Here is a 115,343-nt window from a genome sequence, read left to right on the forward strand (position 1 = left end):
ACCCCGGTGATCTCCGAGTTCAAGGACTTCATCGCCGCCCCCAAGTACAACCTGTACCAGTCGCTGCACACGGCGGTCGCGGGCCCCGACGGGGAGGTAGTCGAAGTCCTCATCCGTACGCACCAGATGCACAAGGTCGCCGAGGCGGGGGTCGTCGCGCTGGGCAATCCGTACGCGCCCGTCGACGGGGCCGAACCGGCTGACGGCGAACGCGCCGACCCGACCAGGCCCGGCTGGCTCTCCCGCCTCCTGGAGTGGCAGGAGTCGGCCACGGACCCGGACACGTTCTGGACGACGCTGCGCGCCGATCTCGCCCAGGACCGGGAGATCAGCGTCTTCCTCGCCGACGGGGGGATGCTGGGGCTGCCCGCCGGCGCGACGTGTGTGGACGCGGCGTACGCGCAGCACGGCGACGGCGCGCACGGTTGCATCGGGGCGCGTGTCAACGGCCGTCTGGCGACGCTGAGTACGGTCCTGGTGGACGGCGACACGGTGCAACTGCTGCTGGCCGACGCCCCCGTACAGGCGAAGGGCGACGACCGTACCGGACCGGTGGCGGGCCAGACGCAGGAAGCCGCTCCGGGGCCCTCACCGGAGTGGCTGGACCACGCCCGTACGCCCGCCGCGCGGATCGCGATCGCCGGCTGGCTCGCCGCGAACCCCGAGAGCCTGAAGGTGCCGGAGTCCGAGCCCCGCGCGCCCGGCGCCGTCACGGCGGGACGACGTGGAGTCGCCAATGTGGTGGTGGACGCACCCGAGGCGACCGTACGGCTCGCGGGCTGCTGCACGCCCGTACCGCCCGACGCCGTCACCGGCTTCACGGTGCGCGGCGGCGCCGTCACGGTGCACCGTGCGGAGTGTTCCGCCGTCGGCCGGATGGCCGCGCTCGGCCGCGCGCCGGTGGCCGTGAGCTGGGGCGACGAGGCGGAGTGCCGGGTCACCCTGTACGCGGAGTCCTTCGGCCGGCCCCGGCTGCTCGCCGACCTGACCGAGGCCATCGCCACGGCGGGCGCGGCGATCGTGTCGGCCAACGTGGAGCCGCCGAGCGAGCAGCGGGTGCGTCACACGTACACGCTCCAGCTGCCCGACGCGGCGGGGCTGCCCGGTCTGATGCGCGCGATGCGGGACGTGCCGGGTGTCTTCGACGTACGCCGCGCGCAGCACGAGGCAGCCTCCTGAACGGACGCGTCGCGACGGCGCCCCGCGCCCCCTCCCCACCCGCCTCTTTCGGGTGGGCATGAAGCGCGCCGCCGCCGTACGCCCTCGCCGCGCTGGTAGCGGTGGTTCATGCTGCTCACCTCCCGCCGGCTGCGCGCCGCCCTGCTGGCCACCGCGTCGGCCACCCTCGTCGCCGCGACGCTGCCCGCCTCCGCCCCAGAACCGCTCGGTATCGGCGATCCGCTCTTCCCGCACCTGGGCAACCCCGGATACGACGTCCTCGCCTACGACATCGGCTTCACCTACCGGGGTGATAACACCAAGCCGCTCGACGCCGTCACCAAGATCGACGCGCGCACGACCCGGCGGCTGGACCGGATCAACCTCGACTTCACCCAGGGCGTGGTCCGCTCCGTCGAGGTCGACGGCGTACGCGCCGCCTTCGCGACCGCCGGTGAAGACCTTGTGGTCACGCCGCGTGAGTCCGTCGAGGCGGGCTCACCCGTCCGCGTCACCGTCACCCACACCAGCGTCCCGACAGGCGGCAAGGGCGGCTGGGTACGGACCAAGGACGGCCTCGCGATGGCCAACCAGGCCGACGCCGCGCACCGTGTCTTCCCGGGCAACGACCACCCCGCCGACAAGGCGGCCTTCACCTTCCGGGTCACCGCGCCGAGCAGGCTGACCGTCGTTGCCAACGGACTGCCGGTGGCGAAGTCCCGCGCCGGTGCCACCACGACGTGGACGTACCGCACCCACCACCCCATGGCGACCGAACTGGCGCAGGTGTCCATCGGCGACTCGGCCGTGGTGCGCCGGAAGGGGCCGCACGGCTTGCCGGTACGCGACGTGGTCCCGAAGGCCGACCGTACGAAGCTGGAGCCGTGGCTGGCGAAGACGCCGGGGCAGGTGGAGTGGATGGAGCGGCAGGTCGGGCGGTATCCGTTCGAGACGTACGGCGTCCTGATCGCCGGAGCGGAGACCGGCTTCGAGCTGGAGACGCAGACGCTGTCGCTCTTCGAGCGTTCGCTGTTCACCCGGCCGGAGTACCCCGAGTGGTACGTCGACTCGGTCATGGTCCACGAGCTGGCGCACCAGTGGTTCGGCGACAGCGTCTCGCCGCGCCTCTGGTCCGACCTGTGGCTCAGCGAGGGCCACGCGAGCTGGTACGAGGCCCTGTACGCCCACGAGCACGCCGACAAGCCGCTGGAGAAGCGGATGCGCGAGGCCTACCGGCTGTCCGACGGCTGGCGCGCGGCGGGCGGCCCGCCGGCCGCGCCGGAGCCTCCTTCGTCCGGCAAGCAGCTCAGCCTCTTCCGGCCGGTGGTGTACGACGGCAGTGCGCTGGTGCTCTACGCGCTGCGCCAGGAGATCGGCGCGGGGGAGTTCCGGCGGCTGGAGCGTGACTGGGTGCGGGACCACCGGGACGGGACGGCGGGCACGGTGGACTTCATCCGGCTGGCGTCGGCCGTGGCGGGGCGTGACCTGTCGGACTTCTTCCAGGCGTGGCTGTACGGGCGTAAGACGCCGCCCATGCCCGGTCACCCGGACTGGAAGGGCGAGGCCGCGAAGTAGCGGGGGAATACAGGCGGGGAGAACACGCGGGGAAAACGCGTCGGGACCACTGGCCGGGGAAACAGTCCGGGAAAACCGGCGGGGAAACCATATGACGGTCCCGGCGGTGACGTGCCACCATCAAGGTGTCGGCGGCGCTGTCGGGACCGGAACTCCGGACCCGGGCGCCGGGCCCGTGACGTCGGGAATCAATCCGGGCCGTCACGCGTTGTGACCGGTGTGGATGGGCGGTCTGTCCATCAGCCGAACATTCTCTTCGACGTAAGGATCCAATGACCTCCTCTTCTTCCCCTTCCCAGGACGAGCAGATCTTCGCGGACCCCCGCACGGAAAGCCTTCGGGCCGATGCCCTGATGGAAGAGGACGTCGCCTGGAGCCAAGAGATCGACGGAGCGCGGGACGGCGACCAGTTCGACCGCTCCGACCGCGCGGCGCTACGGCGCGTGGCGGGCCTCTCCACCGAGCTCGAAGACGTCACCGAGGTCGAGTACCGGCAGTTGCGCCTGGAGCGCGTGGTCCTGGTCGGCGTCTGGGTCTCGGGGACCGTGCGGGATGCCGAGAATTCGCTCGCGGAGCTCGCGGCGCTGGCCGAGACGGCCGGCGCGCTCGTGCTGGACGGCGTGATCCAGCGCCGTGACAAGCCCGACCCGGCCACATACATCGGCTCGGGCAAGGCACGCGAGTTGTACGACCTGGTGCTGGAGACCGGTGCGGACACGGTTGTCTGCGACGGTGAGCTCAGCCCCGGCCAGTTGATCCATCTTGAGGACGTCGTCAAGGTCAAGGTCGTGGACCGTACGGCCCTGATCCTCGACATCTTCGCCCAGCACGCCAAGTCCCGTGAGGGCAAGGCGCAGGTCGCGCTGGCCCAGATGCAGTACATGCTGCCGAGGCTGCGCGGCTGGGGCCAGTCGCTGTCCCGGCAGATGGGTGGCGGCGGAGGCGGCGGCATGGCCACGCGTGGTCCCGGCGAGACCAAGATCGAGACGGACCGGCGCCGCATTCGCGAGAAGATGGCGAAGATGCGCCGGGAGATCGCGGAGATGAAGACCGGCCGCGAGATCAAGCGGCAGGAACGCAGGCGCCACAGGGTGCCGTCGGTCGCGATCGCCGGGTATACGAACGCGGGGAAGTCCTCGCTGCTCAACCGCCTCACCGGCGCGGGCGTCCTGGTGGAGAACGCGCTGTTCGCCACCCTGGACCCGACCGTGCGCCGGGCCGAGACACCGAGCGGCAGGATCTACACGCTGGCGGACACCGTCGGATTCGTCCGGCATCTGCCGCACCACCTCGTGGAGGCGTTCCGCTCGACCATGGAGGAGGTCGGAGACTCCGATCTGATCCTGCATGTGGTCGACGGGTCGCACCCCGCTCCGGAGGAGCAGCTGGCCGCCGTGCGCGAGGTGATCCGAGACGTGGGCGCGGTGGACGTCCGCGAGATCGTGGTGATCAACAAGGCTGACGCGGCGGACCCGGAGGTCCTCCAGCGGCTGCTGCGGATGGACCGGCACGCGATCGCCGTGTCGGCGCGTACCGGCGCCGGTATGGCCGAGCTGCTGGCGCTCATCGACACCGAGCTGCCCAGGCCCGAGATCACGGTCGAGGCCCTGGTGCCGTACACCGACGGCGGTCTGGTCTCGCGGGTGCACGCCGAGGGCGAGGTGCTGTCCGAGGAGCACACCCCGGAGGGCACGCTGCTGAAGGCACAGGTCCACGAGGAACTGGCCGCGGCGCTCGCCGTGTACGTGCCTGTTCCCGCGGTCGGCTGACCGAGGCGCCACCGCACGCGCACCGCACCCGCACCGGCACCGCTCGCTCACCGCGGCGTGGTCGACGTCAGGTGCGGGACGTGGTTACGGCGAAGGGCCCGCCTCCTCTTCCCGAGGGGGCGGGCCTTCCTCTGTGCCGACGTAACGTGTGCCGACGTAACGCGAACGCCTACTGGCCCGCGAACTTGTCACTCATCATCGTGTAGAGCTGCTCCGCGCCCTCACCGAACCGGGGACCGGCCAGCCAGCCCGCGGTGACCGGGCCGATCGAGGTGTTGGAGACCAGTACCGACTCGCCGTCCGGACCGGCCGAGATCCAGCCGCCGCCGGAGGAACCGCCCGTCATGGTGCAGCCGATGCGCCACATCGTGGGCGTACCGGGAGCGATGGAGAGCCTGCCGGCCGCGTCCACGCACTTGTGCATGATCAGCCCGTCGTACGGCGGGGCCGCCGGGTAACCCCACGCGCCCAGATCGCCGATGCCGCTCGCCTCGGGGGCGTCGAAGTCCACGTCCAGGGCCGCGCCGACGGTCTCCTCCAGCGACTTGCCACCGTTCTCCGGGGTGACGTGCATGACCGAGTAGTCGTACGCCGCTCCGTCGCCGCCCGTCGGGCCGCCCTCGTTGATCCACTCGTTGGAGGTCGCGACCCAGTCGGCCCAGTACTGCCCGTACGGGGCGACCTCCTGCGGCTGCGCGTTCTGCAGCGCGTCGGCGGACTTGCCCGTGTTGTTGTAGGCGGGGACGAACATGATGTTCCGGTACCAGCCGCCGCCCGCGCCCGCGTGCACACAGTGGCCCGCGGTCCACACCAGGTTGGACTTGCCGGGATTCTTCGGGTCCTTGACGACGGTGGCCGAGCAGACCATGGAGCCCTCGGGGGAGTCGAAGAAGACCTTGCCGACCGGCGCCGCGTGGTCGGTGTACGGGGTCTTCTCCGGCTCGGCCCGGACCGGCTGCGGCTCGGGATCGGTGACGTCCTGGTCACCGGAGATGTCACCGGCGGCGAGGGTCTTCGTCGGCGACTTCGCCGTCTTCATCCGCTCGGGCTTCCACAGGTCCTTGATGACCGGGTTGACGAAGTCCTTCGCGTTGCGCAGCCACTTGTCCTTGTCCCAGTTCTTCCACTCACCGTCCTTCCACTTCTCCGGGTCGACACCGTGCTCCTTGAGCCGGTCGGCCAGATCCGCGGGAATCCCGCCGCCCGCCCCGTCGGCGGCTGATGTCGAAGTGGCGGCCTTGTCGGACGCGTTGTCCTCGCTGTCACCGCCGCAGGCCGTCGCCGTCAGCGCGAGGGCCGCGACGAGGCTGGTGGCGGCCAGCAGCGGACGTATCGATCGCATGAAAAACGTTCCCCCTGAAAGTACTTGAGTCACTTGCCATGAACGTGTCACGCAAAAAGGTGGCCCTCAGGCGGACCACCTTGCGGTGACCTCACTCTATGCGGCCCGTTCCCGGGCTCGCCAAGCAGGGATTACCGGCAGGCGGTCCGCGTGCACGAAAAGACACGGCGGACCGCCGCCGGATCCCGCTTACCGGCCGGCGTACTTCTTGCTGACCGCTTCGTAAATGCCCTTGGCCTCGTCACCGAGACGCGGGCCCGCGAGCCAGCCCGCGGTCACCGGACCGATCGACGTGTTCGACACCAGTGCGGGCCGACCGTCCTGGCCTTCCGCGATCCAGCCGCCCCCGGACGAACCGCCGGTCATCGTGCACCCGATGCGGTGCATCGTCGGATCCTGGGCGTTGATGGACAGCCGGCCCGGCTTGTCCTCGCACCGGAAGAGCCTCTGGCCGTCGAACGGCGGCGCCGCCGGATAACCGGTCGCCGTCATCGAATCGATCTCCGGCGTGGCCGGTGCGTTGAACTCGACCGGCAGCGCGGCACCGACGGTCTCCTCCAGCGACTTGCCGTCACTGCCCTTCTCGGGCGTCACATGGATCACCGCGAAGTCGAAGGGGGCACCCAGACCGCCCGTCGGCGCTCCCTCCGAGATCCACTCCTCGGAGGTCTGTGCCCACTCGCCCCACCAGATGCCGTGCGGTGCGATCTCCTCCTTGGGGGCGGTCTCCAACTCCGAGATCGGCATGGCGCCGTTGTTGTACGACGGGACGAAGGCGATGTTCCGGTACCAGCCGCCGCTCTTGCCGGCGTGCACACAATGGCCCGCCGTCCACACCATGTTGGACTTGCCGGGGTTGGCGGAGTCCTGCACCACCGTGGCCGAGCAGACCATCGAACCTTCCGGTCCGTCGAAGAACAGCTTGCCCGCCTCGGGCGCGTCCCCGTCGTACGGCGCGTTCACCGCCGCCGCCTCGACCGGCCCCGGAGTAGGGTCGGTGACACCCGCGTCGCCGGAGATGTCCTCCTCCTCGACCGGCTTGTCGGGCTGTTCGGCGTCCCGCATGCGGTCCGGGTCCCAGAGGTCCTCGATGATCGGGTTGACGTAGTCCCGTGCCTCACGGAGCCACTTGTCCTTGTCCCAGTTCTTCCACTCGCCGTTCTTCCACTTGTCCAGGTCGATCCCGCGCTCCTTGAGGCGGTCCTGGAGATCGGCCGGAATGGTGATCTTTTCGTCGGAGGACTCACTGGCCGAACCGCTCGGCTTGTCCGCCGAATTCGTCTCCTCGGTGGGCCCGCAGGCGGTGGCCGTGAGTGCCAGAACCGCCGCGAACGAGGCGACCGCGACCGCGGAAGAGCTTCTACGCCGCGCGCCCCTCCCACGGCGAGTGGTGAACGGTGGGCGAATGGCTCGCATGTCGGGATCCCCCTGGAACTTCGGAACTGTTCTGCACTGACGAATCAACTGGACCGAACCGGATGAATCGACCCGGTCCTGGGGACCTGAGCCGGAATTCGGCCCCCACTATGCCGGTGCCGTTGGGGACGGCGCACGGCAGGGCTGTGGTTCCGCCGCCGAAGGATCTTCCGATCGGCCGTGCTCCCGGACGCCTCCCGTCGTTGGTACCTTCGGGGGACTCGACGCCGGCGTTCACCACTCGCACCGCGGCGCTCGACCCGCCGCGTCGACGCGTGACGTAACCGTTCCGGCGGGAGGACCGACAACTGTGGCCGTGACCGAACTCCTTGCACCGATGCCGCTCGTCGCACACGCCGACGACGCCTCCATCCGGTCCGGGGACCACCGCTGTGACGACCAGCGGAAAGACCACCGACACCACCGGCCGGCAACCGCACCGGTCCGCTGACCCGGCCCCCTCACAAGGAAGTCCTCCCGTGAACTCCACCCCCACGCCCGACGCCCCCGAGATCGTCGGCCGCCCCGCCACCCAGGACCCCCGACCGGGCGATCCGAATCACGCGGTGACCGCCGCGCCCGTGAAGATCGTCTCCGCCACGGTGCCCCGCCAAGTGCCCGCCGCCGAAGGGTCGGACACCGATTTCCGTACACCGGCCGCACCCGCCGCGGACCCGGCCACCCGGACAGCGGCGGCCGACCACCCGGACCACCTCGACGACCCCGACGCGGGGAAGGCCGCCGACGCAGCGTCCGTGGAGAACCTGTTGCGGTGCTGGGTCCGGGAGAGCGACGTCCCCCGGCCGGACGGAGACACCCTCAGGATTCCGCTCGACGCGAGCGGCACCGCCCTGCTCGTCCCCGTGCGTTACTGGTCGGTCACCGGCTGGCACCGCTTCGGCATGCCCCTGCTGGAGAGCGCCGGACCTCACTCCACTCCCGTCGATGCCGTGACCGTCGCCGCGCTCCTCAGCCGCGAGTCGGGTCGGAGCGAGGGCGCCGAACTGGTCGCCAGGGTCGCCGACTCAGCCCGCCGCACGGCCGACTTCCTCACCGACCGACGAGGAACCCCCGGCCCCACAGGCACCGACCTCTTCCTCACCGCCGAACAGTCCCTCGTCCTCGGTCACCCCCTCCACCCCACACCCAAGAGCCGCGAAGGGCTCTCCGACACCGAACACCGCCGCTTCTCACCCGAGTTGCGTGGCTCTTTCCCCCTCCACTGGATGGCCGTCGACCGGTCCGTGCTCGCCACCGACTCTGCCTGGACCGAGCAGGGCCGCGCCGTCCACGCGGAGCAGCTCACCACCCGTCTCGCGGGGGACCTGGCACTGCCTGACCACACCGTCCCGCTGCCTCTCCACCCCTGGCAGGCAAGGGAGTTGACGCACCGCCCCGCCGTACGCGCGCTACTCGACGCCGGCCTGCTCCACGATCTCGGGCCGCACGGCGACCCCTGGCACCCCACCTCCTCGGTCCGGACGGTGCACCGGACCGGCGCACCCGCCATGCTCAAGCTGTCCCTCGGCGTACGCATCACCAACTCCCGCCGGGAGAACCTCCGCAAGGAACTCCACCGCGGAGTCGAGGTCCACCGACTGCTGCGCGGCGGCCTCGCCCAGCAGTGGCGCGCCGCGCACCCCGGCTTCGACATCGTCCGCGACCCCGCCTGGCTCGCCGTCGACACTCCCGACGGCGAACCGGTCGCCGGGCTCGACGTGATGCTGCGCCACAACCCGTTCCGCCCCGAGAACGACGCCGTGTGCGTCGCCGGACTCGTCACCCCCCGTCCCTGGCCCGGCCGCCCGGACATGCACTCCCGTCTCGCGGACACCGTGAACCGTCTGGTCACCCGCACCGGCCGGCCCACCGGCGCCGTCTCGGCGGAGTGGTTCCTGCGCTATCTCGACCAGGTCGTACGCCCGGTGCTCTGGCTCGACGGCACGGCGGGCGTCGCACTGGAAGCCCACCAGCAGAACACTCTGGTGGTCCTCGACCCCGACGGCTGGCCCGTCGGCGGTCGCTACCGCGACAACCAGGGCTACTACTTCCGCGAGTCCCACCGCGAAGCGCTCGACCGCCGCCTCCCCGACATCGGCAAGGTCAGCGACACCTTCGTCCCCGACCACATCACCGACGAGCGTTTCGCCTATTACCTGGGCATCAACAACGTCCTCGGTCTCATCGGGGCGTTCGGCTCCCAGCGACTCGCCGACGAACGCGTACTCATCGCCGCCTTCCGTCAGTTCCTCACCCGCGCCGCGACACTCGGCTCACCTCTGCCCGGCCAACTCCTGGAGGCGACGGCCCTGCGTTGCAAGGCCAACCTGCTGACCCGACTGCACGGTCTGGACGAACTCGTCGGCCCGGTCGACACCCAGTCCGTCTACGTCACCATCGCCAACCCCCTTCGCTCCTGACCGCACACACCCGTCCGAACTGCCGAGAGGAGACCGCCACCGTGCCTCCCACCGACGCGAGCACCGGCACCGGGACCAGCACCGGCACGAAGAGCAGCGCCGGAGCCGGAGCCGGTCCCGGACCGCATCTCGCCGGGGACGCCCAGGACACCCTCGACCTGCGGCTGACCGAGGACCTCGTCGCGCTTTTCGGAGAGGATGAATTGGTGCCCGCCGAGACACCGCCGTCGGCCGGTGCCGGCGAGTCCGCGCTCCTCGATTTTCCCGGCAAGTGGGGCGCGGCGGGGACCGCCGCCGGTGTTTTCCAGCTCGTCCCGGTACGGGTTGAACGCGATCTGACCATCATCAGTCGCTGGATGAACGACCCCGCCGTCGCCGCCTTCTGGGAACTGGCCGGCCCCGAAGCCGTCACCGCCGACCATCTGCGCACCCAATTGCGCGGCGACGGACGCAGCGTCCCCTGCCTGGGCGTGCTCGACGGTGTCCCCATGAGCTATTGGGAGCTCTATCGCGCCGATCTCGATCCTCTCGCCCGTCATTACCCCGCCCGTCCCCATGACACAGGAATCCACCTTCTTATCGGTGGTGTGTCCAACCGCGGCCGCGGTGTCGGCACCACCCTCCTCAGGGCCGTCTCCGACCTCGTCCTCGACCACCGCCGGCACTGCGGCCGCGTCATCGCCGAACCGGACATGCGCAACACCCCCTCCGTCTCTGCCTTTCTCACCGCCGGCTTCCGCTTCTCGGCAGAGCTCGACCTCCCCGACAAACGAGCCGCGCTCATGATTCGCGAACGAGCCCTGCGAGACCTGCTGTGAACGACCCGCTGCTTTCCATACACCGCACGACCCACATCGGTTCCGTCCCGAGGAGTCCCCTTGCCGACATCCCCGACCGCACGCGCCTCCGCGACCACCAGCAGCGGTTCCGCCACCAGCCCGATATCCGGTGACCCCGGTACGGAGATCACCAGCACCACCGGCAACTCCATCCCCTCCGCCCCCGGCGACCCCCTCACCACCACCCCGCTCTTCACCCCGCCCGAGCTGACCCCGCAGCTCTGGGCCGGGGCCGCCGCCCGCCTCCTCGCCAAGCTCCTCGGCGAATTCGCGTACGAGGAGATCATCGAGCCCGTCGCACGGGCCGGCGGCAACGGCGCAGCTCCCGACCGCTACACGCTCGCGCTCGACGACGGCACCCCCCTCACCTTCACCGCCCGGCGCGGCGCCTACGGCAGCTGGCGCGTCGACCCCCACTCCGTCGAACACGCGGGACAGCCGTTCCGGGACCCCCTCCGCTTCCTCGTCCTCGCGCGCCGCACCCTCGCGATCGACGGCGCCACCCTCGGCCATCTCGTCCGCGAACTGAACGCCACCCTCGTCGCCGACGCCAGGATCGACGGCACCGCGCTCACCACGGCCCAGCTCGCCGACCTCGACTACGCAGAACTCGAAGGCCACCAGACGGGCCACCCCTGGCTCATACTCAACAAGGGCCGCACAGGCTTCTCGGCCACCGACGCCACCCGTTGGGCACCCGAGTCCCGCACCCCCTCAAGGCTCCCCTGGATAGCGGTCAGCACCGACCTCGCCGCCTACCGGGGCGTCCCCTCGCTCGCCTCTCCCGAGCAGCTCTACGGCTCCGAACTCGACCCCGCGACACGTGACGGCTTCGCCTCCGTGCTCCGCTCACGCGGCCTCGACCCGGACACGTACCTCTATCTCCCCGTACACCCCTGGCAGTGGGACGAAGTGCTCCTGCCGCTCTACGCCGCCGAGATCGCCGACGGCGCGATCGTCCCGCTCCCCACCGACGGCGACGTCAGACTGCCGCAGCAGTCCATCCGTACGTTCCTGAACACCAGCCGGCCCGACCGGCACACGGTGAAACTGCCGCTGTCCATCCTCAACACCCTCGTCTGGCGCGGTCTGCCCACCGAACGCACACTCGCCGCTCCGGCCGTCACCGCCTGGATGCGAGGGCTGTACGAGTCGGACCCGTTCCTCCGCGACGAATGCGGAGTGATCCTGCTCGGCGAAGTGGCGTCGGTGACGGTGACCCACCCGCTCTACGACCACCTTCCCGAAGTCCCGTACCAGTACAAGGAACTCCTCGGCGCGATCTGGCGTGAACCCCTCCCCGCCCGGCTCGACACCGGCGAGCGCGCCCGGACTCTCGCGTCCCTCCTGCACACCGACCCGCAGGGCCGCGCCTTCACCGCCGAGCTCGTCGAACGGTCCGGGCTCCCCGCCGAGGTCTGGCTCCGCCGCCTCTTCGCGGCGCTCCTGCCGCCCCTGCTGCGCTTCCTCTACCGCTTCGGCACCGTCTTCTCACCGCACGGGGAGAACGCCGTCGTCGTCTTCGACGAGAGGGATGTGCCGGTGCGCCTCGCGATCAAGGACTTCGTGGACGACGTGAACGTCAGCGCCCAGCCGCTGCCGGAGCACGACGCGATGCCGCAGGAGGTGAAAGACACCCTCCTTACCGAAGAGCCGTCGTTCCTGACCCAGTTCATCCACTCCGGGCTCTTCATCGGCGTCTTCCGCTTTCTCGCACCGCTGTGCCAGGACCAACTGGACGTGCCGGAGCGGACGTTCTGGTCACTCGTACGGGCCGAGATCCTGCGCCACCAGGCCCGGTTCCCCGAACTGAAGGATCGTTTCGACACGTTCGATCTGCTGACGCCCCGTATCGCGCGGCTCTGCCTCAACCGCAACCGGTTGCACGTCGACGGATACCGGGACCGCGCGGAGCGCCCGCACGCCGCCGTGCACGGGACGGTGCCCAACCCGCTCGCCCGCCCGGCGGGCGATGCGGGCGGGACGTGATCGTCGTTGTCAGTGGCGGGCCGTAGGGTGGTCGAGCTATGACGAAGCCATCTCTCTCCGAGCTCCTCCATGCCGCCGTCACCGCTGTCGGCGGTGTGGAACGCCCAGGCCAGGTCACCATGGCCGAGGCCGTCGCGGAGGTCATCGACGACAACTCCCATCTGCTCGTGCAGGCCGGCACCGGCACCGGAAAGTCACTCGGCTATCTGGTGCCCGCGCTGGCGCACGGCGAGCGTGTCGTGGTGGCCACCGCGACCCTGGCCCTGCAGCGGCAGCTCGTGGAGCGTGACCTTCCGCGCACGGTCGACGCGCTGAGCCCCCTGCTGGGACGGCGGCCCGAGTACGCCATGCTCAAGGGCCGCTCCAACTATCTCTGTCTGCACCGCCTCAACGAGGGCGTGCCGCAGGAAGAGGAGGACGGGCTCTTCGACCAGTTCGAGGCGGCGGCGCCCACGAGCAAGCTCGGCCAGGACCTGCTGAGGATGCGGGACTGGGCGGACAAGACGGAGACGGGCGACCGGGACAATCTCACGCCGGGAGTCTCCGACCGGGCATGGGCGCAGATCTCCGTGTCCTCCCGTGAGTGCCTGGGCGCGACGAAGTGTACGTACGGCGCGGAGTGCTTCGCCGAGATGGCACGCGAGCGGGCCAAGCTCGCCGATGTCGTGATCACCAACCACGCACTCCTGGCCATCGACGCCATCGAGGGCGCCCCCGTCGTACCGCAGCACGAGGTGCTGATCGTCGACGAGGCCCACGAGCTGGTGTCGCGGGTGACCGGGGTCGCCACCGGCGAGCTCACCCCCGGCCAGGTCAACCGCGCGGTGCGCCGTGCGGCCAAGCTGGTCAACGAGAAGGCGGCCGACTCGCTCCAGACGGCCGCCGAGACCTTCGAGCGGCTGATGGAGCTGGCGCTCCCCGGCCGGCTCGAAGAGATCCCCGAAGACCTCGGTTACGCACTGATGGCGTTGCGTGACGCCGCGCGTACGGTGATCTCGGCGATGGGCGCCACCCGCGACAAGTCCGTGCAGGACGAGGACGCCGTACGCAAGCAGGCTCTCGCCTCCGTCGAGTCCGTCCACAGCGTCGCGGAGCGGATCGCCAACGGCAGCGAATGGGACGTGGTCTGGTACGAACGCCACGACCGGTTCGGGGCGTCTCTGCGGGTTGCCCCGCTCTCGGTCTCGGGCCTGCTGCGGGAGAAGCTTTTCAACGAGCGTTCGGTGGTCCTGACCTCGGCCACGCTGAAGCTCGGCGGCGACTTCAACGGCGTCGGCGCGTCGCTGGGGCTGGCCCCGGAGGGGACGGAAGGGGAAGACGTCGCGCAGTGGAAGGGCATCGATGTCGGCTCGCCCTTCGACTATCCCAAGCAGGGCATCCTCTATGTCGCGCGCCATCTCTCCCCTCCCAGCCGGGAGCCATCGCGCGGCGACATGATGGACGAGCTCGCCGAGCTGGTCGAGGCGGCCGGCGGCCGTACGCTCGGACTGTTCTCGTCCATGCGAGCCGCCCAGGCGGCCGCCGAGGAGCTGCGCGGCCGGCTCGACACGCCGATCCTTCTCCAAGGGGAGGAAACCCTGGGCGAGTTGATCAAGGCTTTCGCGGCCGACCCCGCGACGTGTCTGTTCGGCACGCTCTCGCTCTGGCAGGGCGTGGACGTCCCCGGGCCGAGTTCACAGCTGGTGGTGATGGACCGGATTCCGTTCCCGCGCCCGGACGATCCGCTGATGAGCGCGCGCCAGAAGGCGGTGGAGGAGGCCGGTGGCAACGGCTTCATGTCCGTGGCGGCCACTCATGCCGCCCTGCTGATGGCTCAGGGCGCGGGCCGCCTCGTGCGGGCCTCGGGAGACCGCGGTGTCGTGGCAGTCCTGGACTCGCGGCTGGCGAACGCGCGGTACGGCAGCTATCTACGGGCCTCGATGCCCGATTTCTGGTACACGACGGACCGCAACCAGGCCCGTCGCTCGCTGGCCGCGATCGACGCGCGGGCCAAGGCGGACGGTCAGTAGCCGGAAGGCCTGAAGGATCCAGCAGAGCCGGAGCGGGCCCGAACCAGGGAGCGGGCCCGACCCGGAACGGGCCCGGGGCGGGCACAGCGAGGCCCCGGGACCGGCGCAGTAGGTCCCGGGGCCGGCCTGAGCCGGCGAGCCCTCACACCCGCCGCAGGACCGCCACGACCTTGCCGAGGATCGTCGCCTCGTCGCCGGGAATCGGCTGGTACGCCGCGTTGTGCGGGAGCAGCCAGACGTGGCCGTCCTCGCGCCGGAAGCGCTTGACGGTGGCCTCGCCGTCCAACATCGCGGCCACGATGTCCCCGTTCTCCGCGACCGGCTGGCGGCGGACCGTCACCCAGTCGCCGTCGCAGATCGCCGCTTCGATCATCGAGTCTCCGACGACCTTGAGGACGAACAGCTCGCCGTCACCCACCAGTTGGCGGGGGAGCGGGAACACGTCCTCGACGGACTCCTCCGCCAGGATCGGCCCACCCGCCGCGATCCGGCCGATCAACGGCACGTACGACGCGGCGGGTTTGCCGGTCGTGTCCGTCTGCTGGGTGCTCGGCTGGTCCGATCCCCGGACTTCGTACGCCCTCGGCCGGTGCGGATCCCTGCGGAGGAATCCCTTGCGCTCCAGAGCCATCAACTGATGGGCGACGGATGATGTGCTGGACAGGCCGACGGCCTGGCCGATCTCCCGCATCGACGGGGGATATCCCCGCCGCTGAACGGAGTCACGGATGACTTCGATGACCCGCCGCTGCCGGTCCGTGAGACCGGAGCTGTCCGCCCGGATTCCAGGAGGTCGGCCGGGCAGCGAACGGGTGGGCTTTACGCCCTCCGGATTTGCGGCTGCGTCTTTCATGGCATGCACCGGCTCGAGTCGGCTCTGGGAGCGGTCCTGGGCGGTAATGGTGGCGCTGTCTGCTGCGGTGGTCACGTCGGCCCCTCTCGAAATGTTCTCCCTAGCTGGACAACGGTAGTTGCTTTCGAAAGGTTGCGCCAAACACACGTTCGAGTGAAAATCCCCGGAAGTGCTGACGCGGCAATTTCGGCGGTGTATGTGGCGCGTATTCGGCGCCCCTCCGCACAGGTCGTCAACGGCTCGTCTCGGAGCCGTCCACGGGTCGCCGAGGGCTCGGAGCGGTAAAGCCCGCCGTTCTCACGGCGCGGCCCGAGGGTGCCCCCAGTGTCTCATCGGGCGGCCCGGGAGCACGGCACCTTCCGGGCTCCCGTACTCTCGTGCCGGGCCTCCTCACGCCGAGCGTCAGCGGGTCGCCGATCCCTCGCCCGCCGCGACACGCGCGATCGCTCCGAAGCGTGCGCGATCCCCACATGTAGTGGTTGGATTGGCTCAGTCGCCCAGAAGTAGTGGTCCCGGGTCTTTCCTCGCGGAGGCCATCGCCTATGCTGGAGACCGCTTCGTACGGCCCGTCCAGGGCCCGTCGGGGCTTCTCAGTCGTGCTGTGAAGGAGGGTCGGAAGCCATGCACTGCCCCTTCTGCAGGCATCCCGACAGCCGTGTCGTCGACAGTCGCACCACCGACGACGGGACGTCCATCCGACGCCGCCGTCAGTGCCCCGACTGCTCGCGCCGTTTCACGACGGTGGAGACCGCCTCGCTGATGGTGATCAAGCGCAGCGGAGTCACGGAGCCTTTCAGCCGTACCAAGGTCATCTCCGGTGTGCGCAAGGCATGTCAGGGGCGACCGGTCACCGAGGACGCTCTCGCCCAACTCGGCCAGCGGGTCGAGGAGGGGCTGCGCGCCACCGGCAGCGCCGAACTGACCACCCACGATGTAGGGCTGGCCATACTCGGCCCCTTGCAGGAGCTCGACCTCGTCGCGTACCTGCGCTTCGCATCCGTATACAGGGCGTTCGACTCGCCCGAAGACTTCGAGGCCGCCGTGGCGGAGCTCCGCACGCGGCCTCCTCAAGAGAAAGGCGGGTCCGGCGCGACCCCCGGGGTCCCCGAGCCTGTCACCGCTGACGACTGACCGGACACCGGCAGCGGCACCGGTCACACCGACCTGTCGGTATGACCGATCGGTCATCGATGGATCATCGATCGGTTACCGACCTATCGCGACAGCTCAGCGACCGATCATTGTCGATCGGCGCCCGGCGGCGATGAGACCCGCCACGAGCGCCCCACGAGGCGCCCGTGGCATCGGACACATCACTGTGCCAAGGGAAGAACGTGGCACTTCAGGGCGTTTTCGCCTGTATATGGGAGGCGGCATGACAGAGACGGCGAGCGGTCCGACGGCGCGAGGTTCCCGGAGCAAGGGAGCCAAGACCGGCAAGGGCCTGCGTATCGAGCGAATCCACACGACCCCCGGCGTGCATCCGTACGACGAGGTGGTCTGGGAGCGCCGGGACGTCGTCATGACCAATTGGCGCGACGGGTCGGTCAACTTCGACCAGCGCGGCGTCGAGTTCCCCGGCTTCTGGTCGGTGAACGCGGTCAACATCGTCACCAGCAAGTACTTCCGCGGGGCTGTCGGCACGCCCCAGCGTGAGACGAGCCTCAAGCAGCTCATCGACCGGATCGTGAAGACGTACCGCAGGGCGGGCGAGGAAAACGCCTACTTCGCCTCGCCCGCGGACGGCGAGATCTTCGAGCACGAGCTGGCGTACGCCCTCCTGCACCAGATCTTCAGCTTCAACTCGCCGGTGTGGTTCAACGTCGGCACGCCCCAGCCCCAGCAGGTCTCGGCCTGCTTCATCCTGGCCGTCGACGACTCCATGGAGTCGATCCTCGACTGGTACAAGGAAGAGGGCATGATCTTCAAGGGCGGCTCCGGCGCCGGCCTGAATCTCTCGCGGATCCGTTCTTCCAAGGAGCTTCTCTCCTCCGGCGGCAACGCCTCGGGTCCCGTCTCCTTCATGCGCGGTGCCGACGCCTCCGCCGGGACGATCAAGTCCGGCGGCGCCACGCGCCGTGCGGCCAAGATGGTCATCCTCGACGTCGACCACCCCGACATCGAGAACTTCATCGAGACCAAGGTGAAGGAAGAGGAGAAGATCCGCGCCCTGCGTGACGCGGGCTTCGACATGGACCTGGGCGGCGACGACATCACGTCCGTCCAGTACCAGAACGCCAACAACTCGGTCCGGGTGAACGACGAGTTCATGAAGGCGGTCGAGGCGGGGGAGAAGTTCGGGCTGCGCGCCCGGATGACCGGCGAAGTCATCGAAGAGGTCGAGGCGAAGTCCCTCTTCCGCAAGATGGCCGAGGCCGCGTGGGCCTGCGCCGACCCCGGCATTCAGTACGACGACACGATCAACCAGTGGCACACCTGCCCGGAGTCCGGCCGGATCAACGGCTCGAATCCGTGCAGCGAGTACATGCACCTGGACAACACGTCGTGCAATCTCGCGTCGCTGAACCTCATGAAGTTCCTCAAGGACGACGACAAGGGAAACCAGTCCTTCGAGATCGACCGTTTCTCCAAGGTCGTCGAACTGGTCATCACGGCGATGGACATCTCCATCTGCTTCGCGGACTTCCCGACCCAGAAGATCGGCGAGAACACCCGCGCCTTCCGTCAGTTGGGTATCGGCTACGCCAACCTCGGCGCCCTGCTGATGGCGACCGGTCACGCGTACGACAGTGACGGCGGGCGCGCGCTCGCCGGCGCGATCACCTCCCTGATGACGAGCACGTCGTACAAGCGCTCCGCCGAACTGGCCGCGGTCGTCGGTCCGTACGACGGCTACGCGCGCAACGCCGTGCCGCACCAGCGCGTCATGAAGCAGCACGCGGACGCCAACAGCGAGGCCGTGCACGTCGACGACCTGGACGGTCCGATCTGGGCCGCGGCCACGGAGGCCTGGCAGGACGTCATCCGTCTCGGCGCCAAGAACGGCTTCCGCAACGCGCAGGCCTCGGTCATCGCGCCCACCGGCACCATCGGTCTCGCGATGTCCTGCGACACGACCGGCCTCGAGCCCGACCTCGCGCTGGTCAAGTTCAAGAAGCTCGTCGGCGGCGGCTCGATGCAGATCGTCAACGGCACGGTGCCGCAGGCCCTGCGCCGCCTGGGCTACCAGGAGGAGCAGATCGAGGCGGTCGTCGCCCACATCGCCGAGAACGGCAACGTGATCGACGCGCCCGGCCTCAAGCCCGAGCACTACTCGGTGTTCGACTGCGCGATGGGCGAGCGTTCCATCTCCGCGATGGGCCACGTCCGGATGATGGCGGCGATCCAGCCGTGGATCTCCGGCGCGCTCTCCAAGACGGTGAACCTGCCGGAGACGGCCACCGTCGAGGACGTCGAAGAGGTCTACTTCCAGGCGTGGAAGCTGGGCGTCAAGGCGCTGGCGATCTACCGTGACAACTGCAAGGTCGGCCAGCCGCTCTCCGCGAAGAAGAAGGAACAGGTCGCGGAGAAGGCCGAGGACACCATCCGCCAGGCGGTGGAGAAGGTCGTCGAGTACCGCCCTGTCCGGATGCGCCTGCCCAAGGGCCGCCCCGGCATCACCACGTCCTTCACGGTGGGCGGCGCCGAGGGCTACATGACGGCGAACTCCTACCCGGACGACGGGCTCGGCGAGGTCTTCCTGAAGATGTCCAAGCAGGGGTCGACCCTGGCGGGCATGATGGACGCCTTCTCGATCGCGGTGTCGGTGGGACTTCAGTACGGCGTCCCGCTGGAGACGTACGTCTCGAAGTTCACGAACATGCGCTTCGAGCCGGCCGGTATGACGGACGACCCGGACGTGCGGCTCGCCCAGTCGATCGTGGACTACATCTTCCGGCGGCTGGCGCTGGACTTCCTCCCGTTCGAGACGCGTTCGGCCCTCGGGATCCACTCGGCGGACGAGCGCCAGCGTCACCTGGAGACCGGCTCGTACGAGCCGTCCCTGGAGGACGAGGGACTGGACGCGGACAGCCTGGTGCAGTCCACCCCGCGTCCGGTGGAGCCGCTGAAGTCGGTGGGCCCGACGGTGAAGCCGAACGCGGCGGAGGCGCCGGCCCCCAAGCAGGCGCACACCTCGGCCGAACTGGTCGAGATGCAACTCGGCATCAGCGCCGACGCGCCGCTCTGCTTCTCCTGCGGCACGAAGATGCAGCGGGCGGGTTCCTGCTACATCTGCGAGGGCTGCGGGTCGACGAGCGGCTGCAGCTGATCTCTGGAGGTGAGGGGCGCCGGCCATGGGCCGGTGCCCCTTCCTTGTGGCGCTGGACACCGCTGCCTCCTCCGGGTGGCTGGTGCCCGAAGGCGGTGGGAGAGCCCTGCCGAGGCGGAGCCGTCAGATGCCGCCCATCTCCTCGGTGAACTCCTGTGGGTCGGCGTCGAAGGCACGGAACGCCGGATGGAAGTCCCACTTTCCCAGCTCGTCCCTGGTGAACTCGGCGATCGTCGCCGCCGTCGAGCCGGGGGCGTCGGTGAAGTCGCTCGCCGTCAGTTCCGCGAGGCCTTCGAGGACGCGGACCGTCGGGCGCGATATGTCGGCGAATGTGCGGCGGCCCTCGCGCTGTTGGATGACGACTCCCACGATCACGCGTACGTAGTCCGCGTTCAGCCGGTCCAGCTCCAGTTTCATCACCTCGTCGGCGCCGAAGCCCTGGCCCGTGCGGCTCTCCCTCTCCAGGATGATCGTCCCGTCGGGGGAGCGGCTGTCGAAGTGCACCAGATACGCCGGTCGGTTGCTCGGGGTGTCCGCCTTGTATGTCGCGGCCACGATGTCGAGGTCGTGCGGTGGCCGGCCCAGTTCGCTGGGATCCCATTTGAGGATGACCTCGATTTTCTTGACCCCCCTGTTGAGACTTCTGCTCACCGGTCATCCCTCCGTACGTCCAACATCACTGACCGCAAGGCTAGTCGGCGGGACCGACAACGCGCCGCCTGTAATGGCGAGTTGACGCCACTTGGTCATGACTCGCCATCCGGCCCCCCGCCCGGCGGTCTCAGTGCGGGATCCGGCGCGGCGCTCGCGTGCGGACCTCCTCGCGGAAGAGTTCGATGGCGCTGCTCACCTGACGGATCAGATGCGTGTTCTCGATACGGTCGAGATAGAGGCAGCGACGCGCGACGCCCTCCAGTTCGAAGGTGAAACAGAGCGACATCAGAGGATTGACGAACAGCTCGCTGCCCCGGGTGCGGTAGGTGAACTGGACGTTCCCGAAAGAGCCCTGGATCGCCGCGGCTATGGACCCGTTCACGATGCTCGGGTGGTCCGGCGTGCACTCCCGCGCGTGCGCCACCGCGTCCACGAACAGCGCGCCCTCCCGGGTCGAACGGGACACGGAGAAGGCGCCGAGATACGCGCCGTCCCGTTCGAGCGCGGCGATGTTCTCCAGTACGAGCCCGTGGCTCACCCCGTGATACGCGTCGATCCCGAAGCCCACCGAGACGATCAGCCGCTCGGGCCCGTCGATCCCGGCCAGCGCGGCGACGCTGGTCAGATCCTCCTCCGGCGTCCCCAGCCCCGATTCGTCTCCGCGCATGAGGATGTCCGTGCCGCCGTCGACCAGCACGACGGCTTCGATGTCGTACCGCTCGATCAGCGCCCGGTAGGCGGCCCGCAGTGGCTGCACGCCGACGCGGCTGAATGCGTGCACCGTGCTCGGGTACCGGTGCAGCGCCAGCCACTGAGCGAGCGTGCGCTCGGGGAAGTACAGCTGGTGCGGCGCCGTGTCCGGCGTGACGACCGCGACGTCGGGGGCGAGCCAGGAGTCCAGCGGCAGCCCTTCGACGGCGCTGAACGACAGGTTGGCCAGCTGTACCCGCTTGCCCTGGTGGAGGAGGGACAGGGCCACCGGCAGCCCCGCGTAGATGTCGAATCCGCCGCCCGCCCCCGCCACGAGCACGCTCTCGGCGGACTCCAGACGGGTGAAGAGCGGGTTGGCGTGCAGGGCTGTCATGTCGATCATTGTGCGGCTCGGGCCAGGCTCCCCGGAGCGTGACCTGGGCCACGTTCGGCCCCGTACGATGGCGCGGTGCTGGTCAAGTGGATTCGCTGCACGGTGACAGACCGACGTGGTTTCGAACGGGGGCAGCGCAAATGGGCGGGGCTGCTCGGTGAGCCCGGATTCCGGGGACAGGGCGGGGGGTGGAGCAGGGGGCGGCCGGGGGTGGCGCACGTCTTCGCCTTCTGGGAGAGCCGGGCCTTCTACGACTCCTTCATGGCGCGCTCCCACGACCGGCTGGCAGCCGCACAGTCGGGCACGTTCAGGGACGCCCAGGCCAAGCTCTTCGACTACCGCTTCGATGTGAAGACGGGTTTCGAGCCAAAGTTCACCGACGCGGACGTTGTCCGGATCGCGCACTGCAAGGTGCACGAGGACCGTGTCGAGCATTTCGCGCTGATGCAGGAAAAGGTCTGGAATCCGGCGATGGCCGGCTCGCCGGGGATGGTGCGCGGGGTGTTCGGGGACGCGCCGGGCAACGAGTTCCTGGTGCTCTCGATGTGGCACTCGGCCGCCGAACACGGCAAGTACCGGATCGAGCGCGTCGAGCGGCTGTCGCTCCGTGCGCAGACCGCCGCGGACGTCGCGGCCCTGGCGGGCGACGTCGTCCAGCTCGAACCTGGCTGGACGGTCTGACGGCCCGGCCGGTCGTGGGTCCCGCGAGCGACAGCCGGTGCCGGTACGGCGCGTACGGCGCGACGCAGGGGGCCATCGCCCCCTCCGAAACCGCGCGATCTAGGGTCGAGCCATGGTGAGACCGCGACGCATCGTCCTAGTCCGGCACGGCGAGTCGGAGGGCAACTGTGACGACACGGTGTACGAACGCGAGCCCGACCATTCCCTGAGGCTCACCGACACCGGACGGCGCCAGGCCGAAGAGGCGGGCGCACGGCTGCGCGAGGAGTTCGGCCGTGAGCGGGTGAGCGTGTACGTGTCGCCCTACCGCCGCACCCACGAGACCTTCCGCGCCTTCGGCCTTGACCCGGAGTTGGTGCGGGTACGCGAGGAGCCCCGGCTGCGCGAACAGGACTGGGGCAACTGGCAGGACCCCGAGGACGTACGGCTCCAGAAGGCCTACCGCGACGCGTACGGGCACTTCTTCTACCGATTCGCCCAGGGCGAGTCCGGCGCCGACGTGTACGACCGGGTCGACGCCTTCCTGGAGAGCCTGCACCGCAGCTTCGAGGCCGCCGACCATCCCCCCAACGTGCTGCTGATCACCCACGGCCTGACCATGCGGCTCTTCTGCATGCGCTGGTTCCACTGGTCCGTCGCCGAGTTCGAGTCGCTGTCCAATCCCGGCAACGGGGAGTCCCGGACTCTGCTGCTCGGTGAGGACGGGCGGTACACGCTGGACCGCCCTTTCGAGCGCTGGCGGACCCCGAAGCCGTACGGCGTCACCGGTTAGAGTGAGGGGGCGATGACCGCTGACACCACACTCCCTCCCCTCGACCCGCGCTTCCGGCGCGCCATGGCAAGCCTGCGCGGCCTCTCTGTAGGAGACGCGCTCGGCTCACAGTTCTTCGTCCCCGTGAACTATCCGCTGCTCAAGCGGCGCGAACTGCCGCCCGGCCCGTGGCAGTGGACGGACGACGCCGAGATGGCCACATCGGTCCTCGCCGTCCTCGCCGTCCACGGACGCGTCGACCAGGACGCGCTCGCGCACTCCTTCGCCACACACCACGACTTCGACCGCGGTTACGGCCCCGCGGTGAACCGCATGCTCCGGCTGGTCAGGGAAGGCGGCGACTGGCGGGAACTGGCCGCCGGACTCTTCAACGGCCAGGGCTCCTGGGGCAACGGCGCCGCCATGCGGATCGCGCCGCTCGGTGCCTGGTACGCCGACGACCCCGAGCAGGCCACGCACCAGGCCGAGATCTCCGCGTACACGACGCATCAGCACCGCGAGGCCGTGGCCGGTGCGATGGCGGTGGCCGCGGCGACCGCCATCGCCGCCGGGCCGGCCGGACCACCCGCGCCGGCGGACCTGCTCGACGGCGTCATCGCGCTCGTGCCCCGCAGCGCCGTGGGAGCCGGGCTGCGACGGGCGCGGGACATGCTCGACTACGACGACGCCGGTACGGTCGCCGCGGTGCTCGGCAGCGGACGGCGTACGACGGCGCACGACACCGTCCCGTTCGCGCTCTGGTCGGCGGCACGTTCGCTCGGCGACTTCGAGCAGGCCTTCTGGAACACCGCCCAGGTGGGCGGCGACGTCGACACGAACTGCGCCATCGTCGGGGGAGTGGTGGCGGCGCTGGACGCCGGCGCCCCACCGGACCTGTGGGTCGAGCAGACGGAAGCGCTGCCCGACTGGCTGCCGGCAGGGCCTCACTGACGACGTCGCCTCCCTGGGAGGGTCTCCCTCAAGAGGCCGTTCCGCACGTCTTCTCAAGAAGGCGCACTCGGCCACGTCTTCTCAAGAAGGCGCACTCTGCGCGACTGTCACGGTCCCGCCACAGACTCGCTCCGGAACGGGCGCTACCGCCGCGTGGCGCTAGCCTCGGCCCATCGCCGCCTCGTTGATCATCCACGGGCGTGCGCCTACGTGAGCCCGGGATCCACGCACCGACCTGTCGGCGTGCGCATGGCACCGGGCGGGGAGGGGGGCCAGTGTCAGACACGCCATCGAATTCGAACGAGGCACCGGAACCGGCGGCCGGTCGGGAGCCGGGGGAGCCGGGGGAGCGGCGAGAAGCGCCGCAGCCGCGGGAGGCTGCCGCGGAGCAGGACATCCAGGACGCCGTGCCGCGCGCTCGTGCCGTACCGGCGCAGACGGGTGCCCCGGCGCGGGCCGGAGCCCCGGCGCAGGCCCGCCCCGCGCCCCACCGGCCCGCCCCGACGCACACCGGACGCCGGCCGCAGGCGCCGCACCCCACCAACTGGCAGCAGTGGCAGCCCACCAGAAACGATCCTCCCGCCTGGATCGGCGAGATCCGCTCCGACGAACCGGCCCGCATCGGCGTCGCCACCCTCTGGTGCGTCGCCGTCACCGGCCTGCTCAGCGCGCTGCTGCTCGGTGAAGGTCTCGGGCTCAACCTGCTGATCGTGAGCGTGCCCGCCGCGCTCGCCGCGTACTTCGCCGCCCGGGAGGCCGGACGGCGGCTGCGCCCCTGGACCCTGGTCTGGGCCGTCGGCGGCGTCGCGCTGCTCTCCGTCCCCGCCCTGCGCGACGCCGGCTGGCCGACCTTCCTCGCCGTGACGTCCGCGCTCGCGCTCGGTTCGCTCGCCCTGCACGGCTGTCGCACCTGGCCGGGCGTCGTCCTCGGCCCCTTCGGTCTGTTCGGCTCGCTCGGCACCGGCCTGTTCTGGGGCGTCAAGGGCGTGCGCGAGCGCGCCGAGGGCTCGCGGGGCCGGTGGGCACCCGTCGTCCGTACGGCCGCGGCCGCGGTCGTACTGCTCATCGTCTTCGGCGCGCTCTTCGCGAGCGCCGACGCCGCCTTCGCCGATCTGCTCGGCGGGCTGACGCCCGATGTCTCCGTCTCCGACGGACCGTGGCGCACGCTGCTCTTCGTCCTCGGCGTCGTGGGGGCGCTGGCAGCCGCGCACACGGCGGCGGCGCCGCTGCACTGGGACCGGATCACCGTACCGCCGGGGACCGCGCGGAACCGGGTCGAGTGGGCGTTGCCGCTGATCGTCCTCAACCTGCTCTTCGCCGTCTTCATCGGCGTACAGCTCACCGTGCTCTTCGGCGGCTACGACAAGGTCCTGAGCGAGACCGGTCTGACGTACTCCGAGTACGCCACGCAGGGCTTCTGGCAACTGCTCGGCGCCACCCTGCTCACCCTGCTCGTGATAGGTCTCGCGCGGCGCTGGGCACCGCGCGACGGAGCCAGGGACCGCACGCTCGTGAGCGCCGTCCTCGGGGTTCTGTGCGTTCTCACGCTGGTCGTCGTCGCGTCCGCGCTGCGCCGCATGGACCTGTACGTGGACGCCTACGGGCTGACGCGCCTGCGTGTGTCGGTGGCCGCGATGGAGCTGTGGCTCGGGGTAGTGATCGTCCTGATCATGGCCGCCGGCGTGTTCGGCGGGCGCTGGCTGCCGCGCGCAGTGGCCGTCAGCGGTGCGGCGGGCGTTCTGATCTTCGGACTGATGTCGCCGGACGCACTTGTCGCCGAGCGGAACGTCGACCGCTACCGGACCGCCGACAAGATCGACATCGCATACTTCCAGCAGCTCTCGGCCGACGCCGTACCGGCACTCGACACGCTCCCCGAGCCGCTGCGCTCCTGCGCGCTGGAGGGCATCGCGCGAGGACTGGGTGACTCGGACGAGCCGTGGTACGCGACGAGCTGGGGCGAGTCGAAGGCGAGGGACATCCTTGACGACCGGCCGATCAAGCCTCGTTGGGAGGAGTGCTCGGCGCTGAGCGCGACGAACGATTCGGTCGGCGGGCGCGACTCGTACGTGGACGGGCACACCGGCGACGGTTACTGAGGGCGCTTCGCCCGGCGGGCCGCGCGGGCCGGCCGGGCGCCGTCACCTCCTACGTACGGGACGTCCTCCCCACGGGACGTCCCGTACGGGTCTACGCGACCGGCCCCGCGACACCCGCCTTGCCGCTGAGCGCCTCCAGGTCGCTCTTGCGTACGCGCACCACCAGCGTCGCCGTCAGCAGCGCCAGGAGCACCATGCCCACGGCGGCCATGAAGGCGGTCGAGATGCCCTGTGTCAGCACCTCGTGACCCCAGCGCCCCGGCATCTCGTGGGTCTGGGCGAACTGCGCCTTCTCGACCGGTGACGCCTCCGCCATGAAGGACGGCAGTTGCTTCTCGGCCTCGTTGCGGCTCGCCGTACCGAAGACCGTGACCAGGATGGACAGCCCCAGCGAACCGCCCACCTGCTGGCTCGCGTTGAGCAGGCCCGACGCGGCGCCGGCCTCGTGCTGCGCGACCCCGGAAACGGCGGTCAGCGTGAGGGTCACGAAGTTGAGGCCCATGCCGAAGCCGAAGAGCACCATCGGACCGAGCACACCGCTCGCGTACGAGCTCTCCGGAGTGATCAGCGTCTGCCAGAAAAGTCCGACACCCGTGATCGTCGAGCCGACGACCATGAACGGCTTCGGGCCGAGCACCGGCAGCAGCCGCTGCGAGAGTCCCGCTCCCAGGCCGATCGCGAGGGTCACCGGCAGGAACGCGAGGCCGGACTCGATCGGGCTGTAGTCGAGCACGTTCTGAACGAACAGCACGATGAAGAAGAACATCCCGAACATGGCCGCGGCCAGGCTCAGCATGATGATGTAGGTGCCCGATCTGTTCCGGTCGGCGAACATCCTCAGCGGAGTGATCGGTTCCTTCGCCCGCGACTCGACGAGGGCGAAGGCGGCGAGCAGGATGACGGCCGCCGCGAACGATCCGATGGTGAGCGAGTCGCGCCAGCCCTCTTCCGAGGCCCGGATGAATCCGTAGACGAGCGAGGCCATGCCCAGGGTGGACGTCGCGGCGCCGGAGAGATCGAAACGGCCCGGATGACGCTTGGACTCGCTGATGTACATAGGCGCCAGAACGGCGATCAGCACGCCGATCGGCACGTTGACGAAGAACACCCAGCGCCAGTCGAGCCACTCGGTGAGCATCCCGCCGGCCAGCAGGCCGAGCGCCCCACCGCCCGCCGAGACCGCGGCGAAGACACCGAAGGCCCTGTTCCGTGCGGGTCCTTCGGGGAACGTGGTGGTGATCAGAGCGAGCGAGGTGGGTGAGGCGATGGCGCCGCCGACCCCCTGGAGCGCGCGGGCGGCGAGGAGCTGCCACGGCTCCTGGGCGAAACCGCCGAGGAGCGAGGCGAAGGTGAAGACCAGGATGCCGGTCATGAAGACGCGGCGGCGGCCGAGGATGTCGCCCGCGCGGCCACCGAGAAGCAGCAGACCACCGAAGGTGAGCGTGTACGCGCTCAGGACCCAGGAGAGGTCCGTGGTGGAGAAACTGAGGGCATCCTGGATGTGCGGGAGCGCGATATTCACAATCGTCGCGTCCGGAAGCGTTCCGCCGCACGTCATCAGGTTCCGGCTTATGACGAAGTCCTGACCAGCGGAGACGGGAGAGCGCCCGCTTCGGTGGGCGCTCTCTCAGCGGAGGTAATCGCGGGCTGATCGGAGCGGAGTGGCCCCTCATGAGATACGGCGTTATGCGCACGTGAGAGACGACGTCGATGTTCCGGGCGGGGGGTCGGCCTGCGGCAGTCTCATTGTTGGGGCGCGGGGTGGCAGGGAATTGGCATGTGGATTTTTCCGTATCTGCGGGGGGAAGGGATGGTGCATGCTGGCGAAGAAGGCCCTCGACGTGCTTTGTGAAGGCACTGATGTGCGCCAGGGCCTCGTGGTTGAGAAGCAGAGGCTCCTGCTTTCGATTGATGCCGTCTTGCAGAGGGGCAGTCCGGGGCAGTTGCGGGCGGCGGCCTATCTGCGTGTCTCGACGGAGGAGCAGAAGAAGGGGTACGGGATCACGTACTCGGGCAAGCGTGTGGTGAAGCACATTGCGGAGAAGGGCTGGGCGCTGGTTGACGTCTTCGCTGACGAGGGCTTCAGCGGCAGCTTGGACCACACTCGGCGCCCGGACCTGAAGCGCCTGATGGAAATAGCGGAGCAGGAGCCGAGTACCTTCGATCTTGTTTGCGTGTATGAGGAACGGGTGATCGGTCGGCGGGACAAGGCGTTCTGGCCATGGGTGTGGAAGCTCGAAGATGACCATCGCATCTTCACTGCGGTGGTCAAGGGCGACTACGACAACACCACCGATGAGGGCCGCTCCAAGATGCGCAAGGCGCAGGACAGGGCCGAAGACGAACTCGTCACGATCCGCGACCGCACACAGGGCGGCATCCAGGAGAAGGCTGAAGACGGCGGGTATACGGGTGGCAACGTTCCTTTTGGCTGGCGGATTGAACATCAGGGCATGAGGGGGAAATCGTGCCTTGTCCTGGATGATGGAGAGGGCGGGGAGTGGCACGCTCTTGCGGAAGGCAGGCGTCTCGCGGTGAAGCACCGCGGTGATTGGCTTGAGGTTGCCCTCGGGCTCAACGCCTTGGATCTCTATACCCGTTCGGGTGTCGCCTGGTCCCGCCAGAACGCACGGTCGCGCATCATGTCCCCTGCTGTCCTGAATGCGGAAGTCGTTTTCCGTGGTACTGCCGCTGAGCGCGCTGTATCGCGCAGGGGTGCCAAGACGGGTCGTGACGGCAAGCCCCTGTACGGGGAGACGGTTGTCATTGCCATTCCGCCGGCTTTCGAGCCGGCGGAGATTCAGGAGCTGAAGGAGGTAGTGAGGCCCGGTAAAGCCGGGCGGTCGAAGGTGGCGGCCCCGCAGGTTTACCCGCTTTCCGGGAACTTCTTCGGTTTGTGTGGTGGCCACTATGTCGGACAGAAGCAGAGCCGGAGCGGGGAGCGTTGGTACAACTGCTCGGGCAAGGACGGGCGCGCCCCCGGCGCACCGGTCTGCCAGTGCAGAGGCATCCCGTCCGATCGTGTTGAGACGGAACTGTGGAGTGCGCTGGTAGAAGTGCTGTCCCATCCCAAGAAGCTTAAGAATTCCGCTACTGGGCACTTGGAGACGACGGTCGACCAGAGGGCGAGTTTCGCTTACCGTATTGGGGCCTTGGACGAGCAGATTGAGGCCCAAGGCAGGGCCGTCAGGGCGACGATGGCCGTGGCGGCGAAGCTGGCTGCTCTTGAGGGCAAGGACGACCGTGAGATTGAGAGGGAAGTAGAGGCAGTCGCAGTGCCTTTGATGCGGGAGAAGGCCGGGCTGGAAAGACTCCGTGCCGAGGTCGTCCACTGGCAGCAGGATGTAGATGCGGCACTGGGGCGCGTCAGAGACTTGGAGGCGCTGTCGGATGCGGTCCGTCAACGGCTGTATCAACTCTCTCTTGCCGAGCAGGTCGAGGTGGTGAACCTGCTGAACTTGACAGTGCGGGTCACCAAGGCGCCTCCGCAGGTGCCGAAGGGGGCCGGGTGTCCCGTTCGGAACTGGTTCGAAGAGAGGAGTCTCAAAGTCCCCGCCCGGGTTAGTGAAGAGGCGTGGCAGCGCATTGAACCTGTTGTGTCGGCTGGCGACCGCCCGTGGCGGACTGGACGGCGTTTCGACCATCGGGAAGCGTTGGAGGGCATCCTCCACAAGGCCCGCGCCGGGATCACCTGGAGGGAGGTGCCTTTGAGCCAGGGCACCGGCAAGGGGCTCAGCTCGCGCTTCCGCCGCTGGCGGGAGTCGGGGACCTTCGACAAGGTGATGGAGTTCCTGGCAGCGGAGGAGAGCGTGGAACTGCCGCCGGCTCGAGAGACCGAACTGCCGAAGATGGAGGTCGTGGGGGCTTTCGTCCTTCAGGAACTGCTCGCAAACCTGACGGCGTACGGGCTTTCGACTAGAATTCTCGCACCGCATGTCATTAGGTTCCGGTGCATGCTAGGCGCCTGACCTGGTCGGATCGAGGACGTCCCTGTTTCTGGCGACCATCAATTTTTGATGCGCTTCAAATGGGTCCTGTGTGCGGCGTAGCGATCTGAAGTCCTACGCCTTTGTTGGGACGTGTAAAGCCTGTCCCGTAAATGATCTTGCCGGCGTGTGTTGGTGGTGTGGCTGGTACACACTGCTCGACCTGCTGGAGTCCGGTGCAACCGTGGCGCGACATGGTGTTGTTGGCGGTGAGATGTCGGCGCCTCCCAAGGAGTCCTGAGGCAAGCCCCCTCGGCGTTGGCGCTGGTCGTCGGTGACCGGCTGGTTGCACAGGTAGCAGGCATCGTTGTCGTGCGTCCCCAACTCGGCGGGCCACCTGCCGCACGGTCGAACACGAAGGTCGCCCTCGTCCACCGCCCAGGAACGCCGTACTCACCTGGAACGGCAGCAAGCCGAACCGGCGCGCCGTCGTGAACCAGCTCCTCGGATTCGCCCGCGTCAAGTACGTTCCGGACGGTCGCGACATCGCCTGGTGCGCGGACCGCCTTGACGAAGGCCAGGAACTGTCGGTAGCGGTGATCCCAGGGGCGTAGCAGTAGCGGACCATGGGCGCTTCGACCTCGGTGATGGTGTCGTTGCGGTCGCGACGTCCCGGAGTGGAACTTCGTCTTCCCTTGGAGTGGCACGGAGCCTCGGACCGTGTGTAATTCCCCTTGATCTGAAGGGGAATTCGCCCACCCATGGCCATCGCTGATGCTGTGTGTTCGCGCTGCATTACATTGCGTCACCTCCCGTTCGTGGTTGCAACTTCCATGGATGCGTGATTTCGATCACTGTTGACGGGTTCTGATCATCGCTACATAGTGAGGCGACTTGTGTGCGATCTGTGAACGGGTGAGGCGGGGTTGTGACCGGTGGGGTGGGTCGGCGTGTGCGCCGAAGAGTGGGTGTGACGACCCTCGTCGCGTTGATCGCCGGTCTGCTGCCTCAGGTTGCTGCGGCCGGGGAGAGTTCGACGAGCGGCGAGCTGTCGGCGTCGGCGAGGGCCGCTCGTTCGGGGGAGGCGGTCGAGGTTGTCTCGGAGCGGACGGAGTATTCCTCGACGGCGGCCAACCCTGACGGGACGTTCACGCTGACCCGGTCGACGACTCCGCAACGGGTCAAGAAGGCTGACGGTTCATGGGGGAGTGTCGACGCGACGCTTGAGCGTCGGTCGGACGGCTCTGTCGGCCCCAAGGGCGCGGTCGTTGATCTGGCATTCTCCGGAGGCGGAAGCGGTAAGGACCTGATCCGCCTCGGGGGCGAGCGGGGATCGCTTTCGCTGAGATGGGCGGACTCGCTCCCCGCGCCGGCACTTCAGGGTGCGACGGCTACGTATGCGGAGGTGTTCCCGGGCGTCGATCTTCAGTTGACGGCTACTGCCGAGGGCTTCCGTGAGGTGCTCGTTGTTAAATCGGCCGAGGCTGCGGCGAGTGCCGAGCTGGAGCAGATCGAACTCGCCACCTCCGGGGAGGGATTGACCGTCCGTCCAGGTGCGGGTGGTGGTCTTCAGGCCCAAGATGAGGACGGCAACGTTGTCTTCAGCGGTCCCGCCGGCCAGATGTGGGACTCCGCCGGGGAAGACACCGAGGATCTGCCGGCGCAGCGCCTCTCCGCAGCTCGGGAAGCGCTGGGACCGGTCGCGGCTGAGAACGACACCGTCCATCCGGGCAAGGGCGACGCCAGTGCCATCCTGCCCGTGCGTGTGGACGAGGGCGCCGTCGCGGTCGAGCCGGATCTGGAACTGCTGCGTGGTGACGACACCGTCTATCCCGTCTACATTGATCCGCCGATCGGCTTGGGGGATTCCGAGAGGTCGGTGATCTCTTCCGACGGGGACCGGTTCTGGCAGTTCGACGGCGAGTACGGGGTCGGTCGCTGTGCGACCGCGGCACCCTATTACTGCACGCTCGGCGCGTCCTACACGAACCGGATGCTGTTCGAGTTCTCGCCGGCGAACCTGGCGGGCAAGAGGGTGCTGGACGCCACGTTCCGGGCACGCGAGACGTGGTCGTTCGACTGCAACCCCCACTGGGTCGACCTGGAGCGCACCAACAATATGTCGTCGGCGACGCGTTGGCCGGGACCCAAGCAACTGGATCAGATGGGTGACCGGAATGTGTCCGCCGGGCGTGGTACGGCGTGCGATCCCGACCAGCCTGATGCCTGGATCGAGTTCAACGACAACACCTCGGAGTCGGACGAGAACCTGACCTCGACGGTGCGTGCGTTTGCCGACGGAAAGTTCGCCCGGCTGACGCTGATGCTGCGCGCGAAGGACGAGGGTGACGCGTCCGCGTGGAAGCGGTTCGACGACAACGCCGAACTCCAGGTCATTTACGCGCCCAAGCCTGGTGTGCCGACGAGCACGGGACTGATTCCTGGTAACGGGACTCTGCAGTACTGCGCGACCTCCTCCGCGAGTCCCACGATCGCCACCCGCCTGGACCCGATGGTCCAGGCCAGGCCCCAGACGCTGGTGCAGCCCAAGGGTTCCGAATCCACCGGTTCCCTGCGGACCACGTTCGTTGTCGAGCGACAGCAGACCGACAGCACATGGGTGGGCACGTGGAGCACCGTGTCCCCGGCGACGGGGTCCCGTCCGGACGGCACCCTGGAGAAAGTGCGGATGCCTGCCCGAGCGGACGGCTTGCTGTACCGGATGAAAGCACGCACCGAGTCCTTCTGGACCATCGGCGGTGTCACGTCGAGTGCTTCCTCGCCCTACGCGCGCTACTGCTATTTCCGGATCGACTCGAAAGCTCCGAGCGCACCGCAGATCACGGCCCAGGGACCGTATATGGGATGTGTCGAGTGCGTGGGAGAAGGGACGCCGGGAAGACCGGGCATGTTCACGTTCAAGCCGGACCCGTCCGACACGGACATCAAGAACTACCAGTGGCGTCTGCTGACCATGCCCGCGGACGAGACACGCCAGGTCACCGGGGCTACGGCGGTGGTCAAGGACGTCACGCCCACGCTGGCCGGCGAACAGGTTCTCAGCGTGCGGGCCGGTGACCTGGACGCAGATGGGCGGGTGCGGTTCGGTCCGTGGGCGGAGTTCGCGTTCAAGGTCGCCGCTCCCGAGGGGCCGGTCGGTCTCTGGCACTTCGACGATGCCCAACCGGGTTCGACGGTCGTCACGGCGAAGGACAGCGCCACGGCCGGAGTCCGTCACCACGCGACGCTCCGCCCCCCGAATACGGCGGGAAAGGGTGCGTTCTGGTCGGTCAAGGGCCGGCGGGGGACAGGTGACTACTCTCTGGGCCTCAACGACGACTCCGGTGAGGCTCAGGAGACCGCCTACGCCTCGACAGCGGGCCCGGCGGTGAACACGAAGGACTCGTTCACGCTGTCCGCGTGGGCGCTGCTGACGGACACGCAGAAGAGCGGCACGGTGGCCTCGGCTCCGGGCGCCTTCGGGTCCGCCTTCCAGTTGTACTACTCGGGCACCACGAAGAAGTGGGTGTTCGCACGCGTGGCGGCCGATGTGGCCAGCCCGGTCATGGTGCAGTCGTCGGCCGTGGCCGCCAACCCGCCCGGGGAGGTCTGGACACATCTGACCGGTGTGTTCGACACGCACGACGACACGGACAAGACGAACGACACCATCCAGCTGTTCGTCAACGGGCGCCCGCAGGGCTCCCCGGTGGAACTCTCCGCAGCCAATCCTGCGTACACACCGGTCACTTCCACCAAGGACATGCTGATCGGACGCTCCCCGGCCGGGGAGTACTTCACCGGCCGGCTGGATGAACTCACCCTCTGGCAGAGCGCGCTCACCCCGGACATGGTCCGTCAGGACAGCGCCGCGCTCTCCACGGAGGGGGTGCCGGCCACCGAACTGGTCGGTTACTGGGACACGGCATCCGCAGCCGACGGACGGGTGGAGGAGTGGACGGACTACACGTCCCCGGCCATGACCATCTCGGCGACCGGCGCGGTGCCACGCCCCGAGGAGAACGAGCTCGATCTCGACGGCGTGGTCGGCTACCTGACCACCACCGGCCCTGCGGTCGATGAGACCGGCTCCTTCACCGTCACGGCGGACGTGCAGGTCGACAAGGCCCTGATGGAGACCAAACCCATCGGCTACCGAGGCCACGTCTTCAGCCAGACCACCTCCAAGGGCAGCGAATCGTCGTGGGCGCTGTGGGTCGAGAAGACCGACCCGGACGGTGACGGCATCGCGTCCTACTTCTGGAAGTTCGGACGCACCGGCACCGACGCGAACGGTGCCGTGACCGAGCAGGCACAGGTGCCGTCCGAATTCGAGGCGGAACTCGACACCTGGGTACAGGTAACCGGCGTCTACGACGCCAACGAGGCCGTGGACACCGGATTCGGCACCACCCGTCTCTACGTGAACCAGTCCGAGCAGTTGTCGGCCGATGACGCCTCCTTCGTCACTCCGGTACAGGGGGCCGGCGCACTCTCCTGGGGGCGCGGCTCGTCCGGCGGGAAGACCGGGAACTATCTGCCGGGTGTTCTGGACGAAGTCCGGGTCTGGACCGGGGCGATGACGGAAGAGCAAGTCATCTCCAAAGTCATGGGCGACCCGGGCGCCGAATAACCCTCGGACCGGGTCGGCACTTACTGCCGCTCGGCCCGGTCGTTCAACGGTCCACCGAAGTCTTCTGCAGCACCACCAAACGCCCCGGGCACGGACGGTGGCGGTCCGGAACATGTGCCGTCCTGATGAAGGCGGCTGGAATGGGGAGCGGATCCGATGAGGGGCAACCACGGCACACCTGGCGGCGGCGGACCGCGCGTCAGGATATGGCTGCGACGCGTCGCCGTGGTGACCGGATTCGCCCTGATGCCGGGCCTCCTCAGCCCAGTGGTGTTCGCGGACGACCCCGCACCTCTGGGCGCGCCGAAACTGGCCGCGCCGAAGGCAGCGGAGGTGACCCCGTTCACCGCGAAGGTGAACAAGAAGCAGGCCGCCGTGATGAAGAAGGCCGGCGACACCCACCGAAGGGACGCGGCCCGCGCGAAGAGCGACCGGGCCACGACCGTGACCTGGCCCCGAGCCGGAAGTACAACGCTGAACCCGTCGGCCGCCGCTACCGTGAAGGCGACAGCGGGTGGTCTCCCCCTTCTCCTGACCGTCAGCTCCTCCGCGGCGAAGAAGCAGAAGCCGGTCAACGGAGCGGTGAAAGTCACCATCCTGGACAAAAAGCAGACCGCGAAACTGGGAATCAAAGGCGTCGCCCTGACGCTCACCGGACCCGCCACCGGCGGAAACGCCCAACTCGGCCTCAACTACAAGAAGTTCGCCTCCGCCTATGGCGGTGACTGGGCCGGACGCCTCCAGCTCCAGCAGCTGCCCAACTGCGCGCTGACCGACCCGGCCGCATCGAAGTGCCGCACCCGCACACCGCTGGACTTCACCAACGACCGCGCCAACAGCACTGTTACAGCACCAGTCGCCTTCGCGCCCACCCCCTCACCGGGCGCGCGGACCGTGGTCCTGGCCCTCGCGGCCGGCACTGAATCCGGTGCGGGGGACTTCAAGGCCACGCCGCTCTCCGCCTCGTCGACCTGGGAAGCCGGGGGCTCGTCCGGCACCTTCACCTGGTCCTACCCGCTGCGGACCCCACCTGCCGCAGCTGGCCCCGCGCCGGACCTGTCCATCTCCTACGACTCCGGCAGCGTCGACGGCCGCACCGCCTCGACGAACAACCAGGGCACCGCGATCGGCGAGGGATTCGACATCACCTCGTCCTACATCGAACGCAAATACGGCTCGTGCGACGACGACGGGCAGGACGACAAGTTCGACCAGTGCTGGAAGTACGACAACGCCTCCGTCGTCCTGAACGGCCAGGCCAGTGAACTCGTCAAGCAGGACGGCAAGGGTGGCGCTCCGGGTGAGGCGGATGAGCCGGGTGTCTGGCGGCTAAAGAACGATCAAGCCGCGACCGTAACCCATTCCACCGGTGCCGAAAACGGCGACGACAACGGCGAGTACTGGACCATCATCACCGGCGAGGGCACCAAGTACGTCTTCGGCCTCAACAAGCTCGACGGCGCACCGGCCAACGAGCGTACCGAGTCGGTGTGGACCGTGCCGGTCTTCGGAGACGACTCTGGCGAGCCCGGATACGAGGACGGGACCAGTTTGTCCGGCCGGGACAAGAAGCAGGCGTGGCGGTGGAACCTCGACTACGTCGAGGACACCCACGCCAACGCCATGTCCTACTGGTATGACTCCGAGACCAACCATTACGACAAGCTCGGCGACGACGACACCGGGACCGCTTACACGCGCGGTGGATGGCTGGAGGAGATCCGCTACGGCCAGCGCGCCAAAGCCCTCTTCAGCGGCAGTCCCGCAGCGTCGAACAAGGTCGTCTTCTCCTACAAAGAGCGCTGCGTCGCCACCGGCACCGGCTGTGACTCGCTGACCGAGGACGCCCGCGACAACTGGCCCGACGTGCCCTTCGACGCGGTCTGCAAGGAGGGCGACAAGTGTACCGGAAACGTCGCCCCAAGCTTCTTCACCCGCAAGCGGATGACCGCCATCACCACCTACGCGTGGAACGCGGCAGCGGCCACCCCCGACTTCGTCCCGGTGGACACGTGGGATCTGAAGCAGCAGTACCTCGACCCGGGCGATACCGGTGACTCCTCCGACCAGTCACTGTGGCTGGACGAGATCCGGCATACCGGTCGGCACGGTACCGAAATAGCCCTGCCCCCGGTCACCTTCACCCACGAGTTCCTCGCCAACCGCGTCGACGGCAACAGCGACGACATCCTGCCCCTGCACAAGCCGCGTCTCTACACGATCACGTCGGAGACCGGCGCGCAGTCGGTGGTCAACTATCTGCCGGCCGAATGTAGCGCCGGACAGGCCAAACCGGCGGTCGACACCAATACCAAGCGGTGCTACCCGGTGTACTGGTCGCCGAACGGTGAGAAGACACCGGTCCTTGACTGGTTCCAGAAGTATCCGGTCGAGGCCGTGTCCACCACGGATCCGCACGGCGGATCCGAAGCCGTCGAGCACACCTACACGTACGGTGGTGGCGGGGCCTGGCATTACAACGACGACCCGATGATCAAGGAGAAGGAACGCACCTGGTCATCCTGGCGCGGCTTCGGCCAGGTCACCCACGTCACCGGCCGCCCGGGCAAGACGCAGTCCAAGTCCGTGACGGTGTATCTGCGCGGGATGAACGGCGACCGCGTCCTCGGATCCGACGGGAAGACCCCGCACGCGACCGACCGCAAGAGCGTCACGGTCACCGGTATCAAGGCGCCCGGAATCACCGACGCCGACCAGTACGCCGGGTTCACCCGCGAGTCGGTCACCTACAACGGCGCCCAGGAGGTGAGCGGCAAGATCAGTGACCCCTGGTCGGAGAAGACCGCCACCCAGCACAAGTCCTACGCCGACACCGAGGCGTACTTCGTCCGCGTCGCCGCGACACACGACCGGACCAACATCACCACCAGCGGCACCCCGCGCGACCGGGTCCGTACGACCGCGACGACCTACGACGACTACGGCATGGCCGAAACCGTCGATGACAAGGGCGACAACGCCGTCACCGGCGACGAGAAGTGCACACGCACCTGGTACGCCCGCAACGAGGCTGTCGGGATCAACAACCTCGTCGCCCGCACCCGCACGGTTACCAAACCCTGTGCCACCGCCGACACGGCACTTGACCTGCCCGCAGACTCCACACGCCCCGGCGACGTCGTCGCCGACACCGCCACCGCCTACGACACCACCACCTGGACACTGGAGCAGAAGCCCACCAAGGGTGAGCCCCGCTGGACAGGCCGGGCCAAAGCGTACGGCACCGACAACCAGCCGGCCTGGCAGAAGACAACGACGGTCACCTACGACACACTCGGCCGTCAGCTCACCGTCAAGGACGCCAACGACACCACGACCGCCACCACCGCCTACACCCCCGCGGAGACCGGCCCGCTCACCGCCACCACCGTCAGCAACGCCAAATCTCACCGCACCATCAGCCTGCTCGACTACGCGACCGCCGCCCCACTGAAGGTCACAGACCCCAACGACAAGGTCAGCGAGTCCAGGTACGACGCACTCGGGCGTATCAAACAGGTCTGGCTGCCCAACAGCCCCAGATCCGGCGGCAAGAACCCCAACTACGTCTACGACTACGGGATCACAGCCACCGATCCGCCCTGGGTGTCCACCGGAACCCTGCAAGGCGACGCAGCCGGCTACAACACCACCTACGAAATCTACGACTCCCAGCTACGCCCGCGGCAGACACAGTCACCCTCGCCGCTCGGCGGCCGGGTGATCGGCCTGACGATGTACGACGACCGCGGTCTCGCCGTCTCGTCCCAGTCAGACATCTGGGACGACAAGGCCGCGCCGACCTCGGTCATCGCGCAGACCGAAGGCGGCCAGGCACCGGTACAAAACGACACCACCTACGACGGGGCGGGCCGCGCGGTCAAGGCGGTCACGATGAACTTCGGCCGCGTGCGGTGGAGCACCGAGGCCGCGTACACCGGTGACACCGTCACCACGACCGCGCCCACCGGCGGCCAGGCCACCGCAGTAGTCACCGACGCCCTAGGCCAGACCACGCAGCGCCGCGAATACGCGGGCACCCAGCCGACCGGCACTGATTTCACCACCACGGACTTCACCTACGCGCCCGACGGACAGCAGGCATCCGTCAAGGGCCCGGACCAGGCCAAATGGACCTACGCGTATGACCTGTTCGGCCGCAAGGCCAGCTCCACCGACCCGGACACGGGCACCTCATCAACGGGTTACGACGAACTTGATCAGCCCATCTCCACCACCGATGCCCGCAGCAGGACCCTGCTCACCGAGTACGACGTTCTCGGGCGTCGGACCGGGCTGTGGGACGGCGCCAAGTCGGACACGGCGAAGCTTGCCGACTGGACCTTCGACACACTCGCCAAGGGCCAGGGCGACACCTCCGTACGCTACGAGGGCGGCCTGACCGGAAAGGCGTACACCACCAAGGTCACCTCCTACGACCCCATGTACAACGCCACCGGCACCCAGTTGACGCTGCCCGCCACAGACCCTCTGGTCGCGGCGGGAGTGCCCGCCACCCTCAACTTCTCCACCGCTTACAACCTCGATGGCACCGTCCGCAGTAACACCCATCCGGCCGTGGGCGGACTGCCCACCGAGGCGGTGTCCAACAAGTACAACGACCTGGGCCTCCAGACCACCGCAAGCGGCACCGGCGCCTACCTCAAGGACGCCACGTACTCCGAACTAGGCGATCTGCGCCAACTCACCCCCTTTACCAGCCAGAATCTCACCTTCACCTACGGGTACGAACCCGGCACGCGCCGCCTGAAGAGCTCCGTCGTCAGCGACACCTCACACCCAGGCCGCCTGCAGGACCTCAACTTCAACCAAGACGACGCCGGGAACATCACCTCCATCTTCGACGCCGCCACCCAGGGCACCGGCGGCACAACGAAGACCGACAACCAGTGCTTCACCTACGACGGCCACCGCCGCCTCATCGAAGCCTGGACCCCCAGAACCCCCGACTGCGCCACCACCGGCCGCACCACCGCCAACCTCGACGGTGAAGCCCCCTACTGGTACAGCTACACCTACACCACGGGCGGCCAGCGCAAGACCGAGACCAAACACACCACCACCGGCAACAGCAGCTCCACGTACAACTACGGCACCCCGGCCGGCCAGCCGCACCCCCTCACCAGCACTACCGGGGCAAAGACCGGCACCTACACGTACGACAAGACCGGCAGCACCACCAGCCGACCCGGTGTCCAGGCCCAGCAGGCCCTCACCTGGAGCACCGAAGGCAAACTCGCCACCACCACCGAACCCGCCGCCGGAACCAAACCGGCCACCGGCACCAGCTACCTCTACGACGCCGACGGCGAACTCCTCATCAGCCGCAACACCACCGGCGACGGCGACACCGTCCTCTACCTCGACGGCGGCAGCGAAGTCCGGCTCACCACCAAAGGCACAGCAAAAACCCTCACTGGCACCCGCTACTACACAGCCGCCGGCCAGACCATTGCCCTCCGCACCGCAATCCTCGGGACAACCGGCAGCAAACTCACCTTCCTCGCCGGCGACCACCACGGCACCTCCAGCCTCGCCATCGACGCCGCCACCCTCGCAGTCACCAAGCGCTACACCACCCCCTTCGGAGCCCCCCGCGGCAGCGCCGCCACTACCTGGCCGGACGACAAAGCCTTCCTCGGCAAGCCAGCCGACACCACGACCGGCCTCACGCACATCGAGGCCCGGGAGTACGACCCGGGTATCGGCCAGTTCATCAGCGTCGACCCCCTTCTCTCCCTCGACCAGCACCAATCCCTCAACGGCTACTCCTACGCCAACAACAGACCCCCCACCGGCAGCGACCCAACCGGCCTGAGGGACCCCGGCGGCGCCCAGTGCGGCATCATCTCGCCCTGCACGGGCGGAGGCCCGAAGTGGCAGGACGACCCCAAGCCCAGCGGTAGCGGAGGAGGCGGCGGTGGTGGCAAGGGAGGTGGCGGCGGCACCGCCTCCGCACCCAGCGGCACAAGACCGACACCATCGCCCAGCCCTGGCCCGGCGCCAGCGCCCGGACCTTATTTGAAGGGTCCTGCGGATGACCCAATGCTCAACTTCTTGGGATTGATCGCCGCGATCGTTCTGCCCGACCCCGAGGCATGGCAAAACTGTGCCAGTTCCCCCGGACTCACACTTGACTGCGGTTCAACCGTCAGTGACATTCCCACGCCGTTCACCAAGCTTCTCAAGCTTCTGAAGCTCAGAAAGGCCGACGATGTCGTAGATGCCGCCAAAAAGGCACCGCCCGGCTGTAAATGTTTCCTGGCCGGCACCGACGTACTCATGGCAGACGGAACAACCAAAGACATCGAGAGAGTCAAGCTCGGTGACAAAGTGCAAGCCACAGACCCGGAAACAGGCGAGTCAGGCACCCGAGAGGTGACCCGCCTCATCGTCACCGAGGACGACAAGCACTTCAACACCCTGTCCGTCGCCACGGACAGAGGCATTGAAAAGCTCACGGCGACGCACGAACACCCCTTCTGGTCCCCCTCGGAGAACCGCTGGGCCGAAGCGGGCGAACTACAGCCCGGTATGACCCTGCTCACCGACGACGGCACCACCGTCATCGTGACCGCCAACCACGCCTTCACCAAGCATGCGCGCACGTACAACCTGACCGTCGACGACCTCCACACGTACTATGTGCTGGCGGGGGCCACGCCGGTACTCGTTCACAACAGCAACGGCGACTTGACACCGGAGCAACTAAAGTCCATCGAGTCGTATCAGAAGCTCATCGAGGAGCATGAGGTGAAACTCCGGGATTATCTAGCGGACCCGGATGCTTATGACAACAAGGGTTTCCTCAAAAACGCGCCGAGTGAAGAGGTTCGTCAGCGAATTATCGACGGGCGCACTAGGCACTTGAACAAGGAAATACAAACCTTCCACGAGAATATCGCAAAAATCAACGGGAGTGTTTGCTGATGGTTGATATTCCAGTAGACAAGCTCAAAAGTGTGTTGGACCTGCTTGTGGAGCGGATTCGCGCTGGGGAACAGGTGTTGGAAATCAACAAAGAGGCGTTCTGGTCCGTGCCCCCAGATCAGGCTTATGAGATCTACAGTGAGCCGCGAGATCTCACGATCGGCATGCTTTCTGAGTCGTGGGGCCACCTGGAAGACATGTTGTCCGACCCCGACCGTGTCGTGGGGCAGGGCTTCGTTTGGCTTGCTGAAGTGCTTCGTGCCATCGGAGACGAAGCGACGTCCTGAGGTATTGGCAGCTCTTCACAAGGCTGACTGAGTTGCGGCCTTTGAGTTCCACCAGCAAATCCGAGGCCCCCGCCAGGCGCGTCCTGGTGGGGCCTTTGCTTGGGGTGACGGCAGTAGATGACGGCAACGTCAGCGGCCGATGGCGGTGCAGGGTGACGGGTCGCCGTTGGCCAAGCGCCTCAGCGGCCACACGCCCGAAGAGTGCACCGCCAAGGCCCAGCACCCCTGGACCGCCCGGCCGATGACAAACGTCGACGCCGACCCAGGGCCGAACGCACCGGCAGGACACGAGGTAACCCGAGATGAGCTGTTAAGAGTTTCTTTACTGGATCAAGGGCGGCCCGCTGACGTGGGCCGCCGCGCGCCGGCGGTCGGCAACCGCCGCCCGCTCCTGTCTACCGCCCCGCTGGCAACGGCCACCGGCCACTCGGCGCGCACATCCGAAAGTAGGAACCGGGCTGCCAGACGGCGAACGCTGTCGCCCAGCAGTCGCAGTGCCGGACCTCAGAGCGTCCGGAGAGCGCTCAGCCGTTGTGTGCCGTGCACCAGCTCCTGTCCGGTGAGGCGCCGAGCCCGTCTTCCCCGGCTGGGGCCGTGCCTGGCTGATGCCGTGACGGCTGAAGATAACTGGGCTGAGGCGGGTGCGGGGTTGAGCGAGACACGCATGGCGGACGGTCGGCTGACCAGCCGTCGTGGCTGGCTTTCCGTGGCTCATGCCAGAACAGTCGGCGCCGACGTGCGACGACGATGCCCCCTCCCGTTCGGGCACGGTCCTGCCGGATGTATCAGCTCTGGCCGGGGTGCACGGAGGCTGGTCAGCTCGCCAGGAGTTCGGCGACTTCGGGTACGTCTCGAAAAGCGCGCAGGCGGTCGAGGACGATCCGCGTGCGCTGTGCCGTCCGCTCGCTGCCGCTCTGCCCAAGTGCGAGCATGCGGCCCGCCGTCCCAGCCGCGGCCTCGGGCTCGTTGGCGTCGGCGTAGGCCACAGCCAGCCACGAGAGGTACAGCGCCAACTCCCGGGCGTGGCTGGCGTTGTAGCGGCCGAGTACATCGGTCAGCAGGGGAACGGCGCGCAGGGGGCGGTGCAGCTCGGTATAGATACGGGCTTCCATGACCTGCAGTTCCCCGGCGTTCATCCAGTACAGGTACGACGGCGACTCGGTGCCGGCCGAGTCCTCGGCCAGGGCCTCGGCCGCTTCTCCGAGGGCGGCCATCGCCGGGCGGTCCTGCCCGGCACGGGTGTGCGCCCAGGCCACCCGGTCCAGATACAGTGCGCGGGCTTTGGGCGGGGCGTCCAGGCCGGCATTAGCAGTGCGGCGTGAGCCAAGTGCACGGCATCGGCCGTGCGTCCGATGTTGCTCCACTGGTAGGCCAGCGAGCCCGCCACGTTCCCGGACAGCACTCCGTCCCCCGCCGCACGGGCCGCGCTCATGCCGAGCCGGTAGATCCATTCAGCTTCGGCGTGCTCACCCGCGTCGGAGGCCACCCACCCGGCGATCTGCGCCAGCTCGCCGATGATGCGTAGGAGTTCACGCCCGACCTCCTCGGTGTGGGTGGCCTCCCGATACAGCGTCATCGCCGCCCGCAGCTCACGTAGGGCGGGGCCGATCAGATCCTTGCCGTACACGACATCGTCGGCCAGCCGCAGGCCGTGGACCCGCTGGGCCAGGTCGGCCACCTGCCCCGATCCGACCCGGCGCCCCGTACGGGCCGCCAGCGGGGACAGAGGATCACCTTCGGGCAGGAAGTCGGCCACAGTCAGCACACGCGGCGCGGACTGCGGAGGCTGGACTGCCTTCGCCGCTTCCAGCATCTCGCGGGGAACCTCCAAAACCCGCGCGAGGAAAGGCAGCCACTCGCGGGGAGAACGAGCCCCGATCTCCCAGCGGGACACGTCGTTTCGCGTCGGAGGGACGCGTCCGGGAGCGACCGCGGCGAGCGCCTCGGCGAGGCGCCGCTGACTCCAACCACGCGCCAGGCGCAGCCGCCTGACCAGTTCCCCGACCGTCTCCCGCACCAGTCCAGCTTGGCAGACAGCAAGGCAGACACGCTGGCTACTCCGAAAGGTTCACGCCAGAGAGACCCTGATCGACAGACCTGAAGCGAGGAAAGGAAAAGCAGCATGGCCGAGGAGGCGACACAGCGGCGAGAGCGTCCCGCTGCCCCGCATGCACAGTACGACAGGGCCCGCAAACAGGCAGGCGCCGAGGTGTGCAGCGGACCGGCGCCGACTCACCGACGTGCGGATGATGGAGGGCCACCGGCGCCTCGATCACGGGCAGGCACGATGAACCAGAACGACAGTCGAACGGAGCACCTGCCTGACAGCAGAGCGAAGTCCGTAGCAGAGGGGCCTCGCTTACTGCCCTGGACCACCCAGGACGGGCACCCCTGCTACCTGAGCACCGACGGCCGGGGCTTCCTCTCCACCCTCGCCGATAGCATGGAGACGGTCCAGCTCGGCATGGGCCACGAACTGCTGGAGTACGCCCGCGAGATCATCGCGCCCGGCGTGAAAGGTCAGTTGGCTACCGAATACCGCTGGCTCGCCTGCCGGTTGACCGAAGCACTGGCCGACGCACTCAGGGTCGCCGACTCGCGCGGACAGCGCATCCCGGACTTGGAAGAGACGGCCGAGGATGCCTGACTCACCGAACGCCGGCCCGCCGGTCGGCAACCGCGGGCGCTACCGTTTTCGTGAGTACCACGTGACCATCGTCGCCGACTCCCTCGCGTTGCCGACCTATCAGGCGGTCTGCGTCACCGGCGAAGACAGCAACTGCGGCGCCACCTCAGGCGCACTGCTCGCTCCGGACGAACTGACGCACTGGATCGCCGAGCACTGCGCCCAGAGCGGTCACGAACTGTATGAGCAGACCCACCGCGCCGTGGTCCGTGCTGAGCCCGGTGCATGGCAGTAAAGCTCCCTGCTCCACCACCACGCGGGCCACGTTCCTGACGGCAGTAGTGACGGCAACAACCACGGATTCCCGCGCGCAACCACGGACAACAGCGGACCGCGTAACCGGCGTTGACCTGCGAATACGCAGGTAGAGAGGGGGGCGCGAGCACACGTACTATGTGCTGGCGGGGGCCACGCCGGTCCTGGTTCACAATTCGAATGGGTTGTGCGGAACTGCGGCGCTGGACAATGGAGACTGGCAGCACATCGTCGATCGCCACCGGCCTGGAGGTGCGTTGGTTGATGACGCGGCTGGCATTTTCACCGGTCAGGCTAAGCATGTTCGTCAACGAATAGCTGACACCATTAATCGAGGAACACCTCGGGCGAATACGCCGGATCCTGTTACGGGCGAAGCGCGACCTGGTCAAATCTACGAGTGGGATTTCGGATCACCTGTCGGCAGGGCCGGTTCGGCGAATGGGTGGCGGAGAACTGACGGGCGTTCGAGTGATCGTGAATGACGGCAAAGTCGTGACAGCGTTTCCGTACTAGGCGAGCAGTAATAAATGAGGAAAAGCGTGATTCATCTCTCCTTCTCTATCCCCGAGTCGAGTTCGCCCTGGCGTAAGACCTGGGATAGCGCCAGGCAGGGCGATCCGGCCGCCATCGCTGAGATTGACCTCCGCTACAAGCACTTCGGAGTGAATTTTGAACTGGCGATTGGTGACGTCGAAATCGTCTCGAAGAAAAGGTTCGTGACTCTCGTCGATCTAGCCTTGTCCCTCTCCGGTGCAGTGAAGCGCATCTCGTCAGGAGAAGACGCTGCATTCGGTTTTACTGAAAGTGAAGAAGTTATTCATCTACGCCGAGACGGCGATCTCATTTCGGTGAGTTCATCGAAGCGCCTTGCGCAGGCGTCCGTGGGGTGCGAAGAGCTCGTAGATGAGTTTGTTCGCTTTCTGCGGGAGGCGCATTCTCGACTGGTTGCAGAGGTCCCTGGGTTGTCTGCAAATCCAGTTATCCGGAGGTTTTCTCCGGAGTAAGTCGCCCTCCCGGGAAGGGGATGGGGATAACAGCGGCTAACACAATGAGTTGATCTGTCGGTGGGTGATGAGGCAGTAGGCGAGTTTGAGGAAGGCTTCGTGGATGTCGGCTCTGCGTTCCCAGCGGATGCGGAGGCGTTTGAATCCGTGGAGCCAGGCGAAGCTGCGTTCGACGACCCAGCGGTAGGTTCCCAGGCCGGTGCCGTGGAGGGTGCCGCGGCGGGCGATGGCCGGCACGATGCGGCGTTGTCGGACCTGGTCGCGGTAGATGTCGTGGTCGTATCCGCGGTCGGCGAAGAGTGAGTCCGGCTTGCGTCGCGGGTGCCCGATCCGGCCCCTGATGGGTGGGATGGCGTCGATCAGCGGCATGAGCTGGGTGACGTCGTTGCGGTTGCCGCCGGTGAGGATCACGGCGAGCGGTGTGCCGTGTCCGTCGGTGATCAGGTGGTGTTTCGATCCCGTTCGGCCACGGTCGACCGGACTCGGTCCCGTCCGGGTCCCCCTTTTATGGCTCGCACGTGGCTGAAGTCGACCACCGCACGTGACCAGTCGAGACGGGCCGCCGCGTTGAGCTCGGCCAGCAGCACTTCGTGCAGCCGCTGCCAGACGCCGGCCTCGTTCCAGTCCCGCAGTCGCCGCCAGCAGGTCATGCCCGAACCGAAGCCCAACTCCCTGGGCAGGAACTCCCACTGGATGCCGGTGTGCAGCACAAAAAGGATGCCGCACAGCACTTGCCGATCCGGCAGCGGCTTCCGTCCAGGGTGCCGGAACCGGCGTTCCTTGCGCGGCAGCAGCGGCTCTATCCGCTCCCACAGGTCATCCGACACGATCCACGGCGATGTCCCCATGCCCGGACAACGCCCAACTCCTGGCGCGGTCACGGTCACCAGGACCAATCCACCTCATTGTGTTAGCCGTTGTAAGTGCGGCCTCAACCAGTGGAAGAACGGAATATCAGACGTTTATCACGGGACCGGAGAAGTCTTTTACGGGCTGATAGGTAATGTCCCGTACGCCGCAGGAAATTTCGGCGTGCTGGTCGATTCCGACTGCTGGAACGGAGGCGCGGGCGCCCCCGGATGTGACTACGGAAGCCAGTATGACAACTGGATCAAGGGCCAAGGAATAGACACATCCAGCGACGCCTATCAGGTGCCGAGTGCCTTGCTTGCAATTTTCGGCGGTGCCCTAGCTGGAAAGAAGAAAGCCCCCAAGGCGGATAAGTGCAGCTTCAGCCCCACCACCGAAGTGCTCATGGAAGAGGGAGAAACAAAGGAAATCAACCGCTTGAGATCGGCTTCCATGTCGTTGCCGGTGACCTGGGCGACGCCCCGAAGCATCACGGAGCCCGGGGGGTGCCTCTATGTTCTTCGTCAAGCCTGGAGTGGGCTTCGGTCCAGGTTCGATGTTCTCGGTGGGGCATGAGAGTGTCTGGCTGTGTCGGAGTCGATGATTGGGCTGCAGGCAGCCTTGGATGGGGCTCTGTCCCCTTCGTCGTCGCACCGTGTTCGTGCCGGGCGTGACCTTGCTCCCTTTGCTGCTGTCCCTGTGGCAGCGAAAGTGTTGTTGGCACTGCTGCTGGACGTTGAGGACACGGCAGTGACTCGACAGACGGCAGAGGCCCTGGCCCGGGTGGGGACGCTGGCAGCGGTGCGACTCATCGCTCTGGCGCTCGCCGAGGCCGACGACAGCCATGCCGACTGGATGCAGACCGGGGTGGATGACGCCCTTGCCGGAGCGGACATCCTCCCTGACGTTGCGGCAGTCTGCGTGCAGCTCGCGGGGGACGGTGAGGCGGCTGTCCGTCGTGCGGCAGTGGAGATCTTGGCGTGGACGGGCGGCGCAGCACGCTGACGACGGGTGCTGGATTGGTGGGCTGGCAAGCCGGACTGCTGGTGGGCTGGTCATGCGACGGCTGCTTCGCGGGCTCGTGATTCGTAGAAGGTGCCGTCGCGGAGCATGGCGAACAGGACGCTGATGCGCTGGCGGGCGAGGCGGAGGAGTGCCTGGGTGTGGGTTTTGCCGCGGGCGCGGTGCCGGTCGTAGTAGGTCCGGGAGGCGGGATCGGCGTTCATGCAGGCGAAGGCGGAGAGGAACATGGCGCGTTTGAGCTGCCGGTTTCCTCCTCGGGGTGCGTGTTCGCCGTGGATTGAGGTGCCTGAGGATTTGGTGGTGGGGGCGAGGCCGGCGTAGGAGGCGAGGTGGGCGGCGCTGGGGAAGTTGGTGCAGTCGCCGACGGTGACGAGGAGCACGGCGGCGGTCCTGACGCCGACGCCCGGCATCGAGGTCAGGACCTTGGAAAGAGGGTGGGCCTCCAGCAGGGCGTTGATCTGGGCTTCCATGGCCCGGCGCTGTTCATGGACGGCCGCGAGGGAGCGGGCCAGGGAGGAGATCACGGTGTCGAGGGTGCCGGTCCCGGGCACGACGACGGTCTGCTCGTCCAGGGCGTCGAAGACGTCGTCGATCAGCCGGGTGGCCATGCGTGGGGCTTTGGGGCGGATGAGCTCGACGAGGCGGCGGCGGCCGGCTTCCGCAGAGCTGCGGGTGAGCCGTGGCGTTCCAGCAGCCAAGTGACGGCCTGGTGGTCGAGGCGTGGCCCGAGTACACGTTCCAGGCTGGGGTGGAACTGGGTGAGCAGGCCGCGTATCCGGTTGGAGGTGCGGGTGGCCTCGGCGGCGAGGTCCTGGTCGAAGCCGGTGAGCACGGTCAGTTCGGCGGTGATCTCGTCGGTCAGTTCCAGGGAGCGCAGGGTGTGCGGCATGGTGCGGGCCGCATCTGCGATCACCGCGGCGTCCTTCGCGTCGGTCTTGGCCTCGCCCGGGTAGAGGTCGGCGATGCGGCGCATAGCCAGGCCGGGCAGGTAGGCGACCTTGCAGCCCGCATCGCGGGCGACGGTCAGGGGAAGCGCTCCGATGGAGGCGGGCTGGTCGACGATCACCAGCACGGTCCCGAACTTCGCGGCCAGTTTGTCGAAAACGGCCCGGAGCTTGGGCTCTCTGTTCGGGAGCGGCTTGTCGAAGACCTTCTTCCCGGCCGGTGTGAGCCCGTGACCGTGATGAGCACTCTTGCCGACGTCCAGGCCGAGGAACACGCCCACGTCTTCTGTATCGAACATCACGCCCCTCCAGGCGAGTTGAACGTGCTGGCCTCGGCAGTGGTGTCGTACTCGCGCATCCACGTTATACAGACCTGCCGCCCGCGAACTGCCCGGCGTTGCGCCGGACCGGGCGGTGGCCGGACCTCTCATCAGCGTCTCCGACGGCACCTCCCGGGCCCGGTGACACCACCCCCCAGGTCATGCCTTCGACAGGGGGCAACAGTCATGCCGGGCCCAGAGGCCAGCGGTCCCATTGCAGGACCGCGAAGAACATAACGGGGGCTCGGCGCACCCCGCCCCAGCCTCCAAGCTCCGACCTGTCGGCGTTCCCTGAATCAGGTTCAGAGACCACTATCGGGTCCAGCCCTTCGGAGCTGGCACGCGCGGCGGCCCTTGCGGCAGAGCGGAAAGCGGTGGCTCCGGGGAGCCTGAGCCGACAGGATCCAGGTATGTCAGATGAATGGCCCCCGCCCGGGCACTCCTTCTCCTACCGGATGAGCTCCCAGCTGGACGGTGGACCGTCCGTTGACCTGGACATCACCACCCCCAGAACCCGGTTGAGCGTGGACATCTCCACGTTCAGGGTCGGGTGCCACGGAGGCCCGGACGAAGCCGACCTCGCTTTCCGTGAACGCCTCTACGGGCTGATCGGCGCTGTCGTGGTCGCCGGCGGGCATGTCGAGGCGGCCATGAAGCGGCTCATCCTGCTACAGAGAGATGAGCAGGGCGGCTTCTCGCTCGTCGATAAAACATGGTCCGACCTTCACAAACTGCTCGTGGCGCAGTCCCGAAGGAGCATTCCACAGGCCGCCGCACTCGCCGAGATCCTTGAGTGGGGCGAGGCCAACGAGCTCAAGCGTCGCCGCGACGATGCCGTTCACGCTTCCTGGTGGAACTGGGACGGCGTGGGCGTCATGCGCTCCCGCTTCTTCAGGAAGCAGGATGGCGCCAATATCGTCTGCACCCTTGAGGACCTCGAGGAGGATGCGCGGCTGCTCTTCGCGTACGCCGAGAAGCTCGACCTGCTTCTCGGGGCGGACTGGCCGCAGGCGAGACTGCCACGCCGGACCTGAGCACCTTCTCCTGCCGTTCCCCGGCGGAACGCAGACGTTGATCAGCGTACGGGCACGACACCGGGCGGGCGGCGGAGTCCGCCAGCAGGCAATGCGACGTCACCCGGTATCCCGGGATCGCCTGTTGTGGACGCTCCGTGCTGCCGCCGTGGCTCCCGCTGCTTCCGGCCGGCCTGATACGGACACCGTCGCTCGCTCGCCGCGGTGGCTGGTGCAAGTTCAGGGAAGGCCTCTTCTCATGCAACACGGAGATGACGGCTGATCAGCCTGATGCCACACGGAGGGGAAGCGCCACCACCCCGCAGGTGGGACCCTGCCGGGTCTGTGAGCCTTTCGGGCAGACGGCGGTAGCGTGCCCGGAGTATGTCGCCCCGGGTTTGCCGACTCACCGGGGGGACTCGTGTCCATGCCGGAAAGTATCCACCAGGTGCCGCCGAGCCGGCACGGAATCGCTGGTGCGTCTGCCGCCGTCCTCACCCGCCCGCCGATACCGGTCTCTTCGACGCCGCACGTCCACTCGCTCGGCTGAGTGTCTGCGCCCGGTGTCGGGGCCGAGTCCTGGACGCAAAGTCAGTTCTGCGTCTGGTTTTCGATGCCGGTCACGCGATCGGGGCCCGGGTGATCGACGCCGGGCACCATGGGGTTTTCGTAGTCGAACTCCACCTTGCCGAAAGAGTCGCTGGTGATTGGCGGAGGGTCGTTGTCGGCGATGATCAGTTGAAGGCGCTCACCGTATGCGTCGGCCATCGTCCGAAAGCGGCTGTAGATCTCTGTAGCACGTAGCCGGTCGGAGTCGTTGTTACCGAAGGCCTTGCGGGGCGAGTCGATAACAAGGAGGGATGGCACGAGGACGTCGGCGTGGTCGAGACCGAAGGCAAGAAGAGTCAGGCTGTAGGCGAGGCTGACCGAGGTGGCGATGCCGCCGCCGGAGGCCTGCAGGCTCTCGAAGGGTTGTCCGTTAACCACGGGCAGGTAGGTGTCGCGGTCGATGACGGCCGTATCGACCCACGGCAGATTCCAGCTGGTGAGCAGTCGCCCGAATTCGGTGCTGAGGTCGCCGAGCAGTGTCTGGCTGGCCTTTAGCTGTTCCGACTTTTCCTTGATGTCCTTGTTGACCTGCCGTCGCTGGGTTCTGATGTCGCGGATGTCCTTGTCGATGGCCCGGACACGGGCCCAAGAATCCCGCAGCTGGGTGATGGCATCGAGGCTGGCTTTGAGTGCGGCGACGCGCGTGCTCGCATCGGTAATTGCGTCAAAGCGTGGAGCGACCACATCGCGGGTCTGGGCGTCGAGCTGCCGGCGCAGGCTGGCGACGGCGAAGTTGAGCTGCTGCGACCGCTGCCGTGAGGCCTGCAGGTGCGCCTCGTCCGACTGCTCGATGTGCTGCGCGTCCTCAAGCTGTTGCTGCAGGACAGTGCGTGTTTCTTCGATGGCCGCCGGGTCGACATCAGCCTCGGCGGGATCGGGCTGGAGGCAGACGACGCAGTGGTCGTCTGCAACGGCCCGTGTGGTCAGGGACTGCATACAACGCGGACAGACGACGAATTCGAACGGAGACAGCTGGTCGATGGCCGTGGCCGACCGTGCGAGACGGGATAGGTCGAGCTGGACCTGAGCGACCACCGCCCGTCGTGCCTCCACGAGGTCGGCGGCCGCGGAGACTTCCTCCTCGGCCCGCCGGGCGGCGTGGATCGCAGCCTGCAGCTCCTCCCGCAGCGCGGTGTCGGCGGCCGTCTGTTCCTCCAGTTCGGTACGGAGACCCGCCAGCGCAGAATCGGCCCGTCCCAGAGTGTCGCGCAGCTGCGCGAGCTCGGCCCGCAGCTCGTCGTCACTGCGGGGATCGGAGGCCGCCAGGAACTGGCCGACGTTGTCGTGCTCGGCGGTTCGGGCCTTCAGCCTGTCCGTAAGCTGGCCCGCGGTGCGCTTGAGCTCCAGCAGCACGCTGTCGGTCAGCGCGAACATCAACCGGAAGAGTTCTTTACGCTTGGGCTCGAACCAGGAGTCTAGGTGGCCGACGACCTGGCGGTCGATCTCGCGCGCCTGGAGATAGACGTAGGCGTACACGTCGTTGAAGGTGAGGTTCTGCTGCCGTGCTACTCCCTCGCGGCGCGCGGCGATCTGTACGCGGGGAAAGCCAAGAGCGTCCAGCAGGTGGTCGGAGAGCGTTGTTCCATCGCTCTCCGTATTGCGCAGGGACAGGGTGCGCTCAAGGGCGAGGGACTGCGGGTCAAGGAGGTCGACGGTGTCACCCCCGATGGTGCGCCGCAAGACGATGCGTTCGGAACCGGCCACGACCTCTGCCTGGACGGAAAGGACGTGGTCGCGGACGGCCGGGGTGAGCATGGCGGTGCCGCCGAGGGCGTGCTTGAAGAGCATCAGCAGGCTGGACTTGCCGGTCCCGATGGGGCCGGTGATCACGGTGGCCGGGCGGTTGAAGCGGTAGGTCTTCTCCGCCTCGGCGGTGATAACCGTCAGGGAGAGAATGCGCAGGTCGACGGCCATATCAGATCTCCGTCCGCCGGGGCCGGTCCACCGCGTCGGGCAGGCGGTCATAGATGAGGTTCTTCAAAGCCGATCCTGTTTTGTTGAAATGCTTCTTGAGCAGCTTGATCCGGCTGGCGACTACTGCCCATTCCGGTGTGGCGGCCAGGGCGGCAGCAGCAGCGGCGCCCTGCTCGGTGACGCGGAATTCGGCTCGGGCCGTGTCGCCGTAGGTGATCAGACCGCGGGCGGCGAGGGAACCCAGGATGCTGTAGTAGCGCTGGTCCCAGGGTCCGTACTTGTAGCGGGTCATGCGGCTCTCCACCGCCAGACGCTCCTCCTGGGACGGGGCGGTTCCTTCGGGCCAGGAGGCATGACCGGCTGGCAGGAGACGCTCCAGCATGGCCGGGTAGCGCAGCAGGAAGTCGAGTTTGGCGAGCTTAGTCAGACCTGCGAGGCAGCTCTTGGCGGTGGTGAACTGCGCAATGAGCAGGAGAACTCGCGCTTCGTGGTACTGGCTCTCGCGCTGCTCGGCCTGCCGCTGCCGGGTGCGCATGCGGAGTGCCGCAGCCTCGAAGTCGGCGCCCGGCGTCATGACGCTGCACCGTCCGCGTCGAAGCTCTCGGAGAAGTAGAAGAGGCACTCGTCGCACAGCTGATAGGCCAGCCCCAGCAGATGCTGGCTTTTCACCAGGAACGGCGGCGGCGTGGACAGCCCGTCGACTTTGAGCCGCTGGGCGAGCAGGTCATTCATCGTGCTGCCGTACGCGCTACCGTCCTGGGTCCGCGAGCGGGCGTGGCGCTTGCACTCGAAGACGACTTCCAGTACGTCCATGGACAAATTCAGCAGATCGGTATCATCTCCGGCCAGGCCGGAGCGCCGCTCGGACCATGTGGCGTACCACGCCGAGCGGAGCCGTTCCGCGAACGCCGCCTCATCCGAAGAGACCAGGCCGCGCAGCAGCTTGCGGTTGAGCTTGGCGCCCCCCGGCGCCACCAGGGGGACCTGGCCCCGTGGGAACGTGGCTAGCTGGGCCGACGTATACGCCATCTCTGCACGGAGGACGTCGCGGGTGATGCTTCGTCGCCCAATGCGCTGCTGCATCTGCGTGCTGTAGCGGACGCGGCTCGGATCGGCGATGTAGGCGGCAAGCTGGCCGCGGTCGCTCTCGTCACGGTTGGCGCACTCGATCCGGTCCACGATGTTCCGGTAGGTGGCCTCCGTGTCGACGTGCGCCAGCTGCAGTTGCTCGACGGCGGGCGCCAGAAGACTCTGAATGTTGACGTCGGTGATGTACTCGCGTTGGGGCGGATCACATGAGATCTCCAGGACCGCGAGGAACTGTCTGACCTTGTCCGCGAAGCCTGCCGGAATCTGGATCTCTGCGAGTGGCACTTTGGGCGTCTCAGGGACGTTGTCATAGGGCTCTTCCCAGCGCACCTTCAACATCTGACGGGCGATCGTGTCGACCATGGCCGGCAGGCCGTCGGTGACCTCAGGCCCCGGCCCGCACATCCGAGCCAGGAGACCGGCATTGTCCTTGGCTGGGCTCATGGCCGCGTTGCTGGCCAGCCGGAGCCGCACGTTTGCGGCGCACTCGCAGGCGCACCAGCGGTCGAAGAGGTGGGTAAGGCCGCCGCTTTTGCACAACTTGACGAGCGTCCAAGTTCCTTGGTTCTCTTCGCGGTGCTTGACCGATACGAGTTCTACGGAGCCATCGGCGAATGCCACCACGAAGTCTTCGTGCCATTCACAGACGACAAAGTCGATCGCGTCCTGAGTGAGCATGGCCAGACAGTCCCGCGCGGCTACTTCCGCTTGGTAGCGGTAGCGGCCCAACGTGTCCGAGCCGCTGTCTTCGCCCGGGGCGAGGCTGAAGATCGCGTGTGTCGAACCGTCCGGACCTGTGGCAGATGCAGGGCGCTCGGCCCTGGTGGCTCTGCCCGACGCATCGACCATCAACGTCCCCCGCTCCGGCCCCGTATGAGAGCGCGTTCTCTTTCACGTCTGCTCCGCCAGCAGACGTGAAGGCCCCTACCCGTATCACACTCCAGGGTCAATGCGTAACTGTCCGTCGCGTGATCATGCGGGAGGAGCGGCCCGACGAGGAGTCGGTGACAACCAGGTCCTTCGAGAACGGGTGCTCGTGCAGGATCACCAAGCCCACATCGCCGGGCCGTCTTAAGGCAGTTCGCGCGAGAAGTGATGCCCGCGTCGATCTGCGTGTGATACGTGGACAAGAATGTGAGGTGGTCGCGCGGTTGCTGAGCGACCATCAGGAACATGGCGTCAGCAAGGATTCAGAACTTGACCGTTAGCGACTTTGACGAAGCGGGCTCTATCCTCTCTTCCGCCACCGACGCGGGCGCGTCCAAGGCCGCCACGGCGCCCGCAGCTCCGCCCACACCGGAAACTGACCCGGCGGCCCCGCCTCCCCGCGCGGAGCCGGCACACGTCGACTTCCCCCCAGTAGAGAACGGTGTCGACTATCTGCGCAGTGTGGTCGACCACCTGACCGATGCCGACCCGCCCACCCCGCGGGCCCTGAAGTACGCCGTGCTGCACCTCCAGGCCGCCGCCGAAGTGCTGCTCAAATCCCGCCTGCTGCATGAGCATTGGAGCCTGGTCTTCAAGGAGCCCAGCGCCGCCACCCGCAAGAAATTCGAGGTCGGCGATTTCACTAGCTGCACTACTGAGGCGGCCATCGACCGGCTGCGCAACATCGCTGGCGTCGACGTGGACAACAAGAGCGCAGTGGCCCCGCCCTCCGGCGAGACCACTGCCACATCCACAGCACTTCCTCACCCTGTTCGGCCACAACCGTCGAGGCGCTGACCTGCCCCATCTCACAGCCAACGTTCAAAAACACCTACTTCAGGAACCAGCCGACGCGACAGATCAACGCTCACGGAGCAGCATCAACCTGACGCCACATGAGACACCGTCTAAATCACTCTGCTGAATCCCAAGCACAGCATCACAGCGGCGTACAGCATTCCAAGCAATCCGCAATATTGCACTGGAATTAAGAAGAACGTGTGCTCGTTTTCTTCTCGGTTGATGCGCTCACCGATACGCCAATTCGCCGCGCTCGCAACCCCCACTCCTAACATGTGACCGCCACCTTCCGGCAGTGGTATGAGAAATCCCAGAAAGACGCCTGCCAAGATCATGGGGAAGACCAAAAGTCCATAGCCCCTCCAAATCAACAAATTGCCCCCTTTTGTGATGCCCCCCTTGGTGAGGCTCAACATACTTGACGGAGATGACGCCGACATAGCCTTCCGAGTCGTTGAGAACAGTCAAACCGGCACCATCCGACACCGGGTTAAGAAACAGGTAAGCCCGCAGTGGTGCGGTGTCAGGTCCGAGTCATCCTTCGGACCCGGGACCCGGCCTGTGCGTCGGGGTCCACCAGCAGCTCGTCTGTGCCCCTGGCCAGGTCCAGCAGAGCCCGTCGCTGTTGGACCTGAGTGACGGGGGACTGCGACCAGTCCTGCCACAGGGCCTTGTCGTCCCAAGGCAGGCGGGGAGGGCCGACGGGGTACCAGTCCATCGTGGTCAGGTGTTCCATGAACTCGCTGTACAGTCTGTCCAGCAGAGCGTCGAGTTGCTTGCGTCCGCCGACCTCGCGAAGCAACTCCTGCCTTCTGCCCTTCCATATGAGATAGTCCGGCCTGGCGGCCAGCGCCACGGTGGTGTACTCGTGCCGCATCCTGTTCAGCCGGTTGAGGGGACCAGAATCTGTTTTGCGTGTGGGCGTCCCGGCCAGTTGGGTCCGTTCGATCATGAGGTCCGACAGGTGACAGGCCAACTCCCAGAGTGTGTCGCGCAGGTCTTTGGGGTGAGGGAAGCCCAGCCACCGCTCCAGTGATTGCCTGCGGGCCAGCTGTCGGAGTCTCCATCGGTCGCCGCACCACAGCAGAACGTCTCGCAGTTCCACGACCCTCGCGTCAAGTTCCGCCATCCGCGCCGCCTGCCAGCGGGTCTGGAACTCCGGGTCCCAAAGGCGCTGCCGAGTCAGCTTTTGCAGCTCACGGTCCACGGCGGCTACGGACAAATAGACGCCGCCGCAGCCGTCGTCACTGGTGCATTGGTACCTCGCGCCGAACGGACTGGGGTTATGGTTCCCCACGGGTTGGCCCCCCGCCAGCGGCTCGTTACAGAGAGCGCATACGAGCATGCCGTCCCCGAGGAACATGGTGCCGCCCGGGACAACTTTTCCGCGAAGCGAGTCAGATACGTCTCTGTGGAGTTGGCGGAGCAGCTTGGATACCTGCCCCACTCTCAACTCGGCCCTGTCCGCCACGGGCCAGCTCACCTTGCCCTCAGGCTCGGCGATCTTCTCAGACGGCCGACAGCCCGGACACATCAACAAGCGGCCTTCGCCATACTCCCTGTCCCATCGTTCAGCATCGTCGGCAGCCGCCCACAAGGCACGGGTGCAGCGGGAGCAGTGACCCAGCGGCCGGATTCTCCGTGGCATCCCACCATGCTCTCAGTCGGGTGAGCCGCTGCGAAGGGAGCAGACCGAGGTTGACTGCCTACCACCCACTGGTTCCCGCACTCCGGGCACCCAACCTTGCCGACACCGCCCTAAGGGCTGTCCCGTAACTGCTGGTCACGGGTGAGATGATCTTGCTGTGTCTGGTGTGATCACGGCGTCGGAGCCGTCCTGGATAGGCCCGTTCACCGGGCTGAGCCCGAGTCAGTTCGGCAAGCTGATCACCGTGCTCCGGCGCAAGGGTACGGACCCGGTGCGCAAGGGCCGGCCGTGGAGCCTGCCGCTGGAGGACCGGGTACTGCTGGTCGCCGCGTACTGGCGGACGAACCTGACACTGCGCCAACCGGCGCCGCTTTTCGGGGTGTCCAAGTCCGCGGCGGACCGCATCATCGACCACCTCGGACCTGCCCTCGCGCTCCAGCAGCGCAAGCGGTTCCGCCACGACGCCGTGCTGATCGTGGACGGCACCCTGGTCCCCACCCGAGACCACAGCATCGCCGGGCAGTCGAAGAACTACCGGTACTCCACCAGTCACCAGGTCGTCATCGACGCGGACACCCGGCTGGTCGTCGCGGTCGGTCGGCCGCTGCCCGGCAACCGCAACGACCGCAAGGCATGGGAGCTGTCCGGCGCGAAGGCCGCAGTCGGCAGGACCACGGTCATCGCGGACGGCGGTTACCGGGGCACCGGCCTGATCATCCCGCACCGCAGTGAACCCGGTCAGACCGAACTCCCGGCCTGGAAAGAGGAACACAACGCTTCCCATCGCAAGGTACGTGCCCGCGTCGAGCACGCCTTCGCCCGGATGAAGACCTGGAAAATCCTCCGCGACTGCCGCCTCAAAGGCGACGGCGTCCACCACGCCATGCTCGGCATCGCCCACCTGCACAACCTCACTCTCGCCGGCTGACGAACAAGCGGGCAGCTCAACGAACACGTCGCAGATCATTTACGGGACAACGCTTAGGGCGTGTTGTGAAAGTGCTGGTCACAGCCATTCGTTGATGGCTGTGACCAGCACTGTCGCTTCGTAGCGCACGGCGGGTTTGTCGTACCGTGTGGCGGCGGCCCGGTGGCGCTTGAGGCGGTTGATGCCGCACTCGACCGCGTGCCGCTGCTTGTAGTCGTCCTTGTCGAACTTCGGCGGACGGCCGCCGCGCGAGCCGCGCCCGAGCTGGTTGCGGACCCGGTCCGCAGGCAGCGGAATCGTTGCCTTGATCCCGCGTCTGCGCAGGTAGGACCGGTTGCTCCGAGAGTCGTACGCCTTGTCGGCCCGCACCCGGTCCGGCTGCTTGCGCGGCCTGCCAGGCCCGAGCCGGGGCACCCGGATCGCCTCCAGGACCGGCTCGAACTGCGGGGAACCGCCCCGCTGCCCGGCCGTGATCACCACCGGCAGGGGCTTCTGCCCCTGCTCGACCGCGAGGTGAATCTTGCTGGTCAGTCCGCCGCGGGACCGCCCGAGGCCGTGGTCGGCCGGCTCGACGACGAGCCCGCCGGGCGGCTCCTTCTGGAGGTCCCCCTTTTCGCCGCACCGGCGGCGTGCTGATGGGCCCGGCAGACGGTGGAGTCGACGTTCACATCCCAGGTGATCAGGCCCTTCGCATCGGCCTCGGCCTGGAGCTGCGTAAGGATCCGCGCCCAGGTGCCGTCCCGCTGCCAGCGACGGAACAGGTCATAGACCCGGTCCTACGGCCCATACCGCTCGGGCACGTCCCGCCACGGGGCACCGGTCCGAGTCCGCCACCGTATGCCGTCCATCAGCTGCCGCCGCGTCCACACCTGCGGACGGCCCGGCTTGATACCCGTCGGCAGCAACGGCTCAAGCCGGGCCCACTGGCTGTTCGTCAGATCACCACGTCCCACAACAGGTGATCATCAACGAACAAGATCCACTTTCGCAACAGACCCTAGACCGCCGCCAGCCACTTGCGCAATTGTCGGTCCGCCCGCCACTGCCTGGAACGACACACCGCCGAACAGAACACCGCATCAGGCCGGGCACGCGACCCAAGTCGTTCGCCGCACGGCAGACAAATCCTCTCCCCGGCCCACCTCGCGCCCTCGGACACCACGTCAGACATCACGCCAGCCCACTACTCAAAGCCACTCGGACCCTAGGATCGGAAACAGCTTCTGACAGTTTCCTCGTAACGACCAGCGCCCTGCAAAGCGGTGCCTAGGTTGTTCCAAGCGGTGACTTCGCCGTGTTGGTCGCCCGTTTCCTGGTCGAGCGCGGGCGGCCTCGTGAGCGGTCATGGCTTCGTCGTACCGACGTACGACTTGCCCCGAATGAAGACCTCAAAGATCCCTCGTGATTGGCGCATCAAGAGCGACGGCGTCCACTAGGCAATCCTCGGCATCGCCCGCCTACACCACCTCAACCTCGCCGGATAGGTGAGCGGACCGGTTGATCCCCGACCTCGTCCACACCAGTCAGGGATCATTTACGGGACAAACCATAGGAAATGGCTTATCTGCTGACCATCGAAGACCGACCGCGATCATGAACTGGGCTGCGCAACTTCTTCTTCGTAACAGAGTTCAATTTTAGGGGCCCGCTTGACGCCTTCTCCGTCGCACGCCCAACAACTTTTCCACATCGTCTCCTAGGGCAAGCTCGGAATTGATGCCCAACCACGCATTCAAATCGTCCGCGATGTGCGCCTCAGTGACATTCTCCTGAAACTGCCGGAACTCCGGTAGCAGGACTTCTATCGTCTGGAGTTCCGAGTCTCCGTCCACGCGAACCGCGCGCATGAACTCATCTTCCTCCAGGTCTTCGTTGAGTGCATTCAGATAGCGGTCACGTCGAGCCTTCGCTACTTCCAAAGCCCTCGTGCGGGTGAGGCGGAAGCATCGCAGCGCGCGTGCCACTACAGCATCGGGAAGCAGGGAAGAGGGCACGTCGTGAGCGTTTTCCTCGATCGCCATACGGGCGATCTTCATGTAAGCGAGCGTAACGGTAGTCGGATTGGCAGCATCCAGTTCTTCGTCCACGAATCCCAGCAGCTTCGATGCGAAGATGAGGCGCACCGTGAGGCTGATATCGGGCTCTTGGTTAACTGGATAGTAATCCGTGTAGGCAATGTCGAGGAGGGCAAATATCCACTGCCCCGGCGCTTTCGGTGGAGCGCCCCTCCGCAATGACTGCGGCAGTTCAGCGGGGTCGAGTCTGATGAGGGTGGAGTACTCGGTCATCGGATTCTTCACGACTGATCACCATCCGAATTTTTCGATTGCTTCTTCGGGTACGTGTAGGCCGGCGTTCCGGAAGGCGTCGACGCCCGACTTGAGGAAGGAGCCAGTGTTGTCGTCAAGCCAGGCAAAGTAGTTGCGGCTCTGATCAGGAAAGTAGTGGCCGCTCTGATCGCTGATTTGGCTGACCCTCCCACCGCTGAACGTTACGTCGCCCGCTCCCTGTACCCGACCCCCACGGAATAGTACTGAGTGTTTTATCTTAGAGGATGCGTGGGGAATGATACGGAGTTGGCCGTCGGCACCGACGGCCCACAGGTATTTTCCTCCGCTGCTCACAGCCCGTTCGAAGGCTTGGGTGCCTGCGCCGATTGGGGCGACACCCGCTGCGGCCGCGTGGGCGAGTTCCCTGCTCAGGATGTTGGGGTCGTCTGCGTAGCGGTTGGGGAAGGTGCGCGGTTCGCTGTGGGCCGAGACGGTGACACGCGGCGCGAAGGTTCTGTTCTTGAGCCAGCCGAACGCGGGGCCGATGAGGCTGCTGGCGCTTCCGCCTGCGGCGCCGAAGAGGAGGTCCCAAGGGCCGGTGGGCCGACAGTTAGCCTCATTGACGGCCCAGGAAAAGCCTGCGCCAACACCGGCGTTGACAGCGCTGGAGGTGGCGATTCCTCGTGCTCCGGAGAGTCCGAGTCCGCGGGCGGCGGCGTTTCCGACGCCGGGCATGAGGAGACCTGCCGCTGCTCCGGTGGCTGCTCCCTTGCCTGCTGCGCCGGCAAGGCCGCCCCAGGAGAATTCGCCGTTGTTGCGATTCTGCCAGCTGTAGAGGCCGCCGTCGATGACGGCGCCGAAGGCTGCTCCGATTCCTGCGCTGATGCACAGGGGGCACCGGCCGGAGGGATCGGACTGATTGACGGGGTCGTTGTTGGCATACGCGTACGGAGAGGAGTTGGGGCTACCGGCTTGGCTGGGTACGGGGTCTGTTGTGGTGAACCTTTGGGTGGTGGGGTCGTAGGTGCGTGCCCGCAGGTGGAGTTTGCCGACGAGGTACTGGTCTTTGTACTGGCCGCCGTAGCCAAAGATGCTGGTCTGGCCGCCTTCTATGCTGGCCTTCCCGGTGGACTCACCCCAGGGTGAGTACGTGTAGCGATAGTTCTCGGTGCCCTTGGCGTCGTAGACGGTTGCGACCGAGTTCTGGCGATCGTGCTGGAAGTAGAAGCTGCCTTCAGTCCGGCTCAGACCCGCGGCACCACCGAGTGGGCTGTAGTGGTAGTCGGCGAGCAGTCCGCCCGTGCTGTTGGTGTCGGTGGCGATCTGCGGGAGGGGATTGTTTACGTCCCAGCGCGATGTACGTACGAGTGCACCATTTGTCCTTGAAGTGGTGCGGTTGCCGTCGGCGTCGTAGCCGAAGGTGAAGGTGTTCGCCCCCACGGTCGCGGACTTCACACGGGAAGCGGCGTCGTAGAGGTAGGTGCCCTTGGCATCCTTAGTCTGATTGCCGTCGGCGTCGTAGGCGAAGTCGGTGGTGGTCGTTCCTGTGACGCTCTTCGTCAGTTGGTCGGCCGCGTCGTAGGTGTTGGTCGTGGTACGGGCAGTGGTTGCCGCCTGAATCAGGTTGCCGACGGGATCGTAGGAGTAGGTACTGCCTGTCGAACCCTCCAGGCAGGAAGCGCTGGTGGTGACGTCGGCGCAAGCACGGACCATGCGTCCGGCGTCGTCGTAGGCGTAGCGGTCGGCGAGCCCGGTAGAGGCGGCGTCTTTGAAACGGTCGGTGACGACGCGTCCGGCGGCATCACGTTCAAAGTGCCTGGCCCCGGTCCTGTCCGTCACCGAGGCGAGCATCCCGGCCCGATCATAGGTTCGGGTCTCAGTCCGTGCAGTGGTGGTGGGCAGTTTCGTGGACGTGAGATTGCCAGCAGCGTCCCAGCCGTAGACGGTGGTCTTGCCCCCCACGGTCTGCCCAGTCATACGACCGTCCGCGTCGTAATCGTAGGTTGTGGCCCGGCCGTCGGGGTAAGTGCGGCTCTTGACCGTCCCGTTGTTGTTGTACGCGTAAGTGAACGGGTTGGCAGCGCCGGGCGACGTGATGGTCAGCGGCCGGTCCTCGGCGTCATAGGTCAGCGTCCGGGTACCCGTGCCGTCCGTGACAGTTCTGGGCTGGCCGCTGTCGTAGTAAGCGTAGGAGACGGTGGGAGTGCCGTCGGAGTACACCGTCTTGGTCAGCAGGCCACGACCGTCGTAGCTGCTGATGTGGGTCTGCCCTCGGGCGTTGGTGACCTGCGTACGGTTTCCGTCCGGGTCATAAGCGTAGGCCGTAGACCGGTCCAGCGGGTCAGTGACCTTGGTCAGACGGCCGGCCTCGTCGTAGCTGTAGCTCGTCACACGCTGGTTCGCATCGGTACGTGACTTGGTGTTGCCCAACTCGTCATAGGTGACGGTGGTGCCACCGTCAGGCCCGGTGATCTTGCGCGGCCGGTTGAGACCGTCGTACTCAAAACCAGTCTTCTTGCCCCGCGAGTCGGTCTGTTCGGTCACGTTGCCGACGCCGTCGTAGATCTTCTCCGACTTGTGTCCGAGAGGATTCATCTCGCTCGTGGGGTTGCCTGCGGCGTCATAGCCAATGCGCCAGGTGTACTCCGCAGGGTCGGCGCCCGTCACCGTGCCTCTAGGATCGACCCGCTGTGTCAGTCGGCCGTTGGCGTCATAAGCGTAGGTCGTCTTGTTGCCCAGCGGCGACGTCTCTGACGTCTTGTTGCCGTCTGAGTCGTACTCATAGGTGACCTTGTCACCGCCACGGTCCTCGACAAGGGTGAGCCGGTTGTTCTTGTCGTACGTGTAAGTGGTGACCTTGCCGAGCGCGTCAGTTGTCGTGCGCACATTGTTGGCGTCGTCGTAGGAGGTTTGTTTGTCCCGGCCCAGTGGATCCGTGACCTTGACGGGACGGTTCTCCTCGTCGTAGTCCGTCCTAGTGGTTTTGCTGGCGGGATCGGTGACAGTGGTCTGGTTACCGACCTCGTCGTAGCCGTATTTCCACGTATAATCGGCGGCATCTGCTCCCGCCACATTCCCCTGCGGGTTGGTCAGCGCAACCAGACGACCGGCCTTGTCATAGGTGTAAGTGGTCTTGGCACCCGTCGTATCCGTGCGGGATTCGATTCTCCCCACCGGGTCGTAGGTGAGCGTGCTGGTGTTTCCCGCCTGATCCGTGGTCTTTTTCAGGCGATTCGCTGCGTCGTATTCGTAGAGAACAGTTCCCTCGACGCCGTCCTTCACCGACACCAGGTTTCCAGCGGCGTCGTATTCGTTGGATGTTATGTTGCCTCTCGCGTCCTTCTCCTCCGTCACCCTGCCAGCATCGTCATACTTGTAGGTGTGCGTGAAGCGTGCCGGGTCAGCGCCGCTCTCCGAACCTCGCGGGTCAGTGACGGTGACGGGGCGCCCTGCGGAGTCAAACTTACGCGTCAACTGCTCCCCTCCAGGGCTGGTGACAGAAGTCTGATTACCGGAGCTGTCGTAGCCATAGATAGTTTTATTTCCGCCTGGAGACCTAACCGTCTCCATGAGCCCGGAGGGTGTGTATGTGTACGCGCTGCCACCCAAGAGGGGGTCGGTCGCAGACGTCAGTCGATCCTTGCCGTCATACAGGTACTGCGACGTGTTGAAATTACCGTCAGAGTAGGACCTGAGCGTTCCGTCTGAGAGGTAGGTCCACCGTTCGAGGGTGAGAGGACCTCTCCTCTCCTTGAGGCGGCCGTTACGGTCCACGGCAGTCTCCTGCGTGCGGCCGAGTGGGTCGGTTGTTGCTATCAGGTCAAGCTTATGACTGTAGGTGTAGGAGGTCTTGTTGCCGAGGGGGTCGTACTGGTCGGTGAGAATGTTCCCGCTATAGATGTCACTCCATATTCCTCCGTCAGGAGCTTTCACTTCCGTTTCGCCCTTGCGATAGGTGAAGGAAGTCTCCGCGTCCATGGGGTCGACCTGTTTCGAGACGCGATCTGAACTGTCATAAGTATTGGTTACCGCCAGGTTCCCTCTTTGGTCCTTGACCACCGCGAGGTTCCCCTGCGTGCTGTACTCATAGCGGATGGCCTCACGGTCAGGACCTGTCACGCTTGACAATCGTCCGGATGTGTATGCATAGCCGACTCTCCGGCCGTCGCCGAATCGGGCATCGGAAATCCGATTATCTTCGTTGTATTCGAACTCGACCCGGTCCCCGAAACTGCCTGTTATAGAGAGTATTTTTCCGGATTCTCCATAAGAATATGAGTGCGCCAACTGCTGTCTATTCTGGGATTTTGTCAGCCGCCCGGTGGAATCGAAAGTCAGCTTCCGCCCATCTAGGCTGTCGAGTACGTGGCCGGCGCCAGAGGCTTTTAGAGTAGAGTAGAAGGCGCCCGAGCTGCTGTACTCCCCAGTCGAACTTTTTTTGTATTTGTACTGCGATCCGTCCTCGGCATTGAAGGTGGCGTCACCGTTGGTCGCAAAGTTCAATGAGGCATCCCAAGGGACGGCCCATCCAACCCCCAGAGATCCCGCCTTCGGGTTTTTGGATGAATAATTTCTGTTCAAGGAGATTGGGTTACTTCCGTGCGACGCAGCATCATTCCGGTAGAGATTGAATGCGCCGGTCGCTGTGTTCACACCACCGTAACTGCTCTGACAGTGTGCGGCGCTAGCGGAGTTCGAGTCGCAGTGCGCACCAAATGTTTGCTCAACAGGAATATTCGAATAGCCGAAAGCCTGGATGCTGGGGATGTCCATGAAGTCCGGCCAATCGCCGGTCGGATCCGGAGCGACAGTCATCACACCGAAATAGGGCGCCACCTGCGGAAGAGTGGGGTGCTCCTCGGCATACTCCCTGACTCCGCGCTCGCAGAGTTCATTATCGTAAATGAACTCAAATGTGACGGGAGCACCCGTGCCCGCCTTTCCGCCAAGTTCCGGGTACCGAGGCGAATACCTTTGAGCCGGAGCGTTTACAACTTTTGTTTCCGACTGAACAAAGGCGTCTAGGCAGTTAAGTGCGAGCCTCAGTGAGACGGGCTGGGGCCCGTCGTCTTCGTCAATCACTGAAATCTCGCTCTCTTTGTCGTACCAGACCTCCGTCTTGAGCGTGTACTTCCCGCCGTCCTCCATGACAAATCCGTCCAGCTCGGATTCCGGTCTCGGGTACCGATGCTCCAGTCCGACCAATGACCCGTCAGGGCCGTACAGCTCCCACCGGGCCATTTGAGCCCGATAGTCGACAACTGGAGCGGCGCCGTTCAGCCGGTCTCCCTTGCGGGCCGCCTCCTTCTTCGAGCGGGGAGGAACCTTGATCTCGCGCCCACGCTCGGCGTCCTTCGCGATCTGGCGACGCCGTTCCGCCATCGTCATCGGCTTCTGCGAGGCTGCCGGGCGCGGCGCCTTCGACACCGTCGACTCGGAGACCTGACCAGCCGCGGCCGCCTCCGAGGCTGGAACTGCGACGCCCCCTGTGAGCATGAGGCCCAGCGCCAACGCGAGGCAAATCGCAACGCGGGCACGCAAGGAACGGACAGTTTCCATCCAGCACTCCCCAGGTCAACGGCTCCCTGCGCGCCGCGCAGCGATGCCCGTGCGTAATCGATTCCTAACCGAACGCACACGCTAGCGAGGGCAGAATGGATGTGCCCACGAAATCTCCCAACGTGACCCAGGTCACCCTCACATTTCCACCCATAAGTCTTCACCAGAGGAGTTGCGCCGGTGACCAGTCGGGAGCAGGACGCAGTGCGGATCCTGGTGCCCATCGACCAGGCCCGCGCGCCTCTTTAGACCGTGTCCTACATGGTCAGTTTGAGGAGCCGTTTGTAGCAGCAGATGGCGGATGCCAGTCCGAGAAAGGCCAGGTAGTTGCCTGGGTTTCGTTCGTAGCGGTGGTTGAGTCGTCGGTAGCCGGTCAGTCAGGACGTGGTGCGTTCGATGACCCGTCTGCGTCGGCCGAGCCGTTCGCTGGAGTCGATGCCCTTGCGGGCGATACGGACGCCGATGCGTTTGCCCCACAGCCATCGGCGCAGGTGAGGGATGTCGTACGCCTTGTCGGCATGAAGGCGCTGGGGCTTGGAATCGGCCGCGTGGGATTCGTGTCCCATGTGGAAATGGGACAGCATCGGCTTCAGTGCCTGGCTGTCGTGGGTGTTGGCCGCGGAGAGTCCGACGCGTAGAGGCAGTCCGTCCGCGTCGGACAGGACGTGCATCTTCGAACCGGGCTTGCCCCGGTCCACGGGGCTCGGACCCGTGTGTCCGCCCCCGTTACCGTGTTCGTGGCCTCGGAATGAGGCTCCCGGCCTTCGGGCCCGGCATGATTTCGCCCCCTTGTCGATGATGATCGAAAAAGTGGTGTCACCGGGACCGAAGGCATTGGCAGACCGCTGATTAGGGGCACGAGCGCCGTTCCCAGACCGGGGGAGGCAGTCTCTTCGTAACGTGGATGCCGGCATGCTGATGCCGCAGGTGAGGCCGGGAAGAACGCGAACACGGGAGCAAGCACGTGACCGGTGACGGCGGCATCGACGTCTACCTGGGCCTGGACGTCGGTAAGGGCGAACACCACGCCACGGCGCTGACTTCGGCGGGCAAGAAGGTCTTCGACAAGCGGCTGCCCAACACCGAGCCGAAGCTCCGTGAGGTGTTCGCCAAGCTCCAGGCCAAACACGGCAACGTTCTGCTGGTGGTCGACCAGCCGGCTTCCATAGGCGCACTGCCTCTGGCGGTTGCCCGTGACGCGGGCTGCCGCGTCGCCTATCTCCCGGGGCTGACGATGCGGCGGATCGCAGACCTCTACCCCGGCGAGGCCAAGACCGACGCACGCGACGCGTATGTCATCGCGGATGCCGCCCGCACGATGCCGCACACTCTGCGGGCCATCGAGGCGGCTGACGAGACCGTGGCCGAGCTGGAGATGCTCACAGGGTTCGACGATGACCTGGCCACCGAGGTGACGCGGACCAAGAACCGCCTGCGGGGCCTGCTGACACAGATCCATCCGCCACTGGAGAAGGTCCTCGGCCCCCGCCTTGACCATCCCGCCGTCCTTATCCTGCTCGAACGCTTCGGCTCTCCTGCCCAGCTGAGGAAGGCAGGACGGCGCAGACTGGTCGCACTGCTGCGGCCGAAGGCGCCGCGGATGGCCGAGCGTCTGGTTGAGGATGTTTTCAGTGCACTCGACGAGCAGACAGTGGTCGTCCCCGGCACCGACGCCGCCGCACTGATCATCCCCAGTCTCGTCTCCAGCCTCGGTTCTGTGCTGGACCAGCGCAGAATCCTCGCGGCCCGCATTGAGGAACTGCTGGAGGCCCACCCTCTTTCCGCGGTCCTGATTTCGATGCCCGGCATCGGAATCAGGACCGCCGCCCGGATCCTCATCGACGTCGGCGACGGCAGCGCCTTCGCCACGGCCGGTCACCTGGCCGCCTACGCCGGCCTGGCACCGGTCACCCGCGCCTCCGGCTCCTCCATCCGCGGCGAACACCCCGCCCGGCGAGGCAACAAACAGCTCAAACGCGCCTTCTACCTCGCCGCATTTGCCTCGCTCTCACAACCGGAGTCACGGGCCTACTACGACAGGAAACGCCGCGAGGGAAAGCATCACGTCGCAGCGCTGATCTCGCTCGCCCGACGACGCATCGACGTGCTCTTCGCCATGCTTCGAGACGGCACCTTCTACAAGGCCCCGGCCCCCACCGCAGCTTGACGAAGACCATAGGGGCACTTTTTGGCGCGCACGTGCGCGGAGTCGAGGACCGCACGGGACAGGTCGACCAAGTTCCGCTCGTCTAGGAGCTGCAAAATCCTCTGGTGCAGCCGTCCCCAGACCCCGGCACGCGACCAGATGACGAAGCGGCGGTGCACGGTCGACTTCGACGCTCCGAAGCACGGCGGCAACGCCCGCCAGGCACAGCCGCTGACCAGCACGTAGATGATCGCGGCGAAGACCGCCTCATCATCGATGTTCGCGACCCCGCCCCCCTTGCGGCCGCGCCCGCGCCGGCGGCAGCAACGGCTTCGCGATTTCCCACAAGCCGTCCGGAACGATCCATCCCCACCGTCCACTCCCCATGCCCAGCACAACCGCCAACTGACCACGTAGGACACGGTCTTAAAGCCCCGGGCTCCGGCTATTGGAGACCCTGCCGCCGCCAGGTGGCAGCCAATACGGGCTCGACAACGAGTTCTTGCTGGCCGGTGTCCACAAGGACGTTCATACGGTGCAGGCACGCCAGCAGGTGTGCAGCGTCGGGGTGTTCGAGCTGAAGCAGCTCGCTGAGGTCTTCCATGGGCAGCGGGGTGTCGAATTCGGCGATCTGGTGGAGCAGGGGATGCAGTTCGATGGCTGAGGCGAGGCCTGAGTCGTCCATGAGCGACATCCCCGCGGTGTTTTCGAGGTCGGCCTGGAGCTGAGCAAGTGTTTTAGAGGGGGTCCGGCCGCGATTGGCCGTCTCAAGGACGTGGTTGAGAAGGGTGGGCCACCCTCCGGTGGCCTTCAGGAGTGCGTCCCGCAAGGCTGTGTCGGAGTACGGTGCCATCGCGTCCTGCTCCGATGTCCAACTGCGTAGACCATCTGCGGTGGCCAGTTTCAGGAAGACCATGCTCTCCTCGTCGGCGCCGTTCAGCTCACGCATGTGGTCCGTGTTCGAGGAGTCGACCAGGGCGACGACGCAGCGGGTGACGCCTTCCTGGGGTTGGAGGGCGATGGCCTGGTCCAGTGCCAGGCGGAGGGCTTCGCGGCCGAAGGGGCGCATGTCGCTGAGGATGATGCGGTGCTGTCGTCCTGGAGCACCTGTCTGCAACTGTTTCCTGTAGCCCACCCGAGTCGTGGGCGCGATGAGGGGCGCAAGTCGGCCCGCGATGCGTTGCTGCTGGCTGTTGAGGGCACCGTGGACGTCGTCCAGGCCCAGTGCGGGGGTTCCCAGAACGATCCGTACCCCGTTGCGTCGGGTGGTGAGGTCGGCGATCTGGGCTTCGGTCAGCGGACTGATCCTGGCCTTGGGCGGCAGTGGGCGTCGTCCGTGGGTCGCGGACAGGGTCGTGACGGCGTTGCTCTCCTGGACGGAGAGTTCTTCCTCGATGCTCGTCGGGGTTCCCAAGAGGCGCAGAACGTTGGAGGACCGAAGCCGCCAGCCCGTGTCGTCGGATGTGAGTACGCCGAGGCCCGTCATTTCTTCCAGCAGGGCGCGGTATTCGTCTGGTGTGGTGGCAGCGAGGGCGTGGGGCCACCATTCGGTGCATTCCACGCGCAGTGCGCGGCCTGCGATCGGTACGTCCACGCCTTTGCGGTGGACGTGGAGTGCCACCACCAGGGCGATGAGTTTGTACCGGGGGTCGAGGTGAAGGGTGAGCCGTACGGTGTCTCGGATGTTCTTGGCGAGTGCCTCCGATCCGATGACTCGTTCCAACATGTCCTCGTCGATGGTCCATGGTGGGCTGTCGGCGGGAGTGCGGTGATGGTGGGTCTCGTGGACGAGGGCGAGTCCGATGTTCTGGATGATCTTTGGGTGGTAGTTCGCGTAGGCCAGAGCTCGGTGGATGAGCATGTCGCTGTGGAAGCGGATCCCTAGTGCCTGCATGGGCTCTTGGAGGAGGCGGTAGGCGGCGGCGGGGCTGAGCGGTCCGATGACGAGGGGTTCACCGAAGTGGGCGCTGGCGAGCGGCTGGTTCGGCAGAGCGGCGAACCGCTGGACTTGGTGCAGGCCGGCGAAGACAGGCTTGAAGCGGCGGCCACTGGCGCTCATGAGGTTGCGCAGGGCGGATGTGTGGACGAAGCCCTTGCTGGCGTCGCCGTCGAAGAACTCGTCGCATTCGTCGAACAGGATGAGGAGCTTGCGCGCCTTGTCCTGCTCGAGCCAGGCCTTGATGTCCGCCTCCACTTGGCGCATGCCGCTCGCCCGGTGCTTGCGGCGCTCGGCGATGCCGGACTGCTCCAGACTGCTGCCCAGCAGGTCCCACAGCACCTCGGGGGTCAGCCCCATGCCTGACGGGAGGGGAATGTAAAGGCTTTCCTGGTGCCTGGTCTGCCGGTAGCGGAAGGCCGCCGCTTTGAGCAGCGCTGATTTGCCGAGTCTGCGGCCGCCGTAGACGATGCTTGAGCCCTGTGGATCGAGGACTGCGGACAGCTCCTCGCGGCGGCCGTAGAACATTTCAGTGGGCAAGGTGTCGCTGGCTTCGGGGAAATAAGGTGTGACGGAGCTGAAGGGCGCGAGGATGTGCTCGGTGGTGGCGAACAGGCCGGTGCCCCGGGCTGCGAGGAAGGCCACCGCGCAGGCGTCCAGCACGAGGATCGGCTTGTCGCGGCGACTGACGCATTCGTGGGCCAGGGCTCGGCGCTGTGTTGCGCTCAAGGCCGAAGCGACGACAATCAGGACCGGCAGCTGGCTGACGTCCTGTTCGATCCAGCCCATGAGCGTCCGCGCATCTGAGACTGACCGGGTGATCATCACCCGTAGTCGGCCGTCGGCTCCTGAACCGAACTGCGGCAGTTTTGCGGGGCCGACAAGCTTGACGTCAGTGAGGTCGAACCACTGCCGGTTGGCCGGGTTGGGCAGCTCGGTCGTGCGCTCCTGGTCGTATTCAATGCCTGCCAGCCGCAGGACCGGCCGGAGGTGCTGGAATTTGGCCTTGGGGCGCAGCGTGTTCCACTGACCGTGCAGCTGCTGCAGGGCAGCAAATGCGTTCGCGGCCTGGGAACGCTGGGCGGGTGTCAGTTCGGAGAAGTCGAGGGCTTCACGCTGTACCCCGTTGCTGGCGTCCCTGATCAGTTCCGGCGTGATTCCCGACCGGAGGGCATCGTGGACAGCGGGAAAGAAGGCATCGAAGTCGGCGACCACGTTTGCCGTGGGTGGGCTGATGCCGTCGCGGGCAGCGATGAGGAACTCCTCGGCCGTGGCGAGATCTCCGCCGGCAATCAGGTTCCGGATCTCGTCTGCGAGGTCGGCACGTGCATCTGAGTGGTTCAGTTGTTGGGTTGCCGCGGCGCGGAAGGCGTTTTTGGCCTGCTCCGACAGGGTGTTGAGCTGACTGACAATGCCCTCGCACTCATGTCGAGTGGTCCCGAGGTTGTCTTCGTGGAGTGCTCGTTTGGCTGATTCCAGGCGCGCCATGACGTGGGAGCGCCCGGGTTCGGGCAGCTGGCCGAGCCGGGCAGCTGTCTCCGCGTGGTGGGTGATGTCGCGGTGCAGTGTGGTGACGTTCTTCCTGCTCTCCGGCAGCAGTCGGTGTTGCTCTTCGCTCAGCTTGCCTACTGATTCGCTACTGCCAGCATGTGATTCGAGCATTTCCAGGGTGGTTCGCGCCGTGGCGTAGTTCTCTGCGGCAGCATGCTGACGGGCTGCTGTTTCCCAGCCTGTTTGCTGTGCGATGCCTACGTCGTCGATGGTGACGCGGCGCAAGGGATTCAGCTCGAGGTCGAAATCCAGGTCCGCACAGCGCAGCAAGTCGGCGTTGAGTGCGGTGGTGACGGTGGGTTCGGCGCCGGAGAGTCTGCCGGTGCGCAGGAAGCCGAGGCTGGTCTGCATGGCTTGTGCGCATAGGGCTGCCGTGGCGGACAGCAGGGGGTCCGCTTCCTCTGAGGCGGCTGCCAGTTCCGCCTTCATTCCGGTGGCGTGGTCTTTGGCGCGCTGGGCGAGGTGGGAGAAGACCGGTGGCGGCTGGAAAGATTCCAGACTTTGGACGGATGTCAGCCAGGTGTGTGCGACGTCGAGGGATTCGTGTGCGTACTGGAGGATGCGCCGCCTGGCGGCGCCCTGGAGGCGGGCCTTGTTGTTTCTCTTCTGCTGGTCGGTGGCGGTCAGTCGCCGTTCCAGGACGTCGGGCTTGCGCAGGGCTACGAGTTCGGCTTGCACTGCGTCCAGGCGGGGGCGGTCGTCTCGTGCCACAGCGTGCAGGATGTGGCCGATGGGGCCGTGTTCGCTCCACCACTCACGGACGATGTCATTGGCGCGGGGAAAGTGCAGGCTGCGCGGTTCGGCGAGGTGCTCACGGGCGAGGGCGCAGACGGAGGTCACGTCTACGTCGGTGTCGGTGTCCGTGAAGGTGATGGAGTGAACGCCGAGTTGACCGCGGGCACACGCCTCGGCAGTGGCGGCCAGGGTGGTGCGGAAGGACGGCATCGTGTGCAGCGAATGGGTCAGCGGGCCCAGGAGTTCACCGGCTGCCGGATCTGCGGAGACGAGGCAGGCGCGGAAGAGGGAGGTAGCGAGCAGGAGGCGTTCCGGAAGGGCTTCCGGCATGGTCACACCGAGATGAGCGATCTCGGTGTGGACTGCTTCGGCGCACGGGCCGGTGGCGGTACGCATCGCGGTGGACAGGACGTGCAGCTTGAGACTGGTGGCGAGCTCGTTCTGGTCGGTGATCTGTGCGACGTGGTAGGCCAGGGCTGGTTCGTGAGCCTGGAGCAGGCGGGCGACGGTGTTGTGCGAGGGGTCCGTGTGATCCCCGGCCACGGCTGGCGCTGTCACCGCATCGGGAAGCAGCGGTTCGGGAGCGGGCGGTGTGGTGGAGGCACGCTTCTGGGTGTGGAGGGCTGTGGTTCCCGTGTGGGGGGCCTGCAGTTGCGCACCGTCGCTGGATGCTGTCTCCCTCTGGCCGGGAACAGGGATGTGGGCGGCCGCGGGCACTTCGTCGTTGGCGGGCCGCGCTACCGGTTGCGTGGCCTCGGTGCCGTCGGCGCCGGTGCTGGAAGCGTCGTCGCCGGACAGGAGGGCCTTGTCTTGCGTGGGCGTGGCGTCCCCCGGGGCGGGTGACGGTCGGGAGGAGTCCGCAGGCGGTAATGGCGCGGCAGCAGGTGTGTCCTGGGGGAAGGTGATCTTGCCGCGCAGGAGTGGCAGCAAGACGGGGCGCAGGCGATCGGAGAGGGCGTCGCGCAATCTGCTGTCGAGGTGTTCGGCACGGGGGTCGTCATCGTGTGTGACGGCTTCTGCGAGCGCGACGATGTCGGCCATCAGTGCGGCCAGTTGTGCGTCGCTGGCGTCCCACTCTTCTGTTTCGAGGAGCCGTGCCGCTTGCTGGCGCAGCTCTCCAACGGCCGCTGTCTCGTGTGATGTTGCCGCTTGGGTTGCTGCCTTGAGCGCGGGCAGCCATTTTGTGCGGCGGTCGAGTTTTCGACTGCGCTCGCGCAAGAGCGCCGCCAGGGCCTGGTGGTCTTCCGGTACGTCGCCGATTGGCTGGTCGCTGGCTCGGGCCAGCGCCGATCGCACAGCCGGCAGATACGTGAGTAGTCCTTGGGCTGCCTCCCATGCCCCAGGATCGGGTAGTGCCCCTGCCGCTACGCGCTCAGCGGCTTGTCTGAGGTCAGCGGCAGCACGGGCAGAGAGTTGTTGCAGCCGCTCCGCGATCTCGTCGCACTGCGGAACTGATTCCACCGAGACATGCTCTGCTGCTTCAGCCTCGCCTTCGCCTTCGTGGTCGGCCAGCGAGGCATTCAGGGCAGCAGTGTGGGCCAGGTGCCGTTCGGCCCATTCCTGAGCGAAGCGGTCGCAGTCATCCGCGAGGCGTGACACGTGCTCGGCGGGCCAGGACGGCAAGGCCCGGTTGCGTAGTGCCCAGGCCAGAACACGGGCCTGCCCGGGGTCTGACTCCCAGAAGGCAATTGCGGCCAAGAGCAGTTCCGCGCGGGGGGACTGCTCAAGGATGCTTTCGAGGACGCCATCGCGGTGTCCTTCCGACCACTGACGTCTCGCCTGTGAAAGGCCTTCGAAGAGAGGGCCGCCCAGGATCCTGGCTTCGAGAGGTCGGTACTTGGAGGAACGCTGGGAACGTAGCTGTGCAAGGGCATGCCGACTGATCGTGGGCGTGAGCTTGCCCATGGCCGGAACCCGCAGCATCTGCAGCAGTTGAGTGCGCTTCGTCCTTCCCACCCGGTTGAGCAGGTCGTTCAGCTGAGCTTCGTCGACGACGGCGAAGACGTCACCCAGAGGGTCACCGAGGCTGGTCAGACTGATGCCTACCTGTTCTCGTAGCGCTGCGGGCGCTTCCGCATACGGGCCGCGCTGCTTCACCGTCATCTTGGTTCGTGTCATCCGTTTCCGCTGTGCCTTTCCTGTTCGTGCTGGGTGAGGTGGCGGTGCCAGGGCTGGCCTGGGCCGGTGCCCCGCAGGTGTCCGTGGACGAACGTTGTGCCGGCTGGCAACACCGTCTCGGCGTCACGGCCTTCCACGTCGAGGCGCCAGCGTGCGTATGCGGCACGGGAATCTGGCGAGGCCCGTTGCCCGCTGGGCAGACGACGCTCGCGGGGCCTGATCCAGTGCCGGTTCATCGCGGTTTCGGGAAGGCCGTCACCACCCCATTCCGCGTTTTTACGCGCCTCCCAGGCCTCGGGAGTGTCCGGCCACCAGGTGAAGACGTCGGGCTCGCCGGCGTTGGACGCCGTCTGCGTGAGCAGGCCCAGAACGGCCATGTCCTCGCAGGTGTGGATGACCGTCCACAGCAGGGCGACAGTGCACATTTCAGGGCCGAACAGCGAGGCGGTCAGGCGACGGCCATGGAGGCTACGGCTGTCGGCCGGTCCGATGGTTCCATCTCGTCTCAGTGCCTCGACGATCAGGTGCTCCAGCGCGGCAACCGCGGGGCGCCAGGCCCCTGTGTTCACGGAGGGCTGCCACCGCTGGGGGGTGGCCGTATCCGGCGACCGGGCAGGCAGGCCTAAGCCGTAGGTGAACAGGCCCCAGTCGCACTCCCAGCGGACCGGCCCGAATCCGTCGACCAGCACAGGCTCGGCAAGCCGCATACTCGTTGCGCCAAGACGCCGTCCAGCCCTTGCTGCCGCGACGGTGAGCCGCACGCCGGGATACATGGTGGACGGCCAGGTCACACCGGTGACGCCGGAGTGTGCGGGCCGCGCGCGCTGCAGCGCTGACTCGCCCGAGAGGCGCTCGCCATCGTGGTGCAGGTGCAGGATCATCTGCCCCTCGGGCAGCAGTTTCTTCACCGGCCGTGTCAATTCCAGCCTGCCTGCGGCGAAGTCCCTGGCTCCCACGGAGACCGTGAGGACGACCAGTTCGTCGTCCACGTGCTCGACCTGGACCCGGCTCGCACCGGCATCCAGACCGCGCGCTTGCTCCCGGTCTTGTGCCGTAGGCCCTGACTCCGCGAATCCGATCCCTGCGGGGGCCAACGGATCCAGTCCAGCCAGCAGGGCGGTGACCGGTTCGGCTTGCGCCCTCCACACCCCGCCTTCCAACCAGCGATCGTCGAGACGGACGTCCACCCCGCTTCGGTAGCGGTGGCCCGTCACGGCATCCGCGAGAGCGAGGTTGGCGTCAACGACCTGGGCGGCTCCCGCAACGCCGGACAGTAACTGGGGCCGTCCGTCTTCGGCGTCGTCGGCCAGCGCCGTCAGCAACGGCCAAAGCGCCGAGTAGCGCGCCGCGCCGCCCGGTCCGGGCCGCGACACCGATCTGCGCAGCTCCTGTGCCCGCTCCGAGCCGGCGAAGTCCCGTACTGCGGAGGCCGATCGGCCGTACAGGCCCCAGGTGCGGATGGCCCGGCTGGAGGCCATGATGTCCGCCACGCAGGTAGTCGCCGACCGTACAGCCCTGGCGACGGTCTCGGCGTCGGCGTCCTTGTCCAGCCAACTCGGGAGCGGGCCGAGCTCCAGGAAGCCGCGTCCGGCGCCGGAGAGGAACGCCGCGTGCGATCCGATCTGGTCACGTGAGGAGACCTCTCGCACGGCGGCCGGTACAGCCCCGATCAGGTGGCCGTGCTCCAGACCGCCACCCGGACGCAGCCATCTTCCGAGCTCTACCGCTTCGTCGGCGCTCAACGGTCCGAACACACTGGTGTCGATCAACAAGCGTTGTTCGTCGGTGTCACTGGCCGCTGGCGCTCCCGATAACGCAGCAGCGGTCCAGCCGTCCTGCTCCACCGCGTCGCGCCGCCCGAACACGGCGACTATCTCGCCCCATACCTCGCGTGCGCCGCGCGTTAGCCTGACGAAGGACCCGGTCGGCAGTACCGGCAGGCTTCCGCCGACCCGTACCTCGAGGAAGGAATCCGGGTCCGGCTCGGTGACATAGCGGCGCGTGGCAGGGTCGTAGCCCAGGTGCAGAGCATTGAAGGCGCTGCACGCGTGCAGGAGACCCCCGCGGGCCTCCATGATGCGTTCCAACTCGTTTGCGATACGCGCTCGGGTCTCCTGGGGAACCTGCTCCACGCCCAGAATGACTTCCGGGCCCAGTAGCGACCTGCCGTCCTGGTGATCATGCATGGCAGTCCCCTCCCGCCCCACCCGCGTCGGCCCCTGCCCGCTATCCAGGGAGAATAAAGGCTATTCGTACTCCACGGGGCGCATTACGCATAGTGCTACGGCACATACCTCCGTGAGATTCACAGGAGCCAGGAGACGGATCGGCAACGAAGCGGGCCGATGCTGCCGGGCCGGGATGGTGTGGGAACCGGGCGAGGAAGCCTGGGAGACCAAGTTGGCAGCGCTTCGGTCGTACCGGCGGGCCACCGGGCACCTACCTCTCAGCCCCTGGCAAACGCCACGGGTCACCGGTCCGGGAAGACGTTCGGAGCGTGTACCTGCCGCGCGGGAAGATCGAGCCGATCACGTCCAGCGAGACGACCCGCGAGGGCAACCCCGCGTGCTTCCCGATCCTCGACCAGACCGAAGAGTGGAAGGAAGGCAACGGTGGGGTTCGGCTCGCGAAGACGAAGATCTGTTTGAGACACCGCTAGAGGCCCCTCTCTGACCTGGAGTTCGTACCATCTGAGCTGCATGTTTGCAGTCATTCGGCGGTTCTCCCATCGAACCTCTTTGATTCCAGGTTGGCCGAGATGAGGGCGCCGAGGCTCGCCCGAGGCGACATCCCGGAAGCGCAGTCCGTCCGCGTTCTGCCGCTCGGAGAGGGGTGGTGTTGGAGTCCAAGTTGGATGGTTCTCGAGGCACTTAGATGTGCCTCGTGCGTGTAAGTCAGTGATCTTCCGTGAACCTCTGTGTCCAAGGAGCTGAAGCGAGGAGTACCAGGGGCAGTGGGCAGCCGTGTGGCAGGAGGAGTCCCGCGCGAAGAGCGCCTTGCGCGGCGTCGGCGGCGCCGCCTGGGGGTTGCTGCGGACCGACGTGGCCACCAAGTCGCTCGTGGCCAGGCAGTACCAGACCACGGAGGACCTCGCCGAGAAGCTGGACGAGCTGTGTATCGCCGCGCCGCGCTCCGGCCATCGGGATGGACGTCCGGCATCTGGAGAGCGTGGCCCGTGCTCACGGTACGGCCATCGAGCAGCGCAAGAACGCGGTGACGCACCGCGGCATCAGGGCGAATAGGCGCTCTGGAAGCGGATCGCGGACCAGTACCCGGACCGCACAGGAGGCCGGCCAGCGCCGCGAGTTCCAGCAGCAGACCCGGCGAAAGCCTCCACCCGTCGAACACCCGCGTGCTCCTGACCAGCAACTGCGACCGCCGAGCCGGGGACGGGCGCGGTGATCTACTTCCGTCATGAGCACCGCGCGACGCCCTCTCGGCACCGGCCCGAACACCACAGCAGCAAACCCGGTCGGGACCGTCCAGCCGCGGCTCCTGCTCGTCGAACGCGCTGAGCAGAGCGCGGTTCTGGCGGACGTCGAGGTGGACCAGGCGGTGGCCGCCGCCCCCGCACGAAGGCCACTCGATCCGGGGCGAGTCTTCCGCAGATACCCTCGTGGGGAAGTAATCGGCGCCCGTCACTTCTCTGAATTGCTGTGCTGACCGGGGGGTTCACCTGCTCGCAGGGCAAGGCCCGATGCGACCTGAGGCGCGATCAGGAGCATGACGTGAGGCGCGTCCTGTCACGGCCCCAGAGTCCTAGCTCAGACGCCGGCCGCAAGGCAACCAGCAATTTGAACGTCGCCACTCGATCCGGTGCGTGGTTATTCTTCCGTAGTCGGGCCCATTTGGGAGCCCAGACTCGTCCGCGCTGAGTGAGCTTCTTCGAGCTGGCCACCGATCAGGTGACGGCCTACGAACCACAACGAGCGAGGCCCCCGAGCTGTTGATCGAGATGTCTGACGTCTCAACCACGCTGCTCGGGGGCCTCGTTGGTCATCTATCCTGCCGCACTCGACCTGCCCCATGCGCTCGTGGAGTGGGTCACGATGCTCATCGTCACCCGTGAGGGTGACCGGCGCTGCAAGCTCCGCCCGTCCCGGCGCGCGATGGTGGCACTGGTGTACCTGCGCGAACACACCACCCTGGCCAAGATCGCTGCCGGGTTCGGGATCAGCGAGTCCACCGCCCACGCCTACACCAATGCGGTCATCGGCCTGCTCGCCGAACGCGCGCCGGGGCTGCTGAAGGTCCTGCGCGAGGCCGAGGAGGACTTCGTCCTGCTGGACGGCACGCTCGCCGAGTGCGACCGGGTCGGCGACAGTCGGGCCGACTACTCGGCCAAGCACCGCCGCCACGGGGTGAACGTGCAGGTGGTCACCGATCCCGACGGCCGGCTGCTGTGGCTCCCACCCGCCCTACCGGGCCGGACTCACGACCTGACCGCCGCCCGCACCCACAAGATCATCCGCATCTGCGAGCGGCAGGGCGTCCCCATCCTGGCCGATCTCGCCTACCAGGGCGCCGGCCCCTGGCTGACCACCGGCATCAAGCGCAAGCCCCTGCAGGAACTCACCCCCACCGAAAAGACCCTCAACCGGGCGCTGGCCGCGGCACGGGCACCGGTCGAACGCGGCGTCGCACGCCTGAAGTCCTGGCAGATCTTCCGCAGATCCCGATGCAGCCCCAACCGCATGACGTCAATCGCCAAAGCCATCCTCACTCTGGAGCGGCAACGCTGAAGAACCTCACTGAACGCAGTCTGTCGTCGGATCCTGAGGCCGGGCTGAGCTTGCAAGCGCACGATTACGGTCGAGTGCCGTCCGGTCCATGGCTGCAGAGTGTCCCCAGCGCAAACGCTACGGTGCCGGACCGCAAATGCGCTGGCCCGGCACTGTCAGGTTCTGATTCCTCTCCGGTTACACGGGAGCGGCCCTCGTCCGCTGGTGTTCCTGGGCGCTGCTCAGCGCGTCCAGGAATTCCACGGCGAAGCCGATGGGTATGCAGGAGATGTAGACGCGGCCGGCGCCGTCCTCGCCGAGTTTGACCTCGTATTCCCCGCCGGTCATCTCGTCGTCGTAGTTGTAGGTGCCGGGGCTTTCGTCCTCCAGCGGGCCGTCGGCGCCGTCGAACCAGGCGATCCCGAAGAGGGCGTCGACTGCCTCGGCGATGACCGGGTTGGGCACGGTATCCAGTTCGACGGTGGCCCTTATGCCGTCGTCCACGCAGATCCGGCCTTCGCCGACCTCGTTGGGCCGGTCGATCGTGAGGGTGACGGGGCAGCAGTACCCGGGTGTCTTGGACGCGCCCAGGCCCGGCAGCGCGACACTGAGCGCGTTGACCGCGCACTTCTGGACGTTGTCGTATGCCTCCTTCCAGCGGACAAGCTCCTTCTCCACTTCGAGTTTCAACGGTCATCTCTCCTTCTTGTGATCCGACTGGACCGGCCTCGCGGATACGAGCGCCAGGTGTGATGCGGCATACCCGCGCTCAGGCGGATACGCGCGTTCGAGGAGCCGCCGCCGACGGCGACGGCTGTGCGACGCGGGGACGCGGTACGACGGCTTGGGGCGCCTGTCCCACGTGCTGCTGGCTTCTGGCCGCCAGAGGCAGGGTGCGGGAGAGGCGGGCGGAGTGGGTGTCGGCGTTGGCGGCGGCGAGGTACAGGGCCGCGACATCGTCCGGCGCGAACCGCCCTGATGCCGCCGCGGCGTCGGCGACCTTCCTGGCGTGGACGGCGACCTCCCCGTACGGCCCGGCCGCCGGTCCCGGCCCCGTGGACAGGTCGCTCGGGGGGAGCTTCTGCCAGGCGGCCCGGAACTCGGCCACGCGGGGATGGTCGGACTCCCTCAGTTCCTGGCCCATGGGCGTGTCCATCCAGTCCCGGAACGCCTTGGCCAGGTCCCGGGTGGCGTCGACCGCGTCGGCCCGCGAGGAGTAAGGCAGGCCCTTCCCGGTCCGCAGCAACCGGCGGACGGTCTGGTTCTGCTCCCGCAGGCGTTCCCGCGCCTTGTCGGGCAGGTCGTCCACCGACTGCGGTTGGGCCTTCTCACTGTAGGTGAGCGCCGCGTCGCCGAGGTCGACCAGGGCTTCCGCCGACGGCAGGGCTGCTCTGCTGCCGCGCAGGCGGTCGGCCAGACGCGTGGCCTGACGGGCGATCCCCTCGCAGACCCGGACGGACACGTTCTTCCAGAAGTCCTTGAACCGGCTCTCCGACGAGAGGGCGGGCCAGCGAGCCCCGGCCCTCTTTCTGATCGTGTCCCACAGGTGCCGGGCGGCGCAGCGGATCGTCTGGATCTTCTGCCACTCGGGAAACGCACTCAGCGTGTCAGCGTGAGTATCGGCCGCCTCCAGGGCGCTGCTGACCTTGTCGGCGGCCTCCTCGGCAGGGCCGGACCGTATGCCGCCGAGAAACTCGGGGGGAGCGGGCGGTGGTGGCGCGACGGAATCCCATCGTGCGCTCTCGTCCGCAAGCGTCCGGTCCAGCATCCGCATGTCGCTGCGCACCGCCGCGGCGGCGTCCCCTAGGGGATCACCGTCTTCGCCGCCAACGCGGTCCTCCCACGTTTGCCAGAAGGTCTTGTGCTTGTCGTCCTCGGGGCATCAGGGGGCGGCTGCGGTGCGGACCTCACCCGCCAGAGGGGAGCGCCGTCCAAAGGGGTCGTGCATCACGTCACCCCGTCGATTCAGCTTGCCCGGAGGCAGCCCGTCCCCGGGCCACAGCGGTATGAATCTGGGTTGCCCTTTGTACGTCCCGCGTATGGGCGCCGATTCCGCGGGGGCGGCCGGTGCCTCCGGCGTTGGTCCTGGGGTGACCGGCTTGGCGCCGTCTCCCGGGAGCGGCGGTTCGTCGCCGACGGCGTTGACCTTCTCGGTGCTCGGCGGACCGTCGGTCGCGGTGCCGAGCGTATCGATGGCCTGGCGTTGGAGTCGGAGGCGTACGCGGGCGTAGGCAGTAGCGGTGACGCCGATGTGGGCGTGGGCGAGCAGTTCCTTGATGACGACGAGTTTGGCGCCCTGTTCCAGGAGCAGGGGCGCGGTTGAGTGGAGGAGGTCGTGAAAGCGGATACGGCGGAGTCTGGCTTGGTCGAGGAGTCGGTGGAAGCGGCGGGTCATGGTAGCGGGGTCGAGTGATTTGCCGGTCGCGGTGGTGAAATGATGAGGCAACTCCGTACCCTTCGTAATCGACCCGAGCGAACTCGTAAAACTGTGGGGCGCAGTTGAGCTCGTAGTGACTGCGCAGGCTGTCGTTTGAGCTTAGGTCGGGATGAAGTTGTAAAGGTGGCGCAGCCACTTGGGGGCAAGGAGCTGAGATGAGCAGCCACTCCGTGTCGCTGATGGGTGCGAACGCCCCGTCATCGGGGCTCTGGTGGCGGGGGGTACATCATCAGGACTTCCTCAGGGGAGTCGTGGCGGACACGCTTCCCTCGAGTACGACCATGAGTTGGCAGGCCGCGATGACGGTCAGCGCGATGCCGGGCCGTCCTTCCCGGCGGGCCGCACCCGGCTCCCGTTCTGCTTCGAGTTGAGAGGTTGTCACTACGAGTCCCCCAAGTGAATTAGTGAACGGATGCGTTCACTGTGTCGTCCACGGTAGTGAGTCCCCATCAGTGAACGCAACCGTTCACTGACGCTGCCGCCTGAATCTTTGCCTCATGGAGATCTGCTGATGGTTACTTCACGCTCGTCGGCCACCGCTCGGTCGCGGACAGTGGTGCCACGACGCCGAGGACCGGTGCTGGAACGCGCGATCCTCGACGCCGCGTTGGAGCAATTGAGCACGGTGGGCTGGAACGGGCTGACCATGGAGGGCGTCGCCGCCGAGGCGGGGACCGGCAAGGCCGCGGTCTACCGGCGCTGGCCTTCCAAGGAGGATCTCGTCGCCGACGCGCTGGCGTCGGGGCTCCCTTCTCTCGACGACGCCCCCGACCTCGGCGGAATCCGCGACGACCTCTACGAGTTGACCCGGCTGGTCCGGGACGCGATGTACTCGCGGCCGGGGTGGGCGCTCCGCGCTGTCCTCCACGAGTGCGACCAGTCGGCCTCCGAGCGTTTTCACGCGCTGATCATGAGCGGCGTGATCGAACCGTCGGCCAACCTGTTCGGGGAAGTCGTGCACCGGGGTATCCGGCGGGGTGACGTACGACCCGACGCCACCGGCTCGCTGGTCTTCGACGTCATCCCGGCCGTGCTGATGTACCAGTCGAAGGTGTGCGCAAGCGAATGGCCCGACGCGGAGATCGCGCAGCTCATCGATCAGGTCATGCTGCCGCTGCTCCGGTCGTCGTCGGACTGACGCGCGGCTTACCGCGAGCCCGGCGGCGCGGCGAAGACTTGTGCGGCCGGTCCGCGTCGTACGGCCCTACGCCGAGGGCTTGTTGGGCCGTACGGCACTTCGCGACGACGGGTGGGGCCGGGGGGCCACGTACGACCGGGGGAACCCGGGGTGACGCCCGGGCGGGCGGCGGCGTAACCTTGCAGATGTCATGCCGTACGAACCACCCACCCACGCCGTAGAGCGATCGCTCCGCGCCACCACCGGTGCCAAGATCATCGCTGGTGTCGACGAGGTCGGACGCGGAGCGTGGGCGGGACCGGTGACGGTCTGCGCGGCCGTCACGGGCCTGCGCCGGGCTCCCGTCGGACTCACCGACTCCAAGCTGATCACTCCCAAGCGTCGCGCCGGCATGGCGCTGGAGCTCGAATCGTGGGTGACCTGCCACGCGATAGGGCACGCCTCGCCGGAGGAGATCGACGACCGGGGGATGACAGCCGCGCTCCGGCTCGCCGCCGAACGTGCCCTGAACGCACTGCCGGTGCGGCCCGACGCCGTGATCCTGGACGGCAAACACGACTACCTCGGCAAGCCCTGGCAGGTCCGGACGGTCATCAAGGGCGACATCTCCTGTGTCTCGGTGGCCGCCGCCTCGGTGCTGGCCAAGGTGCGCAGGGACGCGATGATGGCCGAACTGGCCGCCACGTCCGAGGAATGCGAGGGTTTCGCCTTCCACGACAACGCCGGATATCCCTCGCCGGTGCACAAAGCGGCGCTGCTGGAACGGGGGCCGACCACGCACCACCGGCTCTCGTGGGCGTATCTCGACGCGCTGCCCAGGTGGCGCCATCTCAAGAAGGTCAGGATCTCCGCCGAGGCGGAACTGCTGGAGAGCGAGGGTCAGCTCGGCTTCGACTTCTGAACCGGACGACCTGGCGCCGAGCACCCTGACGCTTCGACGCCGAACGGCTCGCTCCGACGACCTGCCACGAAGACCTGCCACGAAGACTTGCTCGAACCATCTGATGTGACCGGCCTGTCCGGTTCCGGCGAGTACGGACCCGTGCACCGCCCCGTCCCTGCTCGCCGAGCGATACATATGGCGCAGATGTGCCCACCCGCCGGTGACTCGCACGTCTGTGTTTGATAGACATCCACTCATGCCTCTCATCCCCGAGGAGCCTCAGATTCACGAGAGTGCCCAGGGTCCGCGCGTCACTCCGGCCACCGGCCGCACCGCGTCGAACCCCCGTCCCGTTCCCGGTCCCCGTCCCGTTCCCGGTCCGCGTGCCGTTCCGGGGCCGAGGTCCGCGGCCACACCGCGTCCCGGACATCCGGGTCGCGGTCCCGCGAGGCCCGCGCCAGCGGAGCGCTCGCAGCTTCCCGCCGAACGGCCCGCCGCCGTCCGGCAGAAGAACCGTTCCGAACCTCAGATCCAACTGATCCCCGCCTCGGTGGACGGTGCGCTGGACGCCGCCGAGGAGGCGGTCGACCTGCTGCTGGACTCCGGTCGCGCCCCGGGCGACATCCTCGTGCTCACCACGGGCGAACAGCACCCGTGGGCCACGCACGAGCTGTCCTTCGGCGAGAGCTCCTACTGGGAGCAGCACGACACGGGCGGGGACGTCTTCTTCGCCGACGCGTTGGCACTGGACCGCGCGAAGGCGCGGCCCGTGGTCGTCGTCGCGCTCAACGGTGGTGACGCGGACGCCGCCTCGCGCGTACTGCCGGCGGCGCGGGAGCGGGCCGACGCGCTGCTCGTCGTGTGCGGTGACCCGCAGCGGGTCAACTCCGTGCTCGGCGCGGGCGTCTGACAGGAATCCACCCGGCGGAGGGCCGAGGCCGGACGTGCTCGCGGTCCCGGTGCGGGTCGGTCGCGACCCGGCTGCTCCATGCGGGCGGCCGGGCCGGAAGCGATGACGCGACCGGTCAGCGGGCCGCCGCGCGGCGCAGTGCCTCCACCGCGCCTCCACCGGAACGTACCGGCGAGGGAGTTGAGTCGGACACCGTCTCGGCGAGACTTTCGGGCACCGAGTCGGAGCTGGGCCGACGGCCGCCCCGGCCCTCGCCCAGCACCTGCCAGCCGCCCCGTGTCAGGGTGATGTACGCGCCGCAGCGCAGGCCGTGCAGTGTGCAGGCGTCCCGCAGCCCCCACATCCACGCCCCGTCCTCCTCGGTCCAACGCTCGTCGCCGTCGCGGCAGTAGAGGAGTACGGCGGTGCGCACCGGGGTGCGGCGGCGCAGATCGTGCGGGATGATCCGGCGCAGGTGTGCCAGCAGGGCGTTCCGGAACTCCCAGCCGTCGACCGGCACCGCCCGCGGGGCGAACGAGGCGCTGGCCGAGAGACGTTCCTCATGGTCGAGCACGGCGACGATCGCGGTCGCGGGGGTCGGCCGGTGCCGGGAGTGCAGGCCGCTGACGACCTCCCGGGGGTTACGGAGCAGGGGTATGCCGGCCGCCGCCCACTCGGCGGGCTCGAGCATCCTGGCGAGGCGGGTGACGGAATCGGCTGTCGTGATCGATGAGGCTGCGGACGGAGCGAATCCGAAGGTCACGTTCCTCCCTTCGCATACGCGCCCACAGTGCGGGCAGAGTCGGGTGAGGCACGCCGCGGCACAGTCCCTCCGGACCGCGAACAGTCCGACCGTGCGGGGGGCTTCTCCAATTCTTGCGGGCACTTGGGCGGGCGGCAACGAGCAATTGGCGCCGCTGACCGGAATGGGCGGGAATGGCGCTCATATCCCTGCCTTGACCCTGCCCATCCGGGGTCCTTCTGATACGTGGTCACGTCTGGACCGCGAGGACCAGCGGGAACACTCCTTCGGCTCCGGCTCTGCGCAGCAGTCGTGTGGCCACCGCCAGCGTCCATCCTGTGTCCGAGAGATCGTCGACGAGAAGAACCGGACCCGCCGCCGAGGCCAGTGCCCCGGCCAGCTCCGGTGACACGGTGAACGCCTCGTGCAGCGCGCGGACCCGCTGGGCGCTGTTGGTGCGGGAGATACGGGTGTCCTCCGCGCCCGGCGCGTACTCGACCGTGCCCAGCAGCGGCATCCGGCCCACCTCGGAGATCCGGCTGCCCAGCGACCCCACGAGCCGCGGCTTGCTCCGCGAGGCGACGGTCACGACACCCACGGGACGTGGCGGTGCGTCGTCGAGCCCGGACGCCCAACCGCCGGGCCCCTTCGCCCAGTCGGCGAGGACGCTCACCACGGCGTCCACCACGTCGCTCGGGACCGGGCCGTCCGGTGACTGCGGCGCCAGCATCGGGCGCAGTCTGTTGCCCCACCCGATGTCCGAGAGCCGGCCCAGCGCCCGGCCGGGGAAACTCCGTTCGTCGGCGGGAACACGGCCCTTCAGGTCGATACCCACGGCGGTCAGCCCGGTCGGCCACATCTTGCGCGGCTCCACGTCCACGCCGGGCCTGCCCAACTCGCCCCGGGCCGTGTCCAGGGCGGCGCCGGAGACCTTGTCCGTGAACCGTGCCCCCGCGCAGTTGTCGCACCGCCCGCAGGGTGCCGCCTCCTCGTCGTCCAACTGGAGCCGCAGGAATTCCATCCGGCAGGCGGTCGTCGTCGCGTAGTCCCGCATGGCCTGCTGCTCGCTCTGCCGCTGGCGCGCCACCCACGCGTACCGCTCCGCGTCGTACACCCAGGGCCGGCCGGTGCTGGTCCAGCCGCCCTTGACCCGGTGCACCGCGCCGTCCACGTCGAGCACCTTGAGCATCGTCTCCAGCCGGGTGCGCCGCAGCTCGACCAGCGGTTCGAGAGCGGGCAGCGAGAGGGGCCTGTCCGCGTGTGCCAGGACGTCGAGCGTGCGCCGGACGAGCTCCTCGGGCGGGAAGGCCACCGAGGCGAAGTACTGCCAGATGGCCTCGTCCTCCTTGCCGGGGAGCAGCAGTACCTCCGCGTGCTCCACCCCGCGCCCGGCACGGCCCACCTGCTGGTAGTAGGCGATGGGGGAGGAGGGGGAGCCGAGGTGGACGACGAAGCCGAGGTCGGGCTTGTCGAATCCCATGCCCAGCGCGGACGTGGCGACCAGTGCCTTGACGCGGTTGGCGAGCAGGTCCTCCTCGGCCTGCTGGCGGTCCGCGTTCTCCGTACGGCCCGTGTACGAGGTGACGGTGTGACCGCACTGGCGGAGATAGGCGGTGACCTCCTCGGCCGCCGCGACGGTCAGGGTGTAGATGATCCCGGAGCCCGGAAGTTCGGCCAGATGATCGGCGAGCCAGCCCAGCCGGTGCGCGGCGTCCGGCAGTCCGAGCACGCTGAGACTCAGGCTCTCCCTGTCCAGCGCTCCGCGCAGCACGAGCGCGTCCGTGCCCGCTCCCGTGCCCAGCTGCTCGGCGACGTCGGCCGTCACCCGTGCGTTCGCCGTGGCGGTGGTGGCCAGCACCGGGACGCCCGACGGCAGCTCGGCGAGCATCGTGCGCAGCCGGCGGTAGTCGGGGCGGAAGTCGTGCCCCCAGTCGGAGATGCAGTGCGCCTCGTCCACCACCAGCAGGCCCGTGGCCGCCGACAGGGCGGGCAGGACCTGGTCGCGGAAGTCGGGATTGTTGAGCCGCTCGGGGCTGACCAGCAGGACGTCGACCTCGCCGGCCGCCACCTCGGCCTGAATCGTCTCCCACTCCTCCGAGTTGGACGAGTTGATCGTGCGCGCGCTGATCCCGGCGCGGGCGGCGGCCTCCACCTGGTTGCGCATCAGCGCCAGCAGCGGGGAGACGATCACGGTCGGGCCGCTGCCCTGGGCGCGGAGCAGGGACGTCGCGACGAAATACACCGCGGACTTTCCCCAGCCCGTCCGCTGCACGACCAGCGCCCTGCGTTTGTCGGCGACGAGCGCTTCGATCGCCCGCCACTGGTCCTCGCGCAGGCGGGCAGCGCCGGTGGCGTCACCGACAAGACGGGCGAGGACGGAGTCGGCCGAGGCCCGGAGAGCTGCGCGTTCTGCGTTGGTCATGCCCCCATGCAACCTGATGGCACGGACAAAGCGCGAATGCCGGAGCCGACCCTGTGGATAACGTTATCCACAGGGGTCGCGGGATTTTCGCTTCCGCGGGACCGTCGAGTCATGAACAAGCACAGCGAACCGACCCGTCCCGCCGACGAGCAGCAGGTCACCCTGCGCAGCCCTGCCGAACTCGCCGATGCCCTGCCATTTCTGATGGGGTTCCATCCTTCCGACTCGATCGTGCTCGTCGCGCTGCACGGCGATGAGGGCCGCTTCGGCGGGCGGCTGAGGCTCGGCATCCCGCGCTCGCCCCGCGAATGGGCGCCAGTCTCCGAGCAGTTGGCCGCGTGCCTGGTGGAGGGGAGCGAGCGGCGGGGATCCCGGCCGGACGGGATTGTGGCCTTTCTCTGCCAGGACCCGGAGGACGGTGCCACGGGCCGCCGCGTACGCGACCGCCTGCATCCGCTCGCACAGCTGATCCGCACGGGCTTCGGCAGCCTCGACATTCCCGTGCACGAGGTGCTGTGCATCTCCGACGGCCGTTTCTGGTCCTACTGCTGCCCGGACACGCGCTGCTGCCCGGCGGAAGGCACCCCGCTGGCGCTGCCCGGCACGTCCGTGATGGCCGCGGCGTCCACCTACGCGGGGATCCAAGTGCGGGGATCCCTGAGGGAGATGGAGGCGCGACTGGAGCCCTGGCGCGGTTCGGCCGGCAGGGCGGCGAAGCAGGAACAGGCGCTGGACGAGGCGGCGGGCGCGCTGGTGCCGATGATTCTGGGCGGTGGGAGTCGCGAGGAGGTCGGCGCCTCGACGCTCCGGGAGGCCCGCGGACTGCTGGACCGCCTGGCCCGGACACCACCCGCGCCGCCGCGCAGGGGAGAGAGCGGGCCGGCCGGTGAGAGCATGGGCGATGGCACCGACACCGCCGACGACCGGCTCATCGCGGACGATGAAGCGGCCGCGGTCATCATCGGCCTGCAGGACAGGGAGACCCGCGACCGGGCGGCGCAGTGGATGGAGGGCCCCGACGCCGAGCCGGCGCTACGGCTCTGGCGGGCCCTGGCCCGTCGGTGCGTCGGTTCCTATGCCGAGCACGCGGTCGCCCCGCTCACGCTGGCCGGGTGGGTCGCCTGGTCCTGCGGAGACGAACCGGCGGCCCGGGTCGCGCTCGGACTGGCCCTGCGCCTCGACCCCGCGTACACCTTCGCCCAACTACTCCATCAAGCCTTCAACGAAGGGCTCGACCCGGAGACCCTGCGGCGCTGTATGCGCGCCGAGCGGATCGCCACCGCGGGCCCAGGGCCTCGCCGGGCGCGGCAGTCCGCGACGAAGCAGGCCAGGAAGACGATGAAGAGGGTGGTGAAGAAAGCGACGATCAAGAAGGCGGCGATGAAGAAGGAGGCGCCCAGGACGGTGCCGTCGCCGAGGTCCCGGCCCGGCGCGCCGGCGGCACCCGGCCGGGCCGCCGGCCGCGGTGGGCAGCGAGGTACGAAAAGCGGCAGGTGAGAGCGGGATCCACCGCACGCGCCGCGTGCTCAGTGAGGTGAGGTGAGGTGACCGGGGGTGCGGCAGCGGCCCCCTCGCCGACGCCCCGCACCGGCCGTACGGACGCTGCTTCCGACGCCCTGCCGGAAGCCGAACGGACGAGTGGGCGGCCACCGGGTCCGGGCGCGGTGGAGCCCGGCAGTGGGGCGGCGAAGAAGTCGGCGGACCTGAGCGGAACGGGTGTTTATCGTCAGGCAGACGACTAAGATCACCGGCATGTCGCCCTACGACCCGTCGGCTTACCCCTCGTTCGCAGTCACCGTCGACCTGGTCGTGCTCACCGTGCGCCGCCACGCCCTGTGCGCGCTGGTCGTGCGGCGTGGTGAGGCACCCTTCCAGGGGCGCTGGGCGCTGCCCGGCGGCTTCGTCAAGGGCGATGAGGATCTTGGTGCGGCGGCCGCGCGCGAGCTGGCCGAGGAGACGGGGCTGTGCGCCCACGACCCGGCCTCGCCGGCGGCGAACGGAGCCCATCTCGAACAGCTCGCCACCTACGGCGCCCCGGAGCGCGACCCCCGGATGAGGGTGGTCAGTGTGGCCCATCTGGCGCTCGCGCCCGACCTTCCCGCGCCCCGCGCGGGCGGTGACGCCAACAGCGCCCGCTGGGCCCCCGTGGACGCGCTGCTCGACTACGAGGGCGGCTTCGGCCGCGACGACGAACAGCCCGCGCCGCTCGCCTTCGACCACGCGCGCATCCTCGGGGACGGGGTGGAGCGGGCCCGCTCCAAGATCGAGTACTCCTCCCTGGCCACCGCCTTCTGCCCGGCGGAGTTCACGGTCGGCGAGCTGCGCCGGGTGTACGAGGCGGTGTGGGGCGTCGCGCTCGATCCCCGTAACTTCCACCGCAAGGTGACCGGCACCCCCGGCTTCCTGGTGCCCTCCGGCGGGACCACCACACGGCAGGGCGGACGCCCCGCCCAGCTGTTCCGGGCGGGCGGGGCCACGGTCCTCAACCCGCCGATGCTGCGCCCCGAGATCTGAGCCCGCCGCCTGACGCCACCCGTAGTCGCCAACCTGCGCAATAAGTCGGACATGTCGCGTTATCTTGCTGCGGTACCCATACTGCCGCCGAGCGGTCTCACCTCCCCGCGAGAGAAGCGATGCTCCAGGCCATCGGACTCACCAGCAACCCCCGCCGCGACCTCCCGCCCGCCGTGGACGATCTGACCTTCGAGGCCGCGTCCGGCAGCGTCACGGCGCTGCTCGGCGCCGAGGGCGCCGGCAAGACCACCGCCCTGCGGCTGATGCTCGAACTCGAATCCGGCCGCGGAATCACCTACTTCCGCGGCCGGCCCCTCCACCGCATCGCCCACCCGGCCCGTGAGGTCGGCGTCCTGCTCGGCGACGTGCCCGGTCACCCCGCGCGCACCGCCAAGGGCCAGCTCCGTATGCTCTGCGCCGCCGCCGGGGTGCCCGCCGCGCGTGCCGACGCCCTGCTCGACCTGGTCGGCATCGGCGCCCTGCGCGACGAACCGCTGGGCACCCTCTCCCTCGGCATGGACCGCAGACTCGGCCTCGCCGCCGCCCTGTTGGGCGACCCGCACACGCTCGTTCTCGACGAACCCGCCGCCGGTCTCTCCCCTCGCGAGAACAACTGGCTGCACGGACTGCTCCGGGCGCACGCGGCCCACGGCGGCGCCGTTCTCTACACCACCAGTGATCCCAAGGAGGCTGCCCGCACCGCCGATCGGGTCGTCACCGTCCACGAAGGCCGACTTGTCGCCGACCAGGACACCGCCGACTTCGCGCGGACCCGGCTGCGCCCGCGCGTCGTCATCCGTACCCCCCACGCGGCCAGGCTCGCCGACGCCGTGAACCGCGAGGCGCGCGCGGACCGCCGCTCCGTCGAGGTCGTCGCGGACTCCGGCGGGCGGCTGACCGTCTTCGGCAGCAACTGCGCCGAGTTGGGCGAGACGGCCTTCCGTCACAACATCCTCGTCCACCAACTCGCCGATGAGACAGGAGACACCGGCCCGGCGCCGCCGGTGGACCCGGTGCGGGCCTCAGAGGTACGGCGCGCGCCCGCGGAGCCCGGCACCGGCCTCCTGCCGCCTCCGCTGCCGGCGCGGCCCGTGCGCAGCCCTCTGCGCCCGTTCCGCTACGAGCTCCGCCGCTTCCTCGGCGTACGTACCCCCTGGCTGGTCGCCGCCGCCGTCCTGATCGTCTCCCTCGCCCTGACCCTGCCGCTCGCCCGTACCGGCAACACGCCGCTGCCCGGTCTCCTCGCGGCCTGGCCCGCGTTCCTCCCGCTGCCACCGGCCGCCCTGGGGGCAGGTCTGCTCGGCGCGTTCGCGTTCGGCGACGAGTACCGCTACCCGGCGCTCGCCGCGGGGCGGGGCACCGTTCCGCGCCGCATCGGCCTGCTGCTGGCCAAACTCACCGTCACCGGTGCGGCGGCCCTCCTGCTCGCCGCCCTCACCGTCGTCGTCGACTCGGGGGCCATGAGGCTGGTGTACGGCGGCGGAACGGACGTGGTGCCCCCGGACTGGCCCGCGCTCGCGGCCAGTTGGGCCGGACTGGCCGTCGGCTGTGCCTGGGCGGGTCTGCTGGGCGCCGGCATCTTCCGGGTCACCGGCGCGGGAGTCGCCGCCGTGCTCGCCGTCCCGGTCGTGGTCGTCCCCCTCCTGCAGAAGGGGCTTGCCGTCCCGTCAGCGCGTTCGATCGTCGGACTGCCGGCCAGGCTGCGTGAACTGGCGTGGCCGCAATGGCCGGAGGCCGCCGACCGTTGGCTGGTGGCGACCGGCCGGGTGCTTTCCCAGCCCGTCGGGGCGGCGCTGACGCTGTCGTTGTCCGCCCTGCTCTGCGCGTATCTGTTCACGAGCCTTCGCCGCAGGGCCCGTTGGTGATCGCCGGGTGACCGGAGCTGTCGCGCCTGCCCATAACTCCCTGATTCCGCCCGCTTCTTTACGATAAGTCGTCAATCGAAGGGCGGGCGCCGATCACCCTTTCGTGTGCTTTTCACCAAAGACCTCAAGGGGCCGACGAGCGGAGCCGACAAAGGATGCGTGAGTACCCTTGCGCACACCATGATGACCGCCGCCCGCTCCGTCGACTCCGGCCTCGCGGCCCAGGGCGGAATCGACCGCTACCCCTACGCGGAGGCGCCCGGCGCCGACCGCATTCCCACCCCCGCCTGGGACGGCGCGGACAACGAGTTGGGCCGGGTGGGCCGGCGCTCGGCGGGCAGCCGGGGCCGTGGACTGCACGGCCAACTCGTCCAGCAGCTCGGCCAGATGATCGTCTCCGGCGACCTGGGCGCCGACCGGCCGCTCGTCCCGGAGGAGATCGGCCAGCGCTTCGAGGTCTCCCGCACGGTGGTCCGCGAGTCGCTGCGCGTCCTTGAGGCCAAGGGCCTCGTCAGCGCCCGCCCCAATGTCGGCACCCGCGTCCGGCCGGTCAGCGACTGGAATCTGCTGGACGCCGACATCATCGAATGGCGGGCGTTCGGCCCGCAACGTGACGACCAGCGCCGCGAGCTGACCGAGCTGCGCTGGACGATCGAGCCACTCGCCGCCCGTCTCGCCGCCGGCCACGGCCGGGAGGACGTTCAGCAGCGGCTGGCCGACATGGTCGAGATCATGGGGCACGCCATCGCCCAGGGCGACTCGATCACGTTCTCGCGCGCCGACGCCGAATTCCACTCCCTGCTGATCCAGCTCGCGGGCAACCGGATGCTGGAGCACCTCTCGGGGATCGTCTCGGCGGCCCTCCAGGTCTCCGGCGGCCCCGTCACCGGTTGTGACCGCCCCACCGACGTGTCGCTGTCGCACCACGCGCGGATCGTCGAGGCCCTCGCGGCGGGCGACGCCCAGGCGGCCGAATCCGCCATGCGGCAGCTTCTGATGGTGCACCCTGAAGTGGAACGAGTCGTTCCCGCGCCGCGCGAGCACTGACGGCGTCACCCGGGTACTGAGGGCGAGTCCCGCGGTGCCGAGCAAGAAGAGACGAGGTCAGGACGGACGGGGGCGTGCGCGTCACGTGCCGCCGGACCCCAGGGCCCGGCGGCACGAATGTGCGTAAAAAAACCCTTCTGGCTGCTTTGCCGTAAATGAGGTGTGACTCGGGCCACGTGGATTGGGCGTAACACTCCGCGAGGCAGGGCGATGACCTAAGAGGTGACAGCCACGGAGGGAATAGCGCCACGAGGAGTGGCGCCGTATCCAGCCTCCGAGGTCCAGCCCGCGCCGTCGGCGCATCCCCAGTCGACGGTCGTCGGCTCCGCCCCGATCCTTGGGGGGAGCCGGAAGCCGTTTCCATCGTTCCGAGAGGTTGTTCGTGTCGGCCAGCACATCCCGTACGCTCCCGCCGGAGATCGCCGAGTCCGAGTCTGTGATGGCGCTCATCGAGCGGGGAAAGGCTGATGGGCAGATCGCCGGCGACGACGTGCGTCGGGCCTTCGAGGCTGACCAGATTCCGCCAACCCAGTGGAAGAATGTTCTGCGCAGCCTCAACCAGATCCTCGAGGAAGAGGGTGTGACGCTGATGGTCAGTGCCGCGGAGTCGCCGAAGCGCGCCCGCAAGAGCGTCGCTGCGAAGAGCCCGGCGAAGCGCACCGCCACCAAGACAGTCGCCGCCAAGACCGTTCATACGAAGACCGTCGCGGCCACCGCCGCCCCGGTCGCCGAGACCGTCGAGACGCCCGCCGACGAGAGTGGCGCGCCCGCCAAGAAGACGGCGGCGAAGAAGACCGTGGCCAAGAAGGCGGCGGCCAAGAAGACCGCCGCCGTCAAGAAGGTCGCGGCGAAGAAGACCGCGGGCAAGAAGGACGCCGACGAGGCCGCCGAGGGCGAGGAGACGTCCGAGGAGGTCCAGGCCGGCAAGGGCGAGGAGGAGGAGACCGAGGGCGAGAACAAGGGCTTCGTCCTCTCCGACGACGACGAGGACGACGCGCCTGCCCAGCAGGTCGCCGTCGCGGGCGCCACCGCCGACCCGGTCAAGGACTACCTCAAGCAGATCGGCAAGGTCCCGCTCCTCAACGCCGAGCAGGAGGTCGAGCTCGCCAAGCGCATCGAGGCGGGTCTGTTCGCCGAGGACAAGCTGGCGAACGCCGACAAGCTCGCCCCGAAGCTCAAGCGCGAGCTGGAGATCATCGCCGAGGACGGGCGCCGCGCCAAGAACCACCTGCTGGAGGCCAACCTCCGTCTGGTGGTCTCGCTGGCCAAGCGCTACACCGGCCGCGGCATGCTCTTTCTGGACCTGATCCAGGAGGGCAACCTGGGTCTGATCCGCGCGGTCGAGAAGTTCGACTACACCAAGGGCTACAAGTTCTCCACGTACGCCACCTGGTGGATCCGGCAGGCGATCACCCGCGCCATGGCCGACCAGGCCCGCACCATCCGTATCCCGGTGCACATGGTCGAGGTCATCAACAAGCTCGCGCGCGTGCAGCGCCAGATGCTCCAGGACCTGGGCCGTGAGCCCACCCCGGAGGAGCTGGCCAAGGAGCTCGACATGACCCCTGAGAAGGTCATCGAGGTCCAGAAGTACGGTCGCGAGCCGATCTCCCTGCACACCCCGCTGGGTGAGGACGGGGACAGTGAGTTCGGTGACCTCATCGAGGACTCCGAGGCGGTCGTCCCGGCCGACGCGGTCAGCTTCACGCTTCTCCAGGAGCAGCTGCACTCGGTGCTCGACACGCTCTCCGAGCGTGAGGCCGGTGTGGTCTCCATGCGCTTCGGTCTCACCGACGGCCAGCCCAAGACGCTGGACGAGATCGGCAAGGTCTACGGCGTGACGCGTGAGCGCATTCGTCAGATCGAGTCCAAGACGATGTCCAAGCTCCGCCACCCGTCGCGTTCGCAGGTTCTGCGCGACTACCTGGACTAGGCCGGTTTTCCGTAGCTGTCACAGCCCCTTCTGAGGGCCCGCGATCCCGACCGGGATGCGGGCCCTCAGGCGTTGCGGGGATGCGTTTGTCGGCTCAATGGGTGACTCTGTGTCAGTAGGAGTCACCGGAGAGTCAGGAGCCAGTATGCGTCGCCCTATTGCCCGAGTGCTCACGGGAGGACTGGCCACGATCGCCGCGGGGGCGGTGCTGCCGCTCGTGTCCCCCACGCCGGCCGCCGCGGACCGGGTGGTCGTGGGAGGGGAGCCGGCGCCGGCCGCGGAGAGTCCCTGGGTCGTGGCCCTGTCCAGCCGCGAACGGTTCGGGGACACCCGCGCGGGCCAGTTCTGCGGCGGCGCGGTCGTGGCGCCGACGAAGGTGCTCACGGCCGCGCACTGCATGGGCAGGGACGTCCTCGGGGTGAAGCCCGAGGACGTGAGCGATCTGCGGGTCATCGCGGGCCGGGAGGAGCTGCGGGGCAAGGGCGGCAGGGAGGTCCGCGTCGGTTCCGTACGGATCGACCCGGCGTACGACCCGGCGACCCACGCCTCGGACCTCGCGGTGCTGACGCTGGCGGAGCCGCTGCCCGCGCGGTACGCCGTCCGTCCGGCCGATCCGGGCTCGGAGGCCTTGGCTCCGGGCACCCCGGCGAAGGTGTACGGCTGGGGTGACACCACCGGCCAGGGCAAATACGCCTCCGCGCTGCGCTCCGCCCCGGTGGCGGTCCTGGCGGACTCCGAGTGTGAGCGGGCCTACCCCGGGGGCTCAGGGGGCCGCTACGAGGCCTCCACGATGCTCTGTGCCGGCGATCCCAAGGGCGGGCACGACGCCTGCCAGGGCGACAGCGGAGGGCCGCTGGTGGCCCGTGGGCGGCTCATCGGGCTGGTCTCGTGGGGCAGTGGCTGCGGGAAGGCCGGGAGTCCGGGGGTCTACACCCGGATCACCTCGGCGGTGGAGCAGGTGGCGGGGGCCGCCGGGACCCGCCGTACGGGCTGAGCGGACCGCGCCGGTCAACGAGAACGGGCCGCCCTCCCGGTGTCTACCGGGGTGGCGGCCCGTCGGCCGGTCCTGGATCGGCCCTTGGCTCGTCGTGGATGCGAGGGATCAGTGTTCCTCTTCACCGGCGGCGGCCTGCACGGCCGTCAGTCGGTCTGTCTCATCCTGTATTTCCGCGGCGATCTTCTTGAGTTCCGGCTCGAACTTGCGTCCGTGGTGGGCGCAGAAGAGCAGTTCACCACCGCTGGTCAAGACGACGCGCAGATATGCCTGGGCGCCGCAGCGGTCGCAGCGGTCAGCGGCCGTCAGCGGGCTCGCGGGGGTCAGAACAGTAGTCACGTCGCCTCTTCTCTAGCTCGACGAGCTGTCGTACCAGGGTCAACATCCAACCAGGCCGAAAACGTTCCCGCTCGCGGCCTTTCCTCGAAACTTCTTCCCGAGGCGGCTGTCTGTTGCCGGTTGGCGGCGAATGAGCCGTATTGCTTAGCTTTACGGTTTCGCGTTGCTTGTCAGGGGGTCGATCCTCCCGGCCGGCTTGCCGGTTGTTGATGAGGACGTGCCCGGAGCCTAAATGGTTCATGCCTGGAAGGGAACGTGATGTGTGCTTCACTCCATCGAGGGATCGAACACTCATACGAGCCTCGGCTAGCATGAGAATTCAATAGGGTGGCGCTACAACGGCTCTACCAGGCCTCTGTACCCTCTGAGCGGCGACCGATGCCGGGCCCTTACCCACTGGGCCACATTTCAAATTCAGCGAGGAGCGAACCGCGTGACCGCCGAGACGTCCGTGCCGTCCAGTGCGCTGCTGACCGCAGATCGTGACGGTTCCAACTACACCGCGCGGCACCTGCTCGTCCTTGAGGGGCTCGAAGCGGTCCGGAAGCGACCCGGTATGTACATCGGGTCCACCGACAGCCGTGGCCTGATGCATTGCCTCTGGGAAATCATCGACAACTCCGTCGACGAGGCCCTGGGGGGTTACTGCGACCGTATCGACGTCACTCTCCACGAGGACGGCTCCGTCGAGGTCAAGGACAACGGCCGGGGCATCCCCGTCGACGTGGAGCCCAAGACCGGCCTCTCCGGCATAGAGGTCGTCCTGACGAAGCTGCACGCGGGCGGAAAGTTCGGCGGCGGCTCGTACGCGGCCTCCGGCGGTCTGCACGGCGTGGGCGCCTCCGTCGTCAACGCGCTCTCCGCCCGGCTGGACGTCGAGGTCGACCGCAACAGCGCCACGCACGCGATCAGCTTCCGCCGCGGCGTCCCCGGCATGTTCACCGAATCGGGCCCCGACGCGCCCTTCGACCCCGCGAACGGGCTTCTCAAGGGCAAGCGGGTGCCCAAGACGCGCACCGGCACCCGTATCCGTTACTGGGCCGACCGGCAGATCTTCCTCAAGGACGCCAGGCTCTCGCTGGAGACGCTGCACCAGCGGGCCCGCCAGACCGCCTTCCTCGTTCCCGGCCTGACCATCGTCGTGCGCGACGAGCGGGCGGCCGGCGAGAGCGAGGGCGGCGGGACGATAGAGGAGACGTTCCGCTACGACGGCGGGATCAGCGAGTTCTGCGAGTACCTGGCGCAGGACAAGGCCGTCTGCGACGTGCTGCGGCTCACCGGCCAGGGCGTCTTCAAGGAGACCGTTCCCGTCCTGGACGACCGCGGTCACATGACGCCCACCGAGGTCACCCGCGAGCTGGGCGTCGACATCGCGCTGCGCTGGGGCACCGGCTACGACACCACGATGCGCTCCTACGTCAACATCATCGCCACCCCCAAGGGCGGCACGCACATGACCGGCTTCGAGCGCGCGGTGACCAAGACGGTCAACGAGGCGCTGCGCTCGGCGAAGCTCCTGCGCGTCGCCGAGGACGACGTCGTCAAGGACGACGCCCTGGAGGGGCTCACGGCCGTGGTCACGGTGCGTCTCGCCGAGCCGCAGTTCGAGGGACAGACCAAGGAGATCCTGGGGACGTCGGCGGCCAACCGGATCGTCGCCAACGTCGTCTCCAAGGAGCTCAAGGAGTTCCTGACGTCGACCAAGCGCGACGCCAAGGCGCAGGCGCGATCCGTGCTGGAGAAGGTCGTCGCCGCCGCCCGTACGCGTATCGCCGCCCGTCAGCACAAGGAGGCGCAGCGCAGGAAGACGGCGCTGGAGACCTCCTCGCTGCCGGCCAAGCTCGCCGACTGCCGCAGTGACGACGTGGAGCGCAGCGAGCTGTTCATCGTCGAGGGAGACTCGGCGCTCGGTACGGCCAAGCTCGCCCGGAACAGCGAATTCCAGGCACTGCTGCCGATCCGGGGCAAGATCCTGAACGTTCAGAAGTCGTCGGTGTCCGACATGCTGAAGAACGCGGAGTGCGGCGCGATCATCCAGGTCATAGGGGCCGGGTCGGGCAGGACGTTCGACATCGACGCCGCGCGCTACGGCAAGATCGTGCTGCTGGTCGACGCCGATGTGGACGGGGCCCACATCCGCTGTCTGCTGCTGACGCTGTTCCAGCGCTACATGCGTTCGATGGTGGAGGCGGGCCGGGTCTTCGCGGCGGTCCCGCCCCTGCACCGGGTGGAGCTCGTGCAGCCCAAGAAGGGCCAGGACAAGTACGTCTACACGTACTCGGACAACGAGCTGCGGCAGACGCTCCTGGAGTTCCAGCGCAAGAACGTGCGCTACAAGGACTCCATCCAGCGCTACAAGGGCCTCGGCGAGATGGACGCCGACCAGCTCGCGGAGACCACGATGGATCCGCGCCACCGCACCCTGCGGCGGATCAACATCGGCGACCTCGAATCGTCCGAGCAGGTCTTCGATCTGCTCATGGGCAACGAGGTCGCGCCGCGCAAGGAGTTCATCACCAGCTCGGCCGCGACGCTGGACCGCGCCAGGATCGACGTCTGACCCGGCCGGGCTCCACCCACGGGTGGAGCCCGGCGCCGTTCCCCGCTCCACCCGGGAGAGGATTCCGCGGGCCGTCGCGCTCCGTAGCATCGGAGCCGAGAGAGAGGGCTTCGGGATGCCGATCGGCGCGGGGACCGCATGGCCGAGCAGAGAGGCGCTGACCCGGGTGGGCGTGCCGCCCGTCAGGACGGCGCTCGACTACCTGCTGGCCGGTGCGCTCGCCTGCTGGCTGGTCGTGACCGCGTACACCGCGGACGTCTTCCACGGCCGGCTGGCGGTGCTGCCCGTGCTGGGCCTGATCTGCTTCGCGGCGGCCGTGCTGCTCTTCTACCGGTGGACCGTCGCGGGGCGGCTGCTTCCCTCGCTGGGTCTGCTTCTCCTGGTCGCGCTCCTGGGGGCAGGCGCGGACGCGGCGGGGGCCGGGGCGACGGCCGCGCTGCTCTGGGTCCTGGGCGGCGTCCTGGCGATGGACAGACTGCCGCTCGCACCGGCCCTGGGTATCTGGGCGGCGCTGTTCGCGACCCTCGCGCTGGCCAACAGCGAGGGGCTCCCGGCCGTGGTGGTGACCATGAGCGCCGTCCTGCTCGGCGGCTACACGCTGCGGCTCGACGCCCAGGCGCGCGCCGCCGGATTCCGGCTGCTGGCGGAGGAGCGCGCCGCGCGGGCCGCCGAGGCCGAGTCGGCGGCGCTCGCCGAGCGGGCCAGGATCGCCCGCGAGATCCATGACGTGCTGGCCCACAGCCTCTCCGCCCAGCTCGTGCATCTGGAGGCGGCCCGACTCCAGATCGAGGGCGGATACGACCGGGAACAGGTGCTGCGCCGGGTGGTCGAGGCACGGGGCATGGCGAGGCAGGGCCTGGCCGAGACGCGCCAGGCCCTCTCGGCGCTCCGCGGCCAGATGGTGCCCGTCGAGGACTATCTGCGCGAGCTGGCGGTCGACGGGGTGCGGACCGAGGTCGTGGGGGAGCCGCGGCTGCTGCCCGTGGAGGCTTCGCAGGCGGTACGCCGCGTCGCGCAGGAGGCGGTCACGAACGCGCGCAAGCACGCTCCGGGGGCGGACGTGACGATGCGGCTGGAGTACGGGCAGGGCGTGGTGACGCTGGAGGTACGGGACGACGGAACGGACGCGCCGGGCAGCGAACTGGCCGCCTCCGGCTCAGGGTTCGGCCTCCTGGGGATGCGGGAGCGGGCCGAACTGCTCGGCGGCAGTCTGGAGGCCGGACCCTCGGCCTCCGTAGGAGGCGGAGCCGGGGCGCACGATTCCGGGGCGCACGATTCCGCGGCCGGCCGGGACGCGAACGGCTCCGGCCGGCGGGCCCGGTCCGAGGGTGAGGGTGAGGGCGAGGGCTTCACCGTGCGCCTGCGGGTGCCCGCATGACCGCCCGGGTGATCGTCGTCGACGACCAGGCCGTGGTGCGCGAGGGCATCGTCATGCTGCTCGGGCTGATGCCCGGCATCGACGTCGTCGGCGCCGCGAAGGACGGCCTGGAGGCGGTGACGCTCGTCGGTGAACTCGCCCCCGACGTCGTCCTGATGGACCTGCGCATGCCGCGCTGCGACGGGGTCGAGGCGACCCGCCGGATCCGCGAGCGGTACCCCATGACCCAGGTCGTGGTGCTCACCACCTACGACGACGACGATTCGCTGTTCCCCGCCCTCCGGGCCGGCGCGCGCGGCTATCTGACGAAGGACGCGGGCGGGGACGAGATCGTCAAGGCCGTCCAGGACGTGATGGCCGGGGACGCCGGGCTCGCCCCCGCGGTGCAGCGCAGGCTGCTGGAGCGGGTCAGCGCGGTCCCCGCCGTACCGGAGGAGCGCGAGGCGGCCCCCGACGGGCTCACCGCCCGCGAGAGCGAGGTGCTGTCCCTCGTCGCCGAGGGGCTCTCCAACCATGAGATCGCCCGGCGGCTGCACATCGGGGCGGCCACGGTGAAGACCCATATCAACAACATCTTCGCCAAGGCCGGTGTACGCGACCGGGCGCAGGCGGTGCGATACGCCTATCAGCACGGCCTTATCCGGCCACCCGGGACAAACATCACCTGATGGGGTGAAGTCGGGGGAGAGAAGAGTCCGGGATCTTCCCGATCTGCCCATCCTTGGGGCGCGGCCGAAACGGCTCGCTGACAAGGAGAGTTGACCGGTGGAGAAGCAGGAAGGGCGCGAGGCCGCAGAAGTGCGGACCGACGACCCCTGGTACGACGCACTGGCCTCCGGCTGGGGCGAACTGGACGGTACGGGCACGCCGACGACGCCCGTCGCACCAGCTCCCGCGGCGGCGACGGAGCACGAGTCCCGCGCGGCCGAGATCTATCTGGAGGTTCAGCGGAGCGCGGCCTTTCAGGAGGTACGCAGCCGCTACCGCCGGTTCGTCGTGCCGGCCACGCTCGCCTTCCTGGTCTGGTACTTGGCGTATGTCGTCGCCGCGACCACGGCGCCGGAACTGATGGCGCGCCCGGTGGCGGGGGCCGTGAACGTGGCGATGGTCGCCGGGCTCGGCCAGTTCCTCAGCACCTTCCTGCTGACCTGGGCGTACTCGCGCCATGCCCGGCTGCACCGGGACCGGGACGCGCTCGACCTGCGCTGGAGCGTCTTCGACCGCACGAGGACACAGGAACACCACAGGACGCGGGAATCCGTACACCACCGGCCCCGGGAACAGCACGGGACACAGGAACAGCACACCGCGTGGGCGGGGGAGCGGCGATGAGCGGCGACCACCAGACCCTGGCACTCCTGCTGTTCAGCGCGTTCGTCGCCGTCACCCTCGGCATCACCACCTGGGTGAGCCGCGACCGGCACGGCTCGGCGGAGGAGTTCTACACGGGCGGACGGCTCTTCTCGCCCATGGAGAATGGTTTCGCCATCGCCGGTGACTACATGTCCGCCGCCTCCTTCCTCGGTATCTCCGGTCTCATCGCTCTCTTCGGCTACGACGGCATGCTCTACTCCGTCGGCTTCCTGGTCGCCTGGCTCGTCGTCCTGCTCCTCGTGGCCGAACTCGTACGCAACTGCGGCCGGTTCACGCTGGCCGATGTCGTCGCCGCGCGGATGCGCGAGCGCCCGGTGAGGATCGCGGCGGGAACTTCCTCCGTCGTCGTGTCCGTTCTCTATCTGGTGGCGCAGATGGTGGGGGCGGGCAGTCTGGTCGCGCTGCTGCTGGGGGGTACGAGCGAGGCGGCGCGCTCGTGGACGGTGATCGGCGTGGGCGCGCTGATGGTCGTCTATGTGGCGCTGGGCGGGATGCGGGCCACCACCTGGATCCAGATCGTCAAAGCCGTGCTGCTGATGGCCGGCACGGTCGCGCTGACCGTTCTCGTACTGCTCCGTTTCCACGGGGACTTCAACGCGCTGCTCACCACCGCGGCCGAACGCAGCGGCCACGGCAAGGAGTTCCTGTCGCCGGGGCTCGCCTACGGCGGGGGCTGGACCGCGCGCTTCGACTTCATCAGTCTGGGGCTCGCCCTGGTGCTCGGTACGGCCGGACTGCCGCACATCCTCTCCCGCTTCTACACCGTGCCCACCGCCCGCGCCGCGCGCCGCTCGGTCGTCTGGTCCATCGGGCTGATCGGCAGTTTCTATCTGATGACGATCGTGCTCGGCTTCGGCGCCGCCGCCGTGGTCGGCACCAACGAGGTGCGGGCGTCCAGCGCGGCGGGGAACACCGCGGTGCCGCTGCTCGCGCTGGACCTGGGCGGCGGCGCGGGTTCCACCGGCGGCACGGTCCTCTTCGCCGTGGTCGCCGCCGTCGCCTTCGCGACGATCCTCGCCGTCGTCGCGGGTATCACGCTCGCCTCGTCGGCCTCCGTCGCGCACGATCTCCACGCCTCGCTCAAGCGGCCCCGGCGCAGGGGAAACCCGCACGCCAAGGCGCACGCCAAGTCCCACGCCAAGCCGCTCGGCGAGGTCGCCGTGGCCAGGTTCGCGGCGGCCGGAATCGGTGCCGTGGCCATCGCGCTCGGGCTGCTCGCCCGCGATCTCAATGTGGCTTTCCTCGTCGGGCTCGCCTTCGCCGTCGCCGCCTCGGCCAATCTCCCCGTACTGCTCTACTCGCTGTTCTGGCGGAACTTCACCACGCGCGGAGCGGTCTGGTCGGTCTACGGAGGGCTGGTGCCGGCCGTGCTGCTGGTGGTGTTCTCACCGGTCGTCTCCGGGAGCCCGGAGGCGATCTTCCCGGGCGTGGACTTCCATGTCTTCCCGCTTCAGAATCCGGGCCTGGTCTCGATCCCGCTCGGCTTCCTGGCGGGCTGGATCGGCACGGTCCTCTCCCGCGAACCGGCGGACGAGGCCAAGCACGCGGAGTCCGAGGTGCGTTCACTCACCGGTGCGGGCGCCGTCTGACGGCGCCCCGGCTCGGCCGCTCGCCGCCCACGCGTAACGGTGCTCGGGACGGCCCGTCTCGCCGTACCGGAGGCTGAGCCGTACCCGCCCCGCCCGCTCCAGCAGTTTGAGATACCGCTGCGCCGTCTGCCGGCTCATGCCCGCGCTCTCGGCGATCTCGTGCGCCGACAGTGGCCCTTCGGCGCCGAGCAGCACCTGCCGTACCACCTCGGCGGTGCTCGGCGAGTGGCCCTTGGGCAGTTCGGGCGGCGCCGCCGACGCCGACAGTGCGCCGAACATCCGGTCCACGTCGGCCTGTTCGGCCTCGCCGCCGCTCTCCACCGCGCGGCGCAGCGTCGCGTACGCCTCCAGTTTGGTGCGCAGTCCGGCGAAGCTGAACGGTTTGACCAGGTACTGGAGCGCCCCGTGGCGCATCGCCGACTGGACCGTGGCGACGTCGCGCGCCGCGGTCACCATGATCACGTCGGTCCGGTGGCCGAGCCCGCGCAGCTCCCGTACCACCGAGAGGCCGTTGCGGTCCGGCAGATGGTGGTCGAGAAGGATCAGGTCGACAGGCCGCTCGGCGAGCCGGGTGAGCGCCTCGGCCGCCGAGTGCGCCTTGGCGACGACCCGGAATCCGGCCACTTTCGCCACATAGGCGGTGTTGATGTCCGCGACCCGGATGTCGTCGTCCACGACCAGTACGTCGATCATCGTGTCTCTCCTGTGGTGACGGGCCCGCCCGGATCGCGCACGGGACCACCGTCCGGCGGCGCGCCGTCCCCTGCGGCGTCGGGCACCTCGCCCCCCGCCGCGCCCGCCTCCTCGGCCAGCGCTTCGGGCAGTACGACGGTGAACTCCGCGCCCCCGTCGGCGGATTCGGCGACCCGGGCACTGCCGCCCTGACGCTCGGCGAGCCTGCGCACCATGGCGAGGCCCAGTCCGCGCCTCCCGTGAGAGGGCGGTTCCTTCGTCGTCCAGCCCTCGGTGAAGACGAGTTCGCGGTGCTCCGGCGGAACCCCGGGGCCGCTGTCGCAGATCCGCAGGACGACCGTACGGCCCTCGGCCCGTACCTCCACCTCGATGCGCGCGTCCCCGGAGCCGGCCGCCGCGTCCAGTGCGTTGTCCACGAGATTGCCCAGCACCGTGACCAGCCCCTGCGGGTCGACGAGCCGGTCCGGCAGCAGGGTGGCGGGCGAGATGCGCAGCGAGACGCCCCGCTCGGCGGCGACGGTGGCCTTGCCCACCAGCAGGGCGGCCGGCAGCGGGTCGTGGATCCGCTCGGTGACCTGCTCGGCGGTGGCCCGGTGGACCCCGACGACCTCGGTCACGAACTCCACCGCCTCCTCGTGCATCTCCAGCTCCAGCAGTCCCAACAGCGTGTGCATCCGGTTGGCGTGCTCGTGGTCCTGGGCGCGCAGCGCGTCGATGAGACCACGCGTGGCGTCCAGCTCCCGGCCCAGCTGTTCCAGCTCCGTACGGTCACGGAGTGTGGCGACCGCGCCGCCGTCGTCCGTCGGCATCCGGTTGGCGATGAGCACCCGTCCGCCGCTCACGGTCAGCAGATCGTCGCCGGCCACCCGGCCCGCCAGCACGTCGGTGGTGCGGCCGGGGCCCAGCACCACGTCGAGCGGTTGTCCGGTGGCCTCGGGCCCGAGGCCCAGCAGCCGCTGCGCCTCGTCGTTCATCAGCCGGATCCGGCCGGTCCCGTCGAGGGCGATCACTCCCTCGCGCAGGCTGTGCAGCATGGCCTCGCGCTCCGCGAGCAGCGACGAGATGTCGGAGAAGGCCAGGTCGTGGGTCTGGCGCTGGAGCCGTCTGGAGATCAGATAGGCGGCCAGCGCGCCGACGGCCAGGGCTCCGCCCGCGTACGCGAGGAGCCCGGGGATCGTCGCCAGCAGACGCGTCCGGACGCTGTCGTAGGCGATGCCCACCGAGACGGCGCCGATGATCTTTCCCGACTGGTCGCGCAGCGGGACCTTGCCGCGCGCCGAGCGGCCGAGGGTGCCGCTGTCGATCTCCATGACGTCCTTGCCGGCGATCGCCTCGCTGGGGTCGGTGGAGACGACCCGGCCGATCTGGCCGGTGTCGGTGTGTGACCAGCGGACCCCGCGTCTGTCCATGATCACGACATACTCGGCGCCGGTGGCCCGCCTGATGCGTTCGGCCTCCGCCTGCACCGGCCCGTCCACCGAGGGCCGCGACCCCAGCAGCGCGTCCGCGACCGGCTCGGACGCGGTCGTCTCGGCGATCGCCAGCGCCCTGCGCATCGCCTGGTCGTCGAGCTGGTCGCTCAGCGGTCTGAGGAAGAGTCCGGTGGCGAGTACGGCGGTGCCGGCGGCGATGGCCAGCTGCATCAGCAGAACCTGCGAGAAGACGCGCCGTGGCCAGCCGAATCGCCGCCGTCGCTGCGGGGTCGTCGGTCCGGCGCTCATGCGTAGGAACGGTAGACGTCGCAGGTGTCTTTCTGAAATTTTCAGAATGACGCAAATGACTTACGTGATTTGCTGCCCGCTTGCGGCCTGTCGAAAGTTCGCTGGAAAGCTGACTGATAGGGGCCGGTGGGTCCGTCTTGGGCGTTTTCGAGCCAGAGAACGGCCGACTTGGTTCTGTCGGACTGGTGGACGCTCTCGCATTTCTCTGCAACTCTCTGACCGCACAACGCAAAAGATCCCTCTCGTCAGTGCAGAAATGCTTGTCGCACCAGCCAGGTGGCACCAGCCATGCAGACAGAGCCGCGCCTCGCCGCCCCCGCGCCGAGGCCGAAGATCGGGGATACATGAGATCTCACCGCTGGAGATGGCGGGCGCTCTCCGCCGTCATCACCACCAGTCTCTTGATGGTCGGCTGGCCGTCGCTCACCGCTTCGGCGGCCGACGGTCCCAACATCGCCGCGGGCAGTACCGCGGCGGCGAGCAGCGCGAAGAGTGACCACTCCGCCCGGATGGTCGCGGACGGCAGCCGGTCGACGTACTGGCAGGGCTCCGGCAAGAGCCTCCCACAGTGGGTCCAGACCGATCTGGGCTCCGCCGCCCGGATCGACCAGGTCACCCTGAAGCTCCCCGCGGACTGGGAGACCAGAAGGCAGACCCTCGCCGTCCAGGGCAGCGCCGACGGCACCAGCTTCGCGACCCTGAAGACCTCCGCCTCGTACACCTTCAGTCCGGGCGAGGCCAACGAGGTCAGCATCTCGTTCCCCGCGACCCGGGCGCGTTTCGTCCGCGTGAACATCACCAAGAACTCCGTGGCGTCCGCGGGCCAGCTCGCCGAGCTCCAGGTCCACAAGGCCGCCGCGGCGTCGGTGAACCTGGCCGCCGGCCGGACGCTCACCGAGAGCAGCCACACCGAGGTGTACGCGGCGGCCAACGCCAACGACGGCAACAAGGGCAGCTACTGGGAGAGCCGTAACGGCGCCTTCCCGCAGTGGCTGCAGGCCGACCTCGGCTCCTCCGTGCGCGTCAACAGCGTCGTGCTGAAACTCCCCGACGGGTGGGGTGCCAGAAGCCAGACCCTCAAGCTTCAGGGCAGCGCCAACGGCACGGCCTTCACGGACCTGACCGCCTCGCAGGCGTACCAGTTCGCGCCCGGCTCCGGAAACACGGTGACGATCCCCTTCGACGCCACCACCACGCGCTACGTACGGGTCCTGGTCACCGCCAACTCCGTGCAGCCCGCCGCCCAGGTGTCCGAGCTGGAGATCTACGGCCCCGAGACAGGTGACACCCAGGCCCCGACGGCGCCCACCGAGCTGGCGTACACCGAGCCCGCCTCCGGCCAGATCAGGCTGACCTGGCAGGCGTCGACCGACGACACGGCGGTCACCGGCTACGACATCTACGCCAACAACGTGCTGCGCACCAGCGTCGCCGGCAACGTCACCACCTTCACCGACACACAGCCCGGCAACGCCGACATCTCGTACTACGTACGGGCCAAGGACGCGGCGGGCAACCAGTCGGGCAACAGCAACACCGTCACCCGTAAGCCGGCGGGCGGCGACACCCAGGCGCCGACCGCGCCCACCGGTCTCGCCCACACCTCGCCCTCGTCGACCCAGGTCAGGCTGACCTGGCAGGCGTCGAGCGACAACACGGCGGTCACCGGGTACGAGATCTACGCCAACAACGTGCTGCGCGAGACCGTCGCGGGCAACGTCCTGACCCTCACCGACACCCAGCCGGCCAGCTCGACGGTCTCGTACTTCGTACGGGCGAGGGACGCGGCGGGCAACCGGTCGGGCAACAGCAACACGGTCGTACGCACCGGCAGCACCGGCTCGGTCTCCAACCTCGCCGTCGGCAAGCCGATCAGCGCCTCCTCCGTTGTCCACACGTTCGTCGCGGCCAACGCCAACGACAACTCGACGTCGACCTACTGGGAAGGCGCCGGGGGCAGTTACCCGAACACACTGACCGTGAAGCTGGGCGCCAACGCCTCCACCGAGAGCGTTGTCGTCAAGCTCAACCCGGACAGCAGCTGGGGACCGCGTACCCAGAACATCCAGGTGCTGGGGCGCGAGCAGAGCGCCACGGGCTTCACCAGCCTGGCGGCCGCGAAGGACTACGCGTTCAGTCCGGCCTCCGGGAATCAGGTGACGATCCCGGTCGCCGGCAACGTCGCGGACGTCCAGCTCAGGTTCACCTCCAACACCGGTTCCGGTGCGGGCCAGGTGGCCGAGTTCCAGGTGCTCGGCGAGCCGGCACCCAACCCGGACCTCCAGGTCACGGCCGTGACGGCGGCCCCCGCCGAGCCGGTCGAGTCCAACCCGATCACCCTGTCGGCGACGGTACGCAACAACGGCACGGTCGCCGCCGCGGCGAGTTCGCTGGAATTCCGCCTCGGTGACTCCAAGGTCGGCACGGCGGCGGTGGGCACCCTCGCCCCCGGCGCTTCGGCGAATGTCAGTGCCGCGATCGGTCCGCGCGACGCCGGCAGCTACGAACTCAGCGCGGTCGCCGACGTGGCGGAAGCGGTCATCGAGCAGAACGAGACCAACAACACCTACACGGCAGCGTCCCCGCTGGTGGTGAAGCCGGTCGCCAGCTCCGATCTGGTGGCGACCCTGGGCTCGTCCCCGTCCGCCCCGGCGGCCGGTGACACGGTCAACTTCTCCGTCACGGTCAAGAACCAGGGCACCGTCGCCTCCGCGGGCGGCAGCCACGGCATCACCCTGACCGTGCTCAACTCCGAGGGCGCCACGGTGCGGACCCTCACCGGCGCGCACACCGGGGTCATCGCGGCGGGCGCCACCGCGGCGCCGGTCCCGCTCGGGACCTGGACCGCCGCCAACGGCTCTTACACCGTGAGGGTCGTCGTCGCGGACGACGCCAACGAGGTGCCGGTCAAGCGCGAGAACAACACCAGCACCCAGCCGCTGTTCGTCGGCCGCGGCGCCAACATGCCGTTCGACATGTACGAGGCCGAGGACGGCACGACCGGCGGCGGCGCGACGAAGGTCGGTCCCAACCGGACGATCGGCGACATCGCGGGCGAGGCGTCGGGCCGCAGGGCCGTCAACCTCGACGCGACCGGCGAGTTCGTGGAGTTCACCACCCGGGCCAGCACGAACACCCTGGTGACCCGCTTCTCCATCCCCGACTCGGCGGGCGGCGGGGGCATCAACTCCACGCTCAACGTCTACGTGGACGGCGTCTTCCTCAAGGCGATCGACCTCACGTCCAAGTACGCCTGGCTGTACGGCGCCGAGGCAGGACCGGGCAACTCACCCGGCCAGGGCGCGCCCCGTCACATCTACGACGAGGCGAACGTGATGCTGGGCAAGACCGTCCCGGCGGGCAGCAAGATCAAGCTCCAGAAGGACACGGCCAACAACACGAACTACGCGATCGACTTCATCAACCTGGAGCAGGTCGCACCGGTCGCCAACCCGGACCCCGCCACGTACACGGTCCCGGCCGGCTTCACCCACCAGGACGTGCAGAACGCCCTGGACCGGGTCCGGATGGACAACACGGGCACCCTGAAGGGTGTCTACCTGCCCGCCGGTGACTACCAGACGGCCAGCAAGTTCCAGGTGTACGGCAAGCCCGTGCAGGTGATCGGCGCCGGTCCCTGGTACACCAAGTTCCACGCCCCGTCGACGCAGGACAACACCGACATCGGCTTCCGGGCCGAGGCCGCCGCCGCGGGTTCGTCGTTCAAGAACTTCGCGTACTTCGGCAACTACACCTCGCGTATCGACGGTCCGGGCAAGGTGTTCGACTTCTCGAACGTGCGCGACATCGAGATCGACAACATCTGGAACGAGCACATGGTGTGCCTCTACTGGGGCGCGAACACCGATGACATGACCATCAAGAACTCCCGTATCCGCGACATGTTCGCCGACGGCATCAACATGACCAACGGCAGCACCGGGAACCTCGTGACCAACAACGAGGCCCGGGCCACGGGAGACGACAGCTTCGCGCTCTTCTCGGCGATCGACGCCGGCGGCGCGGACATGAAGGACAACGTCTACGAGAACCTGACGTCGATCCTGACCTGGCGCGCGGCGGGTGTGGCCGTCTATGGCGGCTTCAACAACACCTTCCGCAACATCCACATCGCGGACACGCTCGTCTACTCGGGCATCACGGTCAGCTCACTGGACTTCGGCTACCCGATGAACGGCTTCGGGACCGAGCCCACGACGATCGAGAACGTGTCGATCGTCAGAGCCGGCGGCCACTTCTGGGGCGCGCAGACGTTCCCCGGCATCTGGCTGTTCTCCGCTTCCAAGGTGTTCCAGGGCATCCGGATCAACAACGTGGACATCGTCGACCCGACGTACAGCGGGGTCATGTTCCAGACCAACTACGTAGGAGGACAACCGCAGTTCCCGATCAAGGACACGATCCTCAGCGACATCTCGATCACCGGTGCGAAGAAGAGCGGTGACGCCTACGATGCCAAGTCGGGCTTCGGGCTGTGGGCGAACGAGATGCCGGAGGCGGGGCAGGGCCCCGCGGTCGGTGAGGTCACGTTCAACGGTCTGAGGCTGAGCGGCAACGCTCTGGACGTGAAGAACACCACGCCCAACTTCAAGATCCATATCAACCCGTAGGGCAGCGGCACACGGCGCGCCGCACCGCGCACCACTGGTGCGGGCGTCGGCATGGTGCCGCCCGGGGCTCCCGGGCGGCACCATGGCTGTGCTGGGACTTTACGCTGAGAAGTAAGTAGCTTGCATTGTTTGCGCTAGTCTTGCGTGTATGACGCGACGACTTGCTCAGGTGGCGAAGAAGGTTGGGGTCAGCGAGGCCACGGTCAGCCGGGTGCTCAACGGTAAGCCGGGAGTTTCCCAGGCCACACGCCAGTCCGTGCTGACCGCCCTGGACGTGCTGGGGTACGAGCGGCCCACGCAGCTGCGCGGCGAGCGCGCCAGACTGGTCGGCCTGGTCCTGCCCGAGCTTCAGAACCCGATCTTTCCGGCCTTCGCCGAGGTGATCGGCGGCGCGCTGGCGCAGCAGGGCCTGACGCCCGTCCTGTGCACACAGACCAAGGGCGGCGTCTCCGAGGCGGACTATGTCGAGCTGCTGCTCCAGCAGCAGGTGTCCGGGGTCGTCTTCGCCGGCGGTCTCTTCGCCCAGGCCGACGCTCCCCACGAGCACTACCGCCAGCTCCACGAGCGCAAGATCCCGGTCGTGCTCATCAACGCGCCCATAGAGAACCTGGACTTCCCCACGATCTCCTGCGACGACGCCGTCGCCGTCGAGCAGGCGTGGCGGCATCTGGCGTCGCTGGGCCACGAGCGCATCGGCCTCGTCCTCGGCCCGGCCGACCACGTCCCGTCGCGGCGCAAGCTCGCGGCCGCCCTCGCGGCGGTGAAAGCGGCGGGGGAGTCCCTGCCGGACGAGTTCATCGAGCGGTCGATGTTCTCCTTGGAAGGCGGACAGGCCGCCGCCGCGCGGCTGTTGGACCGCGGCGTCACCGGCATCATCTGCGCGAGCGACCCGCTGGCGCTCGGAGCCGTACGGGCCGCCCGCCGGCGCGGTCTGGACGTCCCCGGCGAGGTCTCCGTCGTCGGGTACGACGACTCGGCCTTCATGAACTGCACCGAGCCCCCGCTGACGACGGTCCGTCAGCCCATCGAGGCCATGGGACGGGCGGCGGTCGAGCTGCTGTGCGCCCAGATCCAGGGTGGCGCCGTTCCGCCCGGCGAGCTGCTGTTCGAGCCGGAGCTGGTCGTACGCGGCTCCACGGCGCAGTCGCCGCGTTAGGCCTCCTGTCACTCGCCGCGGGCCCCGCACCGCCCGTACGGCCCTTGCGAGCCCCTTCCAGGGCCCCCTCGGGGGCCCTGTGGCAGTCCTGAGGCCCCTGTCTGACAAATCCCGCCCTGTCCAACTCCGGGCCCCGGCACAGGTCGTGGCCGATGCGGAAGGCTGTCAAACTTTTACGAAAACGGCGCGAGATCTTGCGGTCTCCTGTCGACGGTGGTTGAGTGTGCCGCGCCCCGGCAGAGTTTCAGCCGTGGGCCTTCCACGCTCATGCCCGAAGGGGACCATCGATGAGAAGTGCTGGGTTCCGCCGTAATCGCCGTATCGACCGCACCGCCGCGGCCGCCATTGTCACCGTGCTCGCCCTGACTCTCGCCGCCTGCGGCACGAGCAGCAGCAGCAGCGACGACGACGGCGACTCCGGCGGCGGGTCGTCAGACCCGTCAGCGCCGTTGGACCCGAAGGCGAAGGTGACGCTCTCGATCGACTGCATGCCGCCGGCCGCGAAAGCCGCTGAGCTGAAGGAGTGGAACGAGGACGTCAAGGAGTTCAACAAGACGTACCCGAACGTCAAGATCAACGGGAAGTCCACGCCGGGCCAGTGTCTGGAGCCGCCGCGCTTCACCGCGATGCTCAAGGCGAAGTCCCAGCCCGACGTCTACTACACCTACTTCACCGACCTCCAGCAGGTGCTCGACAACGACGGCGCCGAGGACATCTCGGCCTACGTCAACGACAAGTCCGTGCCCGCGCTGAAGGACATCGACCCGGGCGTCCTGGACGTGCTGAAGCAGGACGGCAAGCTCTTCGGCCTGCCGACCAGCAACTACACCATGGGTCTGCTGATCAACCGGAAGCTCTTCGAGGAGGCCGGGCTGGACCCCAACTCGCCTCCCACCACCTGGGAGGATGTCCGTACGGCCTCCGACAAGATCGCCGAGCTCGGCGGCGGAGTCTCCGGCTTCGGCGAGTACAGCGCGGGCAACAACGGCGGCTGGCACTTCACCGCCTCGATCTACGGCCTCGGCGGCGACGTCGTCGACTCGACGGGCAAGAAGGCGGCGTTCAACACCCCGCTGGGCAAGCAGGTCCTGGAGAACCTCCGCGCGATGCGCTGGGACGACGACAGCATGGGCAAGACCCAGCTGCTCAAGTGGGGCGACCTGCAGAAGCAGATAGCCACCGACAAGCTGGGCATGTTCCTCGCCGCGCCAGACGACATCACGTACATGGTCCAGCAACTCGGCGCCAAGTACGAGAACTTCGGCATGGGCCCGATCCCCGGCGCCAAGGCGACGCTCTTCGGCGGCAACAACTACATGATCAAGAAGGGCAGTTCGCCCGACAAGATCAAGGCCGCCATCGCCTGGCAGAACTTCAAGTTCCTCACCCCGGGCAAGGGCCAGTTCGAGTGGGAGCGCAGCAAGGCCGACAAGCTCCCCGTCGGACTGCCGCAGCCGAACTTCTGGCTCGGTGAGTCCAAGGCCAAGGATGACGCGCAGCGCAGCCAGCACGCCACGATGCCGGTCGAGAACTTCAAGCCCTTCATGGACAACCCGGTCAAGGGCAAGGCCGAGCCGCCGAAGGCGCAGGAGATCTACAAGATCCTCGACGTCGCGATGTCGGGAGTGCTGACCAACGAGGACGCGGACATCGACAAGCTGTTGTCGACCGCCGAGCAGCAGGTCAACCAGGTCCTGGCGACTCAGTAACGGACGTGCGGGGCCGGGTCACGCGGACCCGGTCCCGCCCCGGGCCTGTCCTTCCGGCCGGCCCCGTACCCGAACTCCGTCCGTCTGCGAGCCAACGAGTCTGCGCACCGGCACCGAGGAGAGACCATGTCGGCCCCCACCCTGTCCAAGAGCGAGGCGACCCCGTCCCGCTCCGGACGCCCCGGCCCCAACCGGACGGACTCCGCCCGCGAGGAGTTCATACGGTCCGTGCGCCGCAATCTCTCGGCGCACGGGTTCCTGATCGGAGCCGTACTCTGCTTCTCGTTCTTCTCCTGGTATCCGATGGTCAGGGAATTCATCCTGGCCTTCCAGAAGAACGAGAACGGAAAGACCACCTGGGCCGGCTGGTCCAACCTCACCTACATCTTCAACGACCCCGCCTTCTGGCAGGCGTGGCGCAACACGCTGCTCTTCACCGCTCTCGCGCTGCTCCTGGGATTCATCGTCCCGTTCCTCATCGCCGTCGTACTCAACGAATTCCGGCACGGCCAGGGGTATCTGCGGCTGCTCGTCTATCTCCCGGTGATGCTTCCGCCGGTCGCCTCCGTGCTGCTCTTCAAGTACTTCTACGACCCCGGATACGGCCTGTTCAACCGCATCCTGGAGGTCTTCGGCCTGCCCGCCCAACAGTGGCTCCAGGACACCGACACGGCCATGCTCTCCGTGGTCATCGCGGCGACCTGGATGAACATGGGCGGCGCGACCCTGATCTATCTCGCCGCGCTCCAGGGAATTCCCGGTGAGCTGTACGAGGCGGCCGAACTCGACGGCGCGGGAATCCTCCGCAAGATCTGGCACGTCACCATCCCGCAGACCAAGCTCATTCTCTCGCTGATGCTGCTCATGCAGATCATCGCGACGATGCAGGTCTTCACCGAACCATTCCTGCTCACCAACGGGGCGGGGCCGGAAGGGTCGACGACGACGGTCGTCTATCTCATCTACCAGTACGCGTTCAACTTCAACAACTACGGCAGTGCGGCGGCACTGGGACTCGTCCTGCTCGTACTCCTCGCGGGCTTCTCCGCGGTGTATGTACGGCTCAGCCGCAGCAGCGAAGACTAGGAGGGGAGAGAAGGCATGACAGCGAACACGCTCATACCCCGGCGCAAGCGGGCCGCCACCGTCGAAGTCGCCCGCCCGCGGACCCTGATCTCGCCGGCCCAACTCGGCAGATCGCGCGGCAGGACGGTCTACTGGATCGTCTTCGCCCTGGTGGTCCTCCTTTTCACCCTGGTCTTTCTCGGGCCGCTCTACTGGATGGTCACCGGCGGTCTCAAGACCACCCAGGAGGTGGTGCAGAGCCCGCCGACGGCCTTCCCCACCTCCCTGCACCCGGAGAACTACGAGCAGGCCTGGAAGGTCATGGACCTGGCCAGACTGCTCTTCAACACCCTCTACTACGCCTTCGGCGCGCTCGCCTTCCAGCTGATCTTCGACGTGGCCGCCGCCTACTCGCTCTCCAAGCTGCGGCCGATCTTCGGCAAGGCCATCCTCGGCCTGATGCTGATGACGCTGATGATCCCGGCGACCGTCCTCGTCGTACCCCAGTACCTGACGGTGCTCGACGTACCGATCATCGAACGGAACCTGCTCAACTCGCCCTGGGCGATCTGGCTGCCGTCCGTCACCAACGCCTTCAACATCTTCCTCCTCAAGAGATTCTTCGACTCGATCCCGCGGGAGCTGCTGGACGCGGCGGCCATCGACGGGGCGTCGGCGATGCGCACCCTGAGATCCGTGGTGCTGCCGATCTCCCGGCCGATCCTCGGAGTCGTGTCGATCTTCGCGGTCGTGGGTGTCTGGAAGGACTTCCTCTGGCCGATGCTCACGCTGCCCGACCCGAGCAAACAGACCCTCAACGTGGGCATCTACTCGCTCGCCAGCGGGGTACCGGAGAACGTCCTGATCGCCGCGCTCACCATCGCGTCGGTCCCGACGCTGCTCATCTTCCTGCTGTTCCAGCGCAACATCATGAGCGGTCTGACCGCGGGCGGCCTCAAGGGCTGATCGTCCTCTCCGCTCCGTTTGTCTTGCTCCCCACCAGCGCTCCGCCGCCGGCCCACTCACCCAGCGCCCCGTTGTCCGGGGGCCGGCGGCGGAGTCCCACCTGCCCGAAAGGACCGTCACGTGGCAGCCAACCAGCCGGCCGAGGCCACCGTCGAATGGTGGCGCGACGCCGCCATCTACCAGGTCTATGTACGCAGCTTCGCCGACGGCGACGGCGACGGCACCGGTGATCTCGCCGGCGTGCGGTCCAGGCTGCCGTATCTCGTGGAACTGGGCGTGGACGCACTGTGGTTCACGCCCTGGTATCTCTCACCCCTCGCCGACGGCGGCTACGACGTGGCCGACTACCGGACCATCGACCCGGCCTTCGGCACCCTCGCCGAGGCGGAGAAACTGATCGCCGAGGCCCGTGAGCTGGGCATCCGCACGATCGTCGACATCGTTCCCAACCATGTCTCGGACCAGCACGTCTGGTTCAAGGCCGCGCTGGCCGCCGGTCCCGGCAGCCCCGAGCGCGAGCTCTTCCACTTCCGTAAGGGGCGCGGGGCGGACGGCGAACTCCCCCCGAACAACTGGGTGTCCGAGTTCGGCG

Annotated in this window: 72 protein-coding genes and 5 pseudogenes (2 of these 77 cut by a window edge); 47 read left to right on the forward strand and 30 right to left on the reverse strand. The window is 67.8% G+C overall.

Annotation, left to right across the window (positions count from 1 at the left end):
- The 3 genes from ACIBBB_RS27555 to hflX all read left to right on the forward strand — a co-directional run.
- A protein-coding gene (locus ACIBBB_RS27555; protein ID WP_398986549.1) for a RelA/SpoT family protein crosses the window boundary here: on the forward strand, positions 1–1,179 show its 3' portion. It extends 954 nt beyond the left edge of the window; only the last 1,179 of its 2,133 coding nucleotides appear in the window; its start codon lies beyond the left edge, outside the window; the stop codon is at positions 1,177–1,179.
- Positions 1,180–1,287: 108 nt separating this feature from the next.
- Positions 1,288–2,733 (forward strand): M1 family metallopeptidase, encoded by a 1,446-nt coding sequence (locus tag ACIBBB_RS27560; RefSeq protein WP_398986551.1) that lies wholly within the window; start codon positions 1,288–1,290, stop codon positions 2,731–2,733.
- A 272-nt stretch (positions 2,734–3,005) separates the two neighbouring features.
- Positions 3,006–4,502, forward strand: a complete 1,497-nt coding sequence (hflX, locus tag ACIBBB_RS27565) for a GTPase HflX (protein ID WP_398986553.1) — start codon at positions 3,006–3,008, stop codon at positions 4,500–4,502.
- 169 nt (positions 4,503–4,671) lie between these two features.
- Here hflX and ACIBBB_RS27570 read toward each other — a convergent pair whose 3' ends face one another.
- Both ACIBBB_RS27570 and ACIBBB_RS27575 read right to left on the reverse strand, forming a co-directional pair.
- Entirely contained in the window at positions 4,672–5,844 is a 1,173-nt protein-coding gene (locus tag ACIBBB_RS27570; RefSeq protein ID WP_398986556.1) for a trypsin-like serine peptidase, read from the reverse strand.
- 189 nt (positions 5,845–6,033) lie between these two features.
- Positions 6,034–7,260, reverse strand: coding sequence for a trypsin-like serine peptidase (locus tag ACIBBB_RS27575; RefSeq protein ID WP_398986558.1), 1,227 nt, complete (start codon positions 7,258–7,260; stop codon positions 6,034–6,036).
- Between the two features lie 479 nt (positions 7,261–7,739).
- Here ACIBBB_RS27575 and ACIBBB_RS27580 point away from each other — a divergent pair, with 479 nt between their 5' ends.
- The 4 genes from ACIBBB_RS27580 (at position 7,740) to ACIBBB_RS27595 (ending at position 14,517) form a co-directional block, all read left to right on the forward strand.
- Positions 7,740–9,680: an IucA/IucC family protein gene (locus tag ACIBBB_RS27580; protein ID WP_398986560.1), complete on the forward strand. Its 1,941-nt coding sequence runs from the start codon at positions 7,740–7,742 to the stop codon at positions 9,678–9,680.
- Positions 9,681–9,721: 41 nt separating this feature from the next.
- Positions 9,722–10,498 (forward strand): GNAT family N-acetyltransferase, encoded by a 777-nt coding sequence (locus ACIBBB_RS27585; protein ID WP_398986562.1) that lies wholly within the window; start codon positions 9,722–9,724, stop codon positions 10,496–10,498.
- A gap of 171 nt (positions 10,499–10,669) precedes the next feature.
- Positions 10,670–12,508: an IucA/IucC family protein gene (locus tag ACIBBB_RS27590; RefSeq protein WP_398986876.1), complete on the forward strand. Its 1,839-nt coding sequence runs from the start codon at positions 10,670–10,672 to the stop codon at positions 12,506–12,508.
- A gap of 38 nt (positions 12,509–12,546) precedes the next feature.
- Positions 12,547–14,517 (forward strand): ATP-dependent DNA helicase, encoded by a 1,971-nt coding sequence (locus ACIBBB_RS27595; protein ID WP_398986564.1) that lies wholly within the window; start codon positions 12,547–12,549, stop codon positions 14,515–14,517.
- Positions 14,518–14,659: 142 nt separating this feature from the next.
- Here the strand turns inward: ACIBBB_RS27595 and lexA are convergent, their stop codons facing one another.
- Complete coding sequence (gene lexA / locus ACIBBB_RS27600; protein ID WP_398986566.1) at positions 14,660–15,445, reverse strand: transcriptional repressor LexA; 786 nt, start codon at positions 15,443–15,445, stop codon at positions 14,660–14,662.
- 546 nt (positions 15,446–15,991) lie between these two features.
- On the opposite strand from lexA, the gene nrdR reads away from it, so the two are divergent.
- Positions 15,992–16,501: a transcriptional regulator NrdR gene (gene nrdR / locus ACIBBB_RS27605; protein ID WP_398986569.1), complete on the forward strand. Its 510-nt coding sequence runs from the start codon at positions 15,992–15,994 to the stop codon at positions 16,499–16,501.
- A gap of 244 nt (positions 16,502–16,745) precedes the next feature.
- A complete protein-coding gene (locus ACIBBB_RS27610) occupies positions 16,746–19,640 on the forward strand; it encodes a vitamin B12-dependent ribonucleotide reductase (protein WP_398986571.1) in 2,895 nt (964 codons plus the stop codon).
- 123 nt (positions 19,641–19,763) lie between these two features.
- On the opposite strand, the gene ACIBBB_RS27615 is transcribed toward ACIBBB_RS27610, so the two are convergent.
- Together ACIBBB_RS27615 and ACIBBB_RS27620 are read right to left on the reverse strand one after the other, a co-directional pair.
- Positions 19,764–20,291, reverse strand: coding sequence for a TerD family protein (locus tag ACIBBB_RS27615; protein WP_398986573.1), 528 nt, complete (start codon positions 20,289–20,291; stop codon positions 19,764–19,766).
- 130 nt (positions 20,292–20,421) lie between these two features.
- Positions 20,422–21,378, reverse strand: coding sequence for a DUF1152 domain-containing protein (locus ACIBBB_RS27620; protein WP_398986575.1), 957 nt, complete (start codon positions 21,376–21,378; stop codon positions 20,422–20,424).
- A 75-nt stretch (positions 21,379–21,453) separates the two neighbouring features.
- Here ACIBBB_RS27620 and ACIBBB_RS27625 point away from each other — a divergent pair, with 75 nt between their 5' ends.
- The 4 genes from ACIBBB_RS27625 (at position 21,454) to ACIBBB_RS27640 (ending at position 25,860) form a co-directional block, all read left to right on the forward strand.
- Positions 21,454–22,059 (forward strand): YdbC family protein, encoded by a 606-nt coding sequence (locus ACIBBB_RS27625; protein ID WP_398986577.1) that lies wholly within the window; start codon positions 21,454–21,456, stop codon positions 22,057–22,059.
- Between the two features lie 112 nt (positions 22,060–22,171).
- A complete protein-coding gene (locus tag ACIBBB_RS27630; protein ID WP_398986579.1) occupies positions 22,172–22,831 on the forward strand; it encodes a histidine phosphatase family protein in 660 nt (219 codons plus the stop codon).
- A 12-nt stretch (positions 22,832–22,843) separates the two neighbouring features.
- A complete protein-coding gene (locus tag ACIBBB_RS27635) occupies positions 22,844–23,761 on the forward strand; it encodes an ADP-ribosylglycohydrolase family protein (RefSeq protein WP_398986581.1) in 918 nt (305 codons plus the stop codon).
- Between the two features lie 275 nt (positions 23,762–24,036).
- On the forward strand, positions 24,037–25,860 hold the full coding sequence (locus tag ACIBBB_RS27640; RefSeq protein WP_398986583.1) for a DUF4153 domain-containing protein: 1,824 nt from the start codon (positions 24,037–24,039) through the stop codon (positions 25,858–25,860).
- 91 nt (positions 25,861–25,951) lie between these two features.
- Here ACIBBB_RS27640 and ACIBBB_RS27645 read toward each other — a convergent pair whose 3' ends face one another.
- Positions 25,952–27,433, reverse strand: a complete 1,482-nt coding sequence (locus tag ACIBBB_RS27645; protein WP_398986878.1) for an MFS transporter — start codon at positions 27,431–27,433, stop codon at positions 25,952–25,954.
- Positions 27,434–27,677: 244 nt separating this feature from the next.
- On the opposite strand from ACIBBB_RS27645, the gene ACIBBB_RS27650 reads away from it, so the two are divergent.
- The 4 genes from ACIBBB_RS27650 (at position 27,678) to ACIBBB_RS27665 (ending at position 41,657) form a co-directional block, all read left to right on the forward strand.
- On the forward strand, positions 27,678–29,828 hold the full coding sequence (locus tag ACIBBB_RS27650) for a recombinase family protein (RefSeq protein WP_398986585.1): 2,151 nt from the start codon (positions 27,678–27,680) through the stop codon (positions 29,826–29,828).
- A gap of 928 nt (positions 29,829–30,756) precedes the next feature.
- On the forward strand, positions 30,757–34,419 hold the full coding sequence (locus ACIBBB_RS27655) for a LamG domain-containing protein (RefSeq protein WP_398986587.1): 3,663 nt from the start codon (positions 30,757–30,759) through the stop codon (positions 34,417–34,419).
- A 156-nt stretch (positions 34,420–34,575) separates the two neighbouring features.
- Positions 34,576–41,370 (forward strand): polymorphic toxin-type HINT domain-containing protein, encoded by a 6,795-nt coding sequence (locus ACIBBB_RS27660; protein WP_398986589.1) that lies wholly within the window; start codon positions 34,576–34,578, stop codon positions 41,368–41,370.
- On the forward strand, positions 41,370–41,657 hold the full coding sequence (locus ACIBBB_RS27665) for a hypothetical protein (protein ID WP_398986591.1): 288 nt from the start codon (positions 41,370–41,372) through the stop codon (positions 41,655–41,657). Before ACIBBB_RS27660 ends, ACIBBB_RS27665 begins: the two co-directional genes overlap by 1 nt.
- A gap of 815 nt (positions 41,658–42,472) precedes the next feature.
- Here ACIBBB_RS27665 and ACIBBB_RS27670 read toward each other — a convergent pair.
- Both ACIBBB_RS27670 and ACIBBB_RS27675 read right to left on the reverse strand, forming a co-directional pair.
- Positions 42,473–42,871: a hypothetical protein gene (locus ACIBBB_RS27670; protein WP_398986593.1), complete on the reverse strand. Its 399-nt coding sequence runs from the start codon at positions 42,869–42,871 to the stop codon at positions 42,473–42,475.
- Positions 42,790–43,674: a helix-turn-helix domain-containing protein gene (locus tag ACIBBB_RS27675; RefSeq protein ID WP_398986595.1), complete on the reverse strand. Its 885-nt coding sequence runs from the start codon at positions 43,672–43,674 to the stop codon at positions 42,790–42,792. Before ACIBBB_RS27675 ends, ACIBBB_RS27670 begins: the two co-directional genes overlap by 82 nt.
- Positions 43,675–44,100: 426 nt before the next feature.
- On the opposite strand from ACIBBB_RS27675, the gene ACIBBB_RS27680 reads away from it, so the two are divergent.
- From ACIBBB_RS27680 to ACIBBB_RS27690, 3 genes are all read left to right on the forward strand, one after another.
- Positions 44,101–44,304 carry a hypothetical protein gene (locus ACIBBB_RS27680; protein WP_398986597.1) on the forward strand — a complete coding sequence of 68 codons (204 nt, stop codon included), beginning with the start codon at positions 44,101–44,103 and terminating at the stop codon, positions 44,302–44,304.
- On the forward strand, positions 44,297–44,578 hold the full coding sequence (locus ACIBBB_RS27685) for a hypothetical protein (protein WP_398986599.1): 282 nt from the start codon (positions 44,297–44,299) through the stop codon (positions 44,576–44,578). The genes ACIBBB_RS27680 and ACIBBB_RS27685 overlap by 8 nt, the downstream gene beginning before the upstream one ends.
- 562 nt (positions 44,579–45,140) lie before the next feature.
- Positions 45,141–45,605, forward strand: a complete 465-nt coding sequence (locus tag ACIBBB_RS27690; RefSeq protein WP_398986601.1) for a hypothetical protein — start codon at positions 45,141–45,143, stop codon at positions 45,603–45,605.
- 36 nt (positions 45,606–45,641) lie between these two features.
- On the opposite strand, the gene ACIBBB_RS27695 is transcribed toward ACIBBB_RS27690, so the two are convergent.
- A protein-coding gene (locus tag ACIBBB_RS27695) for an IS5 family transposase (RefSeq protein WP_398986603.1) occupies positions 45,642–46,453 on the reverse strand; the annotation gives its coding sequence in 2 pieces (ribosomal slippage) (positions 45,642–46,102 and positions 46,102–46,453; 813 coding nt in all).
- Positions 46,454–46,753: 300 nt separating this feature from the next.
- Positions 46,754–46,909, reverse strand: coding sequence for a hypothetical protein (locus ACIBBB_RS27700; protein ID WP_398986605.1), 156 nt, complete (start codon positions 46,907–46,909; stop codon positions 46,754–46,756).
- A 244-nt stretch (positions 46,910–47,153) separates the two neighbouring features.
- On the opposite strand from ACIBBB_RS27700, the gene ACIBBB_RS27705 reads away from it, so the two are divergent.
- Entirely contained in the window at positions 47,154–47,459 is a 306-nt protein-coding gene (locus tag ACIBBB_RS27705) for a hypothetical protein (RefSeq protein ID WP_398986606.1), read from the forward strand.
- Between the two features lie 50 nt (positions 47,460–47,509).
- Here the strand turns inward: ACIBBB_RS27705 and ACIBBB_RS27710 are convergent.
- A pseudogene (locus ACIBBB_RS27710) lies at positions 47,510–48,720 on the reverse strand (IS110 family transposase).
- A 545-nt stretch (positions 48,721–49,265) separates the two neighbouring features.
- Between ACIBBB_RS27710 and ACIBBB_RS27715 the strand changes: the two are divergent.
- The gene (locus ACIBBB_RS27715) at positions 49,266–49,775 is read left to right on the forward strand and encodes a hypothetical protein (protein WP_398986608.1); all 510 of its coding nucleotides are present in this window, start codon (positions 49,266–49,268) and stop codon (positions 49,773–49,775) included.
- Between the two features lie 570 nt (positions 49,776–50,345).
- On the opposite strand, the gene ACIBBB_RS27720 is transcribed toward ACIBBB_RS27715, so the two are convergent.
- From ACIBBB_RS27720 to ACIBBB_RS27730, 3 genes are read right to left on the reverse strand one after another with little or no spacing between them, the layout of a single operon-like run.
- Positions 50,346–52,277 carry a hypothetical protein gene (locus tag ACIBBB_RS27720; protein ID WP_398986610.1) on the reverse strand — a complete coding sequence of 644 codons (1,932 nt, stop codon included), beginning with the start codon at positions 52,275–52,277 and terminating at the stop codon, positions 50,346–50,348.
- A 1-nt stretch (position 52,278) separates the two neighbouring features.
- Positions 52,279–52,851 carry a hypothetical protein gene (locus ACIBBB_RS27725; RefSeq protein ID WP_398986612.1) on the reverse strand — a complete coding sequence of 191 codons (573 nt, stop codon included), beginning with the start codon at positions 52,849–52,851 and terminating at the stop codon, positions 52,279–52,281.
- Entirely contained in the window at positions 52,848–54,215 is a 1,368-nt protein-coding gene (locus tag ACIBBB_RS27730; RefSeq protein ID WP_398986614.1) for a dsDNA nuclease domain-containing protein, read from the reverse strand. Before ACIBBB_RS27730 ends, ACIBBB_RS27725 begins: the two co-directional genes overlap by 4 nt.
- A 348-nt stretch (positions 54,216–54,563) precedes the next feature.
- Here ACIBBB_RS27730 and ACIBBB_RS27735 point away from each other — a divergent pair, with 348 nt between their 5' ends.
- Positions 54,564–55,091, forward strand: a complete 528-nt coding sequence (locus ACIBBB_RS27735; RefSeq protein WP_398986616.1) for a hypothetical protein — start codon at positions 54,564–54,566, stop codon at positions 55,089–55,091.
- Between the two features lie 526 nt (positions 55,092–55,617).
- Here ACIBBB_RS27735 and ACIBBB_RS27740 read toward each other — a convergent pair.
- Positions 55,618–56,223 (reverse strand): hypothetical protein, encoded by a 606-nt coding sequence (locus ACIBBB_RS27740; RefSeq protein ID WP_398986618.1) that lies wholly within the window; start codon positions 56,221–56,223, stop codon positions 55,618–55,620.
- Between the two features lie 676 nt (positions 56,224–56,899).
- Between ACIBBB_RS27740 and ACIBBB_RS27745 the strand changes: the two genes are divergently transcribed.
- Positions 56,900–57,670: a transposase gene (locus ACIBBB_RS27745; protein ID WP_398986620.1), complete on the forward strand. Its 771-nt coding sequence runs from the start codon at positions 56,900–56,902 to the stop codon at positions 57,668–57,670.
- Positions 57,671–57,748: 78 nt separating this feature from the next.
- Here the strand turns inward: ACIBBB_RS27745 and ACIBBB_RS27750 are convergent.
- The 4 genes and pseudogenes from ACIBBB_RS27750 to ACIBBB_RS27765 form a co-directional block, all read right to left on the reverse strand.
- A pseudogene (locus tag ACIBBB_RS27750) lies at positions 57,749–58,623 on the reverse strand (IS5 family transposase).
- A 684-nt stretch (positions 58,624–59,307) separates the two neighbouring features.
- Positions 59,308–59,970 (reverse strand): hypothetical protein, encoded by a 663-nt coding sequence (locus ACIBBB_RS27755; RefSeq protein WP_398986622.1) that lies wholly within the window; start codon positions 59,968–59,970, stop codon positions 59,308–59,310.
- A gap of 6 nt (positions 59,971–59,976) precedes the next feature.
- Positions 59,977–65,499: an RHS repeat-associated core domain-containing protein gene (locus tag ACIBBB_RS27760; RefSeq protein ID WP_398986624.1), complete on the reverse strand. Its 5,523-nt coding sequence runs from the start codon at positions 65,497–65,499 to the stop codon at positions 59,977–59,979.
- A gap of 257 nt (positions 65,500–65,756) precedes the next feature.
- Positions 65,757–66,413 (reverse strand): annotated as a pseudogene (locus tag ACIBBB_RS27765) (IS5 family transposase).
- A 50-nt stretch (positions 66,414–66,463) separates the two neighbouring features.
- On the opposite strand from ACIBBB_RS27765, the gene ACIBBB_RS27770 reads away from it, so the two are divergent.
- Positions 66,464–67,666, forward strand: a complete 1,203-nt coding sequence (locus ACIBBB_RS27770; RefSeq protein ID WP_398986626.1) for an IS110 family transposase — start codon at positions 66,464–66,466, stop codon at positions 67,664–67,666.
- A 17-nt stretch (positions 67,667–67,683) separates the two neighbouring features.
- Here the strand turns inward: ACIBBB_RS27770 and ACIBBB_RS27775 are convergent.
- From ACIBBB_RS27775 to ACIBBB_RS27785, 3 genes and pseudogenes are all read right to left on the reverse strand, one after another.
- Positions 67,684–68,032, reverse strand: a pseudogene (locus ACIBBB_RS27775) (transposase); the annotation flags it as partial.
- A gap of 58 nt (positions 68,033–68,090) precedes the next feature.
- A complete protein-coding gene (locus tag ACIBBB_RS27780; protein WP_398986629.1) occupies positions 68,091–73,970 on the reverse strand; it encodes a hypothetical protein in 5,880 nt (1,959 codons plus the stop codon).
- Between the two features lie 11 nt (positions 73,971–73,981).
- Positions 73,982–76,171, reverse strand: a complete 2,190-nt coding sequence (locus ACIBBB_RS27785; RefSeq protein WP_398986631.1) for a hypothetical protein — start codon at positions 76,169–76,171, stop codon at positions 73,982–73,984.
- 311 nt (positions 76,172–76,482) lie between these two features.
- Here ACIBBB_RS27785 and ACIBBB_RS27790 point away from each other — a divergent pair, with 311 nt between their 5' ends.
- Positions 76,483–76,644 carry a hypothetical protein gene (locus ACIBBB_RS27790; protein WP_398986886.1) on the forward strand — a complete coding sequence of 54 codons (162 nt, stop codon included), beginning with the start codon at positions 76,483–76,485 and terminating at the stop codon, positions 76,642–76,644.
- 1,333 nt (positions 76,645–77,977) lie between these two features.
- On the forward strand, positions 77,978–78,727 hold the full coding sequence (locus ACIBBB_RS27795; RefSeq protein WP_398986633.1) for a transposase family protein: 750 nt from the start codon (positions 77,978–77,980) through the stop codon (positions 78,725–78,727).
- Positions 78,728–78,904: 177 nt separating this feature from the next.
- Here the strand turns inward: ACIBBB_RS27795 and ACIBBB_RS27800 are convergent, their stop codons facing one another.
- The 3 genes and pseudogenes from ACIBBB_RS27800 to ACIBBB_RS27810 all read right to left on the reverse strand — a co-directional run.
- Positions 78,905–79,396 carry a hypothetical protein gene (locus ACIBBB_RS27800; RefSeq protein WP_398986635.1) on the reverse strand — a complete coding sequence of 164 codons (492 nt, stop codon included), beginning with the start codon at positions 79,394–79,396 and terminating at the stop codon, positions 78,905–78,907.
- A 79-nt stretch (positions 79,397–79,475) separates the two neighbouring features.
- The gene (locus tag ACIBBB_RS27805; protein WP_398986637.1) at positions 79,476–80,492 is read right to left on the reverse strand and encodes a hypothetical protein; all 1,017 of its coding nucleotides are present in this window, start codon (positions 80,490–80,492) and stop codon (positions 79,476–79,478) included.
- Positions 80,493–80,840: 348 nt separating this feature from the next.
- A pseudogene (locus ACIBBB_RS27810) lies at positions 80,841–81,140 on the reverse strand (tyrosine-type recombinase/integrase); the annotation flags it as partial.
- Positions 81,141–81,654: 514 nt separating this feature from the next.
- Between ACIBBB_RS27810 and ACIBBB_RS27815 the strand changes: the two are divergent.
- From ACIBBB_RS27815 to ACIBBB_RS27825, 3 genes are all read left to right on the forward strand, one after another.
- Positions 81,655–82,281 carry a TetR/AcrR family transcriptional regulator gene (locus ACIBBB_RS27815; RefSeq protein ID WP_398986639.1) on the forward strand — a complete coding sequence of 209 codons (627 nt, stop codon included), beginning with the start codon at positions 81,655–81,657 and terminating at the stop codon, positions 82,279–82,281.
- Between the two features lie 190 nt (positions 82,282–82,471).
- A complete protein-coding gene (locus tag ACIBBB_RS27820) occupies positions 82,472–83,182 on the forward strand; it encodes a ribonuclease HII (protein WP_398986641.1) in 711 nt (236 codons plus the stop codon).
- Between the two features lie 238 nt (positions 83,183–83,420).
- Entirely contained in the window at positions 83,421–84,074 is a 654-nt protein-coding gene (locus ACIBBB_RS27825) for a hypothetical protein (protein ID WP_398986643.1), read from the forward strand.
- A 115-nt stretch (positions 84,075–84,189) separates the two neighbouring features.
- On the opposite strand, the gene ACIBBB_RS27830 is transcribed toward ACIBBB_RS27825, so the two are convergent.
- Positions 84,190–84,816, reverse strand: a complete 627-nt coding sequence (locus ACIBBB_RS27830; protein WP_398986646.1) for a hypothetical protein — start codon at positions 84,814–84,816, stop codon at positions 84,190–84,192.
- Positions 84,817–85,045: 229 nt separating this feature from the next.
- Positions 85,046–87,217: a RecQ family ATP-dependent DNA helicase gene (locus tag ACIBBB_RS27835; protein ID WP_398986649.1), complete on the reverse strand. Its 2,172-nt coding sequence runs from the start codon at positions 87,215–87,217 to the stop codon at positions 85,046–85,048.
- Between the two features lie 111 nt (positions 87,218–87,328).
- Here ACIBBB_RS27835 and ACIBBB_RS27840 point away from each other — a divergent pair, with 111 nt between their 5' ends.
- The 6 genes from ACIBBB_RS27840 to ACIBBB_RS27865 all read left to right on the forward strand — a co-directional run bounded on the left by ACIBBB_RS27840 (position 87,329) and on the right by ACIBBB_RS27865 (position 95,570).
- Positions 87,329–88,714 (forward strand): DUF4192 domain-containing protein, encoded by a 1,386-nt coding sequence (locus tag ACIBBB_RS27840; protein ID WP_398986652.1) that lies wholly within the window; start codon positions 87,329–87,331, stop codon positions 88,712–88,714.
- A 255-nt stretch (positions 88,715–88,969) separates the two neighbouring features.
- Positions 88,970–89,731 (forward strand): NUDIX hydrolase, encoded by a 762-nt coding sequence (locus ACIBBB_RS27845; RefSeq protein WP_398986654.1) that lies wholly within the window; start codon positions 88,970–88,972, stop codon positions 89,729–89,731.
- 119 nt (positions 89,732–89,850) lie between these two features.
- Positions 89,851–91,596, forward strand: a complete 1,746-nt coding sequence (locus tag ACIBBB_RS27850) for an ATP-binding cassette domain-containing protein (RefSeq protein ID WP_398986656.1) — start codon at positions 89,851–89,853, stop codon at positions 91,594–91,596.
- Between the two features lie 159 nt (positions 91,597–91,755).
- On the forward strand, positions 91,756–92,643 hold the full coding sequence (locus ACIBBB_RS27855) for a FadR/GntR family transcriptional regulator (protein WP_398986658.1): 888 nt from the start codon (positions 91,756–91,758) through the stop codon (positions 92,641–92,643).
- A 382-nt stretch (positions 92,644–93,025) separates the two neighbouring features.
- The gene (locus ACIBBB_RS27860) at positions 93,026–94,576 is read left to right on the forward strand and encodes an RNA polymerase sigma factor (protein WP_398986660.1); all 1,551 of its coding nucleotides are present in this window, start codon (positions 93,026–93,028) and stop codon (positions 94,574–94,576) included.
- 145 nt (positions 94,577–94,721) lie between these two features.
- On the forward strand, positions 94,722–95,570 hold the full coding sequence (locus tag ACIBBB_RS27865; protein ID WP_398986662.1) for a S1 family peptidase: 849 nt from the start codon (positions 94,722–94,724) through the stop codon (positions 95,568–95,570).
- A 108-nt stretch (positions 95,571–95,678) separates the two neighbouring features.
- Here the strand turns inward: ACIBBB_RS27865 and ACIBBB_RS27870 are convergent, their stop codons facing one another.
- Positions 95,679–95,909 carry a hypothetical protein gene (locus ACIBBB_RS27870; protein ID WP_023538184.1) on the reverse strand — a complete coding sequence of 77 codons (231 nt, stop codon included), beginning with the start codon at positions 95,907–95,909 and terminating at the stop codon, positions 95,679–95,681.
- Positions 95,910–96,342: 433 nt separating this feature from the next.
- On the opposite strand from ACIBBB_RS27870, the gene ACIBBB_RS27875 reads away from it, so the two are divergent.
- From ACIBBB_RS27875 to ACIBBB_RS27895, 5 genes are all read left to right on the forward strand, one after another.
- A complete protein-coding gene (locus tag ACIBBB_RS27875) occupies positions 96,343–98,469 on the forward strand; it encodes a type IIA DNA topoisomerase subunit B (protein ID WP_398986664.1) in 2,127 nt (708 codons plus the stop codon).
- A 115-nt stretch (positions 98,470–98,584) separates the two neighbouring features.
- Positions 98,585–99,847 carry a sensor histidine kinase gene (locus ACIBBB_RS27880; RefSeq protein WP_398986666.1) on the forward strand — a complete coding sequence of 421 codons (1,263 nt, stop codon included), beginning with the start codon at positions 98,585–98,587 and terminating at the stop codon, positions 99,845–99,847.
- Positions 99,844–100,515, forward strand: a complete 672-nt coding sequence (locus ACIBBB_RS27885; RefSeq protein WP_398986668.1) for a response regulator — start codon at positions 99,844–99,846, stop codon at positions 100,513–100,515. Before ACIBBB_RS27880 ends, ACIBBB_RS27885 begins: the two co-directional genes overlap by 4 nt.
- A gap of 97 nt (positions 100,516–100,612) precedes the next feature.
- Entirely contained in the window at positions 100,613–101,179 is a 567-nt protein-coding gene (locus ACIBBB_RS27890) for a DUF485 domain-containing protein (protein ID WP_398986670.1), read from the forward strand.
- Positions 101,176–102,810, forward strand: coding sequence for a cation acetate symporter (locus ACIBBB_RS27895; protein WP_398986672.1), 1,635 nt, complete (start codon positions 101,176–101,178; stop codon positions 102,808–102,810). Before ACIBBB_RS27890 ends, ACIBBB_RS27895 begins: the two co-directional genes overlap by 4 nt.
- Here ACIBBB_RS27895 and ACIBBB_RS27900 read toward each other — a convergent pair.
- Both ACIBBB_RS27900 and ACIBBB_RS27905 read right to left on the reverse strand, forming a co-directional pair.
- Positions 102,784–103,503, reverse strand: a complete 720-nt coding sequence (locus tag ACIBBB_RS27900) for a response regulator (RefSeq protein WP_398986674.1) — start codon at positions 103,501–103,503, stop codon at positions 102,784–102,786. The genes ACIBBB_RS27895 and ACIBBB_RS27900 overlap by 27 nt on opposite strands.
- Positions 103,500–105,224, reverse strand: coding sequence for an ATP-binding protein (locus ACIBBB_RS27905; protein WP_398986676.1), 1,725 nt, complete (start codon positions 105,222–105,224; stop codon positions 103,500–103,502). Before ACIBBB_RS27905 ends, ACIBBB_RS27900 begins: the two co-directional genes overlap by 4 nt.
- A gap of 344 nt (positions 105,225–105,568) precedes the next feature.
- On the opposite strand from ACIBBB_RS27905, the gene ACIBBB_RS27910 reads away from it, so the two are divergent.
- The 6 genes from ACIBBB_RS27910 to ACIBBB_RS27935 all read left to right on the forward strand — a co-directional run.
- A complete protein-coding gene (locus tag ACIBBB_RS27910) occupies positions 105,569–109,855 on the forward strand; it encodes a discoidin domain-containing protein (protein ID WP_398986678.1) in 4,287 nt (1,428 codons plus the stop codon).
- A gap of 148 nt (positions 109,856–110,003) precedes the next feature.
- A complete protein-coding gene (locus ACIBBB_RS27915; RefSeq protein ID WP_398986680.1) occupies positions 110,004–111,011 on the forward strand; it encodes a LacI family DNA-binding transcriptional regulator in 1,008 nt (335 codons plus the stop codon).
- A 287-nt stretch (positions 111,012–111,298) separates the two neighbouring features.
- Complete coding sequence (locus ACIBBB_RS27920) at positions 111,299–112,720, forward strand: ABC transporter substrate-binding protein (protein WP_398986682.1); 1,422 nt, start codon at positions 111,299–111,301, stop codon at positions 112,718–112,720.
- A gap of 126 nt (positions 112,721–112,846) precedes the next feature.
- Complete coding sequence (locus ACIBBB_RS27925; RefSeq protein WP_398986684.1) at positions 112,847–113,806, forward strand: carbohydrate ABC transporter permease; 960 nt, start codon at positions 112,847–112,849, stop codon at positions 113,804–113,806.
- Between the two features lie 15 nt (positions 113,807–113,821).
- Entirely contained in the window at positions 113,822–114,751 is a 930-nt protein-coding gene (locus ACIBBB_RS27930; protein WP_398986686.1) for a carbohydrate ABC transporter permease, read from the forward strand.
- Between the two features lie 120 nt (positions 114,752–114,871).
- Positions 114,872–115,343, forward strand: the beginning of a protein-coding gene (locus ACIBBB_RS27935) for a glycoside hydrolase family 13 protein (protein WP_398986688.1). Its footprint extends 1,178 nt past the window's final position; only the first 472 of its 1,650 coding nucleotides appear in the window; it begins with the start codon at positions 114,872–114,874; its stop codon lies beyond the right edge, outside the window.

The organism is Streptomyces sp. NPDC051217 (assembly GCF_044455465.1).
GTDB lineage: Bacteria > Actinomycetota > Actinomycetes > Streptomycetales > Streptomycetaceae > Streptomyces.

Excerpts from the sequence above, each read along its gene's own strand:
- ACIBBB_RS27560 (WP_398986551.1), top strand. The coding sequence starts at position 1,288 with ATGCTGCTCACCTCCCGCCGGCTGCGCGCCGCCCTGCTGGCCACCGCG.
- hflX (WP_398986553.1), top strand. The coding sequence starts at position 3,006 with ATGACCTCCTCTTCTTCCCCTTCCCAGGACGAGCAGATCTTCGCGGAC.
- ACIBBB_RS27570 (WP_398986556.1), bottom strand. The coding sequence starts at position 5,844 with ATGCGATCGATACGTCCGCTGCTGGCCGCCACCAGCCTCGTCGCGGCC.
- ACIBBB_RS27575 (WP_398986558.1), bottom strand. The coding sequence starts at position 7,260 with ATGCGAGCCATTCGCCCACCGTTCACCACTCGCCGTGGGAGGGGCGCG.
- ACIBBB_RS27595 (WP_398986564.1), top strand. The coding sequence starts at position 12,547 with ATGACGAAGCCATCTCTCTCCGAGCTCCTCCATGCCGCCGTCACCGCT.
- nrdR (WP_398986569.1), top strand. The coding sequence starts at position 15,992 with ATGCACTGCCCCTTCTGCAGGCATCCCGACAGCCGTGTCGTCGACAGT.
- ACIBBB_RS27610 (WP_398986571.1), top strand. The coding sequence starts at position 16,746 with ATGACAGAGACGGCGAGCGGTCCGACGGCGCGAGGTTCCCGGAGCAAG.
- ACIBBB_RS27620 (WP_398986575.1), bottom strand. The coding sequence starts at position 21,378 with ATGACAGCCCTGCACGCCAACCCGCTCTTCACCCGTCTGGAGTCCGCC.
- ACIBBB_RS27630 (WP_398986579.1), top strand. The coding sequence starts at position 22,172 with ATGGTGAGACCGCGACGCATCGTCCTAGTCCGGCACGGCGAGTCGGAG.
- ACIBBB_RS27635 (WP_398986581.1), top strand. The coding sequence starts at position 22,844 with ATGACCGCTGACACCACACTCCCTCCCCTCGACCCGCGCTTCCGGCGC.
- ACIBBB_RS27650 (WP_398986585.1), top strand. The coding sequence starts at position 27,678 with ATGCTGGCGAAGAAGGCCCTCGACGTGCTTTGTGAAGGCACTGATGTG.
- ACIBBB_RS27660 (WP_398986589.1), top strand. The coding sequence starts at position 34,576 with ATGAGGGGCAACCACGGCACACCTGGCGGCGGCGGACCGCGCGTCAGG.
- ACIBBB_RS27665 (WP_398986591.1), top strand. The coding sequence starts at position 41,370 with ATGGTTGATATTCCAGTAGACAAGCTCAAAAGTGTGTTGGACCTGCTT.
- ACIBBB_RS27670 (WP_398986593.1), bottom strand. The coding sequence starts at position 42,871 with ATGGCCGCCCTCGGAGAAGCGGCCGAGGCCCTGGCCGAGGACTCGGCC.
- ACIBBB_RS27680 (WP_398986597.1), top strand. The coding sequence starts at position 44,101 with ATGGAGACGGTCCAGCTCGGCATGGGCCACGAACTGCTGGAGTACGCC.
- ACIBBB_RS27685 (WP_398986599.1), top strand. The coding sequence starts at position 44,297 with ATGCCTGACTCACCGAACGCCGGCCCGCCGGTCGGCAACCGCGGGCGC.
- ACIBBB_RS27700 (WP_398986605.1), bottom strand. The coding sequence starts at position 46,909 with ATGGAAGCCGATCTCAAGCGGTTGATTTCCTTTGTTTCTCCCTCTTCC.
- ACIBBB_RS27720 (WP_398986610.1), bottom strand. The coding sequence starts at position 52,277 with ATGGCCGTCGACCTGCGCATTCTCTCCCTGACGGTTATCACCGCCGAG.
- ACIBBB_RS27725 (WP_398986612.1), bottom strand. The coding sequence starts at position 52,851 with ATGACGCCGGGCGCCGACTTCGAGGCTGCGGCACTCCGCATGCGCACC.
- ACIBBB_RS27730 (WP_398986614.1), bottom strand. The coding sequence starts at position 54,215 with ATGGTCGATGCGTCGGGCAGAGCCACCAGGGCCGAGCGCCCTGCATCT.
- ACIBBB_RS27740 (WP_398986618.1), bottom strand. The coding sequence starts at position 56,223 with ATGGCGGAACTTGACGCGAGGGTCGTGGAACTGCGAGACGTTCTGCTG.
- ACIBBB_RS27760 (WP_398986624.1), bottom strand. The coding sequence starts at position 65,499 with ATGGAAACTGTCCGTTCCTTGCGTGCCCGCGTTGCGATTTGCCTCGCG.
- ACIBBB_RS27780 (WP_398986629.1), bottom strand. The coding sequence starts at position 73,970 with ATGACGGTGAAGCAGCGCGGCCCGTATGCGGAAGCGCCCGCAGCGCTA.
- ACIBBB_RS27785 (WP_398986631.1), bottom strand. The coding sequence starts at position 76,171 with ATGCATGATCACCAGGACGGCAGGTCGCTACTGGGCCCGGAAGTCATT.
- ACIBBB_RS27815 (WP_398986639.1), top strand. The coding sequence starts at position 81,655 with ATGGTTACTTCACGCTCGTCGGCCACCGCTCGGTCGCGGACAGTGGTG.
- ACIBBB_RS27820 (WP_398986641.1), top strand. The coding sequence starts at position 82,472 with ATGCCGTACGAACCACCCACCCACGCCGTAGAGCGATCGCTCCGCGCC.
- ACIBBB_RS27825 (WP_398986643.1), top strand. The coding sequence starts at position 83,421 with ATGCCTCTCATCCCCGAGGAGCCTCAGATTCACGAGAGTGCCCAGGGT.
- ACIBBB_RS27835 (WP_398986649.1), bottom strand. The coding sequence starts at position 87,217 with ATGACCAACGCAGAACGCGCAGCTCTCCGGGCCTCGGCCGACTCCGTC.
- ACIBBB_RS27840 (WP_398986652.1), top strand. The coding sequence starts at position 87,329 with ATGAACAAGCACAGCGAACCGACCCGTCCCGCCGACGAGCAGCAGGTC.
- ACIBBB_RS27845 (WP_398986654.1), top strand. The coding sequence starts at position 88,970 with ATGTCGCCCTACGACCCGTCGGCTTACCCCTCGTTCGCAGTCACCGTC.
- ACIBBB_RS27850 (WP_398986656.1), top strand. The coding sequence starts at position 89,851 with ATGCTCCAGGCCATCGGACTCACCAGCAACCCCCGCCGCGACCTCCCG.
- ACIBBB_RS27865 (WP_398986662.1), top strand. The coding sequence starts at position 94,722 with ATGCGTCGCCCTATTGCCCGAGTGCTCACGGGAGGACTGGCCACGATC.
- ACIBBB_RS27880 (WP_398986666.1), top strand. The coding sequence starts at position 98,585 with ATGCCGATCGGCGCGGGGACCGCATGGCCGAGCAGAGAGGCGCTGACC.
- ACIBBB_RS27885 (WP_398986668.1), top strand. The coding sequence starts at position 99,844 with ATGACCGCCCGGGTGATCGTCGTCGACGACCAGGCCGTGGTGCGCGAG.
- ACIBBB_RS27895 (WP_398986672.1), top strand. The coding sequence starts at position 101,176 with ATGAGCGGCGACCACCAGACCCTGGCACTCCTGCTGTTCAGCGCGTTC.
- ACIBBB_RS27900 (WP_398986674.1), bottom strand. The coding sequence starts at position 103,503 with ATGATCGACGTACTGGTCGTGGACGACGACATCCGGGTCGCGGACATC.
- ACIBBB_RS27905 (WP_398986676.1), bottom strand. The coding sequence starts at position 105,224 with ATGAGCGCCGGACCGACGACCCCGCAGCGACGGCGGCGATTCGGCTGG.
- ACIBBB_RS27910 (WP_398986678.1), top strand. The coding sequence starts at position 105,569 with ATGAGATCTCACCGCTGGAGATGGCGGGCGCTCTCCGCCGTCATCACC.
- ACIBBB_RS27915 (WP_398986680.1), top strand. The coding sequence starts at position 110,004 with ATGACGCGACGACTTGCTCAGGTGGCGAAGAAGGTTGGGGTCAGCGAG.
- ACIBBB_RS27920 (WP_398986682.1), top strand. The coding sequence starts at position 111,299 with ATGAGAAGTGCTGGGTTCCGCCGTAATCGCCGTATCGACCGCACCGCC.
- ACIBBB_RS27925 (WP_398986684.1), top strand. The coding sequence starts at position 112,847 with ATGTCGGCCCCCACCCTGTCCAAGAGCGAGGCGACCCCGTCCCGCTCC.
- ACIBBB_RS27930 (WP_398986686.1), top strand. The coding sequence starts at position 113,822 with ATGACAGCGAACACGCTCATACCCCGGCGCAAGCGGGCCGCCACCGTC.